Annotated in this window: 88 protein-coding genes and 1 tRNA gene (2 of these 89 only partly in view); 42 read left to right on the top strand and 47 right to left on the bottom strand. The window is 55.9% G+C overall.

Going from position 1 to position 115343, the window contains the following annotated elements:
* Positions 1 to 381, top strand: the 3' portion of a protein-coding gene (locus tag DDZ13_RS01965; protein WP_110129741.1) for a hypothetical protein. It extends 888 nt beyond the left edge of the window; 381 of the gene's 1269 nt are visible here — the last part of the coding sequence; its start codon lies off the left edge, out of view; it ends in the stop codon at positions 379 to 381.
* A gap of 194 nt (positions 382 to 575) precedes the next feature.
* On the opposite strand, the gene cutA is transcribed toward DDZ13_RS01965, so the two are convergent.
* From cutA to DDZ13_RS01950, 3 genes are all read right to left on the bottom strand, one after another.
* A complete protein-coding gene (gene cutA, locus DDZ13_RS01960) occupies positions 576 to 887 on the bottom strand; it encodes a divalent-cation tolerance protein CutA (protein ID WP_110129740.1) in 312 nt (103 codons plus the stop codon).
* Positions 888 to 1033: 146 nt separating this feature from the next.
* The gene (locus DDZ13_RS01955; protein ID WP_110129739.1) at positions 1034 to 2470 is read right to left on the bottom strand and encodes an FAD-binding oxidoreductase; all 1437 of its coding nucleotides are present in this window, start codon (positions 2468 to 2470) and stop codon (positions 1034 to 1036) included.
* 47 nt (positions 2471 to 2517) lie between these two features.
* Positions 2518 to 3681 carry a hybrid sensor histidine kinase/response regulator gene (locus DDZ13_RS01950; protein WP_110129738.1) on the bottom strand — a complete coding sequence of 388 codons (1164 nt, stop codon included), beginning with the start codon at positions 3679 to 3681 and terminating at the stop codon, positions 2518 to 2520.
* Between the two features lie 122 nt (positions 3682 to 3803).
* Between DDZ13_RS01950 and ychF the strand changes: the two genes are divergently transcribed.
* From ychF to DDZ13_RS01930, 4 genes are all read left to right on the top strand, one after another.
* On the top strand, positions 3804 to 4907 hold the full coding sequence (gene ychF, locus DDZ13_RS01945; protein WP_110129737.1) for a redox-regulated ATPase YchF: 1104 nt from the start codon (positions 3804 to 3806) through the stop codon (positions 4905 to 4907).
* A 91-nt stretch (positions 4908 to 4998) separates the two neighbouring features.
* Positions 4999 to 5616 carry a hypothetical protein gene (locus DDZ13_RS01940; protein WP_146209199.1) on the top strand — a complete coding sequence of 206 codons (618 nt, stop codon included), beginning with the start codon at positions 4999 to 5001 and terminating at the stop codon, positions 5614 to 5616.
* Positions 5617 to 5619: 3 nt separating this feature from the next.
* Positions 5620 to 6792 carry a cytochrome c biogenesis ResB family protein gene (locus DDZ13_RS01935; RefSeq protein ID WP_110129735.1) on the top strand — a complete coding sequence of 391 codons (1173 nt, stop codon included), beginning with the start codon at positions 5620 to 5622 and terminating at the stop codon, positions 6790 to 6792.
* Between the two features lie 175 nt (positions 6793 to 6967).
* Positions 6968 to 8881: a cytochrome c biogenesis protein gene (locus DDZ13_RS01930; protein WP_110129734.1), complete on the top strand. Its 1914-nt coding sequence runs from the start codon at positions 6968 to 6970 to the stop codon at positions 8879 to 8881.
* A 126-nt stretch (positions 8882 to 9007) separates the two neighbouring features.
* On the opposite strand, the gene DDZ13_RS01925 is transcribed toward DDZ13_RS01930, so the two are convergent.
* From DDZ13_RS01925 to DDZ13_RS01910, 4 genes are all read right to left on the bottom strand, one after another.
* The gene (locus DDZ13_RS01925; RefSeq protein ID WP_110129733.1) at positions 9008 to 9895 is read right to left on the bottom strand and encodes a hypothetical protein; all 888 of its coding nucleotides are present in this window, start codon (positions 9893 to 9895) and stop codon (positions 9008 to 9010) included.
* Between the two features lie 161 nt (positions 9896 to 10056).
* Positions 10057 to 10968: a tyrosine recombinase XerC gene (locus tag DDZ13_RS01920; protein ID WP_110129850.1), complete on the bottom strand. Its 912-nt coding sequence runs from the start codon at positions 10966 to 10968 to the stop codon at positions 10057 to 10059.
* A gap of 81 nt (positions 10969 to 11049) precedes the next feature.
* Positions 11050 to 11832 (bottom strand): ParA family protein, encoded by a 783-nt coding sequence (locus DDZ13_RS01915; RefSeq protein ID WP_110129732.1) that lies wholly within the window; start codon positions 11830 to 11832, stop codon positions 11050 to 11052.
* 129 nt (positions 11833 to 11961) lie between these two features.
* Entirely contained in the window at positions 11962 to 12762 is an 801-nt protein-coding gene (locus DDZ13_RS01910) for a fumarylacetoacetate hydrolase family protein (protein ID WP_110129731.1), read from the bottom strand.
* A 92-nt stretch (positions 12763 to 12854) separates the two neighbouring features.
* Between DDZ13_RS01910 and DDZ13_RS01905 the strand changes: the two genes are divergently transcribed.
* Positions 12855 to 12931: transfer RNA gene (locus DDZ13_RS01905), tRNA-Val, on the top strand.
* A gap of 110 nt (positions 12932 to 13041) precedes the next feature.
* The gene (locus tag DDZ13_RS15885; protein WP_110129730.1) at positions 13042 to 13296 is read left to right on the top strand and encodes a GIY-YIG nuclease family protein; all 255 of its coding nucleotides are present in this window, start codon (positions 13042 to 13044) and stop codon (positions 13294 to 13296) included.
* Between the two features lie 59 nt (positions 13297 to 13355).
* Here DDZ13_RS15885 and DDZ13_RS01895 read toward each other — a convergent pair whose 3' ends face one another.
* The gene (locus DDZ13_RS01895) at positions 13356 to 16400 is read right to left on the bottom strand and encodes an SUMF1/EgtB/PvdO family nonheme iron enzyme (protein ID WP_110129729.1); all 3045 of its coding nucleotides are present in this window, start codon (positions 16398 to 16400) and stop codon (positions 13356 to 13358) included.
* A gap of 6 nt (positions 16401 to 16406) precedes the next feature.
* Complete coding sequence (locus tag DDZ13_RS01890; protein WP_110129849.1) at positions 16407 to 16973, bottom strand: flavoprotein; 567 nt, start codon at positions 16971 to 16973, stop codon at positions 16407 to 16409.
* Between the two features lie 305 nt (positions 16974 to 17278).
* Between DDZ13_RS01890 and leuA the strand changes: the two genes are divergently transcribed.
* Positions 17279 to 18952 carry a 2-isopropylmalate synthase gene (leuA, locus tag DDZ13_RS01885; protein ID WP_110129728.1) on the top strand — a complete coding sequence of 558 codons (1674 nt, stop codon included), beginning with the start codon at positions 17279 to 17281 and terminating at the stop codon, positions 18950 to 18952.
* Here leuA and DDZ13_RS01880 read toward each other — a convergent pair.
* Both DDZ13_RS01880 and holA read right to left on the bottom strand, forming a co-directional pair.
* Positions 18927 to 21311 (bottom strand): ATP-binding protein, encoded by a 2385-nt coding sequence (locus tag DDZ13_RS01880; RefSeq protein ID WP_110129727.1) that lies wholly within the window; start codon positions 21309 to 21311, stop codon positions 18927 to 18929. The two genes, leuA and DDZ13_RS01880, sit on opposite strands and share 26 nt — an antisense overlap.
* Positions 21312 to 21437: 126 nt before the next feature.
* Entirely contained in the window at positions 21438 to 22535 is a 1098-nt protein-coding gene (gene holA / locus DDZ13_RS01875) for a DNA polymerase III subunit delta (RefSeq protein ID WP_199221032.1), read from the bottom strand.
* A 115-nt stretch (positions 22536 to 22650) separates the two neighbouring features.
* On the opposite strand from holA, the gene DDZ13_RS01870 reads away from it, so the two are divergent.
* The 6 genes from DDZ13_RS01870 to DDZ13_RS01845 all read left to right on the top strand — a co-directional run bounded on the left by DDZ13_RS01870 (position 22651) and on the right by DDZ13_RS01845 (position 28191).
* The gene (locus DDZ13_RS01870) at positions 22651 to 22992 is read left to right on the top strand and encodes a hypothetical protein (protein ID WP_110129725.1); all 342 of its coding nucleotides are present in this window, start codon (positions 22651 to 22653) and stop codon (positions 22990 to 22992) included.
* A gap of 406 nt (positions 22993 to 23398) precedes the next feature.
* The gene (locus tag DDZ13_RS01865) at positions 23399 to 23671 is read left to right on the top strand and encodes a hypothetical protein (RefSeq protein WP_110129724.1); all 273 of its coding nucleotides are present in this window, start codon (positions 23399 to 23401) and stop codon (positions 23669 to 23671) included.
* A 263-nt stretch (positions 23672 to 23934) separates the two neighbouring features.
* Complete coding sequence (locus DDZ13_RS01860) at positions 23935 to 24402, top strand: hypothetical protein (RefSeq protein ID WP_110129723.1); 468 nt, start codon at positions 23935 to 23937, stop codon at positions 24400 to 24402.
* Positions 24375 to 25298, top strand: a complete 924-nt coding sequence (locus tag DDZ13_RS01855; protein WP_110129722.1) for an aldose epimerase family protein — start codon at positions 24375 to 24377, stop codon at positions 25296 to 25298. Before DDZ13_RS01860 ends, DDZ13_RS01855 begins: the two co-directional genes overlap by 28 nt.
* 68 nt (positions 25299 to 25366) lie before the next feature.
* On the top strand, positions 25367 to 26713 hold the full coding sequence (gene trkA / locus DDZ13_RS01850) for a Trk system potassium transporter TrkA (protein WP_110129721.1): 1347 nt from the start codon (positions 25367 to 25369) through the stop codon (positions 26711 to 26713).
* Between the two features lie 2 nt (positions 26714 to 26715).
* Positions 26716 to 28191: a TrkH family potassium uptake protein gene (locus tag DDZ13_RS01845; protein WP_146209198.1), complete on the top strand. Its 1476-nt coding sequence runs from the start codon at positions 26716 to 26718 to the stop codon at positions 28189 to 28191.
* 459 nt (positions 28192 to 28650) lie between these two features.
* Here DDZ13_RS01845 and dtd read toward each other — a convergent pair whose 3' ends face one another.
* The gene (gene dtd / locus DDZ13_RS01840; protein WP_110129719.1) at positions 28651 to 29106 is read right to left on the bottom strand and encodes a D-aminoacyl-tRNA deacylase; all 456 of its coding nucleotides are present in this window, start codon (positions 29104 to 29106) and stop codon (positions 28651 to 28653) included.
* A gap of 67 nt (positions 29107 to 29173) precedes the next feature.
* Between dtd and DDZ13_RS01835 the strand changes: the two genes are divergently transcribed.
* Complete coding sequence (locus DDZ13_RS01835) at positions 29174 to 30388, top strand: PP2C family protein-serine/threonine phosphatase (RefSeq protein WP_110129718.1); 1215 nt, start codon at positions 29174 to 29176, stop codon at positions 30386 to 30388.
* A gap of 99 nt (positions 30389 to 30487) precedes the next feature.
* Here DDZ13_RS01835 and DDZ13_RS01830 read toward each other — a convergent pair whose 3' ends face one another.
* Entirely contained in the window at positions 30488 to 31243 is a 756-nt protein-coding gene (locus DDZ13_RS01830) for an RsmE family RNA methyltransferase (protein WP_110129717.1), read from the bottom strand.
* A gap of 142 nt (positions 31244 to 31385) precedes the next feature.
* On the opposite strand from DDZ13_RS01830, the gene DDZ13_RS01825 reads away from it, so the two are divergent.
* Positions 31386 to 33530, top strand: coding sequence for a M3 family metallopeptidase (locus DDZ13_RS01825; RefSeq protein WP_110129716.1), 2145 nt, complete (start codon positions 31386 to 31388; stop codon positions 33528 to 33530).
* Between the two features lie 88 nt (positions 33531 to 33618).
* Positions 33619 to 34227, top strand: a complete 609-nt coding sequence (locus DDZ13_RS01820; RefSeq protein ID WP_110129715.1) for a lipocalin family protein — start codon at positions 33619 to 33621, stop codon at positions 34225 to 34227.
* Positions 34228 to 34290: 63 nt separating this feature from the next.
* On the opposite strand, the gene DDZ13_RS01815 is transcribed toward DDZ13_RS01820, so the two are convergent.
* From DDZ13_RS01815 to DDZ13_RS01800, 4 genes are all read right to left on the bottom strand, one after another.
* Entirely contained in the window at positions 34291 to 35124 is an 834-nt protein-coding gene (locus DDZ13_RS01815; RefSeq protein WP_110129714.1) for an inositol monophosphatase family protein, read from the bottom strand.
* An 11-nt stretch (positions 35125 to 35135) separates the two neighbouring features.
* Positions 35136 to 36992 (bottom strand): sulfatase-like hydrolase/transferase, encoded by a 1857-nt coding sequence (locus DDZ13_RS01810; protein ID WP_110129713.1) that lies wholly within the window; start codon positions 36990 to 36992, stop codon positions 35136 to 35138.
* Positions 36993 to 37059: 67 nt separating this feature from the next.
* On the bottom strand, positions 37060 to 37698 hold the full coding sequence (locus tag DDZ13_RS01805) for a CPBP family intramembrane glutamic endopeptidase (protein ID WP_110129712.1): 639 nt from the start codon (positions 37696 to 37698) through the stop codon (positions 37060 to 37062).
* A gap of 109 nt (positions 37699 to 37807) precedes the next feature.
* Positions 37808 to 38179, bottom strand: a complete 372-nt coding sequence (locus tag DDZ13_RS01800; protein ID WP_110129711.1) for a dUTPase — start codon at positions 38177 to 38179, stop codon at positions 37808 to 37810.
* A gap of 254 nt (positions 38180 to 38433) precedes the next feature.
* Between DDZ13_RS01800 and DDZ13_RS01795 the strand changes: the two genes are divergently transcribed.
* Both DDZ13_RS01795 and murA read left to right on the top strand, forming a co-directional pair.
* Entirely contained in the window at positions 38434 to 39138 is a 705-nt protein-coding gene (locus DDZ13_RS01795) for a hypothetical protein (RefSeq protein WP_110129710.1), read from the top strand.
* 9 nt (positions 39139 to 39147) lie between these two features.
* The gene (gene murA, locus DDZ13_RS01790; RefSeq protein WP_110129709.1) at positions 39148 to 40443 is read left to right on the top strand and encodes a UDP-N-acetylglucosamine 1-carboxyvinyltransferase; all 1296 of its coding nucleotides are present in this window, start codon (positions 39148 to 39150) and stop codon (positions 40441 to 40443) included.
* Positions 40444 to 40608: 165 nt separating this feature from the next.
* Here the strand turns inward: murA and DDZ13_RS01785 are convergent, their stop codons facing one another.
* The 4 genes from DDZ13_RS01785 to DDZ13_RS01770 all read right to left on the bottom strand — a co-directional run bounded on the left by DDZ13_RS01785 (position 40609) and on the right by DDZ13_RS01770 (position 52405).
* Positions 40609 to 42411: a ShlB/FhaC/HecB family hemolysin secretion/activation protein gene (locus tag DDZ13_RS01785; protein WP_110129708.1), complete on the bottom strand. Its 1803-nt coding sequence runs from the start codon at positions 42409 to 42411 to the stop codon at positions 40609 to 40611.
* Between the two features lie 44 nt (positions 42412 to 42455).
* Entirely contained in the window at positions 42456 to 49886 is a 7431-nt protein-coding gene (locus DDZ13_RS01780; RefSeq protein ID WP_110129707.1) for an MBG domain-containing protein, read from the bottom strand.
* Between the two features lie 179 nt (positions 49887 to 50065).
* Entirely contained in the window at positions 50066 to 51028 is a 963-nt protein-coding gene (locus DDZ13_RS01775; protein WP_110129706.1) for a helix-turn-helix domain-containing protein, read from the bottom strand.
* A gap of 198 nt (positions 51029 to 51226) precedes the next feature.
* Positions 51227 to 52405, bottom strand: coding sequence for a mechanosensitive ion channel (locus tag DDZ13_RS01770; protein WP_233246052.1), 1179 nt, complete (start codon positions 52403 to 52405; stop codon positions 51227 to 51229).
* Between the two features lie 246 nt (positions 52406 to 52651).
* Here DDZ13_RS01770 and DDZ13_RS01765 point away from each other — a divergent pair, with 246 nt between their 5' ends.
* The 3 genes from DDZ13_RS01765 to DDZ13_RS01755 all read left to right on the top strand — a co-directional run bounded on the left by DDZ13_RS01765 (position 52652) and on the right by DDZ13_RS01755 (position 56349).
* A complete protein-coding gene (locus DDZ13_RS01765) occupies positions 52652 to 55420 on the top strand; it encodes a phosphoenolpyruvate carboxylase (RefSeq protein ID WP_110129704.1) in 2769 nt (922 codons plus the stop codon).
* Between the two features lie 278 nt (positions 55421 to 55698).
* Positions 55699 to 55923 (top strand): antitoxin, encoded by a 225-nt coding sequence (locus DDZ13_RS01760; protein ID WP_110129703.1) that lies wholly within the window; start codon positions 55699 to 55701, stop codon positions 55921 to 55923.
* A gap of 21 nt (positions 55924 to 55944) precedes the next feature.
* On the top strand, positions 55945 to 56349 hold the full coding sequence (locus DDZ13_RS01755) for a type II toxin-antitoxin system VapC family toxin (protein ID WP_110129702.1): 405 nt from the start codon (positions 55945 to 55947) through the stop codon (positions 56347 to 56349).
* 4 nt (positions 56350 to 56353) lie between these two features.
* On the opposite strand, the gene DDZ13_RS01750 is transcribed toward DDZ13_RS01755, so the two are convergent.
* The 4 genes from DDZ13_RS01750 to DDZ13_RS01735 form a co-directional block, all read right to left on the bottom strand.
* Entirely contained in the window at positions 56354 to 57727 is a 1374-nt protein-coding gene (locus DDZ13_RS01750) for a hypothetical protein (RefSeq protein WP_110129701.1), read from the bottom strand.
* Between the two features lie 147 nt (positions 57728 to 57874).
* Positions 57875 to 61312: a pyruvate carboxylase gene (locus tag DDZ13_RS01745; RefSeq protein WP_110129700.1), complete on the bottom strand. Its 3438-nt coding sequence runs from the start codon at positions 61310 to 61312 to the stop codon at positions 57875 to 57877.
* A gap of 291 nt (positions 61313 to 61603) precedes the next feature.
* Positions 61604 to 62665 carry an AI-2E family transporter gene (locus DDZ13_RS01740; protein WP_110129699.1) on the bottom strand — a complete coding sequence of 354 codons (1062 nt, stop codon included), beginning with the start codon at positions 62663 to 62665 and terminating at the stop codon, positions 61604 to 61606.
* Positions 62666 to 62765: 100 nt separating this feature from the next.
* Positions 62766 to 63191, bottom strand: coding sequence for a phosphoribosyl-AMP cyclohydrolase (locus tag DDZ13_RS01735; protein ID WP_110129698.1), 426 nt, complete (start codon positions 63189 to 63191; stop codon positions 62766 to 62768).
* Between the two features lie 172 nt (positions 63192 to 63363).
* Between DDZ13_RS01735 and tkt the strand changes: the two genes are divergently transcribed.
* A complete protein-coding gene (gene tkt, locus DDZ13_RS01730; protein ID WP_110129697.1) occupies positions 63364 to 65355 on the top strand; it encodes a transketolase in 1992 nt (663 codons plus the stop codon).
* Positions 65356 to 65619: 264 nt separating this feature from the next.
* Here tkt and DDZ13_RS01725 read toward each other — a convergent pair whose 3' ends face one another.
* The 3 genes from DDZ13_RS01725 to prfB form a co-directional block, all read right to left on the bottom strand.
* A complete protein-coding gene (locus tag DDZ13_RS01725; protein ID WP_110129696.1) occupies positions 65620 to 68148 on the bottom strand; it encodes a glycogen/starch/alpha-glucan phosphorylase in 2529 nt (842 codons plus the stop codon).
* A gap of 181 nt (positions 68149 to 68329) precedes the next feature.
* The gene (locus tag DDZ13_RS01720) at positions 68330 to 69760 is read right to left on the bottom strand and encodes a hypothetical protein (protein ID WP_110129695.1); all 1431 of its coding nucleotides are present in this window, start codon (positions 69758 to 69760) and stop codon (positions 68330 to 68332) included.
* A protein-coding gene (gene prfB, locus DDZ13_RS01715) for a peptide chain release factor 2 (protein WP_110129694.1) occupies positions 69753 to 70914 on the bottom strand; the annotation gives its coding sequence in 2 pieces (ribosomal slippage) (positions 69753 to 70835 and positions 70837 to 70914; 1161 coding nt in all). Before prfB ends, DDZ13_RS01720 begins: the two co-directional genes overlap by 8 nt.
* An 80-nt stretch (positions 70915 to 70994) precedes the next feature.
* Here prfB and queA point away from each other — a divergent pair.
* From queA to DDZ13_RS01690, 5 genes are all read left to right on the top strand, one after another.
* Complete coding sequence (gene queA, locus DDZ13_RS01710) at positions 70995 to 72080, top strand: tRNA preQ1(34) S-adenosylmethionine ribosyltransferase-isomerase QueA (RefSeq protein ID WP_199221025.1); 1086 nt, start codon at positions 70995 to 70997, stop codon at positions 72078 to 72080.
* Positions 72081 to 72129: 49 nt separating this feature from the next.
* Positions 72130 to 72651 (top strand): RNA polymerase sigma factor, encoded by a 522-nt coding sequence (locus DDZ13_RS01705; RefSeq protein WP_110129692.1) that lies wholly within the window; start codon positions 72130 to 72132, stop codon positions 72649 to 72651.
* 3 nt (positions 72652 to 72654) lie between these two features.
* Complete coding sequence (locus DDZ13_RS01700) at positions 72655 to 73545, top strand: MFS transporter (protein ID WP_110129691.1); 891 nt, start codon at positions 72655 to 72657, stop codon at positions 73543 to 73545.
* Between the two features lie 71 nt (positions 73546 to 73616).
* The gene (locus DDZ13_RS01695; protein ID WP_199221024.1) at positions 73617 to 74201 is read left to right on the top strand and encodes a YceI family protein; all 585 of its coding nucleotides are present in this window, start codon (positions 73617 to 73619) and stop codon (positions 74199 to 74201) included.
* 106 nt (positions 74202 to 74307) lie between these two features.
* The gene (locus tag DDZ13_RS01690; protein WP_110129690.1) at positions 74308 to 75018 is read left to right on the top strand and encodes a ZIP family metal transporter; all 711 of its coding nucleotides are present in this window, start codon (positions 74308 to 74310) and stop codon (positions 75016 to 75018) included.
* Between the two features lie 187 nt (positions 75019 to 75205).
* Here the strand turns inward: DDZ13_RS01690 and DDZ13_RS01685 are convergent, their stop codons facing one another.
* Both DDZ13_RS01685 and DDZ13_RS01675 read right to left on the bottom strand, forming a co-directional pair.
* Positions 75206 to 75490 carry a Smr/MutS family protein gene (locus DDZ13_RS01685; protein ID WP_110129689.1) on the bottom strand — a complete coding sequence of 95 codons (285 nt, stop codon included), beginning with the start codon at positions 75488 to 75490 and terminating at the stop codon, positions 75206 to 75208.
* Positions 75491 to 75697: 207 nt separating this feature from the next.
* The gene (locus DDZ13_RS01675; RefSeq protein WP_110129688.1) at positions 75698 to 76942 is read right to left on the bottom strand and encodes a DNA recombination protein RmuC; all 1245 of its coding nucleotides are present in this window, start codon (positions 76940 to 76942) and stop codon (positions 75698 to 75700) included.
* An 88-nt stretch (positions 76943 to 77030) separates the two neighbouring features.
* Here DDZ13_RS01675 and DDZ13_RS01670 point away from each other — a divergent pair, with 88 nt between their 5' ends.
* The 3 genes from DDZ13_RS01670 (at position 77031) to DDZ13_RS01660 (ending at position 80033) form a co-directional block, all read left to right on the top strand.
* Complete coding sequence (locus DDZ13_RS01670; protein WP_110129687.1) at positions 77031 to 77399, top strand: hypothetical protein; 369 nt, start codon at positions 77031 to 77033, stop codon at positions 77397 to 77399.
* 62 nt (positions 77400 to 77461) lie between these two features.
* On the top strand, positions 77462 to 79543 hold the full coding sequence (locus DDZ13_RS01665) for a TonB-dependent receptor (RefSeq protein ID WP_110129686.1): 2082 nt from the start codon (positions 77462 to 77464) through the stop codon (positions 79541 to 79543).
* A gap of 4 nt (positions 79544 to 79547) precedes the next feature.
* Positions 79548 to 80033 (top strand): Fur family transcriptional regulator, encoded by a 486-nt coding sequence (locus tag DDZ13_RS01660; protein WP_158279742.1) that lies wholly within the window; start codon positions 79548 to 79550, stop codon positions 80031 to 80033.
* 75 nt (positions 80034 to 80108) lie between these two features.
* Here the strand turns inward: DDZ13_RS01660 and DDZ13_RS01655 are convergent, their stop codons facing one another.
* Together DDZ13_RS01655 and truA are read right to left on the bottom strand one after the other, a co-directional pair.
* Positions 80109 to 80594 carry a MerC domain-containing protein gene (locus DDZ13_RS01655; protein ID WP_110129684.1) on the bottom strand — a complete coding sequence of 162 codons (486 nt, stop codon included), beginning with the start codon at positions 80592 to 80594 and terminating at the stop codon, positions 80109 to 80111.
* A gap of 148 nt (positions 80595 to 80742) precedes the next feature.
* Positions 80743 to 81480 (bottom strand): tRNA pseudouridine(38-40) synthase TruA, encoded by a 738-nt coding sequence (truA, locus tag DDZ13_RS01650; protein WP_110129847.1) that lies wholly within the window; start codon positions 81478 to 81480, stop codon positions 80743 to 80745.
* 3 nt (positions 81481 to 81483) lie between these two features.
* Here truA and DDZ13_RS01645 point away from each other — a divergent pair, with 3 nt between their 5' ends.
* The 4 genes from DDZ13_RS01645 (at position 81484) to DDZ13_RS01630 (ending at position 84437) form a co-directional block, all read left to right on the top strand.
* Positions 81484 to 82278: a sulfite exporter TauE/SafE family protein gene (locus tag DDZ13_RS01645; protein ID WP_233246050.1), complete on the top strand. Its 795-nt coding sequence runs from the start codon at positions 81484 to 81486 to the stop codon at positions 82276 to 82278.
* 63 nt (positions 82279 to 82341) lie between these two features.
* Complete coding sequence (locus DDZ13_RS01640; RefSeq protein ID WP_110129682.1) at positions 82342 to 82932, top strand: crossover junction endodeoxyribonuclease RuvC; 591 nt, start codon at positions 82342 to 82344, stop codon at positions 82930 to 82932.
* Between the two features lie 5 nt (positions 82933 to 82937).
* Positions 82938 to 83717 carry a sensor histidine kinase gene (locus DDZ13_RS01635; RefSeq protein ID WP_158279740.1) on the top strand — a complete coding sequence of 260 codons (780 nt, stop codon included), beginning with the start codon at positions 82938 to 82940 and terminating at the stop codon, positions 83715 to 83717.
* Between the two features lie 9 nt (positions 83718 to 83726).
* Entirely contained in the window at positions 83727 to 84437 is a 711-nt protein-coding gene (locus tag DDZ13_RS01630) for an SDR family NAD(P)-dependent oxidoreductase (protein WP_110129680.1), read from the top strand.
* A 59-nt stretch (positions 84438 to 84496) separates the two neighbouring features.
* Here the strand turns inward: DDZ13_RS01630 and secA are convergent, their stop codons facing one another.
* The 7 genes from secA to DDZ13_RS01595 all read right to left on the bottom strand — a co-directional run bounded on the left by secA (position 84497) and on the right by DDZ13_RS01595 (position 103399).
* Positions 84497 to 87532 (bottom strand): preprotein translocase subunit SecA, encoded by a 3036-nt coding sequence (gene secA / locus DDZ13_RS01625; protein WP_110129679.1) that lies wholly within the window; start codon positions 87530 to 87532, stop codon positions 84497 to 84499.
* A 174-nt stretch (positions 87533 to 87706) separates the two neighbouring features.
* Positions 87707 to 96229: a hypothetical protein gene (locus DDZ13_RS01620; protein ID WP_158279739.1), complete on the bottom strand. Its 8523-nt coding sequence runs from the start codon at positions 96227 to 96229 to the stop codon at positions 87707 to 87709.
* A gap of 205 nt (positions 96230 to 96434) precedes the next feature.
* Complete coding sequence (locus DDZ13_RS01615; protein WP_110129677.1) at positions 96435 to 99188, bottom strand: type II secretion system protein GspD; 2754 nt, start codon at positions 99186 to 99188, stop codon at positions 96435 to 96437.
* Positions 99189 to 99226: 38 nt separating this feature from the next.
* A complete protein-coding gene (locus DDZ13_RS01610) occupies positions 99227 to 100135 on the bottom strand; it encodes a hypothetical protein (protein ID WP_110129676.1) in 909 nt (302 codons plus the stop codon).
* Positions 100132 to 101106, bottom strand: a complete 975-nt coding sequence (locus DDZ13_RS01605) for an Amuc_1100 family pilus-like protein (protein WP_110129675.1) — start codon at positions 101104 to 101106, stop codon at positions 100132 to 100134. The genes DDZ13_RS01610 and DDZ13_RS01605 overlap by 4 nt, the downstream gene beginning before the upstream one ends.
* Before the next feature lie 6 nt (positions 101107 to 101112).
* Positions 101113 to 102780, bottom strand: a complete 1668-nt coding sequence (gene pilM, locus DDZ13_RS01600; protein WP_110129674.1) for a pilus assembly protein PilM — start codon at positions 102778 to 102780, stop codon at positions 101113 to 101115.
* A 28-nt stretch (positions 102781 to 102808) separates the two neighbouring features.
* Positions 102809 to 103399, bottom strand: coding sequence for a hypothetical protein (locus DDZ13_RS01595; RefSeq protein ID WP_110129673.1), 591 nt, complete (start codon positions 103397 to 103399; stop codon positions 102809 to 102811).
* 198 nt (positions 103400 to 103597) lie between these two features.
* On the opposite strand from DDZ13_RS01595, the gene DDZ13_RS01590 reads away from it, so the two are divergent.
* Complete coding sequence (locus tag DDZ13_RS01590) at positions 103598 to 104104, top strand: NUDIX hydrolase (RefSeq protein ID WP_110129672.1); 507 nt, start codon at positions 103598 to 103600, stop codon at positions 104102 to 104104.
* On the opposite strand, the gene recF is transcribed toward DDZ13_RS01590, so the two are convergent.
* From recF to DDZ13_RS01575, 3 genes are read right to left on the bottom strand one after another with little or no spacing between them, the layout of a single operon-like run.
* Entirely contained in the window at positions 104101 to 105171 is a 1071-nt protein-coding gene (recF, locus tag DDZ13_RS01585; RefSeq protein WP_158279738.1) for a DNA replication/repair protein RecF, read from the bottom strand. The two genes, DDZ13_RS01590 and recF, sit on opposite strands and share 4 nt — an antisense overlap.
* Before the next feature lie 5 nt (positions 105172 to 105176).
* Positions 105177 to 106310, bottom strand: a complete 1134-nt coding sequence (locus DDZ13_RS01580; RefSeq protein WP_158279737.1) for a cysteine desulfurase family protein — start codon at positions 106308 to 106310, stop codon at positions 105177 to 105179.
* Between the two features lie 51 nt (positions 106311 to 106361).
* Positions 106362 to 107051 (bottom strand): Cell division protein CpoB, encoded by a 690-nt coding sequence (locus DDZ13_RS01575; protein ID WP_158279736.1) that lies wholly within the window; start codon positions 107049 to 107051, stop codon positions 106362 to 106364.
* A gap of 166 nt (positions 107052 to 107217) precedes the next feature.
* Between DDZ13_RS01575 and DDZ13_RS01570 the strand changes: the two genes are divergently transcribed.
* Complete coding sequence (locus tag DDZ13_RS01570; RefSeq protein WP_110129668.1) at positions 107218 to 107574, top strand: Crp/Fnr family transcriptional regulator; 357 nt, start codon at positions 107218 to 107220, stop codon at positions 107572 to 107574.
* A gap of 54 nt (positions 107575 to 107628) precedes the next feature.
* Positions 107629 to 108108, top strand: coding sequence for a peroxiredoxin (locus DDZ13_RS01565; protein WP_158279735.1), 480 nt, complete (start codon positions 107629 to 107631; stop codon positions 108106 to 108108).
* Here DDZ13_RS01565 and DDZ13_RS01560 read toward each other — a convergent pair.
* Genes DDZ13_RS01560 through DDZ13_RS01550 form a run of 3 tightly spaced genes read right to left on the bottom strand, consistent with a single transcriptional unit; the run spans position 108105 to position 111112 of the window.
* Positions 108105 to 109085: a glucose-6-phosphate dehydrogenase assembly protein OpcA gene (locus tag DDZ13_RS01560; protein ID WP_110129666.1), complete on the bottom strand. Its 981-nt coding sequence runs from the start codon at positions 109083 to 109085 to the stop codon at positions 108105 to 108107. The two genes, DDZ13_RS01565 and DDZ13_RS01560, sit on opposite strands and share 4 nt — an antisense overlap.
* Before the next feature lie 20 nt (positions 109086 to 109105).
* Complete coding sequence (zwf, locus tag DDZ13_RS01555; protein WP_110129665.1) at positions 109106 to 110662, bottom strand: glucose-6-phosphate dehydrogenase; 1557 nt, start codon at positions 110660 to 110662, stop codon at positions 109106 to 109108.
* Positions 110663 to 110665: 3 nt separating this feature from the next.
* Entirely contained in the window at positions 110666 to 111112 is a 447-nt protein-coding gene (locus tag DDZ13_RS01550; RefSeq protein ID WP_199221023.1) for a YraN family protein, read from the bottom strand.
* Between the two features lie 64 nt (positions 111113 to 111176).
* Between DDZ13_RS01550 and DDZ13_RS01545 the strand changes: the two genes are divergently transcribed.
* Both DDZ13_RS01545 and mnmM read left to right on the top strand, forming a co-directional pair.
* Positions 111177 to 112247, top strand: a complete 1071-nt coding sequence (locus tag DDZ13_RS01545; protein ID WP_158279734.1) for an NAD(P)/FAD-dependent oxidoreductase — start codon at positions 111177 to 111179, stop codon at positions 112245 to 112247.
* A gap of 17 nt (positions 112248 to 112264) precedes the next feature.
* A complete protein-coding gene (gene mnmM, locus DDZ13_RS01540) occupies positions 112265 to 112837 on the top strand; it encodes a tRNA 5-(aminomethyl)-2-thiouridylate-methyltransferase MnmM (RefSeq protein ID WP_110129663.1) in 573 nt (190 codons plus the stop codon).
* A 50-nt stretch (positions 112838 to 112887) separates the two neighbouring features.
* On the opposite strand, the gene DDZ13_RS01535 is transcribed toward mnmM, so the two are convergent.
* Both DDZ13_RS01535 and DDZ13_RS01530 read right to left on the bottom strand, forming a co-directional pair.
* Complete coding sequence (locus DDZ13_RS01535; protein ID WP_110129662.1) at positions 112888 to 113769, bottom strand: hypothetical protein; 882 nt, start codon at positions 113767 to 113769, stop codon at positions 112888 to 112890.
* A gap of 64 nt (positions 113770 to 113833) precedes the next feature.
* A complete protein-coding gene (locus DDZ13_RS01530; RefSeq protein ID WP_110129661.1) occupies positions 113834 to 114490 on the bottom strand; it encodes an HAD family hydrolase in 657 nt (218 codons plus the stop codon).
* A 107-nt stretch (positions 114491 to 114597) separates the two neighbouring features.
* Between DDZ13_RS01530 and DDZ13_RS01525 the strand changes: the two genes are divergently transcribed.
* A complete protein-coding gene (locus DDZ13_RS01525; RefSeq protein ID WP_110129660.1) occupies positions 114598 to 115137 on the top strand; it encodes a hypothetical protein in 540 nt (179 codons plus the stop codon).
* Positions 115134 to 115343, top strand: partial view of a guanylate kinase gene (gene gmk, locus DDZ13_RS01520; protein WP_110129659.1) — the 5' end (the start) only. The gene runs 393 nt beyond the window's last position; 210 of the gene's 603 nt are visible here — the first part of the coding sequence; it begins with the start codon at positions 115134 to 115136; its stop codon lies beyond the right edge, outside the window. The genes DDZ13_RS01525 and gmk overlap by 4 nt, the downstream gene beginning before the upstream one ends.

The raw sequence follows: 115343 nt of genomic DNA, 5'->3' as shown, positions 1-115343 counted from the left end.
TGGCTCAGCTCACGGGAAGTGGATGAACGGACACTCGGGCACGCCAGCACGGCGATCATCCGCCAATGGACGCGCTATGACATGGCCGCCTCGGCGGAGTGGCTTAATTCCCAGCCCAGTTCTCCCGAACTCGACCGTGCGGTCATGAGCTACACCTACCGCGCGGCGCAGGAAGACCCTGCCAACGCCATGACCTGGGCCGAGTCCATCAGCAACGACCGCATGCGGGACCGTATGATGCAGCACGTCGCCGGCAACTGGAAGAGTGACGATCCCGAAGGTTTTCAAAGTTATATTGACAGTGCCGAGCTCAGCGAAGAGCAGAAAAAGGAACTTCAGGAAGGGGCGGCCGTTCACGGCGGGCGACGCTGGTGGCGGTAGACCGAAAGCTCCTTTTGAAGAAAGTTTGTTTCCATTGTCAGGGTGATTTATCACCCGACTGTATTGGCGAATGAAATGCCGCCGGTCGGCCACGAGTCAAGCCACTGTAAGCTGCCAACCGAAAAGCAGCTTCGATAGCCGGCAGCACACTCGGTCGGGGGATGAATCGCCCCGGCTACAGTCATTAGTCCGCCTCAACCGCCAGTCGCCCATTCCAAATATTTCTCCGCGACGATATCGGGGCGAGTCACCACCCACTCGGGGTTATCGTAGGGATGATTCACCTTGATGAAGTTGTAGACTGCGTCGTGCTTGTCCTCGGAAAATTTTATACAAAGTCGGCACTCCAAACTACTCTGAACCTCGCCCTTCCACTTGAAGACCGAGCGCACGGCGTCGTCGATCTGCACACAGGCCGCGAGGTCTCGCTCGACCAGAGTATGGGCGAAACGCTCCGCCACATCCGGGTTATCACAGGTTGTCCAACCGATTAGAAGCTTGCTCATTTTGTCAGCAGTCAGGTGTTAACAGATAGAAAAAATTAACTCTCGCATTTTTAACTGTGAAAACAGCATATGGCACGAACGATTTTTCTGTTTTATGCCATTACGGGCTTTTTATCTCCGGAACTAATGAGGTCTAAAATTTGCGCTCATCGGTGGTCCCAGGGGAGCTGCACGTCCACCGGCTCGTGCTCCCAAACTTCAAAAGGTTCAAAAATCTTGCCGGGGTTGAGAATTCCCTCCGGATCTAGCGCGGACTTGACCGAATACATAGCCGCCAGCTCCGCCTTGCTGTGCTGCATCGACATAAAGGGAATCTTGGCCAGGCCGATCCCATGCTCGCCTGTGATCACCCCACCGAGATCGACCACTTTCTGCATGAGTTTTTTGATGCCGGCCTTGGCTTTCCTGGCGTCGGTCTTGGATCGGCGGTTATACATGATGTGCACATGCAGGTTACCGTCGCCGGCATGACCGAAAGTCGGCGTCGCCAGCCCGATCTCCTTTTTCAGCTTGAGCGTATAGCGAATGAGCTCGGCCTGTTTCTCCAGCGGCACGACGACATCTTCGTTCAACTTGGTGTCGGCCAGTGAAAACATGGACTGCGAACAGGTGCGCCGAACCTGCCAGAGCTTCTCGGCGGCTGCCTCAGACCGGGCTTCCCGATGAGCCACGGCACACTGCGCCATAAAGTCCAATAGTGCTTTGCGCTGCTTGCGGACTTCCCCGGGGGTGCCATCAAGCTCAATCAGCAGGATTGAGGAACGGGAATGTCCTTCGAAAATCACTTTGCCGGTATACCTTTCCGCACAACCGACGGACTGCCGATCGAGAAACTCGAGAATGGAGGGATTGTGCCCGGCCTTGAAGAGCGCCACCACGGCCTTAAGTGCCGACGCCTCACTTTTGAACGCGAACATCCCGGTCCAGCGTTTTTCCGGTTTCGGCAGCAGCTTAAGCGCAGCACTGGTCACGACACCGAGCGTACCTTCCGAGCCGATCAAGAGGTCACGCAGGTTCAAACCGGACACGTACTTCTTCAGTGGCAGCCCAAACTTGAAGGGGCTCCCATCGGCCAAAAAACCCTCCAGTCCGAGCACGTAGTCACGCGTTACGCCATACTTCACACAGCGCATCCCGCCGGCATTGCAGGCGATGTTGCCACCGAGCGTGGTGTATTTCTTCGACGAGGGGTCGGGCGGATAAAATAAACCCAAGGCCTCAGCCTGCGACTGCAAGTCGGCCGTTACCGCTCCGGCCCCGACCGTTGCGATCCGCGCAACCGCGTCGATCTTGATCGAATCCAGCCCGGCGAGGTCGAGCGCCCAGCCCCGCTTCAGAGGCACGGCCGAACCCGTCGCGGAGGACCCGGCACCACGCGGGGTCACCGGTATCTTAAACTTGTTCGCCAGTTTCAGTGCCACCCCGACGTCGGAGGCTTTGGAGACCTTGATGACAGCGTCCGGGGCGAAGGAGAGACGTAAGTTATCTATCGAAGCGGCAAAGCAGCTTGCCTCGTCCGTAAACACCCGCCCCGGCAGCTTCCTCCTGAGTGAGTCGAGTGCGTTCTGGTGTGCTTTCGTCATTGATCCGGGATCATACCTGGCCTCGAGCAGGTTAGCAAACCAGGCGGTTACACCGGCGCAACGACCAGTGCGGGAATATTGAATTCTACAGTAAACCGCATACCGCTACGATCCTCCCGGTTATCCGCTCGAATGGTGCCCCGGTGAACTTCAGCGATCTTTTTGCAGATAGAGAGCCCCAAACCGGTGCTGGTTTCGCTGCCGGTCGGCTTGACCGAGGTTTTACCGAAGTCCGTGAAGAGCTTATGCATTTCATGCTCGGGGATGCCCGGCCCTTCGTCTTCAACAATAATTTTCAACACCTCCCCTTCAGCTTCCAGCTTAACCAGCACCTTGGTTTCCAAAGGTGAATATTTCACAGCATTGCTAAGCAGATTGTCGACCAGGCGGCGGAATTGCATCTTATCCAGCAAGAGAAGGTCGGGCACATTACCAGATTCCTGCAGATCGATTTCGATGGATTTCTTGTTGGCGGTAAACTGGTAAATTCCGATCGAAGAGGAAACCAACTCGAAAACATTGCAGGGCTCAAAGTCGGTGCGCTCTTCGCCACTTTCAATCACGGAAAGATCCAGCAGTTCCTCGACCAGATTCAGCATCGTGTCCGAGGTCGACTGGATCGTGGTTGCGATCTCTCTCTGGTCGTCGTTCAAGGGCCCGGACTCCATGAGGAATTCCGAAAGGCCCCGAATCGAAGCGATCGGATTTCTTAAATCGTGGGAGGCGACCCCGATCACCCGGTTCTTCGCGAGATTTGCCTTCTTCAGGCCCACGATAAATTCGTTCTGCATGTGCATGAGTTTCCGCATCTTGAGGTGGTTGCGAATCCGGGCCAGTGCCTCATGCCGGTTGATCGGCTTAGTAATGTAGTCGTTACCACCGGCATTGAGCCCCTCAACGATCGATCCCGTATCCGATCGACCGGTCACGAAAACAATAGGGACTTCCGCCATGCCCTGCATGCTCTTGAGTTTTCGACAGGTTTGGAAACCGTCGATCCCGTCCATGACAACGTCGAGAAGAATCAAATCCGGGGCATCCGCCTCGATCTGCTTCAAGGCCTCTTCGCCGGAGGCCGCTTCATCGATCTCAAATCCGCTGCGCTCCAGCACTCGCCTCAACAGCTTACGGATAATTTCATCATCATCCACAATCAAGATACGCGAATCTTCAATTTCGATCGGGCTGGGTTCGTTGGCTGCGGATGTCATGCTTAGGCTTGTGTTAAAGGTTAGATAGAACCCGAAGTCAATATAGAGGCTAAGTTAGATTCCGGCTCGCGTCGCTGCTTTTTCGTTGCACCGGGAGCGCAGCGGCGCATTTTTTGCCCGCTATGCTTCAAGCAGGTATCGTAGGTCTCCCGAATGTGGGCAAAAGCACACTCTTCAACGCCCTGACGCGCACGCGTAAGGCCGAGTCGGCAAATTATCCTTTTTGCACGATCGACCCGAACGTGGGGGTCGTGCATGTTCCGGACGAACGGCTGGAACCCCTGCGGGAGATCGCCAAAACCAACAAGGTCATCCCGGCCGCGATCGAATTTGTGGATATCGCCGGCCTTGTCGCCGGAGCCAGCAAGGGCGAGGGCCTCGGCAACAAGTTCCTCGCCAACATTCGCGAAGTCGACGCCATCGTGCATGTGGTCCGTTGTTTTGAGGACGATGACATCATTCATAACATGGGCAGCATCGATCCGCTGCGGGACATCGAGGTGATCAACACCGAGCTGATTCTCGCCGATATCAGTTCCCTGGAGAGCCAGCAGGAAAAAGCGGTTAAAAAAGCCCGCGGAGGCGACAAGGAGGCCGCCGCCAATATCGCCCTGATCGAGCGGCTGCTCCCCCACCTCAACGAAAACAGGCCCGCGATCACGCTGGACATGAACGATGACGAGCGAGTCGTGCTCAAGCGACTCGCCCTCTTGTCCGCCAAGCGCGTGCTCTATGCCTGCAACGTCGCGGAGAACGATTTGGCTGATCCATCCGGCAACAGTTTCGTCAGCCAAGTCGAGACCTACGCCCGCGAACACCACGGTGCCGGAATTTGCGTTATTTCCGCGGCAGTCGAAGCCGAGTTGATCGATTTTGATGCCGAGGAAGCCGCCGAGTACCTCGAATCCCTCGGCGTAAACGACTCCGGTGTCTCACTCCTCATCCGCGCCACCTACGACCTGCTCGGCCTCGCCTCCTATTTTACCGCCGGCGAGCAGGAGGTGCGCGCATGGACCTTCCGTAAGGGGATGAAGGCTCCCGAGTGCGCCGGAGTGATTCACACCGATTTTGAAAAAGGATTTATCAAAGCCGACGTCGTCTCCTACGAGGATCTGGTGGCCGCAGGCAGCACGGCCGGCGCTCGCGATGCCGGTAAATACCGTCTGGAGGGCAAGGACTACGAGTTCAAGGACGGCGACGTGGCACTCTTCCGGTTCAATAATTAATGCCAGCTTATTCGGCCCATAACCCGCGAACACTTTCGCACGCAGAAGCTTGACCTGTCGTTCGGGACGCACACCGATTACGCTGAATCACATGATCAGATCATCCATATTTGCCATAGCCGTCCTCCTTGGATTGACCGGCTGTGAAAAAGCAGAGCCGGTTACCTACACGATCCCGAAGGAGGAACGCAGCGTGGCTATGCCCGGACCCGCCGCGGAGCAAAACGTGCCGGCGGCCGGCGATTCGCAAATGCGGGTTCTCCCCGGCATGGAGGAGGCGGCCCAAGCTGCCCCTGAACTGTCTTACCAAGTGCCGGACGCATGGGAAGAATTCCCGCCGCAGAGCGTGCGCAAGGCGAATTTCCGGGTGAGCGACGAAAATGGCAGTGCTGAGATCGCAGTCACGGTATTTCCCGGCGATGTCGGGGGCCAGTTGGCCAACATAAACCGCTGGCGCGGCCAGATCGGACTCGATCCGATCGATGCGAAGAGCATGCCGCAAGTCACACGCCCCTACTCCATCTCCAACCACAGCGGCATTCTCATCGACCTGCAGGGTGCCGAACAAAGTATTCTGGGTGGCTTGCTCAGCTTCCACGGCAGCACCTGGTTTTTCAAGATGCAGGGCGCCACCGGTACCGTCGCCAGCCAGGCCGAGGCGATGGAAGCATTTCTCTCCAGTGTGCAAATCGAGGACGACCACCACTAGATCATGGGCGCCATTTTCAAGTTCTTTGCCTCCCTTCGCCTGACCGTTGTCCTACTGGCGCTCTCGATGGTGCTGATCTTCTTCGGAACTCTCGATCAGGTCGAATACGGGATCTGGCACACCCAGAAGCTCTACTTTGAGAGCTTCCTCGTGGTTTGGTCCTACCCGGAACAATGGCTCTATTACGATAAGCTCTTCTGGTTTCACCTACCCATGCCGGGCGGCTATTTACTGGGCGGCCTGCTGTTCGTCAATCTGCTCGCCGCACACTTTACCCGTTTCAAACTAACATTCAGGAAAAGCGGCATCTTTCTGGTGCACTTCGGCCTGGTGCTGCTTCTGGTCAGCGAACTGCTGACCGACCTGGTTTCACAGGAGAGCCAGATGCCGGTCGACGAGGGCGGCCGCAGCAACTACTCGCAGGCGGTCCGGGAGAACGAACTCGTTTTCATCGACCGCAGCGACCCCGAGCATGATACGGTACACAGTATCCCTGCCAGCCTGCTCAAGCCGGGCAAGCGTATCAACGTGCCGGATACACCACTCAGCATCAGGACAGTCCGCTATTTCCCCAACTCAAACGTGGGCCGCGCGCAGGCACCCGTCGCAGACAACCTGGCAGACAGCGGAGCCGCGGTGAAAATGAATATCGTCGCCACGCCGACTGAAGTCACCTACGCGGAAAGTGAAATCAACACGGCGACCGCTTACGTCGAGGTCTCCGGACCGGACGGGATCCTCGGAACATGGCTGGTCTCCAATGTCATCGACGAGCGCTTTCCGCCCCAAACAGTCACACTGGATGAGCAGTCCTGGGAGATGGCACTGCGCTTCACCCGTCACTACTACCCTTTTGAAATCGAACTGATCGACTTCAAACACGACAAGTACCCCGGCACGGAAATTCCTTTTAACTTTTCCAGCGAAGTCATGGTGCACCACGAGGATGAGTTCAAAGATCAAAAAGCACTCATCTACATGAACCACCCGCTCCGCTACGAAGGACTGACCTTTTACCAGGCGTCCTTCGCCAATCAGGACAAAACCTCCATCTTTCAAGTCGTCCGCAACCCGGGCTGGATACTGCCATACATCAGCGTCCTTCTCATGGGCCTCGGCATGTGCGTCCAGTTCGGCATGCATTTCTTCAAATTCCTCGGTAAACGCTCCCATTAAAATGAAATTAGCTAACCGCAGAGTGCGCGGAGAGCGCAGAGAACACGCCGATTTTCAAAACTATGTAACTGCATTACATCCTCAAAGGACTCCAATGCTTCAGCCACTCTTTAATCATACGCCTCTGAGCACCCTCCGCGTCCTCAGCGCACTCTGCGGTTAATCATTCTGTTCCGTGAAAAAACTCATCTACATCATCGTTCTCGCCCTCGTGCTGGTGGTTTTTGCCCGTCAGTTTCGTCCGGCAGGGAATGAGAGCGGTTTCGACGTCGACAGCTTCTCCGAGCTCCCGGTGCAGGTGGGAGGACGGATCAAGCCGCTCGATTCGGTGGCGCGAAACACTTTGCTCATCCTTTCCGGGCGCCAGAAAGTGGAAGCCCCGGACGGCGAATGGCTGCAACCGATCGAATGGTTCATGGACCTGACCATGCGCCCGGAAGTGGCGGACACCTACCGCGTTTTCAAAATTGAGTTTCCCGACGATCTCGGACTGCCCGGCCTGGCCGAACAAGGCCAGCGCTATTATTCCTTCAACGACCTGCAGCCCCACTTTCAGGCCATCCTCGAGCTCTACTCCAAGATCGATCCGGAGCCGAAGAAGCGCAGCGCTTACGACAAACAGATCGCCGACCTGAACGACGGGCTCATGCTCTACCACCGGGTCATGCACTCGCTCCACCCGATTGGCGGCGCCGAGCGGCTCGACCGACTGATCGACGAATACCAGAGCTACCAAAGCACGATTGGTCCTGGCATGGATGCCCTGCGCAAGCAACAAGCGGGCGAAGACTACGATGCCGACCTGCTCCGCCGCTTCGTCACTTTCGGAGATGATTACCTGAAACTCTCCCAGACCGCCCACCTCAGCGTGGTCCCGCCTCCACCACCGGTTGATCCACTGGAGGACTGGAAAAATATCGGTGAGGAACTGCTCAGCGTCATGCAAGGCGAGCCGCTTAGCCCCTACGTGACCAGCTACGCCAGCCTGACGATGGCTTACCGCGCGGGAGATACGGAAACCTTCAACCAGACCGCACAGGAATTGCGGCAGCGTTTCATCGCCGACTTCCCGGACGAAATCGACCGCGTACATTACGAACGCGTCTTTAACTCGATGCAGCCGTTCAGTGTGGCCATGCAGCTCTACGTGCTCGTCTTTCTTGCCATCTGCATCTCCTGGCTGCGCTGGCCGGAGGCCCTGAACAAATCCGCGTTCTGGGTGCTGGTACTGGCCTTTATTATCCATACCTTCGGACTTGCCTCGCGCATGTACATCCAAGGGCGCCCGCCAGTCACGAACCTCTACTCTTCCGCCGTCTTTGTCGGCTGGGGCGCCGTCCTGCTCGGAGTTTTCCTGGAACGCTTTTTCCGCAACGGTATCGGCGCGGCCATGGCTTCATTGGTGGGCTTTTGCACCCTGATCGTGGCCCATCACCTCGCCATGACCGGAGACACGCTGGAAATGATGCGTGCCGTCCTCGACTCGAACTTCTGGCTGGCGACGCACGTCGTCGTTATCACCTTTGGCTATTCCGCCATGTTTCTGGCCGGTACGCTCGCCATTTTCTTTGGCGTACTCGGTGTCTTCGGTTCTCGCTTCGACAAGAAGTCTGCCCGCTCGCTCAGTGGCATGGTCTACGGCATTATCTGCTTCGGCACGCTGTTCAGCCTCGTGGGCACGATTCTCGGCGGCATCTGGGCCGACCAGAGCTGGGGCCGCTTCTGGGGCTGGGATCCGAAGGAAAACGGCGCCCTCATGATAGTCATCATGGGTGCGATCTACCTGCACGCACGCTGGGGCGGCATCTGCAAGGAGCGCGGCCTGATGGCGCTGGCTATCTGCGGCAATGTCATCACCGCCTGGTCCTGGTTCGGTACCAACCTGCTCGGTGTGGGCCTCCACTCTTACGGCTTTACCGACAGTGGCTTCTACTGGCTAATGGCCTTTTTGGTCAGCCAACTTGTTTTCATCGGGCTGGTGCTGCTTCCCTGGCGCTTCTGGCGCAGCGAGTTCGGCCGCGAGAAGGATCAGAAGGAACGGAAGCGGATCTTGATCGCGGACTTGGATTCAAGCGATACGCAGACATAAGATGTGGGCATTGATAGACGTCATACAGGCCCTGCGTTCCGGAATCGATATCCGCGCAGGGAAAGCCGACTCAAACGCCTGAATGGCCTTGTGACTGTAACAAACCCGGCCTTCGAACAGACAGTATTACCTTCTGCGGCTGACTAACGACAGAACAAGGACGAAGCTCCCCACTATGAGGGCATAATTTGAAGCTTCAGGCACCACTCCCTCATCGCCCAGGTAGGGCATTGTTACCCCACCCAGGTCGCCCCAGGTACTGCTCGATTTATCAAAGGAACCCGTCGACCCGTCGTGTCCGCCCAAGTCCTGATTAAAGGCGTTGTCCTGATTCGAAGTGAGCACAACATAACTCATCGCAGTATTTTCATCGACGGTGATCCCTTTGAGATCACTGGCCGCCTCGATGATATTCATCATTTCCACCCTGAAGCTTACGAACATATCATTTCCCCCCGTACCGCCCAAATCGTTGCTTGCATCCGTGTTATTTTCATCGGCGAGGTAATGGTCCGTGGTGCTGTCAACTGTGAGAAAGGAAAAGTAGTTCCCGAAATCAGTATCACGTTCGTCCCGTTGCCAAGTCAGGCTGGAACCGGTCGGCCCACTGTAGTCCAAAACACTGGTGGTATCGGGTGACGTGTTCAGGTCGTCACCCGGGTCATAAAAGTTGAGGTAGGTGCGGTTTCCCGGCCCCGGATTCACACCGACAAACAAGTCGATCGAAGCGGTTTGGCCGGGCTGGTGAAAAGAGATACCCACAAGCACCGTAGTGTCCAGACCGGTTGAATTCGTATCGCCGCCCAGTCGTACACGAAAAGCCAGTTCGTCGTTGTGGATCAGCCCGTCATTGCCCACATCAAGATACTGCCTGTAAAATCCAGGCTGTTTATTCAATTCCACGGTCCCGACTATGTCCGCCTCCGGCTGGCCGGTTTGTTGGTCGGTCAGGTAGTCGGAACGCACGCTTTCAGGATATACAACGGCAATCCAATCCTCTGTCGAGGTGTTCAAAGCAATTACTCCAAACACGAGTGAGGGACTTAGAAAACCCAATGCAGCCACATAAGATAGAAAAGTATTCACACTATGTCAATTGAGGTCAAAACCCTAGATTAGCAACAAAATATTGCCCAACCTCTTGACAAATTAAACTTAATGCCAGTGTAAGCTGATCACGCCCTTGGATGCGCCTGCTTGTGCGCCTCCTTGAGCCGTGCCACCGAAACGTGGGTGTAGACCTGGGTCGTCGAGAGGTTGGCGTGCCCAAGCAGTTCCTGTACGGCCCGAAGGTCGGCTCCGTGATCGAGCATATGCGTGGCGAAGGAGTGGCGCAGCTTATGCGGTGTCATATCGAGCGGCAGCTCAGCAGCAGCCAGGTGCTTTTTCAGGAGCTTCTGAATCTCGCGCGGCTGCATGGGCTTACCGTTCCGATGACAGATAACAAAGTCTTTCAAGTCCGCGCTGAGTTCAAAGCGCCGAATAAAGGTCTTAAGACACTGTGTCGCCACCGGGCCGAGCGGGCAGAGACGCTGCTTGCGCCCTTTCCCCATGACCCTTGCCACGCCCTGCCCGGGATCGACGTCACCATGCGTCAGCCCGCAAAGTTCACTCACGCGGAGACCGCCCCCGTAAAGCAGTTCCAGAATCAAACTGTCGCGGAACGCCTCAAATTCGCCGAGCTTCCCATCCTTCCACAAAGTGAGCGGCGCATTGAGCAACTGCGTCATCTGAGCCTCGGAGAGAAATTTCGGGAGGGGCTTCTCCAGCTTGGGCAGCGTCACTCCGGTAAAGGGGTTGGCCTCGACCACACCCTGCTCGCGCAGATACCGATAAAATGCACGCAACCCGGAGACATGATTATGGAGGGTACGACGGGCGATGCGTCGTCCCTGCTCCACGAGAAAAGAGCGTACCATGACCGGACGCACGACTCCGAAATCATCCTTCCACTTGCCCGCGGCTTCGAGCCACTTCACAAAATTTCCCACCGCCGCAGAATAATTCCGAACGGTATAATCGGAAACCCGTCGCTCCAGCCTGAGATGGGCGATAAAGGCTTCGAGATAAGGGATGTGTTCAGGCATGTCTGGCAAGGGTAGCGCGAGTGCCTCCGGCACCGCATCGCACAATTTCCTACAGTTAAGATGCGGGACGCGCCAGCGCTACTACCCAAGATTAAAGCGATCAATCACTTCATCCGCGAAGTAGCGGTAAGCGTGAGCACCGCGACTGGTCGCATCGTATTCAAAAATCGATTGGCCAAAACTGGGCGCCTCGCTGAGACGGACGGAGCGGGGGATCATGGTTCGAAAAACCAGATCTCCGAAATGGTTGCGCACCTCGCCGACGACCTGCTGCCCGAGATTGGTACGTTGGTCGAACATAGTCATCAGGATGCCACCTAGTTCCAAACCGTTGTTGACGCCCGCATCCCGCAACTTTTCCACAACTTTGAGAATTTGGCCGAGACCTTCCATGGCCAGATACTCGCATTGCAGAGCGATCAGCAGATAATCCGCCGCCGCCAGGCTGTTCATCGAAAGCATTCCCAGCGCGGGTGGGCAATCGAGTATGACCGCATCGTAGTCGCCCGACTCACGCAGCGGTGCAATCACTTCCCGCAGCTGCAGCAGGTAATTCTCCCGCTGGACCAGCTCGATCTCAATCGCCGCCATGTCGACCTCGGAGGGAATGATGAAAAGACAATCGCTACTGCCGACCGGCTGGACTTTCTCCAGGGCGTTGCCCTCGCCGCATAGCGGGCCATAAAGGCTGCCCCCTTCCTGCTTTTCCAGGCCCAAACCGCTGGTCGCATTTGCTTGCGGGTCGAGATCGACGAGGACCGTGCGCACACCCTTATCGGCCAGCGCATAGCTGAGATTTATTGCCGTCGTGGTTTTGCCCACTCCGCCCTTTTGGTTGGCAATCGAGAATACAGTCGCAGACATGACTCAAGTGATAGCTTTGCGATGTATCCCGTCGAGAAGAAAGACCGGAACTATCCCGTTCCAATCACAGCCGCACTCTACGGGCACCGCCGAGGCAATCGGTGTGTCTCAGGTCTCAGATCTCAGATCTCATGTCTCAGAAACAATATGATTATGAAGCATGCCGATGCCGGTAATATCCACGACCACTTCATCGCCGGGGCGAAGGAAGCGCGGTGGATGCGCCGCCATGCCCACCCCAGGGGGCGTGCCGGTCAGGATGACGGTGCCGGGAAGCAAGGTGGTGCTGCCACTGAGAAAGGCAATTAGCTCGGCGACCGGAAAAATCATGTCCCCGGTAAAGGATTCTTGCACAATTTGCCCGTTCAGCATGGTACGCAGGGGCAGGATCTGCGGGTCGGGCACTTCATCCGCCGTCACCAGGAAGGGCCCGAGCGGGCAAAAAGTATCAAAGCTCTTTCCCTTGATCCATTGACCGCCGCCGTAAACCTTTTGCCAGTCCCGCGCGCTTACATCATTGGCACAGGTGTAGCCCAGCACGTAGTCGAGGGCTTCATCCGCGGAAACATTTTTACACACTTTGCCGATGACCACGGCAAGCTCTCCTTCGTAATCCACCTGATCGCTGTGCAGGTGCCGGGGCAAGCGAATGGGACCGTTCGGATGCGCCACCGAAGTCACGCTCTTGGTAAACACCACGGGATACTCGGGAACCTCCGACTTCATCTCCGCCGCATGCTCGCGGTAATTCAGCCCGATCGCGTAAATCTGCTTCGGCTCGAGCGGCGCCAAACGCTTGACCGGTTCCAACACTTCATCCGTGACACTGAACTGATCGAAAATGTCCCCAGCGATGCGATGCACCTCTCCTTTACTTTCCACACCAAAACAAATCTGCCCATCGCTGTTCACTACCCGCACAATATTCATGGCATTCAGCTTCGACGTATGTCCGGACACAGCAAATTTTTTCTTGCTACTGCCCAAACGAGAACATTTATTCCGCCCTTCCCAAGCTGAAGGGGGGCGTAGCTCAGTTGGTTAGAGCGCATCCTTGACATGGATGAGGTCGCTGGTTCGACTCCAGTCGCTCCCACCAGCCTTCGCAGGAGCGGAGCAACGGCGAAGGCTGTCACGCCGGAGACTTCACCACGTGAAGCGCAGGCGGACCGAACGGCAAGTATCTCCCACTCCTGACTACGGCTTGGCATGCCAGAGAACCCTTTCAAATACGTCTACATTCTCCGGTCGCTTGAGTATCCTGACCGTCATTACACCGGATGTACTGACGACTTGGAGGCGAGGCTCAAAAAACACAACCAAGGTGATGTCCCACACACCGTAAAGTTCAGACCTTGGCAAATTCAAACTGCGGTAAGTTTCCGTTCCGAAGCTAAGGCACGGGCGTTCGAGAAGTATCTCAAATCAGGCTCCGGTCGAGAATTCGCCAGAAGACACTTCTGAGAACCTTCGCAGGAGCGGAGCAACTAAAGAAGTTTTGCATGCCCCCGGCAGAGCTCCCGCTACAGTTCCGGCGCGAGGAACACCCGAAAGCCGATGGCATTGCTTTCCGTATCCTTCCGCGCCTCCGTACGAGCAGCGGAACGCACCCGAACGGCAAAGTCCTCCCAACTGCCTCCGCGAAGCGTGTAACGACTCCCTCCGGTTCGTGGCTCAGGGTCGGTCAACTTCCCGCCGGGCAGACGCCCGTTGTAAGCTTCGATCGTCCATTCGCTGACATTGCCGTGAATATCATAAAGCCCATAGGCATTCGGCGAATAACTACCCACCGGCTCGGTGCCGTAGCTTTCCGTTACACGCTGTCCATCATCGAGTTCACGGGGATAAACACCGCGAAAATTTCCCAGGGTCGTGTCTGCCTGATCACCGAAGTGGAAAGGCGTGGTCGTGCCCGCGCGGGCGGCATACTCCCACTCGGCCTCGGTCGGTAAACGATAGACAAAGCCTTCGGGTAAACGTCCGGCGTCCCGCTCCAGAGAAGTCAGCATCTGGCAGAACATATTCGCCTCTTCCCAGGTTACCGTATCAACAGGCCGCTTTGCCCCCACAAAGTCGGAGGGCATCTTGTCCATAATTTCACGGAAGCCGGCCTGGGTCACTTCATAGACCCCGGCCCAATAACCCTGGGTAAAAGTCACTTCAGTGCGCTCGCCCTCGTTGGGCAGTCGCCCCTGCTCCGGCAACGGGCTACCCATGAGGAACTTCCCGGGCGGGACCCACGCCAGCCGGAACCCGAAATACGGCATGGTCCAGTCCTGGCCTTCAGTCGGCCCGGGAATCGGAACCGGGTTGACCTCCCAAATGACCTTCTCTTTGGGCTTTAATTCAAAAGTCCTCACCATGGTCAGGTGATTTTTAATGCGCAGCTCAAATTCCACTGTCCTGAAGGCGGGAATGGAAATGGTGTCCCCCTCCAGCTCGATCTCTTTTTGGTTCAAGCGGATGCGGGGCTCAAGCTTGGCAGGCATAACGAGCTGAACCTCACCCGGGCGAGGCACCAGGGTAAAACTCATCTCTTTCACGTCGCGGTCTGCCAGTGTAATATCTTTCGCATCGGAGACGTAGAGCGGGTGCTCCAGACGAATGGAGTATTCTCCCTCCGGCACAAACTTCAGCTCCGCGGAGCCAAACGGATAGCGCAAATCACCCAGGACGACGGATGTTTCTTCCAGCATCGCCCGGGATGCCGCGGCATCCAGCCCCTCGAAAGTCGCATCCAGGCGAAGTTCCGCCGACTTGGGAACGAGTTCGCCCATGTCGACCGCCACATCTTTACCCGGGCCGATGTCGATATGCCGACCGATGGAGCGATAACCTTCTAGTTGAGCGACCACCAGATATTGGTCATTGGGAATAATATCATCCACGACAACCGGCGAGCGGCCGACCTCGACATCATTCACCATGATTCGGGCCCCGGGAGGATCTGTATCAACCGTCAGGCTGGCAGGAAGAGGCTTCAGCGGGGCCTCAATCGAAGAGACTTCGCCAAAGTTCAACTGTTGGTCCTTCAACACGGCCGACTCATAGCCGTCTTTTTTCACGATGACCTGGTAGGTGCCGGCAAAGAGCCCCTTCTTGAGGAAGAAGGTCCCCGCTTCATCGGTGAAGCCTAACTCGATTTCAATGTCTCTGGAATCGATCACCGAAACAGTGGCCCCGGGCTCGGAACGTATCTGGATATCCGTCCATGCGGGCACCAATTCCACACTTATCGTCTTGGGTGAGGCCTGGCCGGCAGTAATCTCCACCATCTCGACCTTCTCCATGTGGTGGGGGGCGGAAACCCGCAGCTTGTATTGGCCGGGGATGACGCGCAGCTCCAGGCGACCGTTGTTGGCTATGAAACTGTCTTCGTAACCGGAAAAACTGAGCTTGGAGACAGGTGGTTGCACCTCGACGATGAGCTGCGGCGGCTGCCCTTCCAGAGCTCGTTGCGCAACCTCTTTGCTGTAATCCTGTTCCTCCGTAAAGGCGACCTCCATGAAAAACGCAGCCAGTGCCGTCAGCGTGAGACCGACAAAGCCAATGAGTGAAAGTCGATAAATCCGTATGGCCAACTCACCTCGGTCGAGAATGCTCTTCGGCACCGGGATGCGATCAATCTGGCGCTGCACAAAACCGGCGCTTTCCGACTCGGGCTCATCGTCGGCATCCTTGAGCGCAAGCAAAGCCATTTTACAGGACTGGTATCGTTCATCCTGCTCACGCTCGAGTAGACGTGCTAGAAAGCCATCCCACTTGGAGGGAAGCCCCTCTACCAGAGAGGTTGGCATTTCCAGATTGGCCCGGTCGGGCTTTCGTGCGGTCAACAACCAGTAGCCGATCACCCCGACACAAAAAAGGTCGACCCGTGAATCCTCCAGCACACCCGCTTTGTATTCCGGGCTCATAACGTCGAAGGAGTTGAGACGGCCGAGCGTCTTATTCGATGCCAGCGGCGAGACGGACGCCGACACCACTTCTTCAAAAAGTTCGGTCCCCAGAGCGGCCTTGACCCCCAGTCCAAGCACGCGGATCGAACCATCCTCCTGGACAAAGACCATATCCGAATCGATGTCCCGGTGATCCAGTCCCTGCGTATGTGCGTAGCCCAGCAGACCAAGCAACTGAGCCATAATCCGAGTCGTCGCCTCCTGTCCCAGTCCTTCCAAGCCGGGTGTGGCGTGAGCGTCGAAATACTGGCTCAGCGTCTGTCCTTTGATCGGATCCAGAAAGATACAGAGGTCTTCGTTAATTAACGTGCAGTCGCGTATCTTGGGGATGCCCTCGTGATCGAAACCCTTTAAGGTCTTCTGCAAGGTCTGCAAACGCTTGGCGAACTTAGGATCTTTTGCAGTGCGGTGGTGGAAGATCCCGACCGTAACATCATGCAGGTCACGGATATGCTGCATGTGGTAGTAGTTTGCAATCAGACCGGCGCACAGGCACTTGACCACGCGAAAATTACCAAAGCTCTCCCCCGGCTTCAGCACACGATGCTTCAGCTTTTCACCACCTTGTGCATTTTGACCGGTTTTTTCCGGATTGGGTTCGTCGTTGTCCATCCCTCTTTAACCTGCCTTGAAAAAGGCGAGAACGTAATCGATAATAGCCTCTACGGAAGCGAGCTTCCCTTTGCCCTCGTAGCCGCAGGCCAACATACCCTGATCCGGCTCGATAAAATGATAGCCCCGCTCCGTCAACGTCTGGATATTGGCCTGGGTTGCCGCATGCGCGAGCATTTTACCATTCATGGCAGGCGCCAGGATGACGGGCGCTTCCGTTGCCAAATGAATAGAGGAAAGAAGGTCGGGAGCCAATCCCTGCGCAAACAGTCCCAGACAATGGGCCGTGGCCGGGGCGACCAGAAGCAGGTCAGCACGGTCTGCCAGATCGATATGCCCGGGCTGCCAGCCTTCCTCCTCTTGCCAGAGATCGGCACTGACAGGATTGCGGGCCAGCGTTTGCAAAGTAAGCGGGGCAATAAACCGCGCCGCGTTGGCCGTCATCACCGGATAAACGGATGCGCCGGCCTCGGTTAATCGGCTGGTGATATCGGCTGCCTTATACGCGGCAATCGAGCCGGTCACACCCAGGATGATGTTACGCCCCTCTAATGCTGTTTGATTTGCTGCCACAAAATTCAAAACTGAGAGATATTTTTGCCACAAACAAGACTCAAGTCACACGACTTAGAGCGCTTGACAGCGCATTAGGTCAGTCAATGCTGGATTGGTGATGCCAGTCCTTCAGCTCAAGTTTACCGCGCGACTCGCGAAACTAACGAAACGACTCCCCTAGGGGAGCCAGCTGAACTTTTGCGGCCAAACGGAGGCCCTTGATTTCCACCGACCGGCGAATTCCCCCCGCCATCCGCTAATGGGACATTTGCTTTCCTGAACGAGTATCGCTTTAACTTTTCACATAACATTTCCAAGACGCCATGCAAAAAGGCAAAATCACCAAATATCGCCCTTTCCCTCAAATCGACCTGCCGGACCGACAGTGGCCCGACAAGGTGATCGACCGCAGCCCGATCTGGGCGAGTGTCGACCTGCGGGACGGCAATCAGGCCCTCGCCATCCCGATGACCGTGGATGAAAAGCTGGAAATGTTCGGCATGCTGGTCGATATCGGTTTCAAGGAAATCGAGGTCGGCTTTCCCTCCGCCAGCGATACGGAGTTTCAATTTATCCGCCGTCTTGTCGCGGAGAACCGCATCCCCGAGGATGTGAGCGTGCAAGTTCTGGTCCAGGCGCGGGAACACCTGATTCGCCGCACCTTTGAGAGCCTGGAGGGCGTGCCGACCGCGATCGTCCACCTTTACAATTCTACCTCCCCGCTTCAGCGGCGGGTCACCTTCGGCAAAAGTAAAGAGGAGATCAAAAACATTGCGGTTGAAGGGACTCATTTGGTCAAGAGCCTCGTCTCGACGATTCCGGACACGAAGGTCCGCTTTCAATATTCTCCCGAGAGCTTTTCCGATACCGAAGTCGACTACGCCCTCCAAGTCTGCGAAGCAGTCATGGAGGCCTGGGAGCCGACCGAGGAGGAACGGATCATATTAAATCTTCCGGCAACGGTTGAAGTGGCCACGCCCAATGTGCATGCCGACCAGATCGAATGGTTCTGCCGCCACATGAAAGAACGCAACAAGGCCATCATCAGCCTGCACACCCACAATGACCGGGGCACCGGTGTTGCCGCCACCGAGCTCGGCCTGATGGCCGGCGCCGACCGCGTGGAGGGCACCCTGTTCGGCAACGGCGAACGCACCGGCAACCTCGATATCGTCACCGTGGCGTTGAATCTCTACACCCAGGGGGTCGATCCGGGGCTGGACCTCAGCAAGCTGGATGACATCCGCGCGGTTTACGAACGGGTCACGCGCATGACTGTGCCCGAGCGCCACCCTTATGCGGGAGATCTTGTATTCACTGCATTTTCCGGCTCACACCAGGATGCGATCAAAAAAGGCATGGACTTGCGCGAGAAAGAACAGACCGAGCGCTTCGAAGTTCCTTACCTCTTAATCGATCCGCAGGATATCGGTCGCACCTACGAGGCGATCATCCGTATCAACAGTCAAAGCGGCAAAGGTGGCGTCGCCTATATCCTCTCGCGGGACTTCGGTCTGGATATTCCCAAGGCCATGCATCCGGAAGTCGGGGTCGTGGTCAACGACGCTGCGGATAAAGGCAGCCGCGAACTCAGCCCTCAAGAGGTGCACGAGGTCTTCATGCAGCAATACGTCAACCTCGACACACCACTCAACATCCTGGCGATTGAGCGGGAAGATTTCTCCAAGACCGGCGAAGTCCGCATCGACGCGGACATCACCATGCGGGGCGAGGAGATGCCGGTCACCGGCACGGGCAACGGTCCGATCAGCGCCTTTGTCGATGCGCTCGACCAAAAAGGCTGGAAAGACTTCACCTTGCTCGATTATCGGCAGCACTCGATCGGCGGCGGGTCCAAGACCAAAGCCGCGGCCTATATCCAGATCCGCCATCAGAACGGTAAGTCGTATTACGGCTGCGGGATTGATGCCAATATCGAGCTGGCCGGGCTGCGCGCCCTCGTCAGCGCATTCAATCGTGCGTGCTCAGCACCGTAAGAATCGCCTTACGCACGACAGTGGGGTGTGGTTGCTCCGCGATGATATACTGCATACCACTGAGCTGGCAGCGCTCCAAAGACACTTCAGAGCCTTCCGGAACGAACCCGATGATGGATTCGGGCTGTTTAATCTGCCCGTCCAGACGGATCTTCCGCGCAAACTCCAAAGCCTTGGCCGTGTCTTCCATCCAAATCAGGAGCAGGTTGTAGTGCCGGCGCCGATACGCGTTGCCGCTTAAATCGTAGTCTTCCGAACGGTGCGGCGAGTAGCCCAACTTACGGCAGGCGGCGACCAGCGGCTCGGTGGCCTCGTTCGACCCCACTACTAGAATATCGCAGGGATGCTCTTTCGCGATACGATCGATCGGTTCGAATGGTGTGCGGGTGTAATCTTCGATGCGGCTTTTCTCTCCGAGAAACTTGGTGCGCACAATAAAGCTGAATTCCGCACCCTGCCCTTCTTTACTATCGACCCAGATGCGCCCCCCCATGGCGTTGACCAGACGCTTACAAATGACCAGGCCCAGCCCGGTGCCTTCATATTTCCGTTTTGCCGAGGAATCGACCTGACTGAACGCTTCAAAAAGTAAGTGTTGTTGCTCTTCCGGAATCCCGATCCCGGAGTCGCGCACCCGCACCTCGAGATATTCGTGGTCGGGCTGATCCAGAAAGCCGATCGGCTCAAGCGGATCAGGCCGTCGTTCCGCGGGCAGGTCACTCAGTCCGGACTTGCGCACGACCACCTCAACCTCGCCGCTGTCGCTAAACTTGATCGCGTTCGCCAGTAAGTTTTGCACGACCTGCCTGAGACGCTGCATATCGCCCATCGCGTAATCGGGGATCTCCGGATCGACATCCAGCTTGAGCGTGACCCCCTTCTCACTGGCACGCAGATTGAAGAGCTTCACACAGTCCTCAAAGAAAAGATGGATCGGGTATTCCTGTACTTCAAGGTCGAGGTGTCCCGCTTCGATCTTGGAAAAGTCGAGCAGGTCATTGACCAGCGTCAGCAGACTCTTGCCGCTGCTATGAACAGTCTCCGCCAGATCAAGTTGCTCCTCATCCAACTCGCATTCCGTGAGAAAACTGGACAGTCCGATAATCGCGTTCAATGGCGTACGGATCTCGTGCGAGATCGCTGCGATAAAATGACTCTTGGCCGCGTTCGCCACCTCGGCGTTCTCCTTGGCATGCTTCAGGTCAATCTCGGTCTGCTTGCGATCCGAGATATCCTGCATCGTCCCCGTGACACGCTTGGGATCGCCCTCGGGGGTAAATTCGGTGATACGCACCCGATCCTGCACCCAAATGTATTTCCCGTTGGTTTTGCGTATCCGATAATCGGTTCTGAAAGTGCCCTCTGCTATTTTATAATAATCATCGTATTCTGCCAATACGCGCGACTTGTCGTCGGGGTGGAGGCGCTCTTCCCACACCTTTACCGGATTGACCGCAGAATCGAAATCCATCCCGATCAGGCGATACCAGTTCTCATCACAAACAGCTTTGCCTGCGACGACATCCTCATCCCAAAAGCCCATTTGCGCATTATCCAGAGCCAGCTTCAAGTTGTGGCGACTTTCCTCGACACGCTGCTCGCGAACCCGTACCGCCGTCTCGTCAACCAAAAGCGAAAGTGTACCGTAATCATCCAGATGATCAATGTAGAGCTTCAGGCTCAACAAGTTCAGCGTGCAAAGCTGGCCTTCTCCGTCCCTGAGTTCGACAAAGCGGTAGCGTACGGAACTACCATCGGATTGAAGCACTTTATCCAACTCGGACTCCCAATCCTTGCCGAGATTAACCGGGGCAGCCGTTGTCCCGGATTCGAGAATTTCCGCCACCTTCTTACCGGAAAAGTCGGCCCAACGCTCATTCACAAAAATAGTTTGTCCTGCCCGTGAACGGACCCACACGCCGATCGGCAGGGAGTCGAGCACGTGGCGGAGCATGTTTTCCCGAAGCTCTGAAATTTCCTGGGTACGCCTGTGGTAACTCACGACCAAAGAAGAACAAAAAGAAAATATGTAGATCAGAAGCACCAGGCCGGCCCCAAAGAAAATACCCCGATCCGGCAGGCCGCCCCAGTCAAAGGCAAAGGCGGTCCAAAACACCGAAGCCGCCACCAAGCCCGAAGCAATCGCACCGGCCAGACGGAAGCGCAGACCCGCCAAGACAGAAAGGCCTACCGCGAGCGGCGCAAGCAGCGCCGCACTTTCCACATACTCCCCCGTCAATAAAAAGCTCAGCACCATGGCAATCGCCATGGCCACATAAATGAGGACACCTTCGAAGTGCCCGAATAGGGCAAAATATCCTCCGTCGTGTCGCTGGCCGAAGATTTGAGGTTTAGACATTGGGTCGTGATCAAAAGGTGAATCAATCCAAAGCGCTGCCGCAAGACTTTTGCACAACCGACGCTAGAACGCTGCCGAAAAATGTCGGCTGACGGGCTGGCTCATATTTCCGGGGAGCGGCCTCCCTCATGAAAGGCATTTGACCGCAAGCTCACGGCAGACCTCTTCCTGCTCATTCGGGCGTTCGATGATTGCCTCGAAGGCGTCGGCAAAGGCCAGTTGAAAGTCGACCAGCTTTTTGAGTGACAGTCTGGACGCACTTTCCGCAAGACGCCCCAGATACCAGGGATTTTGGGTAAAAACATTCAGATTACTCTTCTCCGGGTTCTCTCCGAAGTGGTGGCCATAGACTTTTGCCGCCGCTTCCAAATCCGATTTGGAAATGCCACGCCCTCCAAGACGAATCGCCCCGGCATCGAGCAGCACACGCAGCTGGATTAGCAAGCGGTTGCGCGACTGCAGGCTGCCCAGCAGCGGTCGTGACTCGCTGTTGGTAAAAAAATGCCGCCGCAATGCTTCCAGCGTCCAATCGAGTTTAAGCGAGAAGAAGGCATCCGCCGCCTCGAAGAAATCGGCATCGCCGAAGTTCGGCACCAGGGCATTGACCAACTGCTCATTCACGGCTTCGTCACTGCCGACAGCGAAGGTGCAAAGCTTGCGCGTCTCCTCCACGATCAGGCGGGTGTTCCCATTTACCTTGCCGATCAGGAGTTGCACGGCGTCCCGCGTCATCGAGACACCGGCTTCGGCACACTCTTCCTCGATCAGTTTGGCACAGGTGGCCGCGGCATTCTTGTCACCGGCGAGCAGAGTAAAATCCGCCGTCTTCTGACACCACTTGTAAAAGCTCCGCCGCTTGTCGATCGGCTGCGCCGTAATACACACACCGACAGCCTCCGGGTCGAGTTCTTCCAGAACCGACTTTAAATTCTCCACCAAATCCAGAGTCCCCTGGGCACGGCCCGTGACCGAATCCGCCAGAAAATTCACATCCTTCAGCCAGACCACCTTGCGCTCGCCAAAGAGTGAGAGCGTCTGCACCGCACTGGTAAAACGATTGAGCGCGTCCTCCACCTCGGCGATGTTCCCCGCACGCCCGTCGACCACCTCCTTGGAAAGATCGTCCATCAAGCCCTTCGTCTGCTCGGCAAACCACGCCTTACCCTTCTCCGAGACAAGGTAATCGTCGTCACCACAGATAAATGTAAACGGCTTGGCTGACATAGGGCTCGACATACTGCCCCCATCACCCAACAGCGCAAGTCCACAGTCGGACGCGCGGCTCAGAATAATCGCTGCACATGAATCTGTTGTGAAAGAAAACTGAAGTTTCAAAAAAATGAGCAATCTCTGCTCCCGAAGCCTGTTTCAGCTCTTCACATTCACCATGTGGGGAATGGCGATCATCGGCTCTCTCCTTTTATTGTCGGGACTCTTGGGTTTGGTAGGTCATCTCCCTGATTGGGTGTCACTGCAGATAATGGGGCACACCGTAGAAACAAAAAATGATTATCTTGTATTCATAAAATTGACTGCAGTATTTAGCATTATCGGCTTGATTTACGCAACGCTCCGAGCCTCTGGTAGGCTGCGGTTTGTCGACGAGCGAGTGGTCAGAGGAAATCAAAATTCACAACCAACCGGAGCAGGACAACCCGATAACCCGCCTTTAAAGCTCTAAAAATCAACAGGACTTCGAACTCGTCAGGCGGGTTGCCTGTCCTCATCGATGTAGGAAAGAATAAATAAATTCAACCACCCGCTTCGCTGGAGACACGAAGGCAAGAAGAAGAAAAGGAAAAATCAAAACTCTGTGTCTCTGTGCCTCCAACGACCGCAGGGAGTGTGTGGTAAAAAAAACAGGGATGACAGTAGAGAAGGCACTCGACCATGGGACTCCGATTGGCCAGCCTGAACTACATCCAGTCGGAACTGGTCAACCCCATTTACGCCGCCGGAGAATCGATAACCACTTTGACTACTAAACACTTTGGCTGGATTGCCAGTCCTCACCGATGTAGAAGAAAATGAATGTTTACCACCGCTGAGCGGGTTGGAGGGCACGGAGACTCGGAGAAAAGAATAAAATGAAATTAGATCCAGAAGAAAAAGAACTGCTTGAGGCTTACGAGAGCGGAAAGATGAATCCACAAGATCCTTCGAAGGAACTGCTGTCCAAACTCAGTAAAGCAGCTGAGAACACTTTTAAAAAAGATAAGAGAATTAACATTCGATTGAGTAGCCATGACTTGAGTGGAATTCAAAGAAAAGCACTTCAAACGGGAATCCCCTACCAAGCATTGATTTCCGGTTTGATTCATCAATACGTCGTAGGTGACATCCAGGAAAAAACAGGGTGAACCGGACGTATTAGTTCGGTCGCCTAGAAAAAGATAACAGAACAAAAAAATTCTTGGGGGAGTTTAAAGCCGACTGGCTTGTCTCTATTCTGAAAAGCAGCTTAGATACATCGGAACCGATGGCAGGAAGAATCAAAGCTGCACACTAAGAAGAATTTGGAAAACCTATCTCAGTAATTAAATCTGAGCGACCGCTAAAGACTGAACAAGACGCAGGTGGCAACGGCTAAGGCCGCGCCAGAGCTCGACGTTCGTCAGAAGACATGAAGACATCTAAAATAGCCATTATTGCGGCCGTTTTTTTGGTTTGCCTGTACGCTTTTCTGAAATCGGTGGCTTTTCCGATCATTCTTGAAACGCATACCGCCTTCTTATTTTTACAGATCGAAGAGGCCCTTGAGGAGGAAGAGCATGCTCCAGTTACAGTTGAAGAATTCATGCACATAATCAGAGCATCTGAGTTGGACTGGAACTCATGCAAAATCGAAGACAGCCAAATCTGGGATTCCTGGGGGCAAGCGATCCGAGTTGAGTCGCACGAAGGAGAATGGACTTTGCATTCCCCCGGACGGAATGGTCTGTTCGGAGACTCCGACGATATTATTCAAACGACAAAAAAGACGGGGCCGAGAGAGGCAGCAACGCCATCGTCGGACAAAGCGGGGCTTGTCCTCTCTCCGCCTGATATTGATCATACTCACACATGGAAATCATCGAGCACGAAGGACTGAAGTTGCACCGCTGGAATTGTGGGCCGTCGACGTATCTGGCCTGCCCGGAGCGCGGGGGACGCTTGATGAACTGGAACCTGAGGATGGCGGACGGGAGCGTGCGCGACATCATCCATTGGTCCGAAGGGGCGGACTACGGGAATCTGGCCAAAGTGCGTGGCGGCAACCCAATTCTCTTCCCCTTTTGCGCGCGGACCTACCACAAAGGGAAAGTGGACGAGTGGAAGGCCCCCGACGGCAGCGTGCGCCCCATGCCGCGGCACGGCTTTGCCCGCGGAGGACGGTTTGAGGTTGTCTCTGCCGACGAACACGGCTTTGCCGCGGAGCTGAAGCCCGACGATGCCGCCCGGGAAGCCTACCCTTTTCAGTACCGCTTCACGGTGCGCTACAAATTCGAAGCGCTTTCGTTCCGGGTCTATCTGAGACTGGAAAACTTTGACGAGACGCCGATCCCCTGGTCGGCCGGCCATCATTTCTACTTCACCTTACCCTGGCACGAAGGACTGGAACGTAAGGACTATCGCTTCCACATCCCGGCCAAGAAGTGCTTCGCCCACGCGCCGGATGGTTCACTGGAATTGATCAAGCCATTCGACAAGGAAAGCGATTTCGGCAGAAGCGAGCATAACGACCGTATCTACACCAAGTTAAAAGACAATCTGGCGTCTTTCGGCCCGAACAACGGCGAAGAGGATATCGGCATTCGTTTCCTCAAGGATGCCGACACCTACTCGCAATGGAATGCCTTCGCAATCTGGACCGAATCCGAGGGCAGTCCGTTTTATTGCGTGGAGCCCTGGATGGGGCCACCGAACAGCCCCGAGCACCGCAAGGGCCTGCATGCGGTCAACCCGGGCGAGAGTGCGGAATTCGGCGTCGAAGTCTCCCTACTTTGAGCGTCCTCAAGGCTCTAATAAAACTCTGGAAATGATGACGTGAGCCGTCACAATGCGGCCCTTCAATTATGAAGATCATTATCGTAGGCGCCGGCGAAGTCGGCAGTAACCTCAGCACAGTTCTGGCCGCCTCGGGGCATGACGTGACGCTCATTGAGAGGTCTGAAGGCCACTGCGAACGCCTGGAAGAGGAACAGAACGCCCGCATCGTGACCGGCAACGGTGGCTCGGCACGTCAACTGGTGGAAGTGGGTGTGGCCAAGTGCGATGCCTTCCTTGCCATGACCAGCGACGACCGTACGAACATCATTTCCTGCTCCCTGGCAAAAGGCCTGGGCGCGAAAAATACCATCGCCCGGATTCACGATGAAACCTACAGCGACACCTCGATTCTGAACTACCAGCTCCACTTTGGCATCGATCTCCTGGTTAACCCGGAAGCGATTTGCGCGGTCGAGTTGGCCAAGGAAATCCGGAGTGCCGGCCGGGTCGAAGTGGAGCATTTTGCCCGCGGGCAGATCGAGGTGCAACGTCAGCGGGTGGCCCGCGGGTCCCGCCTGATCGGAAAGAAGCTCAAGGACATCAAACTCGACCCCCAGGTCCGGATCGGCTACATCCACCGTGGCGACCAAACCGAAATTGCCAATGCGGACTCCGTGCTGCAGCAAGACGATATCGTCACCCTCTTCGGACATCCGGAAGTGCTCTTCGCGCTCCGCGAAAAATTCGACCCGAAGCAAAAGGTCGAGCTCTCCCGGGTGGTATTGTTTGGCGGCAGTGAAACCGCGATCAACCTGATTCATCTTCTCAAGAATCCCCGTTTCAAAATACGCGTTATCGAAAAGGACCAGGCCCATTGCCGGCGGCTGGCGGAACGCTTTCCCCACATTACCGTGATCAATGGCGATGCCACCTCGATCCGCCTGATGGAAGAGGAACAAATCGACTGTGCGGATTACTTCGTGGCCTGCACCAAGGACGACGAGGAGAATATCCTGACCTGTATCCAGGCCTCGAAGCTGGGGGCCAAGCACGTGCAGCTGCTCATTAATAAGGGCGACTACGATGATCTGCTCGGCATGTTGCAGACCCGTCTCGATATCGAGGTGGCTGTATCGCCGCGCCGCGCCACGGCCGACTTCATGCTGCGCAACCTATCCAACGAATCAGTCTCCAGGCTGGCGGAAATGCCTGATGGCAGCCAGGTCCTGGAAGTGCGGATCAGCCACTCCAGCTCGGCCATCGGGCGAACGATCAAAGACATCCATCTCCCCAGCGGCTGCCTCTTGGTGGCGCTTCTCCACAAGTTCAAGGCCAAGGTGCCGGCGGCCGATGACACCATACTCGCCGGCGACCGGGTGGTCGTCATCGTTACCGGAGAGAAGGAAAAAGAAGTCACGAAAGCACTCGTCTAGGCGTGAACACTGAGATCATTTACAAGCTACTGAGCATGGTGCTGCTGGCCCTGTGCGCAGCCTTTGTCTCCTGCATCGGCGTGGGCCTGCTCATGGGCGAGTCGTTCGACGACCGCTCGATCATGGCTTTCGAAACCACTATCGGGATCTCCATCCTCCTGGCGCTCCTCTTCTATGTGCTTGGGCGCAAAGGTCAGGCGAAGCAACTCTACCGACGGGAAGCCCTCTGCGCGATCGGGCTGTCCTGGATCCTGGCGACTCTGGTCGGTGCGATTCCCTATGCCCTCACGGTCGAGGGCTGCGACATCTCGGATGCGATTTTCGAAAGTTCCTCCGGCCTGACGACCACGGGTGCGACCGCCTTCTGGAACTTTTACGAGTTTCCCGCCAGTCTTCTCTTTTGGCGTTCGCTCAGCCAATGGGTGGGCGGCCTCGGTGTGGTCGTTTTCTTCGTGGCGATCCTGAGCTCCCTCGGCGCCGGCGCGAAGATCCTTTTTTCCAACGAGTCTTCCGGCACATCGGCTGATTTCGAACAGGGCCGGGTCCAGCACGGGGCCTTCGTCCTGATGGTTTATTATTTGATTCTTTCGGGCGCCTGCATGCTGGCCTACCGGCTCGCCGGGATGGATTGGTTCCAAGCGATCAACCACTGCATGACCACGGTGGCCACCGGGGGCTTCAGTACGGAGGCCGATAGTATCGCCGAGTTCAACAGTCCGGCGATCGAGTGGATATCCATCGTCTTCATGGCACTGAGCGCGACCACCTTTCTTTTCGTGATCCGGCTCTTTCGCGGGCAAAAACACATCCTCCGCCAGAACAACGAAGTCTACTGGTTTTACGGGATTCTCGCTGCGAGCACCGCCTTGCTCTCGCTCTACCTTGTCGAGCTAACCGGTGAACTTCCGGACCACGAAAGCATTCGTATGGCAGCATTCCAGGCGGTCTCGATCATGACGACCACCGGCTACGCTTCCACCAACTTCGACGCCTGGCTGCCGCCCGCCAAGATGTTGCTGATCATTCTCATGTTTATCGGGGGCTGCTCCGGTTCGACTGCCGGGGGCGTCAAAGTCGTGCGGATCGCAGTCGCTCTCAAAGCGGCCCTACGCAGCGTCACCCATGCCTTTCGACCCAATGTCACGATCAGCATGCGGATGAGCGGACAGACTCTCAGCGAGAAAACGATCCACAACGTGACGCTCTTCCTCATGTTGATGGGATCCCTGCAAATACTCTCGATGCTCTTTCTCTCCGCGATGGAGCCTGAGCTCAGTTTCCTCAGTGTTTTCTCCTGTGTGCAGGCCACCCTCTTTAATATCGGCCCGGGTTTCGAAGCCGTTGGCCCGGCGGAGAACTTTCACTTCATGAGAGCCGGCACTAAAATATTTGTCAGTCTGCTGATGATCCTCGGCCGTCTCGAGCTCTATGCCGTGATGGTGCTGTTCGCCCCCTCCGTGTGGCGGCGCTATTCGTAAAACCAGAGGCCAGCAGTCTGCGTCAAGGAGTGTCGGCTTTTAAGAATACCTGATATGGGAAAGAAAATGACGAAGGTCTTCCGGAGATGGCGAAGCAATTTTACAACCGTTTGCGCTAGAGGCAGGGAGATTTGGGAGGAAAGAAACAACAAATACCCTCCCCATACTCGCCCGGCTTGTCCCGGCGTAGTCCCGCAGGGCGAAGACAGAAGGGCTCTCTAGCGAAGCGGTTGTGAAAAAAATGAAATTGAGGGAAGAGATGGCACATGCCGGCGTCGGACCCACCCGGCACTCTGGAATCCATATCCAGTCAAAGGTATCAACTCCGCTCGCTCCTCCGTCGCCCACCAGGTGATACTCCTGACCGAAAGTGGCAACCGACCAAATTACCCGAGAGACCATGCCTCGACCTCCAGCTTCTGGCTTCTGCCCTCTGATCTCTGTCCTCTGAATTAAGATTTAGAAGTCCCGGTTCCGGGAATCCACCATCAGAGTCACGGGGCCGTCGTTATGTGCCTCGATTTGCATGTCCGCTCCGAATTCCCCGGTCGGCACGGGACGCCCCAGCGCCAGGGCAAGCTGTTCGGCAAAGTATTCGTAAAGCTGCTTCGCCCGCTCCGGCGGGGCGGCACGGTTGAACGACGGGCGGTTTCCTTTTTTCAAACTTCCGAAAAGGGTAAACTGACTGATGACCAAGGCTCCCCCGCCGATATCCGGCAAGGCGAGGTCCATACGCCCGGGCGCGGACTCGAAGAGCCGGATCTTGGTAATGCGTTTTACCAACCAATCCGCGTCACTCTCCTCATCGCCCTGCCCCACTCCCAGAAAGAGGAGCAAGCCCTTGTCGATGGATCCGACGCAATTTTCTTCAACCGTGACTTGAGCGCGGGAGACCCGCTGAATGACAATTCGCATGGAAACCAGAGAAATCTATCGTCTCAGTATTGCCATACTAAAGCCAAAGGCTATATTTCGTCGCTAAATGAGTTCCTCCGCGAAGATCGACCCTGACGGCAGTTCCATGCTCCTCAAAGCATCGGCCAAGCGATTGTTCGAAAGCCTGATGGAACAGACCCCGGACCGGATCTACATCAAGGATAAGAAAAGCCGATTTGTCGCCGCCAGTCAGGCACTGGTCGAAATGCACGGATTCAAGGAACGGCATGAACTCGAGGGCTTGACCGACTTCGACCTCTTCTCCCACGAACACGCGCAACAGGCTTACGACGATGAGCAGGAGATCCTGCGAACGGAAAAGCCCATCATCAACCGGGTGGAAAAAGAAACCTGGGATGACGGCTCCATCTCCTGGGTCACTTCCAGCAAGGCACCACTCTATCTGGCCTCCGGCAAGCTGGCCGGCATCATCGGCATCTCCCGCGACATTACCGCCGAGAGAGAAGCACAGATCAAGCTGGCCGAAAGCGAGAACCGTCTGCGGGAACAAAACGAAATCTTACGCTCCGACTATCAAAGTGCGCACAAGGTGCAATCAGTCATGATTCCCGGGCGGGTGCCCCACGTCAATCACGTCGACATCGGCTACCTCTGGAAACCCATGACCTCGGTGGGCGGAGATATTTTCAGCTTCCCGCGCAATCCGAGCAACTGCCTGCTCTTTTTCATGGGCGATGTCTGTGGGCACGGCGTCACGGCCGCCTTTTATACGGTTCTGATCAAATACCTGACCGCGCACAGCGCCGAAGTCTATACCGACAACCCGCAGGACTTCCTGAACTCGGTGAATCACGGCCTGACCGGTCGGCTGAACGAGGGCTTCGTCACCGGCCTCGCGGGGCACTTCGGGGCGCGCCAAAAGAACGGCAGCCGCAAGTTGGTGCTCTCACACGCGGGCCATCGGCAGGTGCTCGTCTATCGCAAAGCCGAGAAGAAATGTGAACTCATTCAACTTCCCGGCGGCACCGTGATGGGAATTCCCGGAGGTAGTGCTTCCCCGGCCAAGGCCATCGACTTGAAAGTCGGCGACCGCTTCTATGCGTTTACGGATGGGATCGTCGAAGCATCCGCTCCGGATGGGGAAGAATTTGGCATGGAGCGCTTGATCCAATGCTTTGAGAAACACGCCGGGGAAACCGTTCAGGAAACACAGCAAATTATTTACGAAACCGTTGCCGAGCACACCCAGTCCGAGAGCCAGCAGGATGACATCACACTCTTGGCCTTTGAATTATCTTAAAGGCCCTTCTGGAAACTTCTTTTTGTAAAAGTCGGACGTCACGCCCTGCTTTGTTCTGCGGCGCGAGAGGCACCGCACTCCCGATTTCCATACGTGCCTCTAGGACTGTTTCCACCTACTGAACTGGTCGATCACGCTGAGCATGTAGGCGGCTGCGGTTTCCGCGCGCAGAACATTATCCCCCAGACGAACCGGAGTAAACCCACCTGCCCCCAGAGCTTCGTATTCCTCGCTAGAAAAATCCCCCTCCGGCCCGACGGCCAAAACAATGTGGTCCGGCAAGACTGATTGAGAAAGGGTGTCCAATAACAGGCGTGAGCCCTCCTCCAGACTGGCAACGATACGCAACTCATTCTCGGCCGGCGGATTTTGCTGCAGCCAATCGACCAAGCCCTGAGGCCAATTCGTTTCGGGGAGAAAAGGCAGCCCGCATTGTTTGCAGGCTTCGATCGTGGTGGCCCGCCACTTCTCCACTTTTCCTCCGACGCGTTCTCGGGGAATATGGACATCGCTATGGCTGGTGTAAATTGGTTGCAACTCCGCTACGCCAATTTCGGTCGCGATACGCAGAATCAGGTCCATCGCCTTTCCTTTTGGCAGGGCCTGAAGGAGCGTCACTTTTTGTTTAGGCCGCTCGACCGCATCCACCTGCTCAATCTCGACCACCGCCGCCTTGGCATCCGCACGCTGCAGGTGCCCGCTGTAGCGCTTACCACAACCGTCCAGAATCTCGACCGACTCGCCCGTACGCGCACGAAACACTTTCACCAGATGGTGGCTTTCGCGCCTGTCCAGTGTGATGGAACCTTCCAGCACTTCTGCTTCCGGAAATAAAAATGAACGGTAGTGTGGCATGAGTAGGTGGAGTGAGGGTGAAAGCGAGAGTGAAAGTGAGCGAGAAGGTCTGCAAGGATACTTGAATTAAAACTTAGTGCGATAGATGGTAATGAGAATCTTTTTGCTTCCACTTTCAGACTCACCTTCACTCCCAACTAGTATGCATCCATTTTTAAGCGAAGATTTCTACATCAACTGGCCGGCCTTGACGCCTGACCACATCGAAGCCGATATCAACAAGGCGCTGCAGGACGCCCGGTCCACCGTCGACACGGTCGCCGGACAGGAGGCTCCGCTGAGCTATGCGAATACGATCGCGGCGCTCGATGACGGCCTCGAACCACTCAACCGGGCCTGGGGGCTGGTCAGCCACCTCGATTCTGTCTGCAACAGCCCGGAACTGCGCGCCGCCCATAATAAGATGCTGCCGAAGGTGACCGAGTTCTTCTCCGGCATCCCGTTGAACGACGCGCTCTGGGAAAAGATCAAGGCATTTGGCGAAAGCGATGACGTAGCCAAGCTCACTCCTACCAAGCAACGCTACGTGGAAGAGACCCTGGCCGACTTCCGCGAGCAAGGTGCGGACCTGCCGGGCGAAAAGAAGAAGCGCGCGGCCGAGCTGCAAAACCGCCTCGCCGAGCTCACCCAGAAATATTCGGAGAACTGCCTCGATGCGACCAACGCATGGGAAAAAATCATCCACGAGGAATCGGGACTTTCCGGCCTGCCGGAATCTGCGATCAGCGCCGCCAAACAGGACGCGGAGCAGAAAGGCCATCATGATGCCTGGCGTTTCACACTGCAGGCCCCCTCTTACATCGCAGTAATGACCTATGCCGACAGCGAGGCACTGCGGGAAGAAATCTGGAGAGCCTTCGACGAAATCGGCCGCGGCAAAAGTTACAACAATCAGGAACTGGTCCGGGAGATCCTCGACCTGAGGCAGGAGCTCGCCCAGTTAATGGGCGAAAAGGATTTTGCCGATCATGTCACCAAACGCCGCATGGCTGGCTCTGGCAGTAAGGCGCTCCAGTTTACCGAAGACCTCTTCAACAAAGTAAGCGATCAGTTCCAGAAGGAAGCGGAACAGATCCGCCAATACAAGTCGGACACCAAGGGAGAGGAAAAGGAACTGCTCCAACCATGGGAAGCGGCGTACTGGGCGGAGAAACAACGCAAGGCCCACTATGATTTCGACGAAGAAACCCTGCGCCCCTACTTCCCCATCAACAAAGTGATCGACGGGATGTTCGACATCGTACAGGAAATTTTCGACCTGCGTATCGAAGAACGTGATACACGGAGCGGCATGTGGAACATGGGGTCCGAGTTGCAGGATACGCCCGGCGGGGATAAGGAGCATACTTCCCGCATGCCCGAGCCGGCATCGCCCGAGGCGGTCGCGACCTGGCACAAGGAAGTAAAATTTTACGAACTGTTCGACGCCAGGACGGATGAGATGCTGGGCGCGTTTTACGCCGACTGGCATCCCCGCGAATCGAAACGCGGCGGGGCCTGGATGAACTATCTGATCACCGGCAACCGTGATCCGGAGGCGGGCGACCGCACCCCCCACCTCGGGTTGATCTGCGGCAACCTGACACCTTCCGTCGGTGACAAGCCCGCCCTACTGACACACAGCGAAGTGGAAACCATCTTCCACGAGTTCGGGCATTTGCTGCACCACCTCTGTGGCGAAGTCGAAGTCAAGTCGCTCAACGGCGTCAACGTGCCCTGGGATTTCGTCGAGCTACCTTCCCAGATCATGGAAAACTGGTGCTGGGAGCGGCAGAGCCTCGACCGTTTCGCCCGACACCATGAGACCGGCGAGCCCATCCCCGATGCACTCTTCGATAAAATGCTGGCCGCGCGCAACTACATGAAAGCCAGCTTCAACGTCCGTCAGTTGAGCTTTGGCAAGATGGATCTCGAGCTCCACATGAATTGGCCCAATACTTCAAAGGAGGACCTGGACACTTTCATCGAGGACGCGCTCGAAGGCTACGCCGCCGAATACAAAACCAAACCCAAGCCAAAGGCTTATAACATGGGGCACCTTTTCAGTCATCCGGTCGGCTATGCCGCGGGCTACTATAGCTATAAGTGGGCGGAAGTTCTGGATGCCGATGCCTTTACCCGCTTCAAGGAAGAAGGCATTCTTAACCCAAAGACGGGCCGCGAGTTCCGCGATAAGATTCTGGCCAAGGGCAACTCCAAAGATCCAACCGAGCTCTACAAGGACTTCATGGGGCGCGAACCGGACCCGAACGCGCTGCTGCGACGGGATGGAATCATGTATGATTAAAGCGCCTCCCGGCATCCGCTAGCGGATGCCTCTACATTAATTTCAATTCCAGCTCGTAAGATATACTCCGGTCTGGCGATAGATTAATATGTTCGGTAAAAATTTTGCGTTTACCTCGTTGGTGCTAGTTGCTTCGCTGTGGTTTGTGAACGGCTGTGCTTCATCAGATACCCCGCTGCCCACCGCAGATCGTGTGGACTTGGGAAAGTTCATGGGCGTCTGGTATGTCCACGGCTACACCCCGATTCTGGTGGACAAGAAGGCGCACAATGCCGTCGAACACTACTACCTGAATGATAAGAATCAGGTGGAAACGACCTATCAATTCAGAGACGGCAGCGTCGACGGTGAGCTCAAGACATTCACCCCAAAGGGTTTTCCTGTCGAAGACGACCCCAGCCAGGCCCGCTGGAAAATGCAGTTCATCTGGCCCTTTAAATCGGACTACGTGATCATTGATGTGTCTGAAGATTATCAAAGTACTATCATCGGCCACCCCAGCCGCAAATATGCCTGGATCATGGACCGCGCCCGTGACATCGATGACAAGCATTACCAGTCTCAACTGAAGAAGCTCGAGGAAGCCGGCTATGATCTATCCGTTGTTCAGCGCCTGCCCCAGGACTGGTCGGATGAAAGCGAGCGGCTTAAGGAGTTGAAAGAGGTGGGGGCCACAGCACCGCTGGCTGAGCGTTGATTGTTGTCGCACTACGGCCAGTCTTAAAACGAAGGTTTCGTCGCCGTCGTGGCGAGACTCCCGTTATAATTCAGCTGCCCTGATCATAGGTTGTGCGGCTTGCATTAATTCCCCGTGGATCATGCTGTTGGTCGCGACGACACCCGCACTGTTAAAAATATCCAGGCTCTTACCGGAAAGATCGGTCACCTTCGCACCCGCTTCCCGGGCAATCAAGCTGCCCGCAGCAAAGTCCCAGGGTTTGAGCCCGATTTCATAATAACCGGCGTAACGCCCATCCGCGAGAAAGCAGAAATCGAGCGAGGCGGCCCCCAGTCGGCGGATCCCTCCTGCTTGGCGGAGCATATTTTCCAGCGCCCGGCAAATTGGCTCGGCGCGCTTGGCACGGTCGTAGGGGAAGCCGGTCGCGATGATCCCCTCACTCATGCTCGCCTTTTTGTTCACGGAGATGGATCGGTCGTTGCAGGTCGCACCCGCGCCTGCGACCGCACGATAACAAAGGCCCATGCCCGGCGCGCACACGATGCCACCGACCATTTCGGAATCCTGCATCAATCCGATTGAGATCGCCCAGACCGGCAGACCGTTGGCGTAATTGGTCGTGCCGTCGATGGGATCGAGGATCCAGAGAAACCGCTCCCCCGCCTCTTGCGCATCCGAGGCCACGCTGCCTTCCTCGGCGAGGATGACATCGTCGGCGAAATTTTCCTGAATGAATGCCACCAACTGCGCTTCGCTGGCCGTATCCGCTTTGGTCAATAGATCGAAGGTGTTCGATTTCGTCAGCACGCCAAGGTCACCGGTTTGTAACTCCAGCAGCTGCTCACCCAGCGAGGGCAGGATCGCCTGAATTTGATTCAGGCGATCTTCGACAGATTCCATTTGCTCGCTTGGCATAAAATAGAAGATTATTCCGGCATTCTGGAAACCGAACCACCGGCCTGTAGGAGGCCAACGATCCGCCTCGTATTGAAGCCTTTCTTCAAGCCTTCGATTTCCTTTTCACTGAGGCCGTCCAGGGCCTCCGGCGCATCCAATAGTTTGATCGCATCGAGCGCCCATGCGGCATGGATATCCGCTGAGGCTGTCTGCGCTTCACGAAGCAGGAACTGCAGTGCCCGCTCACGTTGATCCCGTCGCGCAAGGCAAATGGCCGCCTGAATGCGGACACTCGGTGCCGGATCGGCCAACGCCTCCTGGAGGAGCCCATCCACATTCTGGGCCCTTGCGCCAAGTACTCTCAATCCGACCAGCGCCCAATAGCGGATGATGGGGTTTTCGTCCTGAAAAGCCCGGACGAGTGCCGGCTGATTGGCGGGGTCTGCATTCGAAGCCAGTATGGCCAGGTCAAGGATACGAGGCAGCGGGTAGCTCGCTTCGCTTTGCCCAAAGCTGTAAATGGTTTGGGTTTTTACAACATTGAGCGCTTCCATCATCGGCTCGGGGATAAAGCCGAGGTCATGCCTTGCCAAAATATGGTCGCGAAGTTGCGTCCGCATGGCCTGAAGTTTTTCGGGGCGGGATTCCGCGAGATTGTTCACTTCGTCCGGATCCGCCTGGGTATCGTAAAGTTCTTCCGCTTGCGGTGGCAGGTAATGCGCGGACTGCTTATCGTTGGTCTTTCCAGCCTGATAAGCTTCCCACTGGCTCACCTGCCCCGCCTGTCGCATGGGATAATTGAGCATTTGGAAAAGCGGACGGTCAGGCTCGAAGTTGCGAATGTATTTCCATCGCCCGTCGGTGACCGCGCGGGAGTTGTCGGGGGCCTCATCAAAGCGGCCGGAAAAAAGGAAGACGGATTCGGGAGCCAGTTCCACTTCCTCCCCGAGAAAGACCCGGCCGGACATGACCTCAGGGACCTGCACGCCCTGCAGACTTAAAAACGTTTTGGGCAAATCGATAAACTGGACCAATCGTTCGGAGGCCGAACCGGGCGCCGAGGGCGACAGATGCTGCCACTTTTCCGGGAAGGAAACGATCAGAGGCACGCGCGTACCGGAATCGTACAGGTAACGCTTACTGCGGAGCGTAACGCCCCCGTGATCCGAGCAGTAAACAACGATGGTATTTTCCGCCTCGCCCGAGGCTTCAAGCTCTTCGAGCAGACGGCCCACTTCGGCGTCCATTTGCTCCAGCCGTTCATAGTAGGCCCGCCAGTCATCAATGGTCTCGGGAGTGCCTTTTTGATAAGGCGGGGTGTGAATGGCATCGGCGGACACGCGCCGGGTCGACGGCTTTCTCCCCGGGAAGATCCGGCTCTCATGACTGTGGTGTATGTTAAATACGGCAAAAAAAGGGGCCCCGTCCGGACGTTTCCTGTAGTGGGCCTTCTTGGAGGATTCATTCCAGATGCGGTTCGGTTGGATCGAACTCGTATTGTAATCGGTCTTGCTGTTGTTGGTCACATAATACCCGGCAGACTTCATCAGTTCCGGGTAGGTCTTGAAACGCTCGCGCGGAACGCGGTATTGCGAACGCATGTGCAAGGTGCCGGTGGTGACGGCCGGCACGCCGAAGATCCAACTGCTCCGGGCCACCGCGCAGACCGGGGCGTTGGCAAAAAAGTTCTCATAGCGAATACCCCGCTGCGCCAGACGATCCAGATTCGGGGTTTTGGCATTCTCATCGCCGTAACACCCAAGGAAGGGGCCATTATCCTCACTCACGATCCAGAGGATGTTGGGCCGGTCACCGGCCTGTGCCGCCAACGCAGAGAAAAGGCCGAAGGCGAGATAAAGAAATGAATAGTGTCGGAGTGAACGCATAAAGTTATGTGATACACACAAGCGGGTTTGTTCCAAACCTAGAAGCGTCCGAACCAGAACCGGGGAACTAAAAGATCACGTAGCCCTGAGCGAGTTTGACCACAAAGACCCCGAGGTTACTGGCGGCATGCGCCAACATACAGGGAAAAATCGAACGTGTTCGGTTCCAAGGACCAAAACGACAGGCATAGAACCAGAGCGAGTTGGCAAAAAGGATCGAAGTGGTGAACCAGGCCTTGCTGGTCAGGGTCCACTCGACCTCCGCCGACCAGAATTGCCACCAAGGCACCTCATCCGGAAATTCCAGACTAAAGAGATGAAAATGAATGACCGCGAAAAGTAGCGAAAAACCGACGCAGCTGGCCACGAGGGCAGCCGTGCCCTTCTTGTCCACCACCAGAAACCCGCGGAAGATCACCTCTTCGACGATGCCTGCCGCCACGATCGCGAAAACGAAATACCAGACCATCTCACTTTGTTCCGAAGCGACGCCCAATGCGATCTCGCCTCCGGTCTCCACCGCCAGGATCAAGAGCGCACCGATGGTCGCGATCAGGAAGGCCGGAACAGACGCCCGAAAGGCGCCCGGCATGGCACTCTCATTAACCTCCCCGTCTTTCTGGGCTTTGTAATCGCCCCAATACATATTCCCCACATAGGCGGCGATCCCGACGTAAAGCAGGATCATGATGGGGTTTTCGGGCATGGCAGATTTCCGATTGTCGATTACTGATGACTAATTTTTCGAAGCCGCCGAAAATTGCTGCAGACAACTGCTCGGGAATCGGAAATCAATAATCAGCAATACACATCATCTAGATGTGCCTCGAATCGTCTTCGTCCTTTTCGGTGTAGCCGCTGTCCTGACGATTGTGGTTCACCTTGTTCTTCTTGGTGTAGGCGTCGTAGACATCCTGCGGCGTCATCCCGAGCACCTGGGCGATTGAAATCAGGAAGTGAAAAAGATCCACCACCTCGACCTTGGCATTCTGTTCGTCGAAGTCCTGATACTTGGCCCACCATTTCCAGGGCACCGAGTCGATGAGCTCGGCCATCTCCTGTTGCATGGCTCGGGTGTAGTTGAGCACCCACTTCGCTTTTTCTTCGTCCGACATGTTGTCGGTGTTCACGCCGATGCGTTTATTGAGCGCGTCCTGCAGATCGAAAATCTCCTCAAGTTTATCCATACCGAATTGCCTAGAAAAGGCGCTGCCAGCAGGCAAGCTCTAAGCTCGTTTTCACTGGAAATGAGGAACTTAACCCTTGCGGCTGCAAATTACCTCCTCTACCGATAAAAGACTGTTCCACCGGACCGCTCACTGCCGGCGCCACTCGGACCGGCGCGCGACTGCAGCCCTTTTCCGGAGAACAGCTTCAAGAGATAATCCATCCCTGTGCGGGACCCGACCGCACAACTGAGACCACCATAAACAGACAGATCATGCCAGAATTCGAAGAACCTGAAGCGGCACCCAGCCCGAAGCAAAACTACACACCCAGCGTGGATGCGAGTGACAAGCCACGGACCCGCCGCCGGAGTGGAGGCTTTAAGACCACACCCGCCGCCACCAATTCCAGTATCGGCGAAGTTGATCCCGCCGAGGCCCTGAAAAAAGAAAAGCTTAGCGGTGGCGCCAAGCCGGAACCGAAGGCGAAAAAGGAAAAACCTGCTCCGAAAGCCGAGAAACCGAAGGCGAAGCCCGAAAAGTCCGGCAACGCCAATCCGCAACCCAGCCCGGAAACACTGGCAGCGATCAAACGGGTCGACGCCCGCCTGGCCGAACGGAAGAAGGAACGCGATGCCCGCCGTGCCGAAAAGGAGAAGAACCGCCCGGCCAAAAGCGGCAAAAAACCGGCCGGCAAGCAAAAAGGCGGCTCCAAACAGGCGCAGTCAGGCGGTCTGATCGCCTCGATCCTAAATTTCTTCGGCCTGGGCCCGAAGCAACCCGCGAAAAAACAAGGTGGCCGAGGCAAGCCTTCCGGCAAGGGAGGACAAGGCGGTCGCCCCCGCGGCAAAGGCGGCAATCGTGGACAAGGGCAAAACCGGCGTGGCGGTGGCGGCAAAGGCCGTCGCAGCAGCAGCGGCGGCGGAGGCAAGGGCCAACGCCGCAGCAACAATCGCCGCAGTCCGGGCAACAACTCATAGAAGTTTCACATGGACGTCTTCAAAGTCAGTCGCAGCGGCCCGCTTAAAGGTGAGATCGAGGTCGGCGGGGCAAAGAATGCCGCACTGCCACTACTCGCCGCCACCCTGCTGACAGATGAAGCAGTCACCCTGCGCAACGTCCCCGACCTGAGCGACATCCGCTTCATGGTGGAGATTCTGAGCCACGTCGGCTCGGAGGTCGAAAACCCGGAACCGGGCGTCTGGAAGCTCAAGGCGGCTGAGTTAACTCATATCGCGCCCTACGAACTCGTGCGTAAGATGCGCGCTTCAGTCTGCCTGCTCGGGCCGCTGACCGCCCGCCTGCGCAAGGCCGAGGTCTCTATCCCGGGCGGATGTGTCATTGGGCCCCGCCCGATCGATCTGCACCTCAAGGGCCTGGCCAAACTCAATTGCGAGGTTGAGATTACCAACGGCTACGTCCACGTGGATGCCTCGAAGATACAGGGCGGCCCGGTCTTCCTCGGCGGCCGCAGTGGCAGCACCGTCACCGGCACCGCCAACATCGTGATGGCCGCCGTGCTCGCGCCCGGCACCACCCGAATCGAATGTGCTGCCTGCGAACCGGAAGTAGTCGACCTCTGCAACCTGCTGGTGAAGATGGGCGCCAAAATTGAAGGGATCGGCAGCCCCGAACTCACGATTGAAGGCGTGGAAAAACTCCACGGCTGCGAACACAGCGTTATTGCCGACCGTATCGAAGCCGGCACCTTTATTGTGGCCGCCGCCATCACTCGAGGCGATGTTACCGTGAAGGGCATTCCACCCAACCTGCTCGGCGCCTTTCTGGACAAGCTGGAGGAATCCGGCGTGCCGCTGAAAATCGAGGGCGACAACATTCGCGTGCTTCCCTACGAGGGATCACTCAAGCCGGTCGATTGCATTACTCTGCCCTACCCTGGCTTTCCCACCGACCTGCAGGCCCAACTCTGTGCTCTCATGACGCAGGTCGAAGGCATTTCCATTATCACCGAACGGATCTACCCCAACCGCTTCATGCACGTGCCCGAGCTCCAGCGGATGGGCGCCGACATCGCCATCGAAGGGCCCAGCGCCATCGTTAAAGGTGCCTCCAAACTTTCCGGCGCCCCGGTCATGGCCTCCGACCTGCGTGCTTCGGCCGCACTGATCCTTGCCGCCTTCGCCGCCACCGGCGAAACCTGGATCCAGCGCATCTATCATCTCGACCGCGGCTACGAGCGCTTCGAGCAGAAGCTCGCCGGACTCGGGGCCAAAATCGAGCGCCTCAGCGACAAGGACATGCCGAAAGAATTGTTGGAGGCTTAGCGCCCTAACAAATAACTTCTTTCACAGGCAACAATACGTGGCGTCTTCGCTGGCGAAGACTCGTTCGCCGTCGAGGCGACGTCTTCTGCCTGCAGGTATCGCTTATTGACGGAGCTGGAGCGTGCGCAGACGCCACGAAAAGTGAAAATACTTTTGGGCGGATCACTAGTAAGCTAGGCGCAACGATACATTTGTGCGGTAATTATCGCCCGTGTTGCTGCTGCCACTATCCCGAAGTTGCCAACCGTGAGCGAGGTCGAGCGTAAGATTGCGCGCCACCTGGTAACGTAGGCCGACGCCGTAGCTATGCAGGTTAAATGCTTCCTCGTCCGGCAGCTTGTCGGTGTTCCAGGTTCTGGCGTAGTCCTGAAAGACAAATGGCCGGAGCAGGCCGGTTTCCTTGTAACCGGGGAGCGAGACTTGGGTCGGGATGACGGGCAGTTGCCACTCCTGCGAAATAAAGAAGGCGTTATCGCCGACGACCTCGCCCTGCTCGTAGCCGCGGACCGAGCCGAAGCCGCCCCCGGCGTATTGCTCGCTGCTGAGGAGATTGCGGTTGGAGAGCTGTAAACTGGAGCGCAGCTGCCAGGTCCAACCGGCGAGCGCTTCGGCCAGCATGCCAAGCTCGATCGTGCGGGAACCGTCGAGGCTGAGATAGGCATACTCGGAATCGGCCTGAAAGCGGGACGCCTCAAAGGCATCGTCATCGTTTTTGCTACCCAGCCCGCCGGGCGAGTAAGTGATTCCGAGCCCAAACCGGGTATCGCCCCAGTCGTCCTTCAACGCGCCCCGATACTCCGCGCGGACTTGGGCGATACGGGTGAGCGTATCGGAAATGGGAATAATGAAGGGAGGCAGGCTCAGTTCGAGGTTGTTGTCACTCGACTTGTAATCAAAGCCGAGGGTGAGCCTGTGGCTGTAATCACCCTGTGACTCCAGCGGGATGGTATAGTTGAAGCCCAGTTGCCAGCTGGTGCCTTCCTGATCGAAGCCACCATTGGGGACGCCTTTAATTTCCGAATAGGCTCCGAAGAAAAAGAGTTCATGGTTTCCCGGTAGATCCATGCGGTAGTTGCCCGAGACCGCTTTCGAGTGCTCGATGTCGAAATCGCTGGTCGCCTGAAGGGTCAGTTGGTGGGCCATGCCCCAGACATTGCCCAAAGTCAGGCCGGCAAACATGCGGTCTTCGGTAGTGGTTTGGGTGCCGGAATTATTGTAGCCGGCAAATACGCGCCAGGGGCGGCGCTCGCGCACCCGAAGCACCACATCGGTGGTAGCCGGCTCGGCCCCCTTTTCTACCTGGAAGGCGGCGGTGCGAAAGGGATTGCTGTTGATCCGGTCGAGCCCGGTACGGATACGCCCGGAGTCGAGCCCTTCGCCCGGTGACAAACCGAGCCGACCGAGATAGCTTCGCTCGGAGAAAAACTCCCGGTTCTCAATCGATACCTGACCAACTGTGCTCTCCCGGATCACAAATTGAACCACCCCGTTGGTAATGTCCTGCGGGGGAGTGAACACGAGGGAAAATGGCTTGCCCTCCTCAGCAAGTACCAGACGCAGGCTCACGCGAAGCCGCTCAAGTGACTCTTTCGAAACCGGCAAGCCGACAAAAATATCCACCAGACTTTGGAGCCCTTCCGAGTTCAAGCCCGGCAGCTCGGCCAAATTGGAATGGCGGTCCTCTGGCAACTCCACCGTGTCGACTTGATCCGAATCCTCCAAGAAAATGATCTGCTTCAACTCCGGAACGAGCACCTTTTCCCCCTCGGTGGCACCGATCATGCGGGTCCGGAAGGCCTCCCAATCCTCGAAGTCAGCCTCTTGGCCGAAAGGTTCGACCAGCTTGGGTGTCGGCTCGGGCATGACCCGGTCGAGCTCCTGAGCCTGGATTCGGGCGTCGCCCAGGGCGACGATCGACAATGCGGCGAGGGTCAGCCCACGCAGGGAAGAAAAAAAGTCAGTCATCATGAAATTCAAAGATTACGTTTGGGTTCTCACTTCGAGAACAAGGCTCAGCCCGAGTAGAGCATGTTGGCGATCGCACCGGAGAGAATTGTCTTATTCAGGGTCGCCTCGTTTTCCGAGTCGCTGGACAGGCTGAACGATTGAGGGTCAATGGAACTGCCCACACTGTTTTGGAAGTCGTCGTAGAACTGTTTCTTTTCCTCGTTCTCAAAGACCTGTATGCCCCGGGCGATACTGCCGACCACGGCAACGCCCACGATCGCAGCCGGTCCGGCGGCGACAGAACCTGCGGTTAGTGAGGTTTTCACGCCAAGGGCGGCAGCTCCCAGACCGACTGAGTTTGGAAAAAGTGTGCTCGCCACAGCAGCCGTACCCGCAGCGGCTGCCCCGCCTGCGGCCGCCCCACCCGCAACAGATCCTGCCGCTTTCGTCTCCAACATATCGACGACGTAATCCCCGGCCGCTTCACTCATGAAGTCATCCCAGGGTACGTCTTTGCCAAAGAGATCAGCCATATTATTGGGCTTCTCATTCTCGCGCTCGATCCAAGCATCCTTCTTCTCTTCCATTTTTGCGGCGACTTCGTCCCGGACCTCGGCCAAGTGGTCGCCCAAAAGATCCGCGAATTGACTCTCCGCCTGCGTATAGCTCTCCGGATCTCTTTCAAGGAATGCCTCGCTGTATTCGGCGAGCGGATAGGCCAGATAGCTTAATAGCTCCGGATTATCCGCGTTGCGCTCGAAGAACCGACGCACGCGGAACGGCGTGATATCCTCCTTCGACCCCGAAGTGCTCCGCGTGATCTCGTAGAACAGCGAACCTTCTTCGAAAACGTAGTCCTCGCCGGAATCCATGAACGCATCCACATAGTGCATGATCATATCCATCCCGATCTCGTAATCTCCACCACGAAAGAGGGAATCCAAGGTCGGCAGTGGGTCGTTGGGGCCACGAATGGTGATCTCGCGGCTCGACACCGAAAGATCCGGGCCTTCCAACAACTCGTCCGTTGAACCAAAATTTGGCGAAAAAGTAATCACCCCGACCGTTTCGTTATACTCGGTCCTTTCGATCTCCTGCTGCGGCGTCGTCGGCAAACGCAATCGGAAAAGACCATTATCCACCGAGGTAAGCACATAATCCCGCTCGGTATCGTAGCCGTCCAGAACGGTGACAAAGCGATTGACGACACCTTCAGTCGCATCGGGGAGATCGCCGCTGCGCGAAATCTCCACGCGAGGATCCGGAGACACGGAGGAGCTCAGTTCGATTCCGCTGCCAATCCGACTCGCGTCTTTGAGCAACGCAGCCACGTCGGGCACATCGACGGTCTCCGGAGTCGGCTGTATGGGTAAGCCGGGGACCACATCCGCGTCGACAATCTGATACCGGATGATCGGGAAAACATCATCGATGGTATCGCCGGAGCGAAGATTGCTGACCTCTGCCGGAACAACCCGGTTCCCCTCCGCCAGGTAGTCGTTCAATGCCTCGACCGAATCAAAATCCTTGATCTCGTCCGCGATGTCCAGCTGGACAGGGCGGGGAAGAATCGTGAAGACTCCGGGCTCGAACGTAATCTCATAGCGATCGTCATCCCCCTCGAAGGCATCGATCGGATAGTAGCCGCTACGGGAATCCTGATCGAGATCCTCCAAGGCGGTAATTCGGAAGACCGAACTCGGATCGTCGATGGAAGCAAAGCCGTCACCGGAAACCGCTAGCTCGGCGCTAAAATCACTGTCACCATAATAGCCAAAGGAGTTTTCGGCTTCGATCAGCAGTTCTCGCCGGCGAATCTCCATGTTCTCACTGCCGGCAATAATTTCCAGGTTGTAATTCGCGTCCGACAAGACCTCGACCACGTCGTAGCTGCCCGGAAGGGCATCCATGGCGGGAAGATTGACCTCGAAAAGCGCATCCATGCTGGTGAATTCGGGAAGCGAGCTGTCTTCCAGCACGACCTCATCGCGTACATTGGGCTCGCCGTAAAGCCGGTCGACCCCGGGGAGGATCGCCTTCAGTGGGCGCGGATCGATCTGAACATAGGGAGCTCCTGTCTGGTTCGGATTGATCGAGTTAATGGCACCCGCCGTGTAGTTGTCATTGATGATATCGAAAGTAATTTCGTATCGACCGACATCGGCGTCTTGAGCGGGGAGGTTGACGACAGCGACGTCAGGCAGAGCATCGAAGCTGGCGATCCCCGTGTCGCTCAAGGAAAAGGTATTTTCCACCTGCAGCGAACGATTCGGGTCGCCATAAACACGGAAAATATTCCCCGCGCTGAGGAAGAGTTGCCGGCGCGTGATAGTGAGCGCGGTCTCAAGGTCGGGCGCGAGCGACACCTCGTAGTTCGGGTTGGTTTGGATGAGTTCGGCGAAGGTGTACTCGCCCACGTCGGCCTGCACTCCCGGGAATTGAAGGCGAAGCACGTCGTCGATCGTCTCAAAGGTCGCCACTCCGGAGTTCGGATTGTTCGACGAAGCGTCGACGAACGACTGCGGCGTCGGGTTTGCGGCACCGTAAGGTCGCTGGTAAGTGGTCAAATGGGCTGCAGTGATGGGACGCGGCGTCACCGTAAGCTCGCCGATGAACTGCTCTAGGGAATAGTTGGTATTGATCAAATCGGCCGTGAGTGGGTAGGTGCCGGCATCGGCCGTTTGAGCCGGTCCCGTGATTTCGATTACTGCATCCAGCGGCGTCGTCCCGAGGAGCCCGGAATCGATATCCTCGCGCAGGAAGGGGTCGTAATCCGCGGGATTGGTGCTGCCATAAACACGTTTGGCATCGATTAACTGGACGAAGAGCGGACGCGGCTGGATCTCGAAGCTACCTGTGACGGAACTGATGCCGTAGTTGGAGTTGATACTTGAGGTATCGATCGCATAGGTGCCGACCTCGGTGAGCTCGGTGGTGTCCGCCGTAGGCTGGGCCAGCACAGTCTGCGGTGTATCTCCCGGTACGAGGAAATCGGTGTCCAGAAAAGCAAAGAAGTCCGGTTCGCCCTCACCGTAAAAGCCGGACACATCCTCGAAACGGAGATCAACGACTTTTTGCTGGATGAAGAAATTCGTATTGGCGAAAGACTGGAGCTCGTAATTCGAGTCGAGTAGATTGGCTTGAAAATCGTATTCCCCGATGGGGCTGGTGACCGTGGTCGGATCGATGACCTCGAGAACGGACCCGGCGCTGTCGCCGTCGGCGAGATTCCCCAAAATCAAGCTGCCCGTAAGATCGATCGGCGCATCCCCGTAAACGCGGGTCCGCTCGGCCGCCGAAAGGTCGATCAAAGCCGTCAGCGGCCGCTTGGTTACGATCAAATTGGCCGGCTGGTCGATGGTAACCTCGTATTTCTGTGAGCTGACATCCTGGGTGATCGGGTAGCCACCGATATTCGAGGTCTGTTCCGCGGTAGTCACGAAGTTGCTGAGGGAAACGTCGTTCAAATCGTCGTCGAGTTTGAAGCCGTCCGCGGTGTCGATCGTGACCTGGCTGAGCGCGAGATCGTTGCCGTTGCCATACACCCGGCTGACGTCATTCAACCGAAGACTGAGCGGAGCTTTGGTCACCGTAAGGATCCCCTGACCATAGCTAATGTCGTAATTTGTATTCGTCGCACCCCCAGTGGTGATCCCGTAGGTTTGCGGGATCGAGCGTTCATCAGCCGGGGTATCAAAGCTCAGGCCGGGGAAGTCGGAGGCGTCGTCGAGCTCATAAAGATTATCGAAACGTGCGGTGAAGACCGGGTTGGACTCGCCGTATTCGCGGCTGACATCCTCGGCCGTGATCGTCAACGGGCGCGGAAGCACCGTCAGTGTCGAGTCAACGAAAGAGAGTTCGTAGTTGGTGGCCTCGGCGAAGATGAGTTCGAGCGGATACTCGCCGACATCGAAGCCGCGGCCGGCGCGGGCCTGAAACTCCTCCCGGCGCACGACTGCTTTGGTGTCGCCGTTCCTCAGCCCCGAGATAACTTGAAGATCAAAATCGGGATCGGCGTCGCCGTAGAGGCGTTGCGCGGGAAGCGGGGCGATCGCGAGCGGTGCCTTGTTGACGGTGAGTGTGCCGTCATTCAGCGACACATCGTAGTTCAAGTTGGTCTGCGTTGCCGTAAATTCAATGAGGTAGCTTCCCACCGAGCTGGCCTCGCTCGCACTGGTCGAGAGCTGGAAATCGCTAAAGACATCGCCGAAGCCCTGCCCCAGACGGTAGTTGCCGTCCGTAAACGTGAAATTCGGGTTTGCGAGGCCATACTCCCGGCTGAACGAATCCGCGCTCAGCTCCAACGGGGCCGGAGTCACCTCAAGAGTCCCCGGCACAAAGCTCGGAGCATAATTCGGATCGGAATACCCGGTGGGCGTCAGCGTGTAGGTCGCCACATCGGCATCAACCGCCACCTCGTTGAAATCAACCAGGTTGCTATTGAACTCGGCAAAGACAAAATTGCTACCGCTGGCGACAAGAGTCGGGTTGGGCACGCCATACTCGCGGCTAACCTCGGGGGCAGTGATGGTTACCGGGCGCGGGTTCACCGTGGCGGTGCCGGATTCCAGGGTGATATCGTAATTCGGATTGGCGGCATCACGTGGGTCGATGTCGTAGCTTCCGACATCGGCTCGCTCATTGGCGGCGAGCGAAGCAAAGCGTAATCCCGAAATATCGGCCTCGGTATCGAATGAAGCCAGGCCGTCGAAATCGGCGTCGAAGGCTGGCAGCGCATCGCCGTAAGTTTTACTGAGGTCAAGCGCACGAATGGTCAGCAGCCTTGGGTTCACCGTCAGGGTGCCGTTGGCATAATTGATATTGTAATCAGTCGCTGACGCACCCGAGGGAACGATGTCATAATTCCCGACGCCCGATTGGGGATTTGCGGCGGTCGTGAACTGCAACCCGGTCACAACGGAGGCGTCATCCCCACCGACAAAACCGTCGTAGCTTGCGGTAAAGGTCGGATTGGCATCGCCGTAGAATCGGCTGAAATCATCAGCCGTGATCAGCAAATTAGCGAGCCCGTCACGCTCCACCAAGAGAATACCATCGGCCAGTTCGAGCCCGTAGCCGTAATCCGAGAGCACGACGCTTCCGGTGGCAATGTCGATCTTGTATGCCCCGATCAGGCTGGTGGCGTCTGCGGTTGTCGTGAGCGTGGGGTCGCCGCTGAAGACATCCGCCTGCGCATCGTCTCCAACGATACCGGAAACGGAGTAAGTCAAGGTCGGATTCGGATCGCCTTGCGTCTTGGAAAGGTCGTTGGCCGTCAAGGTCAGCGTGGGGGCCAAGCGGTAGAGGAAGCGGTTGCCCGTTTGCGTGATGCTGCCGGGTGCATTATTGGCGTAGGTCTTGTCATAAACCGGATCCGCCACCAAGCCGCCCTTGACGATATCCGTGGGATTATCCGAGTAAATGAGGAACCGCGCCGTAATGCCGGGATCGAAACTATTAGGCGAGAGAACCGTTGCCCCCGCAGTCGCGTTGTTGATGAACGACCCGTTGCGGGCCGCCAGAATGATGTCGGCGCTCAAGCCGCCGGAGGTGGAGAGCATGGCGTCGGGAGCCAGCGTCAGATCACCGTCGGTGATGATTTCAATGTTGCCTCCTATATCGTTGAGTTGCCCGTCGATGATGAGGCCGCCGCTGCCATCTGTAATCGTGACTGGTCCCCGGATCCGACCGCTGCTCTGGCTGGTGGTCAGGCGTCCGATCTGGTTATTCGGATTCCCGAAATTAACGGGGCCTTCAATCCCCCCGGGGGAGGCACCGAATCCTTCAAGCTCTGCGTATTGTAAATCGAGTGTGTCGGCGACAAGTTGCCCGCCAAAGTCGACCTGCCCCATGGGACCGTCATTCGAATTCCCGACCAATTCCCCCGAAAAATAGCGCCTAACCGCGACTGACCCGGCGGTGACCGATGCCGCGGCATCCACCAAAAGGTCGGCGTCGACTGTTGGTCCGGGACCACCCAGTCCACCTCCGCCCGTGGCAAAGCCGAGGCCGAAAACGATATCGCCCGCACCGGCATCCAGGTTGGCGTTCACGTTCACGCTGCCCAGTGAATTAAAAAAGAGTGAATTCCCCGACGTCCAGCTTACCGGATCGTCGACCACAATGGAGCCCCCGGCAAAGGACGTTTGCAGCGCAACATCGCTGTTCGCCAATTGCGACTCCAGAGTCGAGACCAAGAGGACAGAAATCGGATCAGAGTTGATGTCATCGTCGTCCTGAAAAAGGAAGGGATCGCCTCCCGGAGAAAGCGCCGTCTCGGTGCCGTCGGCCTGGATCGTGAGGGCGGCGGGATCGAGCAGAAGCTCTCCCGCCTCGCCAAACGGGGCGCTCAAATCAGCACTGCCCCGAAAATCCAGATACTCCCGGCCCGAAACCTCCGCAAAGGCACCGTCGCCACCAGCGGCTCCACCCCGCCCGACAATTTGGCCGAGGAAGCGGGTGCCCCGCTCGGACCACACAATCACACGGCCCGCATCGGCCTGGTCGGCGGTCGCGCTCACGTCGATACGGGCACCTTCAGTCACCACGGTGTTGGCGGCGTTGTCGATATCCGGATTCCCACCGAGATAGTCGCCACCAAGCAGGACCTCGCCGCCACTGCCGTTCTCGTTGACCGCCTGCAGGTGGCCGCTGTGACCGATCACGCCGTCTTCGGCCGTAATCAGAACCCGCCCGTCACGCTCGGTCACGCCCGTCGCACGGATGATGCCCGACTGATTCACCGCGAGTTCATAGACGTTCCCGCCCGCTGCTTTTAGCTCGGCTTGGGCCGCCTCAATCAGCCCGCGATGGACCACACCCTCTTGCGCATCGCTTTCCGCAAGACCGGTTTTTACGAGGATGCGCTGATCGCCATTCGGGCTGAGCACAATCGATTGACCGGCGGCCAAAGCAGCAACGCCATTTTCCGCCTTAAGCTCGCCGGCGTTTTCCACCGTGTGCGCGACTAAAATGATGTCACCATTGGAGGCGGTAATACGCCCAAAATTAACCACGCTTGCAGGCGTATCACCCGAGAGGGATAGATCGTCACCATCCAAAAAATCCGCATCCGCCACATCGAGCGCCGAGGCCATAAACTCCGCTGTATTCACGGAAGCATTACGCCCCACCAATACGCCGTTCGGGTTGATCAGGTAAACCCGGCCGTTGGCCGTCAATTGCCCCATAAGACGGGAAGGGTCGGCACCGATGACACGATTTAGCAGGACCGCATCGACGCCGGGCTGCTGAATGTCGAGTGATTGACCCGCCCCGATGGAAAAGCTTTCCCAGTTGGCAATCGCCTGCGGACTAAGCTGGTCGATCTGCATCGAATCGCCACCGCCACTCAGGTTGAGTTGTCCGTGACTGAGATCCAAGCCGCTCGGCAAAGCCCGCAGGCTCCCGGCGGGAAAAATGAGCAGACTGCTGAAAAGCCCGAGGCAGCAGCGCTGCCACAGGGACGGTTTTTGCTTGGTAGGTTGGGAATTCATGGGACTTAGAGCGGGCGGTCATTAATCTCTGGTCGTATGGGACCGCAGCCTACCATCCCACAAGAAATTGCTTTTCCGCTATCCCTTATCCGCAAAAAAGGGGTATTTACTCTATTTTTCTGATCCCTGGCTGGTTTCGCAGCCACCATCCTGCCTTCATGGAAAGAATTTGAACTGCCTCAGGCCATCAGCTTTAAACCACGCGCAAGAGTTATGGAGGGCGTCTCACCAAAATGCAGACGGTAGAACTGAGCGAATTTCCCCATATGGAAAAAGCCAAAACGGGTGGCTACCTCGGTCACGGTGATTTCTTTCGACGTGGGTGCCCTCAATACAGCCCGCACTCGATTCAGTCGGCAGAGGCGTAAATAGGACTGAGGCGACATATTGACGTAGGATTGAAAGCCATATTGCAGCGTGCGCTCGGAAACACCGAACTCCAGACAAAGATCAGTGATCGTCGGCAAGACATCCTCGGACAGACGATCTTCCACATAGCCTAGCGCCGCACGACAAACACGGAAAGCACGCAGGCGATCCATGGCAGGAACATCCTGACCGCGCGATGACGTCACCATCCCCGCAACCTCATGCAAGAGCATTTGCCTTAGGAACGCTCTATCACGACCGTTCACGCCATGACTCCGTGCTACTTCGTAGAACTGCCGCACCAGACTCTCCAACGCCGACCTGGGCACTCCGGGAATGGCCCACAACGCTTTTGGCGGATACTCCCATCGCTCGGGGTCGAGCACCCGCAAGTGCCCAATCAGTTCGTTCTGGTCAAAGCTGATATAGCTGGTCTGTGCTCCGGCCGGAACATAGACATCAAATTCCGCATTTCCTGGCAGGAGAAAGACGGCATCCGTCTCACCGGCTTGAATCTCGGAAAACCGAAAATCCGGGTCAAAGGCGCAACACGAGACGGTGCAGATATTGTCCGGCATGACTCCCAGCTTCTGGACCGCGACATCCTGTTTTTCCTGAACGACCTGTTGCGCGGCAAGATCGACACTCGCCATGCGACCGACCCGCTTCCCCCGCCCCATCTGGAAAAACTCCATATCCACCCATGGCTGCATGGCTCTCTGCTCGGCCACATCCTCGATGACGATCGATTTGACAGGTTCGTTTTTGGCCACGGGGAATCGAAGGGTTAGGTTTCTAGATACGCATAATCACGTGATCTTACCATGGAATCGACTAAAGAAAAACAGTACAGTGCTTTTTTATAAAGCTCCGACCTTTGATGTCGTTGGGCGAATTGATCTCCTTTGCCCAACATAAAAGAAGCCGGGTGAGATACACCCGGCTTCCTGCAAATGAGATGATCGAATCGGCTAGCCGTCCTTCCGGAACTTGCTGAGCAGGTATTCCATGTGCTTGCCGGCCGCTTCGCGGCCACCGAGGCCGAAGGACAGCGCTATCGCTACGGCAATTGCACCGAGCGAGAGCCCAAAGGCCAGCAGCACGATATCCTCGGCGATGCCCATGGCATGCAGGCCAATGGCGAGCACGAGAGCGAGAATCGCGTAGCGGGCAATCGAAGCAACAATGGCGCTTTCGCCCTCCGACCGGCTGAGGAGCTTATGCGCCAGGTTGGCGAAGAAGTTGCCCACTGCCAGGATGACCAGACCGAGCAGAATTTGTCCGGCCAGCACGAGAAGGCCCTGCAGTACCGTCACGATCTGGGGCATGTCGAGTTTATCCAGGGCGGAGATGACCGCACCGAACATGATGAAGAAGAAAGCAACGTTCCCGGCCACCTTGGACAGCGAGAAATCGTTGCCGACGATGGCCTTCAGCTCGAGTTTTTCCGGCAGACTGTCCGCGCCGAGGTTCTTCAAGAGTTCGACTACCATGGAGACCACGAACTTCCCGACGACAAAGAAGACCGCGAGAATGATGGCCGCTCCGATGATATCGGGAATCGCCGCCATCAAATCATCCAACATACCAGTCGCCGGATCGGAAATGGCCGCCATTTCCAAGGCATCCAACGCCACGATAAGAATCGGCACGAAGATGAAAAGGAACACCAGTTGTTGTGCCAGCTTGGAGAGGCTGACACTGCTGGACAGGTTGAGCTTTTTGTTTAGGGCATCGAGACCCTTGGCGGCGGTCCCCACCACGACGGAGACGATTCGTGCCAGGATATAACCGGCGAAGCCAATCACTCCGGCCGCGATGATATTCGGGATGTAACCGACGAATTCATGGAACATGTCCTGCAGCGGCTGCAGCACACTTTCCACGCCAAGAATGTTCAGCACCAATAGCAGCACGTAAAGCAGCGCCAGATAATAAATGAATGTTGATGCGGGCGATTCAACACTCAGCTTGTTCTCGCGCTCTTTGTTGATGCGTTCGTCGATCTTCAGTTTAGAAAACATAAAGGCCGCGCCTTTGCGCAACAGCCCTGCCAAGATAATGCCGATGACCAATACAATCGCCGCGGCGAATGCATCGGGCATAAATGATCCTAACTTTTCCAGGAAAGGAGAGAGGAATTCTGCCATAGTATTAGTTTTTTGAGGGTTAGTTTTCCAGTAGTACGTCCAAAGGACCCTATCATGCATAAAGAGAATAACCGTTATGACAAGGCCCTAATGGGCATGCATCAAATTGCTCAAAGAACTAAACAACCCTTGAGACCTGATATGAAGTGGCAAAGTCTTTGCTGCTAAATTCAACTACACCACATCGCCATAACCGCCACTGAGTTGACAGCCCGAAGAGGAGCGCTTGTCTAACCCGACATTCCCATGAGCTTACGAGAATCATTTTTAACCACCAAACGCGTTTTGGGCAAACCCTACAAGGATTTGGAGTTTCTGCTCCGAAGCCTTAAAAACATTCTGGAGAAAAACGGTGAAGGCGAAATCGCCGGTGCCATCCCCTGGATCAGTGACAAAGAGCCGGACGTACAAGAAATTACGCCCAAGCACATCCAGCTGTATTCGATGATTTTCCACCTGGTGAACATGGTGGAGATCAACGCGGCAGTGCAGGCGCGCCGGACGAAAGAGGACGTCTCACTTGATTCGGTCAACGGGCTCTGGGGCATCAATATCAAGGAACTGCGCGAAGCCGGGCTATCGGAGGAGGAAATTATGGAGGCGATCCGGGAAGTCGCCATCGAACCGGTGCTGACCGCCCACCCGACCGAAGCCAAGCGCGCCACCGTCCTGGAGCACCACCGGGAACTTTACGTGCTTCTGGTGCAGCGGGAGAACCGGATGTATACGCAAAACGAAATCCGCAACGTCGATCACAACATCGAGCTGGCCCTTTACCGGCTGTGGCGGACCGGAGAAATCTACCTGGAGAAACCGGACATTCAGGACGAGCTGCGCAACATCCTGCACTACATGGTCAATGTCTTCCCGGAAGTGATCGCGATTCTCGACCGCCGCCTACTGCAGGCAGTACAATATAACGGCATGGACATCGAGGCCTTCTGTGCCAGCCACAGCTTCCCAAAAATCAGCTTTGGCGACTGGGTGGGCGGTGACCGCGACGGCCACCCGCTGGTGACGGCCGAAGTTACTCGCGATACCCTGCTCCAGCTTCGCCTCAACGCACTGGTGGTGATCCGCCGCAAGCTCATCCGGTTGGTGCAGCGCACCAGCTTCAGCCTCGCGTACGAGGAGGCGGATGAAGCTCTCCAGGAACGCATTCAGGCGATGCTCGACGAAACCGGGCCCAATGGCCGGGAGAGCTACGAGCGCAACAAGGGCGAGGTCTTTCGCCAGTTCATCAGCCTGATGCTGCACAAGCTACCCGTCGACTCGGTGCGTGGCCATGCCACGAAACTACTGGATGTCGAAGGCGCCTATGTGCACTCTCAGCAACTGAAAGACGACCTGGCGCTGCTCCAGTCCTCATTGATTGAGTATGGCGCCAAGAGCATCGCCTACGACGACGTGATCAGTGTGATGCGGGTCGTCGATGCCTTCGGCTTTCACCTTGCGGCGCTTGATATCCGACAAAACAGCAGTTTTCACGACAAGGCAATCGAACAACTTCTGGAAGCATCCAGTGCCGAGGAAACCGACTTCGGCAATTGGAGTGAGGAAAAGCGGCTGGCCTTTATCAATAAAGAGCTCGAGTCCGCCCGCCCGTTCACTGCTTTGAAGGCGAAGCTCGGCCCGGAAGCCCAGGCCGTGGTCGAGTGCTACCGGGTCATCGCCAAGCACACCCGGAAGTTCGGCACCAACTGCATCGGCTCTTTTATCGTCAGCATGACACGCTCCGTCTCCGACTTGCTGACCGTCTATCTGCTGGCCCGCGAAGTGGGGCTCACCGAGATGACAGAAGACGGCCAATACGCCGAGATTCCGGTGGTGCCCCTGCTCGAAACCATCGATGACCTCGAGAACGGCACCGAGATCCTGCAGCAATTTCTGGCGCACCCGGTGACCCAACGGACCCTGGCCCAGCAACAAAAGAAGTACAATTTGAAGCAGCCCGCCCAGCAAGTGATGGTCGGCTACAGCGACAGCAACAAGGACGGCGGCATCCTCGCCAGCCAATGGAGCCTCTACAAAGCCCAGTATGCCCTTAGCGAAGTCGGGCACAAGGCCGGCGTCAAAATCCGCTTCTTCCACGGCAAGGGCGGTTCCATCAGTCGTGGTGCGGGGCCGACCCACTACTTCATCAAAGCGCTGCCCTACGGCGCGCCCAACGGCGACATTCGTCTGACCGAACAAGGGGAAACCATCGCCCAGAAGTACGCCAACCCGGTCAATGCCGCTTACAATCTGGAACTACTGGCGGCCAACTCCTTGAACAAATACGTCAAGGACAAGAAATCGGAAAGAAGCTTCCACCCGCTCGCGGATGTGATCAGCCGGTTGGCCGAATCCTCCGAACATTACTACGACAAGATGCGGAACGAGGAAGGCTTCATCACTTTTTTCCGCAGCGCCACGCCGATCGATGCCATTGAAATGAGCAAGATCGGCTCACGTCCGGCCAAGCGAACCGGCGCCAACACCCTGGACGACTTGCGCGCCATCCCCTGGGTATTCTCCTGGAGCCAGGCCCGCGTGCACATGACGAGTTGGTTCGGCGTGGGCAGTGCCCTTGAACAGCTGCACTCGGAAGACCCGGACGCCTACGAAACCTTGAAGGACGCGCTTAAGGACGATCCCTTCGTCCGCTACGTCTTTACCAATATCGACACCAGCCTGGCGGCGACCGACGAAGAGATCTTCAGCCTCTACATCGACCTGGTCGAGGACGAATCCCTGAGGAAAAAGTTCTCCGGCATCTTCCTGGACGAGCTCAAGCTGACGCGCCGGCACCTGGAGAACCTTCTGTGCCGCCCGATCGAAGAGCGCCGCAAGGGGCACTACTACTCCAACATGCTCCGCGCCTCGCTCATGCGTCCGCTCCATAAGAAGCAAGTGCAACTCCTCCGCACCTGGCGCGCCCAAAAAGCCGCCGGCGAACCGGAAGACGAAGCCATCCAAACCGAGCTCCTAATGACAATCAACGCCCTCTCCGGCGCGATGCGGAACACGGGGTAAGCAGCCCGGGATTCATTGTGCAAGGCTAGAGGACGTAGGGGCTGTGCTCGCGCATGCCCGCATCGCCGTCGAGGCGATGCCCTGCGAGTCGTAAGCGTATCGAATGTCCTGTACCAACACAGCGTTCGTGGGTGCCGCAGAGCTGCACCCCTACCATGACTTCAGGACAAGAATGTCCTGGCTCCGTTTTATACTCCTACCTCAACCGCAGCAGCACATGCTTTGAGTCAATCGGGGCACGACTTGACAAATCTGCTGTACGTATACACTGTATATACATGATAACAAAAGTCTTTAAATCCGGCAACTCAATGGCCCTGCGTATTCCGAAAGAGCTGGAACCTCACGAGGGCGAAATGCGCATTGAGCGCAAGGGTAGGCGCTGGATTGTGGAACCGGTGAACGCTAAAGCGTGGCCACGTAACTTCTTTAAAAAGGTCCGCATCGAAGACCCTCATTTCGTTCGCCCAGACCAGGGAGAGCACCGCAGCTTTGAAGAGTAAGCATCAAGGCTAAGCGCCCTTATGGATTACTTACTCGATACTGATATCTGCATTGCTGTCCTCCGCGGAGAGGAAAATGCGGTCGAAGCCATCCAGCAAATCAGCCCGGACCGGATCGCGATCTCATCCATAACCCGCTATGAATTGACCTACGGAGCGCTGCGCCTCGGCGCAAAGCGACAAAAGGCCGAACTGGCCAAGATTGAGAAGTTCCTCGACCTGATCCACGAACTTCCCTTTCAGAAAAGCACTGCTCAAATCGCCGCCCGCATCCGTTGCGAACTCGAAAGCGGAGGTTTGCCCATCGGACCCATGGATTTGCAAATTGCAGCCACGGCGGTCGAGTCAGCGTGCCTACTGGTCACCGGCAACGAAAGGGAGTTTGGGAGGATCAAAGATCTAAAGACCGAAAATTGGATGCGATGAAGGACTACATCGCGAACCTCAAAGGATACGTCGGCTCAGCCGTGTCGTGCTCGGCAGCATCTTCATCGTCATAATAATCCACTTGAAATTGGAATGACTTTTCACTTCCCCCATGATCCACGAAGTCATCGCCTACCGAATAGACGATTTTACGTTCCTTAGAATAACGCATGGGCTGGCCGTCATAGGGGTCGCGCGGTATCATCGGCAAATATTCAGGCACCAGTTCATCCAGTCTATCCGGTAGCGATTCGTGTTCCATATAATAAGCCTGCAGTGCCATGCTCAGTCGTGTTGCGGACGCGCTCACCTCCGCCATACTGATTTTATTCAATACTAACGTCATCGACCGAGTAAGGGTCGAACGTATTATACCGCCGATTGGGTTACGGTTTATGTATGATCCCCAGCCTTTACCTTCGCCGTTTTCTCCGACTGCATTAGCATATTCGAAATTACGTTGACTCAAGGGTCGATCAAATTGCCGGACCAGTTCGGAATACAACTGAAACATTTCATTCAAGGTCCGTGTTTTTCGAAACCCGACATAGAGCAGGGTTCGTTGTAACAACAGTTCCGCCTTTGAAGGCGCATCCATAAACGGGATCTGATAAGCAACCGCACCAACTTCAGAAGTATCTTTTGTGGCATGGCACATAAACTGGAACTCCTGTTTCAGAGCTAGCTTTACTGCGTCAGCGTAGTATTCCGCGATGTCGTAATCTTTCGCGAAACGTTTCAGTTGTTCTGCGGAAATCTTTATATTCGCCTGATACACCCACAATTCGTGAGTTAGGATTCCATTCATGGCGACATTGGTTAAGAGGCCGATTAAGGCATCGCCCGACTTAGCGTGAATCGAAAGTTCATCGGCTAGATCAGCCAGTCGAGCCAAAGCAGCTTCGGAATCTCCGGACAAATGCAAGACGCGTGATTCAATTTTCCGTAAGATTAGATAAGACCGGAGGTAGGAAACGTGCCAGGCTATATTCTCGGGGAAGAACTCGCGATCAGGCATGAAGATTGGTCGTTCAAATGCAGCTTCTACTCCGGCCATAAAATCGGCATTGGCCTCTAAAATCTCCTTAAAAAACTCCAGATCCCAATTCTCATAGCGATCATAGTCCACCTGAATTTCGTAGTCTTCCGAATACTCGATCGGATAGTTTTCAGGGATAGTATCATGATTATCCTGACAAAACTCCCGGAGATAGGTGTAGCCATTGATCTCAGGATCCTCCGGCCCAAGTTCAAAATTCAAAGGGCTATAATCGAGGGGTTCTTCTTCACCCATGCGCATCCAGAAGACAAGCACTGTCATTAGACAGGCCAACATCAGGCACACATATAAAAGTGCTTTGAGCAGCTTTTTGATCATGCTTTATCCGTGTCAGGCTTGGACATCCCGCGCAAGCCTCTCCGGAGGGCTTCGACTTTCGTCTTAATACACCGAACAAGCGCAGCGGGGTCAATGTAGGGGCTGTGCTCGCGGGTGGCGCAAAGCACCACCCCTACGGAAAAGAAGCTACCGTAACCGCACCAGCAGGTCCTTCGAATCGACCTGATCGCCGGCCTGGACCTCGATGGTGTCGACGGTCCCGTCGGCCAGCGCGTAGACCGTGGTCTGCATTTTCATGGCTTCGAGCACGCAGAGCTTCTCCTTCTTTTTAACCTTCTGCCCGACAGAGACGGAAACGGAACTAACCATGGCGGGAATGGGTGCGCCGACCTGCATCTTGTCGCCGGAGTCCGCCTTGGTACGCTTCTTGGTATCGGCCTTGATGGAGCGGTCCAGAATGACGCATTCGCGGGCCCGGCCGTTGAGCTCGAAGGTAAGGGTACGTTCGCCGTCGCCGTTCGGCTCGGAGACGTAGATCAGCTTTACGATGAGCACCTTGCCCTCTTCGATCTCGACGGAGATTTCCTCGCCGGGCTTGAGGCCGTAGAAGAAAGCAGGGGTCGGCAGGACGCGGGCGTGCCCGTATTCGTCGACATACTTTTTCAGGTCGGCAAAGACCTGAGGGTACATCAGATAAGCATAGAGATCGTCGTCGCTGATCTCGCACTTGTATTTTTTGGCAAGCTCCTTGCGGGTGGCATCAAGATCGACCTTCTCCGCGCGGGCACCGGGGCGGCCCTTGTAAGGTTTTTTATCACCGAGGATGACCTTCTGCACCTTCTTGGGCCAGCCGCCTTTGGGCTGCCCAAGACCACCGGAAAGCATATCCACAACCGACTCCGGAAAATCACCGCCGGGCTCCAGGTTGACGAGGTCCTTCGGCTCGATGCCTTTCGTCAGCAGGAACATGGCGAGATCGCCCACCACCTTGGAGGAGGGGGTGACTTTGACAATGTCGCCGAGCACCATGTTGACCTCGTGATAGTAGCGCACCACTTCCGGCCAGCGAGTCCCGAGGCCGAGCGCACGGGCCTGCTCGCGGAGGTTGGTGTATTGCCCGCCGGGCATCTCGTGGGTGTAAACTTCCGCCGAACCGAACTTGGGCGCGGTATCGAAGGGCTCGTAGTACTGACGGATGGCTTCCCAGTAGATGGAGAGCTCGTTGAGGAATTTCAGGTCCAGCTTGGTGTCGCGCTTATCGCCCTGAAGGGCGTTCACTGTGGAATTCAGGTTCGGCTGGGAAGTGAGCCCGGAGAGGGAGGATACCGCAAGGTCCACCACATCGACGCCTGCCTCGGCCGCCTTGATGATAGAGGCGCCGGCGATCCCGGAGGAGTCGTGGGTATGGAAGTGGACCGGGATACCGATCTCACTGCGGAGGGTTTTGATCAGCTTGTAGGCGGCATGCGGCGTGCAGAGACCGGACATGTCTTTGAGCGCGAGGATGTGCGCACCCATGCTCTCGAGTTCCTTCGCCATCTTGACGTAGTACTCGAGCGAATACTTGTCCCGTTTCGGATCGAGGATATCGCCGGTATAGCAAATCGTGCCCTCACAGACCGAATTGGTGTGCTTGCGGATCGACTCCATCGCCACCTTCAGGTTCGGCAGATAGTTGAGCGAGTCGAAGACCCGGAAGATATCCATCCCCGACTCCGCGGAATGCTTGATAAACTCGCGAATGACATTGTCGGGGTAGTTGGAATAGCCGACCCCGTTGGCGCCGCGCAGGAGCATCTGGAAACAGACATTCGGGATCCGTTCACGCAGGCGGCGCAGCCGCTTGAAGGGATTTTCCCGGAGGAAGCGCATGGAGGTGTCGAAGGTGGCCCCGCCCCAACATTCGAGGGAGTAAAGGTCGCCCGCACGGTGGGCGATGGCATCGGCCACCTTGAGCTGGTCGTAACTGCGCATGCGTGCCGCCAGCAGGGACTGATGAGCATCGCGCATCGTGGTATCGGTGACCAGGAGCTTCTTCTGCTTGCGGGTCCACTCGGCAAATTTCTCAGGTCCGTGCCGGTCGAGGTAGTCTTTTGTCCCCCGGGGCAGGCCGTGGCGGTGGTCGTATTTGGGCACGATCACGGGTAAGTCCATCGTGGGCACCGGTCGGTCCTTCACCTGGTCGTTGCCGTTGACGATGGTATCGCCGAGCAGCTTGAGCAGCTTGGTGGCCCGGTCTTTGCGACGCTTGAAATTGAACAATTCCTTCGAGGTATCGATCAGAGTCGTGGTCGCCTTGCCCGATACGAATATCGGGTGATTGATGACATTCTCGATGAAGGGGATATTTGTTTTCACCCCGCGGATGCGCATCTCCCGGAGCGCGCGGTCCATCCGCTGGATGGCGAGCTCGAAGGTGCGGGCCGAGGCGGTCAGCTTGACCAACAGCGAATCGTAATAGGGTGTAATAACGGCACCGGTATCACCCATGGCTCCGTCCAGACGAATGCCGAAGCCGGCGGCCGAGCGATAGTTGACGATCTTCCCGTAGTCGGGGGCAAAGTTACTCTCCGGGTCCTCGGTCGTGATGCGGGCCTGGATCGCCACACCGTTACGGGGAATATTCTCCTGCTGCGGGATACCGATCTCCTCCCCGTGCAGGCTGTGCCCCTGGGCCACCAGGATCTGACTCCGCACGATATCGATGCCGGTGATCACTTCGGTCACGGTATGCTCGACCTGGATACGCGGATTCATTTCGATAAAGAACCACTCGTCGGTCTCGAGGTCGTAAAGGAATTCCACCGTGCCGGCGCTGTAGTAGCCGATCGACTTGGCGATCTGCACCGCTGCCTGACAGAGCTCGGCCCGGACTGCGTCCGGCAGGCCGATTGACGGCGCGATCTCGACCACCTTCTGGTGGCGGCGCTGCACCGAGCAATCGCGCTCGTGCAGATGCACCACGTTGCCCTGTTGGTCGCCGAGGATCTGCACTTCAATGTGTTTGGCCTTCTCGATGTAGCGCTCGAGGAACACTGCGGAATTGCCGAAGGCACGTTCCGCTTCGCCCTGCGCCTCTTCCAGCGAGGACTTTAGATCCTTGGGGTCTTTCACCACCCGCATGCCGCGGCCGCCGCCCCCGAAGGCAGCCTTGATAATCAAGGGGAAGCCGATCTTCATGGCGGTCTTGAGCGCCTTGTCCGGATCACTGATCGGATCCTTCGTGCCGGGGAGCGTCGGCACCTTGGCCTTGTCGGCAATCTTGCGTGCCTCGATTTTATCACCCATCCGGGAGAGCAGCTCCGCGCTCGGCCCGACGAAGGTGATCCCGTTTTCCTCACAGGCCTTGGCAAAGCCGGCATTCTCGGAGAGGAAGCCGTAGCCCGGGTGAATCAGGTCAACCGCCTTATCCTTGGCCAGATCGATAATGCTCTCGATATCGAGGTAGGCCGCAACCGGGCCCTTACCCTCGCCAACAAGATAGGATTCGTCCGCTTTGAAGCGATGGACACCGAAGCGGTCCTCGTTGGCGTAAATAGAAACCGTGCGGCAGCCCAGCTCAGTCGCGGAGCGGAAGATACGAACGGCAATTTCACTTCGGTTAGCAGCGAGAAGCTTAGTCATAGGTAGATCGTTTTGGGGGTAACAGAAGCTGCGAAAATGGACGCGAGGTCCGGGCTGTCAACGCCAAGGGTCGGCAATGACACGCCAATGCATTGCCGCAAAACCGGTAGATGCTCCGCCTGCGGATGCTAGAAGCTCGGTTCGAAGGCGAGGAGTCCGGCAAGAATCATCAGCATTTCATCGGAAGGGGTACCTGAAGACATCGCCTTCCTTATTGAAGCACTCAACAATACTGAAAAGCTCAGACGCCACACTGGCATCCGCAAGCGGAGCCTCTACGATCAATTCGATTCACCGCTGAGCCACATCCTGGGGAATCCCGTGGGCGACTTTACCATTCCCGGAGAGGAGTACCGCCACCGGACGCGTGTTCGGGAAGTAAGAACACACGATCATCATGATCACCGTGATCGGCACACAGAGAAACATGCCCGGGATGCCCCAGATGGAGCCCCAAAGCCCCAGGGAAAGCAAAATGACGATCGGGCTGAGGTTGAGCCGGTTTCCCATGAGCTTGGGTTCGACCAGACTGCCGATGCAGAACTGAATCGCACTGAGGATTGAAATCGTGATGATGAAAGGGCCCAGCGTATCGAACTGGATCAGGGTCAACATGGATGGGAACGCCGTCGCGATGATCGACCCGATCGTCGGGATGAAGTTGAGCAGGAAGATGAGGACCGCCCAGAAGCTGGCGAAGTCCACGCCAACGAAATGCAAGACCCCGAAACTGAGTAGCCCCGTCGTCGCACTGGTCAGGACCTTGATCGCCACATACAGGCGGATATCGTGACGCATCTTGTCGATCAGTTCGAAGGCATCCTTCTGCTTCGAACGATTCTGAATGATCGCCTTGATTTTGTCGGCGAAGGTTCGTTGCTCCAAAAGAAGAAAGATCAGGTAGACGATAATGATCCCCGTGCTGCTGACCAGTGACCGGACCGTGCGACCGAAATTCTGCAAATAGGCCCCCAGGTCGATCTGGTCGATCACCTCCTGCAAGTTGGGGACTTCCTCCACCCCGACCGCGGTGTAGCCCTTGTAGATCAGCGACTCCAGGTTGTCCTGATAGGCCGGAGCCTCACGAATCACGCTGGCAATGTTGACGGTGATCAGATTGATGATAAATCCGATCCCCAGCAGAATCACCCCGACGGCGATCAGCATGGAGAGCGCTTTGGGCACCCCGATCCCACGCACTTTTATCATCGAGATCCCGTGCGCCAGGATACTGATCAAATAAGCGATGGCGCCAGCGATGACGAGCGGTAGCAGCAAATTCTGGCCGATGTAGAGCACATAAAAGCTCAGGATCACGATAATCATCGCAAAGGCCGCTCGTTGTAAGTTCATGCCTTTGATTTAGGTAGCAAAAAGTGATTTGTCGAACTTTTGCGAAAGTGCCGAGCCGCAGTGGCAAAGCCTGGAGTCATCCGTAGCCGGGACGCGATGCCTAAACCTGCGCCGGATCAACGAACTCGAGCGAGCCGTCGTCCTTGAGGCGGCGGTAGTAGCATCCGCTGCGTGCCACCCCGTCCTTATTCTTGGTGTGGCAGGCACCTTTCCCCGCCGGCGTGACTTTGTAGAGGATGGAGTTCTGCTCGCAGTTCACGCGGATCTCTTCGATCTTCAGGTAATCGCCGCTGGTCTTGCCCTTGATCCAGAGCTCATTGCGGCTGGTGCTCCAAAAGGTTGCCATGCCGGTCTCGCGCGCCGTATCCAGCGCGAGTTGATTGGCGTAGCCGACGATGAGCACTTCCCCGGTCCCGGCGTCCTGGGCGATCGCAGGGAGCACATCCGATTCGCAGCTCGCGACCTTGCGCAGCTTGGTAAAATCCAAATTCAGGGCGGAACCCTCTTCCAATTCTTTGTCAGACATAGCGAAGCAGTAATAAGTTCTACCCGCCCAAGTCGAGTTTTGAATGCCTCTCATGCAAGGATTTCATGACTAAAAAGAAGGTTTTTCCTTTTCATTCGGAGTCATCCCTTCATCTTCGGGGGCTCGAAAAATCTGAAAACCACACTCCATCCCGGAGGAACCATAATTCATTATGAACGCTGATATTCTACTCAAAGCTGCCACCGAATCCCGCGGACTTGCGCTCGATGCCGTGCACGCCTGTAGCTCCGGACACCTCGGACTGCCGCTCGGTTGCGCTGAAATGGGTGCCGTCCTTTGGGGCAACGGCGGCCTGCGCTACAATCCGGACGAGCCGAAGTGGCTGAACCGCGACCGCTTCATCCTTTCCGCTGGCCACGGCTCCATGTTTCTTTACAGCTGGCTCCACCTTGCTGGCTATGACCTCTCGCTGGAGGAGGTGAAGAATTTCCGCCAGCTCGGCTCCGAGACTCCCGGCCACCCGGAATACGGCGACACCGCCGGTGTCGAAGCCACCACCGGCCCACTCGGACAGGGCGTAGGCAACGCAGTGGGCTACGCCCTCTCCGGCAAACGCGCCGCCGCCAAGTTCAACACCAGCGAGCACAAGATCTTCGATCACCACGTCATCGGCCTTCACGGCGACGGCTGCTTCCAGGAAGGGGTCGCCCGCGAAGCCATCTCCTTCGCCGGACACGTGGGCCTCGACAATCTCATCCTGATTTACGATGCCAACGACGTCACACTCGATGCCATGGCCATCCAGACCATGAGCGACAACGCCAAGGCCTTCTACGAGGCCGAGGGCTTCGACACCTACCCGATCGACGGCCATGACCTGAATGCTTTCAACGACGCCCTGCAAAAGGCAAAAGACGACGACAACGGCAAACCCAAGGTCATCATCGCCAAAACCGTCATCGGCAAGGGCATCCCGGAAGTCGAGGGCACGGCAAAGGGCCACGGCGAAGGCGGTGCAAAATTTGCCGAAGGCGCACGCAAGGGTTACGGCCTGCCCGCCGACGAGCACTTCTACATCTCCGACGAGGTCAAAGCCTACTTCGCCGAACAAAAGGAAGTCGCCAAGAAAAACTACGCCGAATGGCAGGAAACTTACGAGGCATGGAAGAAGGCCAATCCCGAACTGGCCGCCGAGCTTGAGACCGGCGTGAACGGCGACATCCCTGCCGATCTGAGCGACAAAATTCCGGAATTTGAGAAAGACGACGCCGAAGGTGCCACGCGCGCCCTGGGCGGCACCGTCATCAATACCATCGCCAAGGAAGTGCCGCAACTGGTCACTGGCTCGGCCGACCTCTTCGGTTCCACCAAGAATTACCTGAAAGACGAAGGCGACTTCTCCAAAGACAACCCGACCGGACGCAATATCTGGTTCGGCATTCGCGAACACGGCATGGGAGCGATCTGCAACGGCATCGCCTACGACGGCATCTTTCGCGCCAGCGGTGCGACCTTCCTCGCCTTCGCTGACTACATGCGGGGTTCGATCCGCCTGGCTGCGATCTCCAAGATCCCGGTCACCTTCATCTTCACACACGACTCGGTCGGTGTCGGTGAAGACGGCCCCACCCACCAGCCGGTGGAAACCGTCAGCAGCCTTCGCGTGATGCCGGGTCTCGATGTCATCCGCCCGGGTGACGCCGAAGAGGTCGCCGGCGCCTGGGTCGCCGCCATGGAGCGCAAGGACGGGCCCACGGCTCTTATCTTCACGCGTCAAGGTGTCCCCGCACAGGACAGCATTCCGGCCAAGCAGCGTCGCGAAGGCGTACTTAAGGGCGGCTACATCGCGAAGAAGGAAAGCAGCGATCTGAAGTGCATTCTCATGGCAACCGGATCGGAGCTGCAGCACGCCATGGGCGCCGCCGAAAAACTCGGTGACGGCGTCCGCGTCGTGTCGCTCCCCTGCTTCGAACGCTTCGAGCGCCAGTCCGCCGACTACATCGAGAGCGTCCTGCCCAGCAGCTGCACCGCACGCGTCGCCGTCGAGGCGGGTGTCTCCAGCACCTGGGGCAAATACGTCGGCCTGCAGGGCAAGACGGTCTGCATTGACCGCTTCGGCCTGTCCGCCCCCGGCGGCACCGTGATGGAAAAACTCGGCATGACCGCCGACAATGTCGCGAAGGTCGCCAAGGAACTAATCTAAATTGTAATTATTCTCTCAACACAAAGGGCCGGTCCAATCTGGATCGGCCCTTTTTGTAGAGGCTCTGCTTGCCTACGACCATGAGCTCAGGCCGAATGGCAGATGCCAGTAGCATCGTTGAGGCGACACTCATACCAAGTCGCGAAAATCAAAGCGGCTTCTCCACGAAGCCGGGGCGTCCGCGAGCGGAACCCCTACCACGAGAGCGCCCTAAGCTGCCCAAGTAGCCTTGCCTCGGGTGAAAGCGCAGCCCCAGGGAAAGCGCTAGCCGATCTTCACCGGCTTCAGCTTCCAGATGTGTTCGGCGTACTCGCTGATGGTCCGGTCCGTGGAGAACTTGCCGACGCGGGCGGTGTTCATGATCGCCATTCGGGCCCAGCGTTTTTGGTCCTTGAAGGCTTTATCCACTTCTTCTTGGGCCCGGATGTAATCGGCGTAATCGGCGAGAACGAGATAAGGGTCCCCGCCTCCAAGCAGGCTTTCCGTGAGGGGGGCAAAGGCATCGTGTTCGCCCGGCGTGAAGTAGTCCGACTGCAGCCAGTCGATGACGGACTTCAGTTCCCAATTGCTGTTGTAGTAGTCGTAGGGGTTGTAACCCTGCTCCCGGGCTTCTTCCACTTCTTCGACCGTCTTACCGAAGATGAAGATATTCTCCTCACCGACTTCCTCCTGAATTTCCACGTTGGCTCCGTCGAGCGTGCCGATGGTCAGTGCGCCGTTGAGGGCAAGCTTCATGTTACCGGTGCCGGAGGCTTCCTTGCCGGCGGTGGAGATCTGCTCGGAGAGGTCGGCGGCGGGGATCATACGTTCGGCCATCGTCACGCGATAATTCTCCGGAAAGACGACTTTGATCTTACCGTTCACCCGCGGGTCGTTGTTCACTTTCTCCGCCACCTTGTTGATCGCACGGATGATATTCTTGGCCAGGGCATAGCCCGGTGCGGCTTTTGCCCCGAAGATGAAGACGCGCGGCGCGATATCCAGATCCGCATCATTGAGCAGTCGCCGGTAGAGCGTAAGGATGTGCAGTAGGTTCAAATGCTGACGCTTGTATTCGTGCAGTCGTTTGATCTGCACATCAAAGAGCGCATCCGGGCTGATTTCGACATCGCAGGACTCTTTGACGAATTCCGCAAAGGCGACCTTGTTGGCGCGCTTAATCTCCATGAAGCGTTTTTGGAATTTCGCATCGTCCGCGAATTTGGAAATCGCGTCGAGCTGGCTCAGCTGCTTCGGCCAGCCATCGCCCACCTTCTCGGTGATGAGTTCGCTCAGTCCCGGATTGCAGGCCAACAACCAGCGGCGCGGGGTAATCCCGTTGGTCATGTTGATAATTTTCTGCGGGTAAAGCGCGTGAAAATTGGAGAAGAGGTGCTTCTTCAAGAGCTCGGTATGAAGGGCGGCAACACCGTTGACCTTCGCGGAGGCGACGACCGAGAGATAGGCCATGCGAATCATCTTCGGCTCGCCCTCCTCGATGAGCGAGAGCTCAGCCTTCTTCCGGTCATCTCCCGGCCACATGGCTTCGACCTCCTGTTCCAAATAGCGGGCGTTGATCTCGTAAATAATCTCGAGGTGACGGGGCAGCATGCGTTCAAAGAGCGGCACGCTCCACTTCTCCAAGGCTTCCGGGAGGAGGGTGTGGTTGGTGTAATTGAAAGTCTTTCGAACAATTCCCCAGGCCTTCTCCCAATCCATCCGGTGGTCGTCGATGAGCAGCCGCATGAGTTCGGGCACCGCGACTGCCGGGTGGGTGTCGTTCAGCTGAATCGTGTTGAACTCGGGAAACTCATCCCAGTTGTCATGCCCGTCGAAAAAGCGCCGGATGATGTCCTGGAGGGAGCAGCTGACAAAGAAGTACTGCTGGGCCAGGCGCAGCTCTTTGCCGCTTTCCGTATTATCGTTGGGATACAGCACTTTGGAGATCGTCTCCCCCATCGCCTTTTCGCGAACCGCTTCAACGTAACCGCCTTGGTTGAAGACGTTGAAGTCGAATTCCTGCGAGGCGCGGGATTCCCAGAGCCGGAGGAAATTCACCGTCTCCGCACCGTGCCCAACAATAGCCACGTCGAAGGGCATCCCCTCCAGGGTGCTGTAGTCGACCCACTCGGGATGGAATTTTCCCTTGTCGTCCATGCGGTGCTCGACGCGTCCGTAAAGTTTGACCTCCTGAACGAAATTGGGGCGCATGATTTCCCAGGGGCAACCCTTCTCCTGCCAGGCATCGGGATGCTCAACCTGGAAGCCGTTGCTGAACTCCTGACGGAAAAGGCCGAATTCATAGTGGATGCCGTACCCAATGGCAGGCAGATCCAGTGTCGCCAGGGAATCGAGGAAGCACGCCGCCAGACGGCCCAGGCCTCCGTTACCAAGCCCCATGTCCATTTCTTCGGCGGCGATGCTGTCAAAATCCTGTCCCAGTTCCTTCAAGGCCTCGCGCGTCGGTTCGAACAGTCCGGAATTGTGCACGTTGTTCACCAGCAGGCGGCCCATCAGATATTCAAGGCTGAGGTAGTAGGCCCGCCTCACCTTTTGCTGGTGGTGAACCCTCTGCGTCTCCATAAAACGATCGAGAATACGGTCGCGCACCGCGTAACAGGTCGCCAACCACCACTCGTCCGGTTCCGCGCTTTCAGGATGGCGCGCCAGCGTGTATTGCACGTGGTTGAGAATGGAGGTCTTCATAGCCTCTTTGTCCGTGCCGACATTGAAACGAGCTGATGATTTCGAAGCTGTTTTCACAGCCGTGGTTTGCTTCTTCGAAGCGGTCTTTTTTTTCGCAGTTGTGCTCATGGAAATTATCTCGTTGGTGATGGAAAATTCGGATTTATCGGGTGGTTAATGTCTCCTGCCCCGTTTCGAGCAGTCAAACATACACTCCTTCTGTGGAGAGTAAAAGCAGAGAAAAGGCCGATTCTGCCGATCCGTTGAATTTTCCGGCAAAATTTCTCCCACTCCGCGTTCCAAGCGGAATTTAATCGGCTTGGTAACAGGGCATCAGCGCCGCGTCTTTCATCCCGTGGATGATCTTCTTGTCGGAGGGGCAAAAGGTCGCGAGCACGCCGTGCAAATGGGCCTGCTGCTCCTTTTCATCGACAAAATAATAGGGGCAGAGCCGCATGCGCCCCTGCATGGCATAGGTGCTGCCGTCGTCGCGATAGACCGGATGACTCAAACGGGTGGGCTTCTCGTAGGTTTGCAAAATATGCAGCGAAGTCTCGGACATGGCCACCGCCTGCTGGATGGCTTCCTCCCACTCGGTGCGGGAACTGTCGCTGCCCAGTGTTACGCTACGAGCGCCCCAGGCACTCTCGTGAAAGCCGCTGATTTTAATAATCAGATTACGCTCTTTCTTGCCCGCCTCAATCAACTGATACCAGTCATAGATCGGTTTGCCACCGATAAACGGGGCATCCAACACCGCGTTAGGCGGTAATTCGACGGGATCCATGACCCAGGTTTTAGGAATAACCTTTTTCAGGATCTTGTAGGACGGCTTGGGAAGTGCTTCCTTCCAGTAATCTTCAAGAATGTGGTGGTGAAACAGCGCCAGTGCCAACTTCTCCTCCTGGAAGTGCCGCATGGGCGGCGTTAGGCTCAGCTGAGCCTCGAGCCGGGCCTTGAGCAGAAATTCCGAGATGGAAACATTGGCCAGGTCGAAAAGTTCCCAGAAGCGGTAGACCACATCGATTTTTTGCGGGTCACCATCGATCCCGACACAAATTTCCTCCCCGAGCGGCATGACTTCGTCGGGATGGAAGACGTGCACCCGGCGACCGCGCTGCCTGAGTTGAGAAGCGAGCCACTCCATCTCGGGGCGATAGGTGGCGGCCTCGTCGCTCACCAGAATCGCAATATAAGGGGAGGTTAAACTCGGTGCTTTCGAGCAAAGTGCCTCGTAAAAAGCTTCGACCATATCCTGCTCGCCTGCTCCGACGAGGGCCTCGCCATGAACGTCGGCGTAGAGCCGGTTGAGAAAGGCGGTCAGACCGATCCCGCCCGGCACCGAGTCGATTTCCGTCAGAGCAAACCCCTCGTCCGTGATCAACAAGTCGGGACGGATGACCAAAGGCGTAGTCCCCCGAATCGCTTTATTGCGCGCGTGCTCGATCAGGGCCTCGGGCTTGCCGCGGTCGAGATATTCGGCCACCCAGGGCGCCACAAGGTCGCGGTTGCGCAGCAGGTTTTTCCCTTCGACCGAGCGCAGATAGAGCGTTTCAAGAGAACGGTGGAAGTCGTAGCAGGCCTGACCGATCTTGCGAATCTCGCTGACCTGTTTGGCAGTAAGCGGAAAAGCCTGCGGCGAGTAGCGCCAGGTCTTGTTCTCGAACAAGCTCTGGTCCGAGAAGGCCTGTTGGGCCTGGGCGTAACTCAATCCTTCGGTTGATTTTGGCGCATCACTCATCACCGGAATTTCTTTCGTCCGCCGACTGGCGTGACGTCGGCCCACCCGCACGCAGCCAGGCGTGAATAAACGGGTCGAGCTCGCCATCCATCACGGCTTGCACATTACCGGTATCGACGCCGGTGCGCAGGTCTTTGACCATTTGGTAGGGCTGGAAGACATAGGAGCGGATCTGGTTGCCCCAGGCGATATCGCCTTTTTCGCCGTAGAATCGTTCCATCTCGCTGCGCTTCTCATCCTGTTGCTTCTCATAAAGGCGCGACTTAAGCGTCTTCATGGCAGTCGCCTTATTCTTGATCTGCGAACGGTCGTTCTGGCAGGTCACCACAATCCCGGTCGGAATGTGAGTGAGGCGCACAGCCGACTCGGTCCGGTTCACGTGCTGGCCCCCTTTGCCGCTGGCGCGGTACACGTCGGTGCGAATATCGGAATCCTCGATTTCGATATCCACGTCGTCGTCTACTTCAGCCACTACATCCACAGAACAGAAGGAAGTATGACGACGGGCGTTGGAGTCAAACGGGCTGATACGAACGAGCCGGTGCACCCCGCGCTCGGCCTTGGCGTAGCCGAAGGCGTTGGCCCCCTCCACGAAAATCGTCGCTGAACTGATACCGGCTTCCTCGCCGGGGGTCATGTCGAGCACCTCCACCTTGTAGCCGGACTGTTCCGCCCAGCGGGTATACATTCGCAGCAACATGTCGGCCCAGTCACAGCTTTCGGTCCCACCGGCCCCGGAGTTAATCGTGATGTAAGCATTGCACCCGTCGTGCGGGCCGCTGAGGAAAGAAGCCAGTTCGAGTTTGTCCAGTTTGGGCGAAAGCTTCTCCACCGCGTCCACGACCTCCTGCTGATAGCCGGCCGCCTCGGGATCTTCCCCGAGTTCGTCCACCAGTTCGAGCATCGCGGTGAGGTCATCCAGCTCCGCGCGGAAATCCCTTGCCGGGTTCACCGTCGACTTGAGACGATTCGCCTCCCCGATCACTTTTTGCGCCGAAGCCTGATCATCCCAGAAAGAAGGCTCCGCCATCTGCGCTTCCAGCGCTTCAATCCGTTTCAGTTTCTTATCCCCGTCAAAGATACCTCCAGATATGTCCCGACCGGCGGGTGATTTCCTCAATCTGAGAACGTATTTCTGGTGTTAGTAAATTCATACCACGATAGGAACAAAGCCCAGTGAAGAATAAAGATTAAAATGTTTACCCAAGCTCAATCGGCGTAAATACAAATTGGCGTGAAGATTGATCGATTCGACTACAATTTGCCGAAAGAGCTGATCGCGCAGGAACCGGCCGCGCAGCGCGATGCCTCCCGATTGATGGTGATTGACCGCGCAACCCGCGAGGTGACGCACAGCACCTTCGCGGCAATCGGCGACTTTTTGCCCGCCAAGAGCCGCTTCTTTCGTAACAACGCCGCCGTGCTCAAAGCCCGCCTCTACGGACAACGTCCGACCGGCGGCAAAGTCGAATGCCTGCTCCTGCAACCCGCCGAAGACGCCCTCTCCTGGTGGTGCCTGCTCAAGCCGGGTAAGAAAACCCTGCAGGCCGGACAGTTCGGGCTCGATGGCGAATACACGGCCGAGGTTCTCGAAGTCGGTGCCAACGGTAATTACAAAGTGCGCTTTCAGCCGGTGCGGGACGAGTCCGTCACCGCGCTCTCGGAACGCCTCGGCATCATGCCGCTGCCGCCCTACATCGAGCGCAGCAAGGATGACCCGCGCCGAGACTCGGACAATGAACGCTACCAGACCGTCTATGCCGACTACGCCAAGCAACTCGCCGTCGCCGCCCCCACGGCAGGACTCCACTTTACGCCGGAACTAATCGCCCAGCTCGAATCCTCCGGCGCATCCTTTTACGACCTCACCCTGCAGGTTGGCATCGGCACCTTTCACCCTGTTCAGACCGAGCACGTCGAGGACCACAACATCCACCACGAGTGGTATGAAATTCCAGCATCGGCGCTGGCCGAATTGCAATCACCCGACGCCGGGCCACGGATCGCCGTCGGCACGACCTCCGTCCGGTCGATTGAAGACGCGCTCCGTCGAATTCCCCGAGAACCCGGTTGCCTGACACCGGGCGGCGATGTTCAGGCCGAAGCCGACATCTACATTTACCCGCCCAGCGAATTTTCCGGCATCGATCACATGATCACCAACTTCCACCTGCCGAAGTCGACCCTGCTCTGCCTCGTTTCCGCCTTTCTCACTCCCGGCAGCGAGGAGGGCATTGACTGGCTAAAGGAACTTTACGCCGAGGCCATTGCCAAACAGTATCGATTTTACAGTTACGGGGATGCGATGCTCATCCTCTGATTCCTTCATTTTAAATTCCCCGGAATATTTTTACCCGCCAGCGACTCACATGGAAGATTCAGACAACTTGGATTTTGACGAAATAGTGAGTGCTTACTACCAGCCCCTCTATCGTTTTGGCTATAGTCTGGCCAAAAACGAGCATGAGGCGGGCGATCTCGCCCAGCAGGCTTTCTTCATCTTCGCGGAGAAAGGCGCTTCGCTGCGCGACAAGTCCAAGGTGAAATCCTGGCTTTTCACCACGCTCTACCGGGAATTCCTTCGACGAAAGCGCAAAGACGAGCGCATGGACAACTATGAACCGGAGATGCTGGAAGTCGCCGGCGGCACTGTTGAACCGCATATCCGCCGTTCGCTGGACGCCAATCTCGCTGTCGAAGCTCTGGAAGAGGTGGATGAAGTCTACCGCCAACCTCTTGCCCTATTTTATCTAAAAGACCTCTCTTACAAAGAGATCGCCGAGATTCTGGACGTGCCGATCGGTACGATCATGTCGCGGCTTTCCCGCGGTAAAGCCCAGCTCCGCGATATTTTCAAACGCAAAGAAGCCGAAACAGCTGACACTTTTTAAGCGATGGAACGCGACGAAGCCAAAGCCATACTCGAACTCTGCCGCCCCGATCGTGCCGAGGATCAGGGAGACCCGCTGATTGCGGAAGCACTGGGCCTGCTTGAGACGGATGCTGAGCTCAAGGCCTGGTTTGAGGCGCAACAGGCCATAGATGCACGCATCGCGGAGTCCTACGGGGCGATTGAACCACCGGCTGACCTGAAGGCCAACATTCTGGCTGGCATGCGGGCACACGCGCTGCAAAGTATTCCGAGTGACTTGTCCGCCGCAGCCTCGGCGAAGGCGGAAGCGACAAGTCCGGGCCACGCACAACGTGGAACCGGATCAAGCCATGATAAAATGGATTTTCCGGCCGCCTCGCAGGCTTGGTGGCGCAACCTATGGATCGGAGTCGCGGCTGTCTTCGCCCTGCTTTTCGTGATCGTGGCCATTCCGCGCAACAACGCGCCAAGCCAAATCGCGTCTTCGGACGGTCAGGCCCGCCAGGCGGGCGTTCCCGCCATGATTCAATTCTTGGCCAACGAACTCGATACGATGAAGCAGGAGTCGCGCAGTTTTGATATGCGCTCTGAACAACCGGAGACCCTGCAGGCCTACCTCGCCAGCAAGGGTACCTCCAGCCCGGCACAACTCCCTTCGGCCATCCGTACGAAGCCATCACTCGGTTGCTTCACCCTCGACTACAACGGCATTAAAATGGGCATGATCTGCTTCAAGGATGATCAGGTTGTCCATCTCATCACCGGACCCAGAACCGCTTGCACCAGTCAAATTACCGAAGAGCCCTCGACTTTTGAAGTAGATGGCCAGGCCTTCAAAGTCTGGATCGAAGGCGATCAGGTTTACATTCTTTCCGTAAAAGGGAGTAAGGAAAAGCTGCCTAAGTTTATCTAGTTAGTGTGGCCCGTGTCTCCGGGTCGCTTGTTGAGAAACAAACACGACTAAACCAAAAATTCACCACTACCATGATGAAAACATCTCTACTCTCTATCGGAGCGATCCTTCTGGCATCGTTTGGCATCACAGCCAACGCACAGGCCGAAGTCGAATCCTACAAAATCGATACGGCTCACTCCTCCGTTAAATTCAGCATCCGCCACTTTGTTGCCAAAACCACCGGCAACTTCTCTGATTTCGAGGGCACGCTTAAAATCGACCGTGACGATCTGACCAACAGCAAGGTGGAAGCGACCATCAAAATCCCATCCGTCGATACGGATAGCGACAAACGTGATGCTCACCTGCAAGAAGACGATTACTTCGGCGCGGACAAACATCCCTTGATGACGTTTAAATCCACCAAGTGGTCGGAAGCTCTCGGGGAGAACAAGTTCAAGGTCGTCGGCGACCTGACGATTCGTGGCGTCACGAAAGAAGTCGTGCTCGACGTCGAGCTTCTCGGCTTTGGCGAAGGCATGCGCGGGGCTTACCTCTCCGGATGGGAAGCGACCACGACACTGGATCGTACCGAATGGGGGATTACCGGTGGGCAACCGGCTGTCGGCGACGAGGTTGATGTGACCATCAACATTGAAGCGATCCGGCAGTAAACACTGCCGGGCAGCACACTTTTACAAGCGAACAGCTTTCGGCTGTTCGCTTTTTTTAGCTTCACCCTCGCCTATTGAAACTCTCAACCCTAGGTTTAGGCACAAGATGAGTGACCTTCTTGTGATTACAGGCGCGGCTTGGCTGGCGGGAATCGCAGCCTTTTCCGGTGGCAGTGCCTCTCAACTTGAAGGCAGCGGTGAATCGGAACGGAAGCAGGAGTTGATTCATGGAATCGTCGCTTTCGGTGGTGGCATCCTTCTCGCCGCAGTGGCTTTTGCCCTGACTCCGGAGGGCATCAAAGTATTACCAACTATTTGGCTGGCGGTGTCCTTCGTATCGGGCGGTGTCATCTTTTGCCTCTTGGATGCCTACATCACCCGAAAGGAAGGCAACAAGGCGCAGTTCATGGCCATGCTTCTGGACTTCGTTCCCGAAGCGCTGGCCCTGGGTGCCCTCTTCAGCCAATCCCGGGAGAGCGGCTTATTGCTGGCCTTGTTCATTGGCGCTCAGAATCTGCCCGAAGGGTTTAACGCCCACCGCGAAAGTATCGCCGGAGGCATCAGCCCCAAAGCTTCGCTGATGACGCTTCTTGCCGTCAGCACACTGGGCCCGGTGTGCGCCGTGGCCGGTTACTTTTTCCTCAGTGATCTAAAAACACTGAATGCCTGTATCATGACCGCAGCGGGAGGGGGAATTCTCTATTTGATTTTCCAGGACATTGCCCCCCAGGCAAAGCTACAACGACACTGGGCGCCACCTCTGGGCGCGGTTCTTGGCTTTGGGCTCGGTATGGTCGCCCACCAGCTTTTGAGCTGAACCTCCCTCTGCTTTTCTACCTTCTTACACCAGTATCAAGAAGGTTTGTCCTCGTCGCGACGTTGCGAGAGCAAGGTCGATAGATCTATGCTAGCGATAATCGACGGCACTATCGTGCCATCGCTAAAAGCAAGCCTACCGAGACAGACCTTTATCAATTAGCTATTATCTGCTATCTAAGCACGCTCTATTGCTTTTGCAAAAACGCAATAGTAGCGCCCCAACCGCCTTCCGTCTGGTCGGCGAGATAGAAGTCTTTGACCCGCCCGTCCTTTTTCAAGATGGCATGCACGGTTTCACGAAGGGTGCCGATGCCCTTCCCGTGGATAATCCGCACGCGGGTAATCTCCTTTTCCAGACAAAGCCCGATATAGTCCGGCACCAACTCCCCGACCTCCTGCGGCCGAAAGGTGTGCAGGTCGAGCTCACCGTTGATTTCAAATTCGATCGGGTCGTCTGGGTTATCTGACATAAGCGCGACTCCATTTAAAGTGCTGAGTTTCTTGACACAGCCCAGCCTTCACCGGGTTGTGAATGTAGTCCTTTGCATCCTGAAAGTGCTTTTCATTTCGGATATAGCGATCCCAGTATTCGTGGTGCCACAGTGGCTTCTCGCAGTTCGGGAGAACTGCGCTCCCGGGAACGCAAATCTCCTGATTTGCTCCATTACTCCCTGAACTCATTCTTCCTTGGGCAGGATCGGTTGCTTTTCGATGGCCTGCGTTTCGGGCAAGGCATCGGTGTTGGAACTGTCAAGTCCCTCGAACTTCCGTGCGGTCACCAGCAATCGGCTTTCCACCGAACTAATGGCTTTGTTGTAATGCCCCACCGACTGATCGAGGCTCTTGCCAAGCTTGGCGAAATGCCCTGTGACGACGCCGATCCGTTCGTAAAGCTCCCGTCCGAGCTCGGCGATCTGCTTGGCCTCACGGGCGATCGCCTCCTGCTGCCAGCCGTAAGCAATGGCTTTAAGCAACGCGATCAGGGTGGTGGGGGTGGCGAGGATGACTTTGTTCTCCACCCCGATTTCAATGAGCTGCGGGTCCTGCTCCAAGGCAGCGCTGAAGATGGTCTCGTTTGGGACAAAGAGGACGACAAACTCGGGCGCGTTTTCGAACTGGCTCCAATAGGCCTTCTGAGAGAGCCCTTTGATATGATCGCGCAGTTGGCGGGCGTGGGCCTTCATCCGTTCGGTTTGTGTGACGGCATCCTTCGCCTCCAAGGCGTCCAAATAAGCCGCCAGCGGCACCTTGGCATCGACCACCACCTGCCGCTCGTTGGGTAGCTTGATCAACATGTCCGGCCGCTGGCGCTGCCCCTCACCGGTCTCGTGCGAAGCCTGTTCGATGAAGTCGCAGTAGTTCACCATACCCGCCATCTCCACGGTGCGGCGGAGTTGCATCTCGCCCCACTGGCCCCGCACTTGGGGTGCCCGCAGCGCCTGGACAAGACTGCCCGTGGTACGGCTCAATTCGGCCTGCGCCTGAGAGAGCTGCTCCAACTGTTGCTTCAGGCTGGAATCGGTCGCGGTGCGGCGGTCCTCGATTTTTTCAATGCGTTGATTAAAGAGCCGGAGCGCTTCATTGACTGGCTCGACGGTTTTCTTGATCGACTCCTGCCGCTTATCCAGATCGCCCTTCGCGCCCTCCTGGTATTTTTCGAGGGTGACCTTGGCCAAGTTCAGAAAGTCAGCGTTGTTTTTCGAAAGGGCCTCGGCGGAAAGCGCCTTGAAACTGTTTTCCAGCTTCGAGCGGGCCTCCTCCAGAAGCTTCAGTTTTTCATCCGCCGCCTTCAGCTCCGCCTCACGCTGGACCTCGGTCCGCGAGAGTTCCAGGCGGGCCTTGGACAGCGCGTTATTCAAAATAAAATAGACGCCAGCTGCTCCAAGCAAGAGCCCCAGAACCAAGCCAATCAACAAATCCATGTCCCCATAGAGCCAGTTTCCTTATGACTGGCAACGGCGGATTCACCGCTTGACAGACGATTATGCTTAATGAAAGTAGCTTGCGAAAGTGAATTTTCAGAAGCACAGCCTTTTAAAGAAAACGGCAGCCCTCGCGCTCGCCGTGCTGGTATTGTGCCTGGGGCTGGCGGGGACTTCGCCCGCGCTGCACGATGCCCTGCACGGGCATGAAACTTGCCATACGGGACATACTGATTGCCCGGACGAGAACCCTGAGCCACTCGGTAAAAATAACGATATCGACCACTTTTGTGCGGTGACGCTGCTTCAACTGGGGGCAGCGTGGTCACTCGATCACTCACTGCTTGAAGTCAGGGGGAGTGTGATCGATTGGCCGTGTCTGCCCATAGCCAGTCCTGAACGGAGGCAGATAGCACTGCCGGGCAACCGCGGCCCGCCGATTGTTGAAATTGTTTGATCCATTCATCGGGGACGGGCCAAGCCCGCCTCCGTATCGACAATTTTCCACAATCGAAACGCATGCACAAATTATCCATTCCCAGCGGCGCAGTTCTTTACGCCGCCACCTCACTCTTTCAACTCTCACTCTCAGGAGCCGAAGAACCCGTCTATCTCCTGGATGAATACATCGTCTCCAGTGGGCCCGTGGCTCGTAGCGTGGACGATTTTGTCAACCCTTTCGCAACACTCGAATCGAGGGATATCCAACGACAAGGGGGCACCACACTCGGGGCGCTACTCGAGGAACAACCCGGCGTCAGCGCTTCCAGCTTTGCTGCGGGCGCCAGCCGTCCGATTATTCGGGGCTTTGACGGGCCACGGGTACGCATCCTCGACGCAGGCATCGAAGCCGCCGACGTTTCCGCTGCCAGCCCCGACCACGCTGTCGCGGTCGAGCCGATACTCGTCGACCGCGTGGAAGTCATCCGTGGACCGGCCACCCTACTCTACGGCAGCTCCGCCATCGGCGGAGTGGTCAACGTAATCGGCAAGGAGATTCCGCGGGAACGCGTAAGCCGTAAAGGTTACGAAGGTGCCTTTGAGAGCCGCTATGATACCGTCTCCGATGGCGAAACTTTCCTCGGCTACGGCACGGTGGGCGGGGACAACTGGGCGCTCCGCGTCACCGGCCTGACACGCAAAAGCGAAGACTACGACATTCCGGGCGAGGCCGAGATCCATCACGAAGGCCATGACGAGCACGATGATGAAGACGACCACGACGAGGAGCACGAAGAAGGCGAATCCGGAACGCTGGGCAATAGCTTTGTGGAAACGGATGCACTCTCCATCGGCGGCACTTGGTTCTTCGGTGAAGACAGCTACCTCGGGGCTGCGGTTTCACTTTACGAGTCATTCTACGGGGTACCCGGGCACAGCCACGGCCATGCCCACGAAGAAGAGGAAGAAGAACACCAGGAAGAAAGTGTCGCCATTGACCTTGAACGAAAACGGCTCGACCTCGAACTCGTGCTGGCCGAGCCGATCGATTGGATCGAAGCGGCGCGCTTCCGCTTTGGCTATACGGACTACGAGCACACCGAACTGGAAGGCGATGAAACCGGCACCATCTTCGAGCAGGAAGGCTGGGAACTGCGCGGCGAAGCCGCTAACCGTGAGTGGGCGTTCATCGACGAGGGTGTCATAGGTATCCAGGTTTCGGATACAGACTTCTCCGCTGTCGGCGAGGAAGCCTTCACGCCACCTTCAGAAACCCAGACCCAGGCGATTTTTACCTCGCAACACATGCACCGCGGCGACTGGCACTATGAGTTCGGTGCGCGACTGGAGCGCCAGACCACCGAGGCACAAGGCGCGCCCGATGATTATGACAGCCTGGCCCTCAGCCTTGCCGTTGGTGCCATATGGAACTTTGCCACAAAGCAATCGCTGGCCCTCTCATTCCAACGCTCCCAGCGGCACCCGAGTTCAACGGAGTTGTTTGCCGACGGCCCCCACCTCGCAACCAGTCAGTATGAACGTGGCGACGCCGACCTCGACCTGGAGACTGCTTACGGGCTCGATCTGAGTTACCGTTATCGTTCGGCGGACTGGGCCGGAACCTTCACCGTCTTCTATACTCGTTTCGATGACTATATCTTCGCGGGCAATACCGGCGCGGAGGAGGACGAACTACCGGTTTATCAGTACACCGCGGTCGATGCGGACTTCTGGGGTTTTGAAGCCGAAGGGGAACGGGTCCTCTACTCGACAGAGGACACGGAATTCACCATCGGGCTACTGGCCGACTACGTCCGCGCCGAAATCCGGGACAGGGATGAAGACCTGCCCCGCATTCCACCCCTGCGGATCGGCGTGAAAGCCGGGCTCGAATCCGGCCCCTGGACGGCGGACCTATTGCTGCGCCGCGCCTTCAACCAGGACCGGACCGCGCCGGGAGAAACCGAAACGGACGGCTACACGGAACTCAGTCTCGATATTGCCCACGCATTCGACCTCGGCAACGGCCTGCGCCTGACTGCCTTTGCTCAGGCGAATAATCTTCTGGACGAGGACATTCGACATCATACCTCATATTTGAAGGATGTCGCCCCGCTTCCGGGCCGCAGTGTCACCATTGGTGCACGCTTCGAGTTCTAGAGTCTTGCCAAAAAGCTTGATCGGCCGATACGGCCGGTCAGGCTCTCAGGCCATGCCGGGTGAGGAAGAAAAATTACTGGGAATTGTGCTCGAACGTCTGCGTGCCGACGGTGGCCGCATGACGAAAAAGCGCGAGCAGGTGCTCCGTGCCCTGCTGACTTTCGACCGCCCGGCCGCGGCGGAGGAAATCCGCGAACGTGCGGAGTTACCCGCTTCCGATTTGGTGACGGTATACCGCAATCTGGAAACCTTTGAACGGCTCGGCGTATTACAGCGGGTGCCGCTGGAAAACGGCACCCAGCTTTTTGAGCTCACCGCGCCGGACGAGCACTACCACCACCTCATTTGTCGGGAATGCCACAAATCAGAACGGCTCGATATCTGCGTCAGCCACGAAGTGGTGAGGAAAGCCAAGGCCCACGGCTACTCCGAGATCGCCCACTTGATGGAGGTTTACGGTGTCTGTGAAGAGTGCGGCGGACGGCGTTGATCGTTGCTGGTTGATTGTCGAGTGACAGACCCAGAATCGCCAGGCGAGAATTGGCAACCAACGTATAATACCGCCCTAGTGCTCGCAGCGGCTCTTACGGCAAAGGCGATAATTGCGGATGTGCGCACTCGCCAATAGTAGTCCGCCCAAGGTATTCAACCAGGCACCCGCATGCATGGGAATAGGTTCTTCACTAAGATCGCGCGAGCAGGATTGGCAGACCTCCGCGTGGGTCGTGACCTCGGCGTGAGCTGCATAGTGCATCCGTTCCTGAATCAATGCGAAGACTAGAATACTGAGCCCCACTGCGCTCAGAGCGGCCACCCACCTGTCCTTGTGCTTGCGGCAACCCATAAAAACGGCGAAAGCCGTCGTCGGAAGAACCAGCAGAATCATCCAAAGGTGGAAATCCTCGTGCACGAAAAAACTCGTGGCAATAATGGGCAGCGCAATCACCAATATCGGGGTGAGCAAGCAGTGCACCGCGCAGACGGCAGCCATCCCGATCGCAAGTTGATCGAGCCATCCGTGGCTGTGCTTCTGAGCGGTTGCGTTCTCCATTGTTGAAAGTGACTTTTGCTAATGGATCGGGCTATTTGCAAGTTCCTTTCAATAAAATTTATTTAACGGGTCGCGCCGTCAGCTCACCAAAAAATGAAACAGGCGGGACGCCTGTTCGACCCAAGAAAGTGCTTTTCGTGAGTGCCTTTTAGTAAAAAACTTTTTCGAGGCAGAGCCCCTTGGCCGGGGCGGTCACAATCCGGTGAGTGCGTTTTTTCGAATCGAGGATTTCCTTGATCTGCCCGGGAGTCAGCCTACCTCGACCGACCGAGTACAATCCGCCGGCAAAGCTACGGACCATCCGGTAGAGGTAGCCACTGCCTTCCGTCGTCAGCGTAATATGCTTCCCGCGCTGCTTGAGCTCGAGCCGGTGGATGGTTTTGACCGGGTTCGGATCACTATCCTTGCCATGCGTGGCGCCGAAGGCGGTGAAATCGTGTTGGCCGACGAGAAGTTCGGCGGATGCCTGCATGGCATCGAGATCGAGCGGCACAGAACGACAGGCCCACAGATAGCGATCCTGTAACGGGTCGGCCCGGCCAAGGTAATAGTGATAGGTGTAGCGCTTGCCTTTGGCCGAATGCCGGGCGTGGAAGGTGTCGCTAACCTTTCGGAGGGAGTTAATGCGAATGGTCGTCGGAAGAAGCGAATGCAGAGCGCGAATCAGTTTGTTGCTGTCATGCAGCCAATCGGCATCGAAGTGAAAACATTGCCCCCTTGCGTGGACGCCGGCATCGGTTCGGCCGCTTCCGTGGGTCAGGATCTCCGAATTCAGAATCCGGCTCAATGCCGCTTCCAGATGGTTTTGCACCGCGTTACCCGCCGGTTGGCGCTGCCAGCCGTCAAAGTCGGTACCATCATAAGCACAGGTGCATTTCCATCGCATGGGATGAACACTTGCCAATGGCGGCGCGAATGCAAGGCTCGCCCGATGGAGAGCTTGGAGCTTTGGCAGTATTTACTGATCGCCACCGGTGCATTTGCGGTCGGACTGGGCAAGGGTGGCCTGCCCGGCGTGGGAAACGTGACTGTCGTGCTCATGGCCCTCGCGCTACCGGCCAAGGCTTCCGTCGGCGTGCTCTTACCCATCCTCATCTCGGCCGATATTGTAGCCGTCATCGTTTACCGGCGCCATGCCAACTGGAGTTACATTGTAAAACTCGCACCCTGGACGATCATCGGGGTTCTGGGCGGCTATCTCGTCTTTAGTTATGTTAATGACAGTGCCGTCCGTATTCTCATCGGCAGCGTCCTTCTCAGCATGACTGCGATTCACTTTATCCGCAAATGGTTGCGCGACAGCTCCAAGGGTGAAGACAAGCTACCGCACCATCCGGCTTTCGTCGGGGGGACCGGTATCATCGGGGGCTTCGCGACCATGATCGCCAATGCCGCCGGTCCGGTGGCCGCACTCTACTTCATCGCCTCCGGCCTGCCCAAATATGCCTACATCGGTACATCGGCCTGGTTCTTCTTTTTGGTGAACGTCTTCAAAGTACCTTTCATGATGGACCTGGGGATCATCCATCTCGAATCGCTCGGCTTGAGTGCCAGCTTCATGCTTTACTCCGTGCTTGGTGCCTTAATCGGGCCACGAATCGTACGGCATATCAACCAGCGACTGTTCGAAGTTTTGATTTGGGTCTTTGTTGTCATCGGTGGATTAAAGCTCATCCTCCCATAGAAATGACCCGCCGCTAAAAGGCTTCGCCTCACGCGGCCGCATCCCGTATCCCGTATCCCGCAAATGGCCCGCAAATCCTCACGCAAACTCTGGACCGAGCACCTCGCCAGGAAAAGCTCAGGCAGGCAACCGGCTCAGCCTGAGGTCACATTGGGAGAACCCTTTTCCGGTCGGGTGTTGGGAATCGACCCAAGCTTAAGGGGGAGCGGCTTTGCCGTGCTTCAATATACACCCGGAGGCTCCGTGCTCTTGCTTGAGACCACGACTTTGAAACTGGGGCCGAAGCTCTCCATGCCGGAGTGCCTGGGGGCGATCGGCAACCAGGTGGATGACTTTCTCAATCAGCATTCGGTCGATCATGTCGCCATCGAACAAACCATCTATGTGCAAAACTTCCAGACTGCCCAGATTCTCGGCGCGGCGAGAGGCGCGGCGATTGCCACCGCTGCGATGCGCGGACTGCCGGTATTCGAATATGCTCCCCTGAGGGTCAAGCAAGCGGTGGTCGGCCTGGGCCGGGCCAGCAAGGAACAAGTCGCCCGCACCGTCTTGAGCCTGACCGGAACCGACCTCGGCCAGCGTTTTGACGAATCCGACGCCGCTGCAGTTGCCTTGTGCCACGCCTTTACATGGCGGGGAAAAACTGTAACTTAGTCGCCATGGAGAAGTCTGATCCTACCCCACCTACAGATCCTATTTTATTTCCTCATGGCAGCCCGACCGATGAAGAAATTCGGTTGCGCGCTCTCAACCACACCAAGGATCGGCTCATGTCGATTGTGGGCCATGACATCAGGACAGCGATCGGGGGCGTTCTCACGCTTACGGGCATGTTGGACAAAAGTCTTGAAGCGAAAGACATCAAAGAAGCCAAGCGTCTGAACGGGTTGATCCGGCGCAGCTCTCGGGATGCGGAGGAGTTACTGAGCGACTTGCTCGCATGGTCACGTAGCTCACGGCAGGACATTGAGTTCAAGTTAGAGGCCATGGATATTCTCGAACTCGTACAAACCGAGGCCGATCGACTGCGTGCGGTGGCGATGAAAAAGCATCAACGCATACAGGTAAAGGATTTCGATTCCGGGATGATTCGGGCCGACCGCTACATGCTCAGTGCCGTATTCCGCAACCTGCTTACGAACGCACTTAAATTCTCCCACAATGAAGGGGTCGTGACGATCAGCATCTTCCGCCAACCCGGGCTCTGGGAGTTCCAGATTGCCGACAAGGGCATCGGTATGAATCCCGACGTGCAAAAACGCCTGCTCAAGATCGACGAGCGGAAAAAGCAGACCGGGACTTCCGGCGAAGGCGGCTCCGGCTTTGGGTTGCTGCTCTGCGAGGATTTTATCCAGCGCCATGGCGGACACCTGACTTGGGAATCCAAGCCCGGCAAGGGCAGCACTTTTTCCTTCACCATTCCCGAGCTAATTGGCTAGCTGGGGATTATGGCAGAAAAGATTCTTATTACCGGTGTGAGTTCGGGCCTGGGGCACGGGCTGGCCAAAGCTTATCTGGAACAAGGTGCGACGGTCTATGGCTGCAGTCGCCGCAAGCCGGACGACCTCATCGAAGCCGGGCTGCATTACCAATCCGTTGATTTGCTCGATGCGGAACACGGTCAAAAAGCATTCGAGGAACTCATCCATGATGTTTCCCGTTTCGACGCCGTGATACTCAATGCGGCAAAGCTCGGCGAGATTCGCGACATGGCCGACACGCCACTTGATGATCTGCGCGGAACGATGGAGATCAACGTCTGGGCCAACAAGTGGTTACTCGATACCATTTATTCCTCGGGCAAGACGGTCAAACAGGTCGTTGCCATCTCCTCCGGCGCATCCATTTCCGGCAGCCGCGGCTGGAACGGATACAGCCTCTCCAAAGCCGCGCTGAATATGCTGATCAAACTATACGCCGGCGAGCGACCGGAAACGCATTTCACGTCATTGGCACCGGGACTCGTCGACACGGAGATGCAGGACTACCTGACAAACCTCCCGGCAGACGACCGCTTCAAACCATTGGATATCCTGAAAGCAGCCAAGGGCACGGAGAAAATGCCGGACGGCGACCGCTGCGCCAAAATGCTGATCGAGATCTTCCCGAAGCTGTTGGAGCGGGAATCCGGCGAGTTTACAGACATTCGGAAGATGTGAGTGGAGTGCGGGACGCACTCTTCTCCCGGGAGGCCGGTGCGTCTCGCACCGGCGGATTCCTACTTCGTCACCAACTCCCAGCCCTCGTTCTGAATGAGCGGTTCGGCTTTCTTGAACTTCATTTCCTTCTCTTCCGGGCCCTTGCGGATCTTGACCATATCGTTACGCCCGATTTTGGGTAGCTCACGACGGACCGGCTCCAGCTTGGGTAACTCGACATCCTTTTTCGGCGCAGCACCACCCTGAGTGGCGGTGGCCGTCTGTGCCTGGGCCGCGGCAGCAGTCAAAGCGCTGGTCTGGGGGCTCCCGGTCCCCGGGCCGGCGGTCTGAGCCACCTGGGAGAGGCGGGAGAGCATGGTCTTAAAGGCTTCAGCCGTGGTCGCACTGCGGAAGACGGAATTACAAATCTCCGTCCGCACGTTCTGCATGAGCTCTTCGAAGAAAGCGAAGGCTTCACTCTTGTATTCGTTGAGCGGATCCTTCTGGCCGTAGCCCCGAAGGTTCACGCTCCGGCGCAGTTCTTCCATCTCGGTGAGGTGGTCCTGCCAACGACGGTCAAGAGAACGGATAATGAGATAGCGCTCCAGGCCGACCAACGCCTCCTTGTCTTCAAACTGTTCACGTTGATCGTAAGCGTCACCGATCTTGCCCAGGATCAAGTCGTGCTGCGCCTGCAGCTCTAGCGAGTCGATTTCCTCCGGCTTGAGCGAAATAGGGAAATAGGCGTTCACCCAACTGAGGAAACGAGGCATGGCATCGCTGTCGTTACCCTTTTCTGCATTCAGCAGGTTGAGCCGCTCCTCCATTTCCTCCTCGATCATTTCGAATAGGATCTCGCGCGGGGTATCCGTGTGGATGGCTTCGTTGCGCAGTCCATAGATCACTTCGCGTTGGGTGTTGAGCACATCGTCGAACTGGAGGAGGCGCTTACGAATGGAGAAATTCTGCTGCTCGACTTTCTTTTGCGCATTCTCGATCGACCAGTTGAGCATGGGGTGCTCCAGTTCCTCGCCTTCGCTCATGGATTTGTCCAGCACTTTGGAAATCGGCCCAGCGTTGGCAAAGAGTCGCATCAAGTCGTCTTCCAGAGAGACGAAGAACTTCGATTGGCCCGGGTCCCCTTGACGGGCACAGCGGCCGCGCAACTGGCGGTCGATCCGGCGCGACTCATGGCGCTCCGTTCCGACCACGTAAAGGCCACCCCGTTCAGGGACACCCTTGCCGAGCTTAATATCGGTGCCCCGACCCGCCATATTGGTGGCGATGGTAACGGCACCTTTCTGGCCCGCGTTGGCCACGATTTCGGCCTCTTTCTCGTGGAATTTGGCGTTAAGCACACTATGCACGATATTGCTGCGCTTGAGCATCCGGCTGAGCACCTCGGATGCCTCCACCGAAGCAGTGCCGACCAGAACCGGTTGACCTTCCTTGTGCGCCGCTTCGATCTCTTTCACCACGGCATTGAACTTTTCACGGCGCGTCTTGAAGACAACGTCGTTCCGGTCCACGCGGATATTCGGCTTATGTGTCGGAATAACCATGACCGAAAGGCCGTAAATCTCACTGAACTCCGAGGCCTCTGTCTCGGCCGTGCCGGTCATACCAGAGAGCTTCTCGTACATGCGGAAGTAATTCTGGATCGTCACACTGGCGTAGGTCTTGGTCTCCTTCTCGATGGTGCAATTTTCCTTCGATTCGACCGCCTGGTGCAGGCCGTCCGACCAGCGCCGGCCCGGCATGACACGCCCTGTGTTCTGGTCCACGATATTGACCTTGCCGTTTTGCACCACGTATTCCTTGTCACGTTCGTACAGGCTGTAAGCACGAAGCAATTGGCTGATGCAGTGGATTCGCTCACTGCTCTGCTGGAAGTGGGTTTCCGCTTCCATTTTCGCCTCTTGTTTTTGCTCGTCGTTCAATTCCTCACGCTTATCGATCTCGATGAATTCCGTCGGCAGATCCGGCAGCATGAAAGCATCCGGATCGTCCGGACTCAGCAAAGTCCTGCCGTTTTCGGTCAGGTCGGCCTGCTGTTGCTTCTCGTCGATCACATAGAAGAGCTGCTCTTTAAGGGCGTAGCGTTTCTCCTTGTTAAAGTCACTGGCCATTTCCAGATCAAAGGCATCAACGTCCCGCCGGATTTTGGGAACTTCGTTCATCCGGTGGAACTGCTTGTTTTTCGGCATGCCCAGCTTCACCTGATAAAGTTTGATGATGGCGTCGTGATAGGCCTCTTCCGAAGCATTTTCATTATCGATGGTCTTTTTCGCCTCGGCGACCAACTTGTTGCAATAAGCCTGCTGTTTGGAAACCAATTTCTGGATCTCCGGCTTCACTTCCGCAAACGGCAGTGGATTATCCTCCTGCATGGGCCCGGAAATAATGAGCGGTGTCCGGGCCTCATCGACCAGGATTGAGTCCACCTCGTCGATAATACAGAAATAATGGTCCCGCTGGACCTGGTCCTCCTTGCGGCTGGTCATGCCGTTATCGCGCAAGTAATCGAAGCCAAACTCGGATGCGGTGCCGTAAGTAATATTGCAGCCATACATTTCCCGGCGAGTCTGCGGGTCCATGCTGTTTTGAATACAACCGACCGTCAGCCCCAGAAAACGGAAGAGGTGCCCCATCCACTCCGAGTCCCGGCGGGCCAGGTAGTCGTTCACCGTGACCAACTGACAGTTCCGCCCGGTGAGCGCGTTGAGATAAAGCGGGCAGGTGGAGACAAGGGTCTTACCTTCACCCGTCGCCATTTCGGCAATGCGCTTTTCGTGCAGGGTAATCCCGCCGATAAACTGTACGTCGTAGTGGACCATTTCCCAAGGCAACATATGGTCGCAGACCTCGTATTCCTTACCGCACATGCGGCGGGCGGCGTTTTTGACCGTGGCAAAGGCTTCCGGCAAAAGCTCGTCCAGCGTTTCACCCTGCTTATGCCGCTCCATAAATTCAGCGGTTTTGGCCTGCAGCTGCTCGTCAGTGAGCGACTGGTATTCGACCTCAATCGCGTTGATGCGCTCGATGATGGGCTGGCACTTCTTGAGATACTTCTGGTAGTGCCGCCCGGAGAACTTTTTGAGAATGGCGTTGATCATAAGATCGGAATGACTGGAAAGATAATTGTGTTCGATTTACTCCGGCCTTGTGCGACACCGGAATAACGAAAAAGCTCCGAAACTGGCAAATGCCCCCAAAACGGCAAGTGTCGAATTTGGGTAGGCGGTAGTCGCCGACTATTCGCCGCAGTCCTTTACCGCTAAATAGCTTGGTTAATACGCTTTCTCAGGTGCTTCCACTCGAATCCTGAAGAAGCAATGGGGCGCCTCTTCCATGTCGCGGGAACTGCGGTAAGTCACTCTCTCCAAGCCGTTCTCCAGGGGTTCGATTTCCTGCAAGACCGCCATGTCGCCGTTAAAGCTTAGCTGACCGCATTCTTCGACGAAGAATTGATAACCGCGGGTGACTGCTTCGGCATTTCGAATGTAACTGATCGTGAAATAGGTCTTCCCGTCGATTTCCTGCCTTGAGTTATCAACGACAACTGTATCGGCGACACCAATGTTCAGGTCGAAGGCATATTCAGCCCAGTTTTCAAAGGCATCTCCATCTTCGTTTGCCATGGGCGCGAGTAAGCGCGCGTCGAGCAAGAAATTATCTTTATCCCCGAAGGTCCATTCTTCCACCAGGAAGTCTTCATCCCCTACCGGGTCGACAACCGGCCCAAGTCCATCTTCATCGACCCAGCGAAGATCGTAACGATTGCCACCGTTACCAAAGTAGACACGTATGAAGTAAATGCCCGGAGCTCCGGTTGTATCGTAAATGATTTGCTCGTCGTCATCGGTGGACAAAGCTCGATCAACGAGGGTTGGCTTGCGCTGGTCCACGCCAGGAAGTGTCTTTTCGTCTTCCGGCGTCGGATCCAAGCGATAGAGCTCCAAGTCGATATCTCCATCCGCATGTGTGAAATCGCAATCAATGGTCAACTCGGTTGCCCCGGAAGAGACGATGATTTGATACCAGTCATCATCACTTTGTGTCGCAAAACCGGTATCCGTGCTGATCCATACACCTTCTTCTCCTGTCAGGTCATAGAATTCATCAACCACATCATTTTCCTCGTAGACATCTTCAGTGCTGGAAGTCCACACCAAGTCGTAGGTATTTCCGTTGCCATCCCCGAAGACACGGATCTTGAACGTTTCGCCAGCAGGATCAACGGGCAGGGTGATTTCCTCCGAGGTGTTTCCATCCACCGAAGAAGCGAGCAAGTTGTCTGATGCATCATAGACTTCTAGGTTGATGTCACCATCCACGACCGAGAACTCGTCGATTAATACATTCAGTGATATGTCTTCTGCTGGCGTCGAAAGAATGAACCAGTCCTCATCGTATTGAGCGCCAAGTTCCATAAGAGCACTCAACCGCACGCCACTTGAGGCCGACAAATCGTAGGTCTGCGTGTTATCATCGTTTTCCTCATAGGGATCATCGATATCCACACTCCATACCAAATCATAATAATTTTCAGAATCCGTCCCTGTTACTTCGATGTAGTAATCGCCGCCAGCCAGATCCACCGGAACGGATAAAAATTCATTGTCGGTTGTCGAGCTTGCGGAACCAATCATTGCCGGAACTGAATCGTAAACATTGACGTCAATATCACCCAAGCTGTGATCAAAGAAGACGTTCACGTTCAGCGTACGCGAGTTTACCGGTAGTGTTACCAGATAGAAGTCCGAATCACCCTGAGTCGCAAAACCCGACAAGTCAGAAAGGCGCGTAACGACTTCATCATCATCCGTATCTTCAAATGCAGTGATATCGATTGCCGTGCCCGTGGAATCATTATCCTCATACAGGTCGACTTTGTCGAAGGACCAAGAAAGATCGTATTCCGCTCCAGTTGCCAGTGCTCCGGTTACCTTAATGTAAATCGTATCGCCAGTGGGATCGACGGGAACTGAGAGTGACTCGTCATCGGTTGCCGTGTTGGAGGCGTCCAGGATCTCCTCGTCCCCGTCAAAAGCCTGTAGCTCAATATCGCCATCGGCATGAGCGAATGAACAGGTCACGTCGAGCCGCACATAGCCGACCGGGACATAAAGCTCATAATAATCGTCATCGTTTCCGCGAACGCCCAAACCGTCGATCGCCGACAAGTCGCCCACGACAGAGCTGCCTAGATCATATGTTTCGTCAAAGGAATCGTTATCTTCATAATTATCCTCTGTGTAGGTCGACCAGATCAAATCATACATTGTCCCGCTATTAGGCCCGAGGACGAGTAAGTAGTAATCGCCTGCATCGAGACCGGCAGTCGTAAAGCTTTCCACATCGACTGTTCCTATTGAGAAATCAAGCAGCGTCTCGTTTTCATCGTAGAGGGCCAGAGTCAAATCGCCTTCATCGTGCAAGAAATCAAGCTGTGCAAAGAGTGCGCTGTTGTCGGTGGGGATAGATACTCGGTACCAATCCTCATCATATTGCGCCCCCGAACCGTCAATCGTGCTCAGTTGCGTTGCAGGGTTGGCGGAGAAATCATAGGCTTCTGCGAGCTCATCGTTCTCCTCGTAATTATCCTCGCTTCCTGAACTCCAGATCAGGGAATAGTTGCCCCCCAGATTGGCACCGGAGACACGAAGGTAGTAAGTCCCGTCAGTGAGCGATTCAGATTCGAGGCGACTTTCGCCGTCAGCAACCGCTACGCTATCGACTAGCACCTCTGAATCATCGTAGAGCCCCAAGACCATCCCGTCGACTCGAGAGACAGGGAAGATCTGAGCGATCAACAGATCCTCACCAGCTTGAACCTCAATTTCGTACCAGTCGTCATCCAATTGGACGAGATCTTCCTGTCGTTCATACTCGAGTGAGACCAAATCACCGGCGGCCGCCGCACTATCGTTCTCTTCAAAAGAGTCGTCCGAGTCGTAGCTCGTCCAGACAAGATCGTAGGGGTTCCCGGCTGTTTGCCCGTACACGCGGATGTAGTAGGTTTCGCCGGGAGTGACCGTTGTTGAAATCGTCTCGTCATCGGTGTCGGAAATTGAGCGCTCGATGAATCCGTTTTCATCATGTAACTCGATATCAATATCCCCCTCCGCATGATCAAAGCGGCAGTACACATTGAGGTTCGAACCGCTGGGCACAAAGAAGAACCAGTCCTCATCCGTTGAGGTGTCGTAACCTCCATTTTCGGAAAGAGGGATACCGTCCTGGCCGGTCAGATCCGTTGCAGTCGCTTTCGTATCGTTATCCTCGTTGAGGTCACGCGTGATCGATGTCCAGGTCAGGGTGTAAGGGTTTCCGTAATTACCGTCCGCACCAAAGACCTCGATATAGGTCACGCCGTCAAACGGATTCACCTCAAAGGTTAAGTTTTCACCATCGTTCAGGCTCGCCGCGAAGGCGATGAGTTCGCCGAATTGGTTGTACACATTGACATTCGTATTTCCGAACGCGTGGGAGAAGTCCAAATTCAATTCCACCGCAACGACACCATATGCCGGGTCGATGGCAAACCAGTCGTCATCGAATACGACACCTTCCAGGCCAACTCCTTCGTCCGCGCTAATATCGAAGGCGTCATCCAGGACATCGTTCTCTTCGAAAGCATCTTCCGGAAGTGCATTCCAGAACAGGTCATAGACATTGTAGTTATCATCCCCGAAGACTCGGACGTAATAATCTCCAGCAGTGGTCAGCTCGTATTGCAGATACTTCAGATCATCCGTGGTCAGATCATCCGCAAGTAAGTTTTCGTTGCTGTCATATAACTCAAAGGAAATCGCACCCGTTGCATTCGTGTGGCTAAGTTCCAGAACCAGAACCGAGTTGGCCTCTTCCACCGTGAAGCTATACCAGTCATCGTCACCTTGGGTCGGTACTGCCGTTTCCGAAAGTCGAGTTTGCTGCAAATCAGTTATGTCAAACGCAGTTCCGAAGCTGTCATTCTGCTCATAATCATCTTCACGCTTATCGATCCAGAACAGGTCATAGGTGTTGCCTAGATTTGCACCGTAGACACGGATGAAATAAGTGCCTCCGGGAAGCGATGCGTTGTAGTCAATCAGTTCGTCGTCAGTCGTGCTTTCCGAGCGAATCAGGACCGCACCTTCCGAGTCAACGACCTCAACATCAATATCTCCTTCTGCGTGAATGAAATTACATTCGACGAGAAAACCCGAGTTGATGTCGGAGAGTTGAATTTTGTACCAATCATCATCGGTTTGCGTGGCCAAACCATCAATGCTTTCCAAGGGGGTGTGACTCGGGAATGTTGGATCACTTTCCGCACTCACCGACTGAAGCGAATCGTTTTCCTCGTAGGCATCCTCGTTTATCGTATCCAGTTCTTGCTGGGTAAATGCCCCCCACCACAAATCATATTCGTTACTGCGATTCCCGTAGTAAATCCGGATAAAGTAGTCACCGCTGGCCGGGTTTAACAAAGTGATGTCTTCATTGTCCGTGACCGAAGTGGAGCGAGCGATGAGGAAACCTGCTGAATTGTAGAGTTCGAGGTCGATATCCCCTTCATCGTGGCTGAAAGTGTTGATCACCTGTAATTCGGCGGTATTCGCAGAGGCGGTAATCCGGTACCAATCCTCATCCTTCTGCACTCCGGGGCCGTCCAGTTTGGTCAGCAACTGCTTTTCGTGTCCCGTCAGATCGAATGCATCAGCCAGAATGTCATTTTCTTCGTATTTGTCTTCGCCCAGCGTATAGCCCCAGAACAAATTATACAAGTTGCCTCTACGATCACCAGTAACCGTGACCGCATACTTACCGGGGTCCGGATTCGGCCAGACGATACTTCTGGAGTCAACAACCACAGGCTCGGCATCTTCCTCGTCATCATCAGGATCGGGCGGAGGAGTTGTCGACCTGAATAGGACAGGTCCATCCTTACGGCTGAGAGTTAAATCCATATTACCCTCAGCTCCGTCAAATGCCGTTCGAATTTCCAATTCTGCGATGTTGTCGGGTACGGTAATTTCATACCAGTCGGGATCCAACTGGACGCCATAACCATCAACAGCGGTAAGCCAGAAATTGGCGTTATTACTTATATCAAATGCCTCGGTGAAGTTGTCGTTTTCTTCATAGTTATCATCGACCGCAGCCTCGATGTTCGGTGGCTCGGAAAGTACATCGACACGGAAGTCATACGCGGCAAGAAAGTCATTATCCAACCAAGGAACCGCTTGGATGTAAAATACGTTACCTGTCGGTCGGACAAGGGTCACGTCACCGTAGAAAAACAACGTCGTGACATTCCCGGAGGTCTGTGTGCTTTGACGAAGCAAATTCCCATTTTCATCAAAGAGCCGGAAAATGACCAGACCAGCGCCTATGCTACTGTAGTTAAAGACCAGCTGTTCAACCGGGGTGGAACTTGGAACAGAGAATCGGAACCAGTCCGCGTCTGCTTGCATGGCAAACTCTGCTTCCGTGGCATTATCTGCATATCCTGCCAGCACGCCGATACCATCGATTTGGGAAAGCCTTCTACCTACAATACTATCCCCCAAGTCGAAAGCGTTGTCGAAAAGGTCATTTTCGACGCCATCCGCCTCGTCGACAATCTCGTATCGGTCATCTCTTCTAGGCTCGACGACCAGGTCATATTCGTTGCCTGCCAAATCACCGGTGACGCGAATGTAATAAGTCCCCGGCTCCACGCCGTTCACAGCGTCGGCATCTGCCGGACTGTAGTTAATCGGCAGATCATCCAAATCGATCACTCGGGAATAAGTGATGACCTCGTAGTCTTCATCCGCACCCGCCAAGCCGTACAAGCCGAAGAAATTATACAAAAATCCATCAAGAAACAGTTCGTTGAGGAACTCATCAAAGAAGATTTCATCAAAGAAAATGTTACCAAAGAAGAAATCGTCGATAATATCATTTTCAGGTATCAGCTGGATGTCGATATTACCTTCCGCGTTAACAAACTCAGCACGCACGTGGAGCATCCGGATAAAAGGATCTGCCGGGATATCGATTTTGTACCAGTCTTCGTCGCTGGAAATACCACTACCCAAATACTCGGAGAGGCGAGGACTGAAAGCACCGGTTAGGTCAAAGGCCGTTTCCCGGGTGTCATTATCCTCGTAGAAATCATCGTCACCGGCCTCAAAGGAAATGGCGTTCCAACGCAGGTCATAGGCGTTGCGCACAGATGAGTCCCCGAGCGTGCTGACTTTAATGTAAAATTTCTTGTGTTGCGCCGTATAGTTCAGTGGCACTCTAAACCGGATCAGCCCATCTTCGGCTGTGGTGCTCCCAAGTACAACGTTGTGGCCGTTTCTCAATTCAAAGGTTATCGGACCTTCTGTTGAGTCATAGGAAACCTCAACCGAAACCAACTCGTCGTTGTTTACGTTGAAGGTGTAGAAATCGCTTCGGTCGGAGAGGAAAAATCCTGGGCCTTTGTAGTCCGAGAGCCACGTATCTTTGACCGAGTTTAGATCAGTCGCATATTTAGCTGCATTGTTGTCTTCGTAATTGTCTTTTTCAGCGGACTTAGTGGAATAACCACTGACAGCAAAACTGAAGCTGATGGGCTCGATGGTTTCGTAATCAATCGTCACGGTATCCGCATCAATACCATTCACTCCTGCCTGAAGTGGATCGTAGGCGATCTGCATCCAGACTGAAGTTCCCGCCGGGATGACGGTTGGTGGAGCTGAGACAATCTGAAAATCGATTCCAGTGCTCAGACTCAAGCTTACATTCGTCAGGTCGTCCGAACCTGTATTTTCCAGACGGAAAGTGCGCGTTATTGGAGCATTATTCGGGTAGGAGTATCCGTAGTTCGTGCCGTTGGTGAAACTGGTTGATTCATCTCCGTTCAGGACAGGCTGGTCCTGTTTATCGGACCCAAAGACATCCAAGGGTTGAGTCGGCAATTCACCCACAATTTGATACTGACCCAGGCTGGCATAGTCGGAAAAGCCGGTAAAAGGATCATCCCCGCGTCCACCACCAGTCACTTCTATATAATAGATCCCTGCATCGACATCCGCTTCGACAAGGGACGCCAGAGAAACTGATCCTGCATCCACGCCTACCGCAATTTCAGCACCCGTCGAATCCAGCAATCTGGTATCAACCGCTAAGTTCGCCCCTTTGGTATCCGAACCCGGGTCAGTATCATTCGATTCCACATCATATGGATTCACAGTAATCGAGAGCTCACCGGAAAACGCTACTGAAAAGCGGAAAACATCCACATCCGATTGTCTTGAGATTAAACCAGAAGCGCCGACCTGATTCTCACCAGTTGAAGACAGAAAGCCGACGTCTAGACCAGCTCCACCCGTAAACACACCGGCAAAATCGTCTTCCTTGAATCCAAATCCGTTCGCAGTCCTGGCGATGATCTGAATATCATCTTCTTCGTTAACGGCATCCTCAAATTCACCACGGCTCCACTGGTCGACTTCGTCCAAGAGAAAATCCTGAAAGGGTGCCCCCATAATTGTGCCCCAGCCAGGAGTGTAGGAACCGTTGTGACCGGGATAATATTCGTCCGAATCACCCAAGGCATAGTCGTGACTCAAGCCGAAAGCATGACCTGCTTCATGGGAGATGGTGGTCGCACATGTATATTCTGAAAGGTTGTAGACCCAGACAATGCGGGTCAGATTCGTAGCATAAGAATTTGTGTAAGCCCATCCACCGCTTGAGTTGAAACCAAATGCCTGACTAACGAGATCATCAGGAGTAATGATTACTTGTAGACGTTGTTCAGGGTCTGCTGCATCAAAAACATCACGTTCGGTAGTCACCGTGATATTGAAGGGCGCAAAATCCTCAACAACGCGATTAAAGACATTGGTCACCCATGCATTGTCATTATTGCGCGGAGCCGGCCCCACGGCCATGACTTCTTGTGCAGTGGATATATTCCAGAAGTCATCTGTAACTGTTTCACCATCAAAATCCAGATAGAGCACGTGGCCCGTACCGGGGTTTTCTGTCAAGGGAACGGCACCGACCGGCTCGTTCAAGGTGCTGGATGCTTTGGGCTCAAACGGGGAAGCCAAACCACTGACGCGAGCGCCCGGCAGACTTTTCTTTCCATATACTGCGTCTCTAGGAGCGCACATAACGTCGCTCAGCTTAATTTGTGTCGTGATCAGGGTACCGTCACCTTCGGGCGTCGAGACTTGCCCGTCTACGACCTGCACTTCATGCCCGATCCTGCCCAGCTCCGAATCTATTTCCGAGATCTCGACAGCTCGAGAATCCCCCCGAAACATAAAGAAAGCCTGAAACTCGCCCACCTTGTTTGTCGTCACAGTAAACGTCCCTTCGGGAAATTCCATCGAGTAGGCTTTGGTTTTTTTTCCTTCCCGTACCAGTGCAACTTCGCCGGAGAATTGCCGGCCCGCCAACTCAAAGGCTACAGCATCGCCAACTTGACTCCCTGCCAGAAAATCAAAATCCGAACGGGTGTAGGTCGGCTGCTCCTTGGCAATGTTCTTGAAGATTGAGTCGAAACGCGGCTGCGTCGTTAATTGCGCAGCTGCTTTGACGGCATCTGCTGCCGTGGGTTTTTCAGCCGCAGCCTGACAATGTGCGCAATCCGCGCCGTGCGCTGCGGTTTTTTCCAGCGCCGATTCAGACGATTTTAGCGCAGCCTGAACTGATGCCTTGTTCGCATCACCGCTCTCAGCGTCAACGCTGTCTTGTGTGGCCTTGGTCTGTTCTTCAAAAGCTGGTGCGTTATCACGCCCCGTGAAATTTAGTGTCAGTACAGCTCCGGCTACGAACACAAGGGCAAGAACCAACAGTTTAGCTCTTTTTTTCTGAGGATTGTGTGCAGGCATTACCGACAAAGCAGGGGTTACGATTTATAGTTTTCGGGGCATAGCGTGAACCCGAATACTTATTTTGGTATTCATACTATGCATCGATTTAAGGGGAAGCCGAACAAAAGTTCGACTTCCCCCGTAAAAATAATGTTAATTTAACAGGTTCTTACTCAGTAACTTCGTCGATCCCGCGATTCGCAGCACCGGATGGAGTCATGATAGTAGGATTCTGGAAGAGTGAGTTCGCATCCACGTTCCGGTAGTTTTGACGTGCCGGCGAACCACCCGGGCTAATCAGGTTGGCCGTAACAAAGACCAACAGATTACGCTTTTGACGAGTTTCGCCTTCCGACCGGAAGAGTCGACCGACACCGGGAATATTACCAAGCACCGGCACCTTGTCGTTGAAACTTTTGATTTCGTCGCGGGTTAAGCCGCCCATGACTAGAGTCGCGCCATCGAAGATCGTCACTTCAGTGGACATCTCACGAGTCGAAAAGATCGGCTGATAGAAGCCGGCAGGAACAGTCACCACCGTCGATTGACTACCCAGGCCGCCGCTGATTGCCGCGACACTGGGGCCGCCGTACTCAACGAAGCCTTCAAACTCAGTGACACGCGGCTCAAGCAGCAAGCTGATGGTATCGTCGTTTTCGACGTTAGGCGTCACCGAGAGCTCCACACCTACATTACGAGTCACAAAGTCTTGCGGCGTACCAGCGGTAATGGAGATGGAAGATCCTCCGCCGTTGCCGTTGACGCTGTTGTTGTTGTTACCACCACCCACTTGTGATTCGATATCACCATAACTTTCCGGGTAACGCAGTTCCTGTGCGACCGTAATAGTCGCCTTTTTGCCCGAAAGTACGGTTACCTTGGGAGCACTCATCAGGTCGCTTCCGGCTTTGCGCGACAAGGCACGGATTGCGAGATCGACATCAACACCGGCTGCACTCCAGCCAGTCGCGGAGAACAGGTTACCCGCGCCGGATGCCAAGTCGATAGCAGTGTTGAGAGTAGGAGGTGCAACCGGAATCGGATCAAGTCCGCTAATATTGATCTCCGCGGTGGACGCATCCGTGGTGAACGTATCGTTCAGAGTACGGCCCTGAGTGGTGCCGACTCGGGAATATTCTGTAGTCGGATTTCCGAACTGGTCAAGAATCGGGAAACCGTCCGTACCGACGAGCTCACGCGCTCCATCGCCAACACCCCAGGAAAAGCCGAGTTCATCCAGATCATTTTGTGCCACTTCGAGGAACTTCGCCTCGATTTCGACCTGTTTGACCTCGTTGTAGTTGCGCAGGATGGTGCGCATACGTTCGAGGTTACGGCGTGTTTGCGTGACAATCAGTTGCTCACCGTCGAACGCCAGGCTTGTGCCGGTCAGCTCAAAGTTCACCCCTGCACTCTGGAAGAAGCTCTGCAACGCTTCGGTTTCTTCACTGGCACTCGGGCCACTGCTGGAAGCTGCCGGAGCAGAAAACGGGTCGACGGGTCCGGAGGAACCGCCTCCACCACGTACACCGGTAAGGCGAATCACCGTTGCCCGTGTGATGGGGAAGAATTCCGTAAAGGTATTGGACACACCACCGGAGCTGTCACTGGGCTGAATGGTAACCGCATCGGCACCAACGTCATACGAGAAATTGACCTGTTGTGTCACAAACTGGAGAATACGGTCCAGGTTCAGATTGCGCAGGGAGATATTAACCCGGGGGTTTGTTTCATTGGGATTGAAAATCGGAACGATATTCAGGCCCTTGCCTTCCGGATCGTAAACTGCAGAGAGCTCTGAAAGCGTTTCGATCACGCGGGTGAGCTCCATACCGGAAAAATTCACCTGAGGAATGATTGTTTTGTTCAGCTTTTCTTGCAGACCTTCGTTAATCGGTCCGACTTCTTCAATCGTAGAGATGTCAAACACCTTGGGCCGTTCCCATGATTGGTCGACCTCCGTTAGCATTTGCTCGCGTGTCTTGTAATGGTTCTGCGAGTGGATGTTGCCGAGAATGGTAGCAATTCTTGTTTGAAAAAGCTTAGCTTCGGCATTGTTGGCATCGCGAGCTTCAACTTCTTTGAAGGTAGCCTGTGCTCCGTCATAGTCGCCATTCAAAAACTGTGCGCGGCCACGAGCCAGCAAGTCACGGATAATCTTGTTTTGTGAGGTATACTCAGGACTGACTTCGTTCACATCCAGTCTGTAAGGATCGGAAATTTCTTCGTCAAGCGACCGCGCCATCGAATCTGCAGTGCGCTTGTTGCCACCCGCAGCGCGGTAGTCTTCAACCAAGTCTTCTGCTCCCTTTAAATCTCCCGCGTCAGCAAGGGATTTCGCTTCCATCAAGATCACATTGGCTTGAGCCTCTTCGACGGCGGCAAGCGTGCTTTCCGTGGCAGTATTCAAGGTCAAGCTTGCAGCGGCAGAATCAAGAAGGTTGCTGGCGTCACCGTAAGCACCCAACTGTGCCAATTGCTTTGCTTCGCCAATGGCCGCCTGTGCCGCCTGAATACGGGCTTCCTGTTCCGAAGCTGCCGCAGCGATCACGTTGTTTGTGCTGGTTGCCTTGGGATCCATTTCCATGGCAGCTTCAACATCCACCTCGGGGGCTTGCCCAAACACGGAAGGGGATGCTGCGTCACCGCCGGATGAACGACTGTCCAATTCGCGGTTGATCGAGGCGAGCAATCGCTGGACGTTTTCGTCCTGCGGGGCAATTTTGATAAGCTCTTCAGCTTTTTCTTTAGCCACCTCCAGATTGCCTGAATCACGAGCTCGCAAAGTATCTGCCATCAGGCGAACTTTATCTGTGGCAGTTTGCGCCTGCACATTCTGTGGTGAAAGAAGCGCAACAAACGCTAGAGCCATCACGAGGATAACCGCAGCAGGGCGCATACATGCAATGAGGTATTGTTTCATAATCTTATCAGGGAATGAGTTGTTTGTTGAAATCGTCGTTAGAAGGCAAAATCAAATTCGGCATCGTTGCTCGAATCTTCTTCGGCTTCTACATTGGGTTGAGTGTCTTCTGGCTTTTGATATATCGTCGGTGATAGGGTGAGAGTACGTGACTCCATGTCCTCGGTAGCTTTTTTCTCTACTGTTACAGTCTGGTCTTCAAGGTTTATTTCTTTTAGGACGAACTCGCCTGCAGATGTCTGGAAGGCGGTTGTTGGTTCCTGTGGGTCAATCATGAGCTCAACCTCAACTTCGGAATCTTCCTCGGACCGGAACAACAAGGTGACTTCTGAGCTAAATAGTCTTTCCTCGTCATTCAGCTTTACTTCCTCTCCGCTCCGTTTGTCCAGGATGGTGGCGACGGCAGTCACGTCCACATTGTTATCATCGTCAATTTCACGTTCGATCGTAAAATCGAGTACCTCGACTTCAGATTCGTCGTTCGTTTGCCCTTCGCGGATAAAGAACCGAAGTTGCCGTTCTTCATCGAAGAAGAAGAGGACCGCCTCGCCCGGCTTATCGCGATCGCCACTGTAGCCCTGCATCTGGATTCGGTACGGCATACGCTCCATTTTAGCCAGATAAACTCCGAACGGCTCATCCTGGTCGATTACCTTGGGAGGTTCAGCGGTAAAGTTTCCTTGCCTGTCGATGTAGATTTTCGGCGGCGTAAATACATCATACAGCCAGTTCGGGCCCGACGACTGATGTTCAGGTTCCGGCCAGCTTGCCGTTTTGGCGGATGGCTCGGGAATCGGGATTGGCTGGTAAGGGTTGCCAGCAGGCTCAGCGTCCCCGGCAGCGGCTTGCTGCGAGGTGACGTCCGATTTCAAAAAGTAGAGTGCCGCTCCCCCGAGTAGTGCCAGAAGCGCTAGTACCAAGATCAGCTTGTCGTATAATTTTTTCATACAGTGTCAGAATCTTCCTGGGTTTGCGTCTCCGGCAAAACCACCTCGATGAGCTCGAGAATGACCGTAAACTGGGAAATATTCTCTTCGATAACAGGTTTCGGGCCTTCGCTCGACTCCTCTTCAGTGCCGGCAGTCTCGCCACCGCCAAAGAGATCAAAAATATTGTCCGCGCCCCCGCGGTTTGTTGGGGCAACCACGGTTTCGCTTCCAGACGGGCGGTCCACTTCAATACTGCGTACGACGATTGGCAAGTCGAAGCGCGACAACCGGTTAAGCAGTTCGCGCAAGGAATCCGTATACCCGCTGAATGTTAAGCTGAAGCCCATCGTATCGATCGCGCCGGGCACTCGCGCTGAGACGGCTGGATCAACCCTAAAGGTTTTGGCCCCCTCTCCGGCAGGCTCTTCCAACACCTCACGGCGAACTTTATCAATTGACTCAGGATCCGACGCGATCAGCTGCGTGAGAAGATAACTCAATACTTGTCGCTGCTTGTCGAGAAGAGAAACTTTCTCCGGATCTTCCAGCATAGATGCCTCGTCGATATATTGCTCAAAGCCGAAGGCGAAGTCTTGTGGTGTGACGATCTCGGCGGGCTCGCCGGTCTCATCAACATGTTCGTCTGTCGCCTTCTGAAACTTGGAAATGTATTGCTGGATGCCAGCCATCACACTGACGCCATCCTCCGAAGTGCTGAGCGAGGCCCCCTTCTGCAATTCCTTACGGATTTGCGATAGGGATTGCTGGAGCTCACTCAGGTTCTGCTTTGCCGCCTGCAGATTGTCCACCGAGGGTGCGGGATCCGAGCCGAGTAAGGCGGTGAGTTGCAACTCCGCACTATTCAGGCTGTTCTTCGCTTCCTTAACTTTACCGGACGCTGAGAAAGCCAGAAACAGGCCCGCACACATTGCTGCGACGCAAAGGAAGACAACAATACAGAAGAGCAGGTTTTTTTTGAAGAAGCTCATTGTGAATTAAAGAGTTTTGGAGGTATCCACCACCAGGTTAATGCTGAATGGCAGTACGTTGAGTCCGTTTCGCAGACTATTCCAGTTGATGTTCGGCGGCTTGGAAGTGACGACGAACTCGGAATTCTCAAAGCTTGCCTGTAGCTGCTTGATACGATTCGTCAGGACTTCACGGTTGATGCCGCTGCCGCTGGCAGTCTCGCGAACAAGCATCTGGCCTTTCAACGCAATTTCATAAGAGGCCGTATCGCCCTCGTCGGATTTTCCGCGCTCAACGGCCAGATCGTCCAACCAAACGTCCTCAGCCTGCATTAGACTCTCCTGCAATTCCGCGAAAAACTGGATCCAGTTGGCCTTGGAGTTGACCAGCCCTTTAACTTGCTCAATCGAGGCGCTTACCTCGCGTGCCTTATCTTCGAGGTTGCTAATCTCGGACTGACGCACCCGCAATGGATTGGCCTCGGCCTGCAAGGCGCTCGCTCGCTCTTCATAGTCGGCACTGATTTGTTTGTAGCCGAAGAACGCCGGCCAGGGTGCAAGTGCGAGACAAATTGCCGCCGCGACAAGCAGCGGTTTTTTGGAACGGAAGTCGATCTCAGCCTGTAAGTCCCCGGGCAGAAGATTGACTCCGGCACTGTCCGCAATAATCGACCGGGCGGCTTCGCCAATAATTTCCCCCGCTTCGAGTCGCAGTTCTTCAGCACCTGCCGTAATTGCACCGCCAAGGACAACACCTTTTAACGGGTCGAAAAAATCGACTGCGATCTTCTGACTGGTGGAAAGTTGTTCGGATAATCCACGCAGGAGGGATCCGCGACCGGTCAGAAGAATTTGCTTGGGCGCCGGTGCATTTTTCTGACGCCGGTAATTTACGATGGAACGGGTAATTTCCTGGCTTGTGCGGCGGACAAATGCATCGGCGGAGCCTTGCAACAACTTTGCTCCCGAATCGTCGTCGCCATAATCCAGCTCCTCGGTAAAAAACTTCTGCTTGATTTCTTCGGCCTGGGGGAAGGTTTTACCAAGGCTGTCCGCGATATTCTGGGTGAGTGTGTTCCCCCCCAGTTGAATATTCCGAACGAAAAAGCCTTTTTCGCTCTTGAAGACGAGATTAGTGGAGCGCGCCCCGATGTTAATCAGAAGGACATCCTCTTCGATGTCACGCGAGGCCAACTGCAGTGCATTAAACTCGAGAATTGTCGCGGCACTGATCCTTTCAGGCGTGAAGCCCGCTCCGGCGACCATGTTGCAAATCTCGCTGATGGTATTTGACTTACAAGCAATGAATAGAACTTCCGTCTCCACGCCGTCATCCCCAACCACTTGGCTGTCCCAAACGACCTCGTGCAAAGGATAGGGAATATTCTGCTGCGCCTCAAAAGCGAGGATTTGGGCTCGCTTGGCTTCTTCAACATGCGGGATGCGGATCGTTTTGGTCAGAACCTGATTACCCGGGATGATAATCGAAGCCTTGCCTGATAAATGGTGCCTATGGGAGAGTTCTTGCAGGGCGGATCTGACGGCATCAAGCCAGGACTCGTCTTCAGTGAAATCGTAGTCGAGTGGGACAGTGACCCATCTCTCCATGTTCAGTTCGCCTGCCTGCACTTCAGCTACCGCTGCAGTGACCCGGCTGGCGCCGCAGTTAATGATTAATTGTTTCGAGCTACTCATCGATACGAAAGGTTTCTAGCAGGAGAAGTTACTGGCGCACGTCGCGACGCAGAAACACAGGAAGATCACTGACGCGCCCAAGTTCAACCCCGGAAACCAGATATATCGGCATGAGTAAATGTTCGTTTTCCAGACTTCCTGCGTCAGCCTTGGAGATAAAGGACTCAAGGATTTCCAAATTCGGGATATTGCTGCTAATGGCAGACTTCTGCGGGGACTGCTCCTCATCATTGACTGAAACCTCGACATAATAAAAGTCAGGATCGGTGTTGAGTTGGTCGCGTTCGGCGATCGGGCCGGGCAGGTAGAAGTAGACGTTGTTGTCGTCGCCCTGCTCCATAATCACGATCTCCACTTCAGAAACGTAGTAATCGTACTCGCGTTTTTTCTCATCACGGGTGAAGGCCAGATAGACCTTCACTCTAATATTTTCCACGAACCGTGAATCACGCGCCTCCGGAGACGGGTTTCCGTGACATGAAAGTTCCACCTCCATTTGAATCCAATCATCGCGAAGAGAATTGAAATCAACCCGGTCCACTTTAATTGCCTCCTTCTGAGCAAATAAAGAGACCGAAGCGAAGATCGGGAAGAGACATAGGGATAACAGCTTCTTCATCAAAATTTGGGAATGTATGGGATAATTGATATTAACAACTTAAGCTTCTAATCGATACGGGGCTGAAAGACCCATAGCAATATATTTTTCCCCTAATTTATTAACTGTTCTTTTACTGTATTGGTTCAGGGGCATTCGCTTTGCACAGAAAGAGAAATTCACTTGCACTTCGTCCGTTGCTCGGGAACTTGCCGTAGCATGACATCCGTTCTTCCTTTTAAAATAAGCGCACTCGTTTTTGTTCGAAACCCTGACGGGGAGCATTTGTTGATTGAGCGGCGCAAAGCCCCAAACCTTGGCTGCTGGAGCCCGATCGGGGGAAAACTGGACATGCGTCTGGGCGAGTCGCCCTACGAGTGTGCCCGGCGTGAGGTCATGGAGGAGATCAACCTTTCCCTGGAGGACCAGGACCTGCACTGTTTCGGCTACATTTCGGAAAAAAGTTACGAAGGCTCCGGGCACTGGCTCATGTTTCTCTTTAATTGTCTGCGGACGATCGACGCGCTGCCTCCGGAGATCGATGAAGGAAGGTTCCGCTTCTACAGCAGAAAGGCGATCGACGCGCTTGCGATCCCGGAAACCGACCGCACCTTGCTTTGGCCTTACTATGATCGTTTCGCCGATGGCTTTATCGGGATACGAGCAGACTGCGACCCTTCCGGCAAACTCAGCCTCACCGAGGAACTCAAGCTAAACGGAAGCTAATTCGGCGCCAGGCGCCCCGCCTTGACCCGACTGACGGACCACCCGGGAGCATCCTCCGGCAATTCGGTGCCGGTCGCGACAATCTGCAAGTCCCCGGGGCAGGCCCTCCAAAAACCGGCTTTACGATGCGGGTCGAGTTCGCCCAAGACATCATCGACGAGCAATACCGGCGCCACCTGCAGGGCTTCCCGAAACAGAGTCGCCTGGGCGATCCGCAGCGCCACGCAGAGCCCGCGCTGCTGGCCGTCGGAGGCATATTCCTTGGCGCCGCCAACGTTCAGGGCCAACCTCATGTCATCCCGGTGCGGGCCTTTTTGCGTCGCCCCCATGATTTCATCCCGCTTTCGCGACGCCGCCAAAACATCCTTAAACTGAGACGCGTCTTTTACTTCGACATTGGGGCTGTAGACCACCTCCGGACCTTCGTCGGCATCGGCCAGTCCGGTATAAACTTCTTTCAGGACAGAACCAAGGCGGGCCAATCCCTCCGTGCGCTTGTGCGAGAGCACCGCCGCATGAGTGGCAATCTCGGCCTCGAAGGCATCAAATTCAGCGCTTGAGCGGCCATTCTTCAGCAGTCGATTACGCTCCGTGATTCCTCGGTGATATTGTCGCAGCGCGTCGTAGTAGTGCCGGTCGATTGACGACAAGGTCAGATCCAGAAAACGGCGCCGTTCCGCAGGGCTTCCTCTCAAAAGCTGAAAGTCGGCCGAACTCAAAGGGACAACCGGGAAGCGCCCGATAAAATCGCCCAATCGCATGACCGGCTCGCCATCGACGAGAAGCTTTCGTCCCTCACGTCCCCCATGTATCTCGATCTCGGTCACGCCATACTCGTCATGCTCGACTTCATAAACCAGAGCATACTGACCCGCCTCTTTTCGCGGCAGTGCCCCGGCATTTTGGGTACGAAAGGAGCGAAGTGCAGTCACCAGGCTCAGCGCCTCAAGGATATTCGATTTCCCCTGTCCGTTCGCACCGAGCAGAAAGGTCCGGGGCGCATCCAGCGAGAGCTCGGCAAACTCGATATTGCGGAAATTTTGCAGACGCAGATTAAGGAAACGCATACGTTCTAAATCGAAATAACCTGCGAGTTGGAGCCGGCAGCCTCCTTCTTGAGTTCCTTGTAGCTGCTGAGCAGGGCGTCCAGCAACGCGCTCCAATCGTCCGGCGTTGTTTCCCATCCGGAGCTGATGCGCAACGCTCGATCTGCCTGATTGGGGTCGAGGCCCATTGCAGCCAGCACGTGTGAAGGCCCACCTTTACCTGTCGAGCAGGCCGAGCCCGCTGAGACCAGAACGCCTTTTCTTTCGAGGGCACGAATCCAGCGGCTGCTTTTAAAGTCCGGCAGTACGATGGCGACCGTATTCCAGAGCGCAGGCTGGCCGCGGCCAATCACTGTCACTCCGGGCATTTCCTCTTCCAGCGCATCCAGGAAGTCTCCCTTCGCCTTGGCTGAGAAAGTCGCACGCTTCGCTTCAACAGCCTCCAGAGCAGCCAACATCGACAAAATACCAGCCAAATTTTCCGTGCCGGCACGACGACCGCCCTCCTGTGCCCCACCGACAAACCCAGAGACACAACCCTCCGGAACCAGCAGGAACCCCGCCCCTTTGGGTCCACCGAATTTGTGTGCGCAGGCGGTGACAAAATCGCAGGCGCCCAAACCTTCGAGCGGCATTTTTCCGATCCACTGCGAAGCATCACAGTGCATGGTAATGCCCCGGCCCCGACAGACCTTTGCCCATTCCTGCCATGGGTTCAGCACGCCGGTTTCGTTATTTGCCGCCATGATGGAAACCGCAGAAACCGCCTTTCCTTCCAAAGTTTCCGGCTGAATCACCCCGCCGGGTTCGGGCTCCAGCCAATCGATACGCTGATCGAAGTGATGCTTCGCCGCCTCAAGAACACTTGGATGCTCCGTCGCGCCGACGCCGACCCGTGCTTTCTCGCCGAACGTTCGTGACCAACCGGCTAAGACAGCGTTGTTCCCCTCGGTCGCTCCGGAATTAAATACGATACGCCGGGAATCGACATCCAGCAAGGCCGCTAATCGATCACGCGCTTCCTCCAACCGGGCATGCGCAGCCGCACCGGCACGATAGGGGCTTGAGGGGTTGAGCCAACACGCATCGTTCGCCTCAAGCCAGGCCGCCCTCGCTTCGGGCAGAAGCGGTGTGGTCGCGTTGTAATCAAAGAAACGCATGCCCGACATAATAGTCCAAACGTAGTGCCGTCGTCAAACCACCCTGAAGCATCAGGGGATGCGGATCTCCTGCCCCACGCGTAGGGCATTTTCGCTGGAGAGACGGTCACGGTTCGCCTGAAAAATATCAATCCAGCGGGAGGGGGTGCCATAGAAGCGCCGGCTGATCGTGCTGAGCGTATCTCCCGACTGCACGGTGTAGGTGCGGGGCACATCCTCCGGATCGGGCGTGGCCGTGCCTCCGTCCGTGCGAACGGGCTGTTCCCGGCGCACGACCGCGGGAGCCTCAGTCTGCGGGCGGGGCACCCTTCTGGCCTGTCCGAGAACATTTTCCAGTTGGCTGACCCGTTTTTCCGCGGCAACTAGATCGCGCTTCAAACTGTCATTCTCCTGTTTGAGCGTCTTCACCAGTTCCATTAAATCAATACGCTCCAAATCCCCTTCATACGGCTGGGCCGGCAACTGGCGCGCGAATTCCTTTTGCGCGGTCTCGATGAGCTGGCGCACCTGGCTGGCTTGCGGCGATTGCGGTTTGAACTGAAGGTAACGTTCGAAATGGTAGATCGCGCGAATCGGGTCCTTCATTGTGCGCAGGTAAATGTAACCGGCCTCCAAATGCGACTCCGGGGCATCGCGACGCGCATCGATCACCCGGAGAAAGGCGCTGAGCGCCTCCTCGGTCCGGCCCTGGTTTTTGAAATCCTGAGCAAGCTGGTACTGTTTCTCATCCGTCTCGCTCACGACCTCGACTCCATTCGGGCTGCATGCACTTATCAGCGCCAATAAGGCCGGGATCCAAATGCAGGTTAATACGCGCTGTAACATCCGTTTATGTTTCTAAGCTGCCTTAACGACCGTCAACGCAATTTACATCAGCGCAAGCTTGCCCATCAGGGCTTTATTCAACATGACTGAAAAGGTGCCAACCACAGAAGAATTCCGAGCCGGCAATGTCATCATCCGTCAGGGTGATCATGGCAGAGCATTTTACGTATTGGAGAAAGGAGCCGTCGAAGTCGTAAAAGACGATGTCGTGCTCAACGTCCTGATGTTCCCCGGCACAATATTCGGGGAAGTCAGCGCCATTCTGGGCAAACCGCGCACATCCTGTGTCAGAGCCCGCATGCCGACGACCGTCACAAAATACGAAGGGATTGATCTGGAGGCTCTGGTCAGTCAGCATCCGGAAATTGCGGTGAAGATGCTGGAAACACTGGCTGGACGCCTGGAGCACACCACGCAAAAGCTGACAGATAGTCTGTAAGCCAACCGCCCCTCCTGCCGATGGTTGATTATGCTAAAATGCATTCTTACCCTTATGGCACTCTCATTCTTCAACGCTCTGCTACAGGCAGATGAGCTCAAACTTGGAGCGAAGGCGCCCGCTGTCAAAAGTATCGACGACCGAGGCAACCCTGTCCACCTCGGCAATGCCCTCAGCGAGGGTACTGTTTTGGTTTTCTTCTACCCGAAAGCAATGACCCCCGGCTGCACCAAGCAAGCCTGCAGCTTGCGCGACGGTTGGGACGAACTACAGAAACGTGAGGTTACGATTTATGGCGTGTCTTCCGACACCGCCAAGACCCAAGCAGAATTTCGCGAGAAGCACTCGCTGCCCTTCACCCTGATTGCCGATACGGACAAATCCGTGGCCAAGGCTTTCGGGAAGGGGCGCTGGAGCCGACAAGCCTACTTATTTAAGGATGGCGTGCTGGTTTGGCGCGATCTCAGCGCGGCCACATCCGGCCAGATGGCTGACGTGGTTAAGGCACTCGACGAAATCGAATCAGCCGATTAAAACAACAGCGCTTCTGCAATCGTTTGCTCCGCACCCAGCGACTTGACGCGGGTCGTCACCTTCTCCTCGGACTTGCCTAAATACGCCTCGACCATGCCGAGGTTTCCGCCGCTCAACATCCTCCAGCGGAAGTAGCGATCATCTTCGTAGCTAAGCTCCAAGGTCAGACGGCAGTCGTCGGCCTGACACTCGCCGAGGTCGTAGTCCGCCTTTAACGCACTGCAGTCCTCGCATTTGTCGCATTCATTAAGGCAGTCTTTGATCCACTCCAGCAGCCGTCTGCCTTCCCCGGACATGGATTCCGCATACCGGATCCGCACTGATTTCAGCCCATGGCAGAGTTGCTCGATCGAATAGCCACTCAAATACTGACCGATCGCCTGACGCACCGGCAATAACCTCGCGGTCGCCAGATCACCTACGCGGTCCGGCTCGGGCCAGTCGAGCGCGCCGAGATCTTTCTCTTCGATGCTGCTGTCGTAAATACAACGGCGAACCCCGACCAGAAGATTGTCAAAATAGGCCTCAATCCGCTCTGCCGGGACCCGGCTGAACCAGTGATAAGTGGGAAGGTCCGATTCCAGCCAAACCGATACCTGATTGCCCAGATAGCCACAATCGTCCGGCTGATAGCCCAGCATCAGGGCTTCACAGCAGCACATTTCCCGGTGTGAGTCGCCGATATAGCACTGGCTGAAGAGTTTCGCCCGCATCGAGCCGTCGCTGATCGAATCGCAGGGGCAGAGCACGATAATCCGGCTCGGGTAGCGCTGTGCGAATTCGATCAGCTCGCCGAACCGTTGCGTCGCCTCCCGCGGAGTGACTTCACGCCCAAAGTGCAGGACCACGTTCATTTGCGAAGCGCGGAACTCCGACGGAGACCCGTCGCCTTCCCCCTGCCACATCGTATTCAAGCGATGAGCCACTTCACGCACCGGCAAGGCAATGCCGGGCAATTCGTCGATCAAATCTTTCATCTATTGTATTCAATTTTTAACTACCCGGACCGACGCCATTCGTGCCCGTTACTCGCCAGGAGCTGCTCGCTCTCCTTCGGCCCCCATGAGCCGGCCGCATACGTCGCCAAGCCTTCCTCTCCGGCTTCATTCCAATGGTCGAGGATCGGAGTGATCAGCTTCCAGGAGGCCTCGGTTTCGTCACCACGGATAAAGAGTGTACTGTCGCCGATCATGGCGTCGAGGATGAGGCGCTCATACGCCTCCGGGGTGTTCGAGCCGAAGGTCGTGGCATAGCGAAAGTGCATTTTGACCGGCTGGGTGCGGGTCTCCAAGCCGGGGATCTTGGAGTTCATCACCAAGGTGACTCCCTCGTCCGGCTGGATGCTGATGACCATCGTGTTTGAAGCCACGTCGAATTTGTTTCCCTCCGAAAAGAGAATGCCGGGGGGACGCTTGAACTGTATGGCGATCTCGCTCGCACGTCGGGCCATGCGCTTGCCGGAGCGGATGTAGAAGGGCACGCCCTTCCAGCGCCAATTGTTAATGGAAAGGCGCAATGCGGCATAGGTTTCGGTGAAGGAATCCTCGGGAATACCCTCTTCTTCCTTGTAGCCTTTGACCGGCTCCCCGTCGACCAAGCCACTCTCGTAGCGTGCACGCACGACGTCGCCGTCCTCGGCATCCAGCGCAAGCGGCTGAATCGCCTTCAACACCTTGACCTTCTCGTCGCGAATCGATTCGGGGTCGAGCGAGACGGGTGGCTCCATGGCTGTCAGTGCCACCAGTTGCATGGTATGATTCTGAATCATGTCCCGCAGCGCGCCACTGGTATCGTAGTAGCCGCCGCGCGAGCCCACGCCGAGACTTTCGGCCACCGTGATTTGCACGCAGGAGACGTATTCGCGATTCCAGATCGGCTCAAAAATCGAATTGGCAAAACGTTGAACGAGCAGGTCCTGCACCGTCTCTTTCCCGAGGTAGTGATCGATCCGGTACACCTGCGACTCTTCAAACACCTCGTTAATCGCGGCATTCAACTCACGGGCCGAACCGAGGTCGTGCCCGAAGGGCTTCTCCACAATCACCTTGGAAGCAAACTTGGTGTGCAGATGGGCCTTGGCCATCCCGCTGCTGCCCAAGTTGGATATGATTGGCTCGAAGACGCTTGGCGGCGTCGAAATGTAAAAGAGCCGTTGCACCTCCCGGCCGATCTCTTTTTCGATTCCGTCGATCTTCTCCGCCAGTGAGGCAAACGAAGATGCCTCGTCATAGCCCCCGGCATGGTAAGTCGTGTTGTGGCGCACACGTTCCCAGATTTCTTTACTGAGCGGCCGGCGGGAATGTTCTTCAATCGCCTCGTCCATGAGTGAGCGAAATTCCTCGTCCGGGATCTCCTTACGACCGTAGCCGATGAGGTGAAAGTCGCCCGGCAGAAGGTTATCCACGCCCAGGTTGAAGATCGCCGGCACAAGTTTGCGCGCGGTCAGGTCGCCCGAGGCGCCAAAAATTACGACGACCGTCGGTGGCGCCCCACGGTGTTTGCTCAACCCTTTGAGAAAGGGATGTCTGGATTCATCTTCGCTGGCTTGGGTCATTGGCTAGGCAGTGTAGTGTTTATGAAATAAGGGAACGTTGGCATAATGTCGAACCGTGCCAGGCGTTCCTTCGACAAGTGTTACGTCGATAATATCAAAACGGAAGTGTTTTGGTGGATTTTGCAATTGCTTTAAATACCGCTTACAGGCCCGTTGCAAAACCTTCTTCTTGCGAGCGTCCACCGAAGCAACCCCGGAAACCAGCGCTTCCTCGGACCGGGCGCGGACTTCGACAAAAACCAGAACGTTCTGATCCGTGCAGATCAAATCAAGTTCATCCCGCTTGCTGCGCCAGTTGCGGGCCAGAACACGGTAGCCGAGTTCCTTGCGGCAGTAGCGACAAGCCAAGTCCTCCCCATAGCGCCCGCGTTCCGCACGGGTGCTCCCAACCGGCAGGGTTTTGGGCATGTTAAAGAAAAAACGCTCACGAATGCGATGAAACAGATTCACAAAGTGTTACCCGTTGAAAGTTGCTCGTTGTCTGATCCCTTTATTCTTGCTGCATTCTCACAACTTGCAACCGACAACCCACAACCCAAAGACATTGATCGTCGGCGCCGGCCTCGCTGGCTGCACGCTGGCTTGGCGCTTGCACCGGGCGGGCCTTGCCTTTCAGGTGATCGGCAGCTCGACCATGCCCAGTGCCGCCAAGGTCGCGGCCGGCATTATTAATCCGGTGACCGGCCGATGGATGACGAAGTCATGGCGCTTTGACGACTTCGCGCCGGAAGCGGCCAACTATTACGCCGAAATTGAACAGATGTTTTCCATCCGGCTCTACCATCCCTTACCTGCGGTGCGCTTCTGCTTGAATGCGGACGATGCCAAGCGCGCCAAAAGACGCTGCCGTAATCCGAGATACGACAACGTGCTTGACGGATTTGAAGAAGTCCCATCGGAAAATTGCGATTTTGAGAATCCGCACGGCAGCTTCCGGATTGAGGGTGTCGCCTACGTGGACCTGCCTTTGTACATTCAATCAATGAGGGCTCGCTTGCTCGCCGAGGGACACTACGAGGATACGGTCTTCGAACATCAGGCTCTAAAACAAAACGAAAGCGGCTGGTTCTATAAGGGGCAAGGTTACGAAAGAGTGATCTTTTGCGAAGGCGCCGCGCTGAAAGAAAACCCTTGGTTTAATGACTTACCACTGACACCGGCAAAAGGCGAAACCCTACTCTGCCGCAGCGACGGTCTCGATCTACATGGAGAGCTTCATCACCACGGCAAATGGCTTCTCCCCTATCCCGATGGCTCCTTCCGGATCGGCGCGACTTATGATGAAAGCGATCTGACCCCCGAGTCGACGGAAGCCGCCAGGGAGGAACTCTGCGAGGCGTTCCAGGCCATGACCCGCAGGCCACAGGCATTGACGATTCTCGATCAACCTGCAGGGCTCCGACCCAGCACGACCGACGCCCGCCCCTTTCTCGGAGCCCACCCCAGAAAGCGGGGGCTCTACATATTCAATGGTCTCGGTTCAAAGGGCGCCTCACTCTCGCCGACCTTGAGCCGGGAACTGATCGAGTATATCCATGAGGGCAAAGCGCTCGATCCGGACACAGATATCAAGCGCTTCTTCTAACTTCTGATTATGACAACATGCGTCTGACCGAAGCAGTTCACCTCAAACTGAAAAACGTACTGCGCTCCGGCGATACAGCAATCGACGCCACCGCAGGCAACGGCCACGATACACTTGCCATGGCCGAACTGGTGGGCGTCGCCGGTGAAGTCCTCGCAATCGATTTGCAAGCCTCCGCGATTGAGGCGACCCGCGAGCGACTCCAAGCCGCCGCGCGATTGGATCGGGTCAAATTAATTACAGGCGATCACGCCGAGACTCTTGAAGGCTTGCTGAAGGACTACCCAAGTCGTGTCAGCGCCATCACCTTCAACCTTGGCTACTTACCGGGCGGCGTGAAACAGGTGACAACACAACCGGAAACAACGCTTCGTGCTTTGCATGCCGCAAAGTCCTTATTGAAGCCGGGCGGCATTTTGCTGGTCACCGCTTACCGCGGGCATACCGGCGGAAACGATGAAGCCGTTCAGGTCGAAACCTGGATGCGATCGCTCCCCGAAAGCGATTGGCAGATCGAAGACAGGGAACCACCGACCCGAAACCCGGAGCGCCTTCCACCGATACTCTGGATCGCCCGGAAGACATTGTAAAAAAGGGCGACCCGAAGGCCGCCCTTTATCAACTAACAAACTACAACGAACTAAAATTCATAAACCGCGGAGAGGGTCCAGCGGTGACCGAAGAGACTGACGTTATCGGACAGCTCTGTTTCATAGGCTGCGCGCAAACCAAACTCCGGACCCAGCGGACGCAACTCAAAACCGAGGGCACCGGTCCAGATATCTTCACCATCACCTCCACCGAGACTGACCGCATCGACCCCTGAGAACGGGAAAACTCCCTCATCCTGGGCAAAATAGCCATTGATCTCGACCACGGGGCTGAACCACTCAGTCAGGTAATAGTCCGCGTGCAAGTGCACTGTGATCAGGTCCGAATTACCCGCCAAGCCCTCCGAGTCGTCATCGGAGATGATGTAGTTCACGACCGCCCCGAAGTGCAGCTTGCCGAAGCCCTTGTTGGCCGATAGCCACAGGCGGAATTCATCTGTATCCTGAAGCACCTCATCGTCGCCCCAACCGAATTCGTAGCCCAGACCGGCTGCCAGGTGAAACTGATTCTCCCAGTCCTGCAGAAAAGCCCACTTCAATCCCGCCCCGATATCGTTGAAACCGTCGTTGTCGCCGAGGACCAACGCGTCGTCAAACTCGGTGTAGCCATCCTTGTAAGCCACCAACTGCAGGCGCTGCGTTAAAGCTACGCGGACTTGAACGGCCATTACCGTAACATCGCCGCCGATCGTGTCGCTGTAGAAGTGATGCTTGGCATACCAGGCACGTACATCCGTGGTGACAAAGGCGTCTTCGTGAAAATAAGGAGCGGTTAAGGGCCGGACCGATTTCTCTTCCGGAACCGGGGCTTCACCGGCATCGCCAAACAGGACGAAACCGCCCTGTGCATTAAGAGAAAACCCCAAGAGCACGATGCCGAGGTAAAGCAGAGGTATTTTTTTGTTGTTCATGGGATGAATAAGAAAGCCTTAGATAAGTTAATCTTATTCTAATTGTCAATAAATAAAGATTTTCTTATCGCAATAAATCCCGCAAATCCTCGACTTCCGTTACCATATCCCCCTCTGGACGGGCTGCTTGGGAGGGGAAATAGACGAAATGCGCCCCCACGTGCTCCGCTGCAATTCGGTCGGCATTGGCATCGCCGATAAAGATCGTCCGTTCGGGAGCCACGGTGGTCTCTTGAAGAATACGCACCATACTATCCGGTTTAGCCGGCGGCGAGCCGAGGATCACATTGAAAAGCGCGCTTGCTCCGTTGGACCGGAGCATTGACTCGAGCGGTTTTTGCGGCGTCCCGGAAAGCACATAGCGCAGCGCCCCGGCCTCCAGACAGCATGTGACAAATTCCTTCGATCCACGCCGCCAGCCGGCGTTAGCGCAGAGCGGCTCGCAAATTTCGGTGAAGCGCTCGATTTCAGACTCCAGGAATGGGGCTTCTGGATCCATCGCCAGGATTTCCCGATAGAAAGACTCGATATGATGCCGCCGACTCCGCCCGAAACCGTGCATGACTTTATCCATGAACACTCCGGCATACTCGGAATACGCTTCCGGGACCCAGGTCCGAAAAGCCTCGATCTTTGCCGGCATCGTATCCAGCAATACGCCATCACAATCGAAGACAATCAGATCGATCTCTTGAGAAACGCCTGCCAATCGCAATTTCATCTTTCATCGAGTGTCAGCCCGGCGGTGTGCTGGCAAATCTCTTGTTGCGTTTTTTCTTTCTCCACGCCGTTTCATCATTAGGCCTTAGATCTTAGTCATTTAAATTCATGTCACTTTTTCTCGCCACATTATTGACCGGGCTCTTCCTGATCGCCTTCGGAGGCCACTTCCTCTGGCACGGCATGCGCTCGGAAACTTCGGTCAAAGCCTTTCCCCGTTCACAGGCAGCCGCGTATATCCTTCTGGGGAGTGCCACTGCCTGGTTTCTCTACAAAGTCACCCAGCTCGGGCCGGCTGATTTCGGTCAGTATAAAAATATTCTTTTTGCCCTCTTTCTGGTCACGGCGGTCGGCTCGTTTTACTTCGTGCCCGATTTCCTGGCGGTCCGTGGTTTGGCTGCACTCATTCTGCTCACTGCCGGCGCCATACTGGAAGCGGGATACATGCAATATCAGTTCGGTGCCCTTGTCCTGAAATTCTTTGTGTATCTTGCCATTGTCGTCGCGCTCATACTCGGCGCCAGCCCCTACAAGCTGCGTGACTTCCTGAGCTGGCTCTACCGCTCTGAAAACCGGCCCCGTATCTTCGGCGGAGTCTTTGCCGCCTACGGAATCCTTCTCACTCTGATGTCATTCTCACTTTCATGACGGGTTCCAACGCCAGCGGCCTGCTCCTTATTGTCTCCGGCCCGGCGGGCAGCGGAAAGACGACGGTGTGCGAACGCATGCTGGCGGAAGAACCCGGAGTCAGTCGCGTGGTGACCGCGACCACACGCCCTCCGCGCGAGGGCGAGCAACACAAGGTCGATTACTATTTTTTCGACCACGCCACTTTTGAGACCAAAGTGGCGGCC

The organism is Coraliomargarita sinensis, from assembly GCF_003185655.1.
GTDB lineage: Bacteria > Verrucomicrobiota > Verrucomicrobiia > Opitutales > Coraliomargaritaceae > Coraliomargarita_B > Coraliomargarita_B sinensis.
Note: the sequence above shows the minus strand (reverse complement) of the source record. Positions and strands in the feature narration are given on the sequence as shown.

What these genes read in the sequence shown, in the direction of transcription:
- DDZ13_RS01645 (WP_233246050.1), top strand. Translation starts at nt 81,484, where the DNA reads ATGAACACTTGCCAATGGCGGCGCGAATGCAAGGCTCGCCCGATGGAG.
- DDZ13_RS01720 (WP_110129695.1), bottom strand. Translation starts at nt 69,760, where the DNA reads ATGAGTGATGCGCCAAAATCAACCGAAGGATTGAGTTACGCCCAGGCC.
- DDZ13_RS01535 (WP_110129662.1), bottom strand. Translation starts at nt 113,769, where the DNA reads ATGAACAACAAAAAAATACCTCTGCTTTACCTCGGCATCGTGCTCTTG.
- DDZ13_RS15885 (WP_110129730.1), top strand. Translation starts at nt 13,042, where the DNA reads ATGCCAGAGAACCCTTTCAAATACGTCTACATTCTCCGGTCGCTTGAG.
- DDZ13_RS01815 (WP_110129714.1), bottom strand. Translation starts at nt 35,124, where the DNA reads ATGCCAAGCGAGCAAATGGAATCTGTCGAAGATCGCCTGAATCAAATT.
- DDZ13_RS01785 (WP_110129708.1), bottom strand. Translation starts at nt 42,411, where the DNA reads ATGATGACTGACTTTTTTTCTTCCCTGCGTGGGCTGACCCTCGCCGCA.
- DDZ13_RS01565 (WP_158279735.1), top strand. Translation starts at nt 107,629, where the DNA reads ATGGCACTCTCATTCTTCAACGCTCTGCTACAGGCAGATGAGCTCAAA.
- truA (WP_110129847.1), bottom strand. Translation starts at nt 81,480, where the DNA reads ATGCGATGGAAATGCACCTGTGCTTATGATGGTACCGACTTTGACGGC.
- DDZ13_RS01580 (WP_158279737.1), bottom strand. Translation starts at nt 106,310, where the DNA reads ATGCGTTTCTTTGATTACAACGCGACCACACCGCTTCTGCCCGAAGCG.
- DDZ13_RS01820 (WP_110129715.1), top strand. Translation starts at nt 33,619, where the DNA reads ATGTTCGGTAAAAATTTTGCGTTTACCTCGTTGGTGCTAGTTGCTTCG.
- DDZ13_RS01895 (WP_110129729.1), bottom strand. Translation starts at nt 16,400, where the DNA reads ATGGACAACGACGAACCCAATCCGGAAAAAACCGGTCAAAATGCACAA.
- DDZ13_RS01740 (WP_110129699.1), bottom strand. Translation starts at nt 62,665, where the DNA reads ATGAACTTACAACGAGCGGCCTTTGCGATGATTATCGTGATCCTGAGC.
- DDZ13_RS01725 (WP_110129696.1), bottom strand. Translation starts at nt 68,148, where the DNA reads ATGAGCACAACTGCGAAAAAAAAGACCGCTTCGAAGAAGCAAACCACG.
- DDZ13_RS01805 (WP_110129712.1), bottom strand. Translation starts at nt 37,698, where the DNA reads ATGCCCGAAAACCCCATCATGATCCTGCTTTACGTCGGGATCGCCGCC.
- trkA (WP_110129721.1), top strand. Translation starts at nt 25,367, where the DNA reads ATGAAGATCATTATCGTAGGCGCCGGCGAAGTCGGCAGTAACCTCAGC.
- DDZ13_RS01525 (WP_110129660.1), top strand. Translation starts at nt 114,598, where the DNA reads ATGTCACTTTTTCTCGCCACATTATTGACCGGGCTCTTCCTGATCGCC.
- DDZ13_RS01745 (WP_110129700.1), bottom strand. Translation starts at nt 61,312, where the DNA reads ATGACTAAGCTTCTCGCTGCTAACCGAAGTGAAATTGCCGTTCGTATC.
- cutA (WP_110129740.1), bottom strand. Translation starts at nt 887, where the DNA reads ATGAGCAAGCTTCTAATCGGTTGGACAACCTGTGATAACCCGGATGTG.
- DDZ13_RS01765 (WP_110129704.1), top strand. Translation starts at nt 52,652, where the DNA reads ATGAGCTTACGAGAATCATTTTTAACCACCAAACGCGTTTTGGGCAAA.
- DDZ13_RS01915 (WP_110129732.1), bottom strand. Translation starts at nt 11,832, where the DNA reads ATGTCTGCGACTGTATTCTCGATTGCCAACCAAAAGGGCGGAGTGGGC.
- mnmM (WP_110129663.1), top strand. Translation starts at nt 112,265, where the DNA reads ATGCGTCTGACCGAAGCAGTTCACCTCAAACTGAAAAACGTACTGCGC.
- DDZ13_RS01870 (WP_110129725.1), top strand. Translation starts at nt 22,651, where the DNA reads ATGAGCAATCTCTGCTCCCGAAGCCTGTTTCAGCTCTTCACATTCACC.
- DDZ13_RS01560 (WP_110129666.1), bottom strand. Translation starts at nt 109,085, where the DNA reads ATGAAAGATTTGATCGACGAATTGCCCGGCATTGCCTTGCCGGTGCGT.
- DDZ13_RS01665 (WP_110129686.1), top strand. Translation starts at nt 77,462, where the DNA reads ATGCACAAATTATCCATTCCCAGCGGCGCAGTTCTTTACGCCGCCACC.
- DDZ13_RS01770 (WP_233246052.1), bottom strand. Translation starts at nt 52,405, where the DNA reads ATGGCAGAATTCCTCTCTCCTTTCCTGGAAAAGTTAGGATCATTTATG.
- DDZ13_RS01630 (WP_110129680.1), top strand. Translation starts at nt 83,727, where the DNA reads ATGGCAGAAAAGATTCTTATTACCGGTGTGAGTTCGGGCCTGGGGCAC.
- DDZ13_RS01635 (WP_158279740.1), top strand. Translation starts at nt 82,938, where the DNA reads ATGGAGAAGTCTGATCCTACCCCACCTACAGATCCTATTTTATTTCCT.
- DDZ13_RS01950 (WP_110129738.1), bottom strand. Translation starts at nt 3,681, where the DNA reads ATGACATCCGCAGCCAACGAACCCAGCCCGATCGAAATTGAAGATTCG.
- DDZ13_RS01700 (WP_110129691.1), top strand. Translation starts at nt 72,655, where the DNA reads ATGGAACGCGACGAAGCCAAAGCCATACTCGAACTCTGCCGCCCCGAT.
- secA (WP_110129679.1), bottom strand. Translation starts at nt 87,532, where the DNA reads ATGATCAACGCCATTCTCAAAAAGTTCTCCGGGCGGCACTACCAGAAG.
- DDZ13_RS01860 (WP_110129723.1), top strand. Translation starts at nt 23,935, where the DNA reads ATGAAGACATCTAAAATAGCCATTATTGCGGCCGTTTTTTTGGTTTGC.
- DDZ13_RS01940 (WP_146209199.1), top strand. Translation starts at nt 4,999, where the DNA reads ATGATCAGATCATCCATATTTGCCATAGCCGTCCTCCTTGGATTGACC.
- dtd (WP_110129719.1), bottom strand. Translation starts at nt 29,106, where the DNA reads ATGCGAATTGTCATTCAGCGGGTCTCCCGCGCTCAAGTCACGGTTGAA.
- holA (WP_199221032.1), bottom strand. Translation starts at nt 22,535, where the DNA reads ATGTCAGCCAAGCCGTTTACATTTATCTGTGGTGACGACGATTACCTT.
- DDZ13_RS01955 (WP_110129739.1), bottom strand. Translation starts at nt 2,470, where the DNA reads ATGACGAAAGCACACCAGAACGCACTCGACTCACTCAGGAGGAAGCTG.
- DDZ13_RS01735 (WP_110129698.1), bottom strand. Translation starts at nt 63,191, where the DNA reads ATGTCTGACAAAGAATTGGAAGAGGGTTCCGCCCTGAATTTGGATTTT.
- DDZ13_RS01610 (WP_110129676.1), bottom strand. Translation starts at nt 100,135, where the DNA reads ATGAAAAAATTATACGACAAGCTGATCTTGGTACTAGCGCTTCTGGCA.
- DDZ13_RS01855 (WP_110129722.1), top strand. Translation starts at nt 24,375, where the DNA reads ATGGAAATCATCGAGCACGAAGGACTGAAGTTGCACCGCTGGAATTGT.
- DDZ13_RS01615 (WP_110129677.1), bottom strand. Translation starts at nt 99,188, where the DNA reads ATGAAACAATACCTCATTGCATGTATGCGCCCTGCTGCGGTTATCCTC.
- DDZ13_RS01605 (WP_110129675.1), bottom strand. Translation starts at nt 101,106, where the DNA reads ATGAGCTTCTTCAAAAAAAACCTGCTCTTCTGTATTGTTGTCTTCCTT.
- DDZ13_RS01685 (WP_110129689.1), bottom strand. Translation starts at nt 75,490, where the DNA reads ATGTCAGATAACCCAGACGACCCGATCGAATTTGAAATCAACGGTGAG.
- zwf (WP_110129665.1), bottom strand. Translation starts at nt 110,662, where the DNA reads ATGACCCAAGCCAGCGAAGATGAATCCAGACATCCCTTTCTCAAAGGG.
- DDZ13_RS01705 (WP_110129692.1), top strand. Translation starts at nt 72,130, where the DNA reads ATGGAAGATTCAGACAACTTGGATTTTGACGAAATAGTGAGTGCTTAC.
- DDZ13_RS01795 (WP_110129710.1), top strand. Translation starts at nt 38,434, where the DNA reads ATGCCAGAATTCGAAGAACCTGAAGCGGCACCCAGCCCGAAGCAAAAC.
- DDZ13_RS01760 (WP_110129703.1), top strand. Translation starts at nt 55,699, where the DNA reads ATGATAACAAAAGTCTTTAAATCCGGCAACTCAATGGCCCTGCGTATT.
- DDZ13_RS01690 (WP_110129690.1), top strand. Translation starts at nt 74,308, where the DNA reads ATGAGTGACCTTCTTGTGATTACAGGCGCGGCTTGGCTGGCGGGAATC.
- DDZ13_RS01865 (WP_110129724.1), top strand. Translation starts at nt 23,399, where the DNA reads ATGAAATTAGATCCAGAAGAAAAAGAACTGCTTGAGGCTTACGAGAGC.
- DDZ13_RS01750 (WP_110129701.1), bottom strand. Translation starts at nt 57,727, where the DNA reads ATGATCAAAAAGCTGCTCAAAGCACTTTTATATGTGTGCCTGATGTTG.
- DDZ13_RS01825 (WP_110129716.1), top strand. Translation starts at nt 31,386, where the DNA reads ATGCATCCATTTTTAAGCGAAGATTTCTACATCAACTGGCCGGCCTTG.
- DDZ13_RS01830 (WP_110129717.1), bottom strand. Translation starts at nt 31,243, where the DNA reads ATGCCACACTACCGTTCATTTTTATTTCCGGAAGCAGAAGTGCTGGAA.
- tkt (WP_110129697.1), top strand. Translation starts at nt 63,364, where the DNA reads ATGAACGCTGATATTCTACTCAAAGCTGCCACCGAATCCCGCGGACTT.
- recF (WP_158279738.1), bottom strand. Translation starts at nt 105,171, where the DNA reads ATGCGTTTCCTTAATCTGCGTCTGCAAAATTTCCGCAATATCGAGTTT.
- DDZ13_RS01920 (WP_110129850.1), bottom strand. Translation starts at nt 10,968, where the DNA reads ATGCCTGAACACATCCCTTATCTCGAAGCCTTTATCGCCCATCTCAGG.
- DDZ13_RS01880 (WP_110129727.1), bottom strand. Translation starts at nt 21,311, where the DNA reads ATGTCTAAACCTCAAATCTTCGGCCAGCGACACGACGGAGGATATTTT.
- DDZ13_RS01755 (WP_110129702.1), top strand. Translation starts at nt 55,945, where the DNA reads ATGGATTACTTACTCGATACTGATATCTGCATTGCTGTCCTCCGCGGA.
- DDZ13_RS01675 (WP_110129688.1), bottom strand. Translation starts at nt 76,942, where the DNA reads ATGGATTTGTTGATTGGCTTGGTTCTGGGGCTCTTGCTTGGAGCAGCT.
- DDZ13_RS01530 (WP_110129661.1), bottom strand. Translation starts at nt 114,490, where the DNA reads ATGAAATTGCGATTGGCAGGCGTTTCTCAAGAGATCGATCTGATTGTC.
- DDZ13_RS01935 (WP_110129735.1), top strand. Translation starts at nt 5,620, where the DNA reads ATGGGCGCCATTTTCAAGTTCTTTGCCTCCCTTCGCCTGACCGTTGTC.
- leuA (WP_110129728.1), top strand. Translation starts at nt 17,279, where the DNA reads ATGCAAAAAGGCAAAATCACCAAATATCGCCCTTTCCCTCAAATCGAC.
- pilM (WP_110129674.1), bottom strand. Translation starts at nt 102,780, where the DNA reads ATGAGTAGCTCGAAACAATTAATCATTAACTGCGGCGCCAGCCGGGTC.
- murA (WP_110129709.1), top strand. Translation starts at nt 39,148, where the DNA reads ATGGACGTCTTCAAAGTCAGTCGCAGCGGCCCGCTTAAAGGTGAGATC.
- ychF (WP_110129737.1), top strand. Translation starts at nt 3,804, where the DNA reads ATGCTTCAAGCAGGTATCGTAGGTCTCCCGAATGTGGGCAAAAGCACA.
- DDZ13_RS01655 (WP_110129684.1), bottom strand. Translation starts at nt 80,594, where the DNA reads ATGGAGAACGCAACCGCTCAGAAGCACAGCCACGGATGGCTCGATCAA.
- DDZ13_RS01910 (WP_110129731.1), bottom strand. Translation starts at nt 12,762, where the DNA reads ATGAATATTGTGCGGGTAGTGAACAGCGATGGGCAGATTTGTTTTGGT.
- DDZ13_RS01570 (WP_110129668.1), top strand. Translation starts at nt 107,218, where the DNA reads ATGACTGAAAAGGTGCCAACCACAGAAGAATTCCGAGCCGGCAATGTC.
- DDZ13_RS01800 (WP_110129711.1), bottom strand. Translation starts at nt 38,179, where the DNA reads ATGGATAAACTTGAGGAGATTTTCGATCTGCAGGACGCGCTCAATAAA.
- DDZ13_RS01780 (WP_110129707.1), bottom strand. Translation starts at nt 49,886, where the DNA reads ATGAATTCCCAACCTACCAAGCAAAAACCGTCCCTGTGGCAGCGCTGC.
- DDZ13_RS01590 (WP_110129672.1), top strand. Translation starts at nt 103,598, where the DNA reads ATGACATCCGTTCTTCCTTTTAAAATAAGCGCACTCGTTTTTGTTCGA.
- DDZ13_RS01810 (WP_110129713.1), bottom strand. Translation starts at nt 36,992, where the DNA reads ATGCGTTCACTCCGACACTATTCATTTCTTTATCTCGCCTTCGGCCTT.
- DDZ13_RS01595 (WP_110129673.1), bottom strand. Translation starts at nt 103,399, where the DNA reads ATGAAGAAGCTGTTATCCCTATGTCTCTTCCCGATCTTCGCTTCGGTC.
- DDZ13_RS01835 (WP_110129718.1), top strand. Translation starts at nt 29,174, where the DNA reads ATGAGTTCCTCCGCGAAGATCGACCCTGACGGCAGTTCCATGCTCCTC.
- DDZ13_RS01640 (WP_110129682.1), top strand. Translation starts at nt 82,342, where the DNA reads ATGGCCCGCAAATCCTCACGCAAACTCTGGACCGAGCACCTCGCCAGG.
- DDZ13_RS01695 (WP_199221024.1), top strand. Translation starts at nt 73,617, where the DNA reads ATGATGAAAACATCTCTACTCTCTATCGGAGCGATCCTTCTGGCATCG.